Below are 112,790 nucleotides of genomic sequence, written 5' to 3'. Positions count from 1 at the left end.
CGGTGCTGAAATTCGTCGACGACATCTCCCACGTCTTCTTCAAGATCGTCGGCATCATCATGAAGGCGGCGCCGATCGGCGCCTTTGGCGCGATGGCCTACACCATCGGCAAGTTCGGCGTCGGCACGCTGGTCTCGCTCGGCAGCTTCATGGCGGCTTTCTACACTACCTGCCTGCTCTTCATCTTCCTGGTGCTGGGTACGATCGCGCGGCTGCACGGCTTCTCGATCGTGAAGTTCATCGCCTACATCAAGGAAGAGCTCCTGATCGTGCTCGGCACCTCCTCGTCCGAGAGCGTGCTGCCGCGCATGATCGCCAAGATGAGCCATCTCGGCTGCAAGGAGAGCGTCGTCGGCCTCGTCATCCCGACCGGCTATTCCTTCAATCTCGACGGCACCTGCATCTATCTGACCATGGCTGCGATCTTCCTGGCGCAGGCGACCAATATCGACCTGACGCTTTCGCAGGAGATCGGCATCATCGCCGTGCTGCTGCTGACCTCGAAGGGCGCGGCCGGCGTCACCGGCTCGGGCTTCATCGTGCTGGCGGCGACGCTGGCCTCGGTCGGCCATATCCCTGTGGCCTCGATCGCGCTGATCCTCGGTATCGACCGTTTCATGTCGGAGGCGCGCGCGCTGACCAATCTGATCGGCAACGGCGTCGCCACCATCGTGGTCTCGAAATGGGAGAATGCGCTCGACGAGAAGCGCATGCACGCGATCCTGGACAAGGAGACCGGGTTCGATGCCGAGGGCGAGCCGGCGCAAACTGCGGTCTGAGATACGCAGAGGAGCACCCACGCAGGCTCGTATTCAGCCGGCGCGCGTTCTGCTACTATTTGGGCGCGATGTGTTTGGAGTGAACAGCCATGCCGCGCCTCAAGGTCCTGAGCAGAGAAACGTCGACGATCCAGATCATATACCTCATCGACCAGGCTGTCGGTCGGGGGGCCCCCAACAGGCGGAGCGACGTCCTGCTCGTCCAGTTCTTCATCCGGCTGCTTCAGGATCAGCCGCAGAAGTTCGACGGCGAACAGTACAATTTCATTCCGGGCAGCGGCAGACAACTCAACATCGACGGCATCTGCGGCGAAGAGACGATTCGACATATCGCCCATTTCAAGCAGGAACACGATAAAGCGGGCGCGGCCGGCGAGCAGGGGATGCTGAAGGATCTGCGCATCGACCCGATGTTGACGTCGAGCCCCTTCGGCGTTCGGACCGGGCACGTCCTTTCGATCCTGAGATTGAATCAGGACGTGGCGGCATCGATTGGCGCCGAGCGCTTTCGGAAGCTCTATGCCGAGCGGCTTTTTCCCCAGGAACTGAAGAACGAATTCTTCATCTGAGCGCTAGAGCAATGCTCTAAGCTTTTAGAATGCGACGTGATCTAGGGCAGCTTGCGCAGCATCAAGGGTGCGCCGACGGCAGGATCCTTGCGCCATTGTCCGTTCTCGAAGACGAGATCGAGGCTATGGCCCTTGCGCGCGACCAAACTGAGCCGACCCGCCGTATAGCGCCAGCCGGCGGGATCCAAGATCGTCAATCCGGTATCCTGGCACGGCCCTTCCAAAGCGGCAGGGGCGCGGTCCAGCGGGCCGGGCGTCAGGACGAGCTTGCAGGCTTCGCGGTTCTGCTGACGCATCACAGAATAGCGGCCGGGCAAGGTGTCGGCGGCAGGCGCACGCGCCGGATCGATAGCGGTCGGCCGCTGGGCTGCGAGCGCGGCTGACTCGGCCGGGTTCGACGGGGCGCGGCGCGCCGCGCGCGGGTAACCCTTCGGGTCGAGCCAATATTGCTGCCCGTCCGCCGCTTTGCCCTGCAGCCCGGCCTCAGTACCTGCCCGGCCGAAGGCGAGCACGGTCTTGCCGGAGCTGTCGTCGAGGCGCGGGGCGCCCTCGGGCGTGACGGTCCAGGCGGCGACCTGGTCGAGCAGCGGGAGCGCCCGGCGGCAGGTCGCGGGAAAGCGTACCTGCCGGCCACTGCCGGCAGGCTCAACGCCGAGCGTGATGGTGCATTTGCGGGATGCGCCGACCCGTTCGAGATCCCAGGCGCCGAGCAGCGGGCGAAGGCTGTCGGGCGCCTTATCGGCGCCGCGCGGCGGTACGGGGGTCTGGGCGTGGGCGGCGCCTGCGAGCGCGATCAGGCCTGCCGCAAGCAATGGCAGGCGACGTACCCCAGGAGGTTTGCGCTGCAATCTCAGGCTTTCGTCCATGGCGTCTCGGGAACCGGGGTGAGGGGGCCCTTGCCATCGAACCATGAAAACAGATTATCGACCACAAGCTGGCCCATCTGCTCGCGGGTGTGGACCGAGGCCGAGCCGACATGAGGCAAGAGCACGGCATGTTCGATCGCGATGAGCTCTGCCGGCACGCGCGGCTCGTCCTCGAAGACGTCGAGGCCGGCGGAGAGGATCGTCTTGTTTTGCAGCGCCTCGATCAGCGCCTTCTCGTCGATGACCGTGCCGCGCCCGACATTGACGACGATGCCGTTGGGGCCGAGCGCCTTGAAGACCTCGGCATTGATGATGTGATGGGTCGAGGCGCCGCCGGGCGCGACCGAGACCAGCGTGTCGACATCCGCCGCCATCTCGACCAGCGAGGGGTAGTAGCGATAGGGCACATCGGCCTGGCGCGAGCGGCCGTGATAGGCGATCGGCACGCCGAAGGCCTCGAGCCGGTGCGCGACCGCCTTGCCGATGCGGCCGAGGCCGACGATGCCGATCGAGCGTTTGCGCAGCGAGGTCGTCAGCGGATAGGCGCCTTTCAGCCATTTGCCTTCGCGCAGATAGCGGTCGACCTGCGGCAATTGCCGGATCGTCGAGAGCAGCAGGCCGATGGTCAGATCGGCGACCTCGTCGGAGAGCACATCGGGAGTGTTGGAGACGACGAGGCCGCGTTTGCCGGCCTCCGTCGCGTCGACATTGTCGTAGCCGACGCCGAAATTCGCGATCATCTCCAGCTTGGGCAGGGCGTCGAACAGCGCGCCGTCGATCCTGATATGGCCGCCGCCGGCGATGCCGCGCACCCGCTCGCCGACCTCACGCAGGAAAGCGGCCTTGTCCTCGGCCTTCCAGAGTTCGTGCACGGTGAAGCGCGCCTTCAACTGGTCGGCGGCATAGGCCATCAGCGGGCCCGTCATGATGATCTCGGTTGCGTTGGGCCGTGTCATGGCGTGCGTTTCCATCGTCTGGGGGAGAATGGGAGAAAACTTGATTCGGCGAATCTGAATCGATTAGATTGCTGCGTCGAGCACTTCCGCGCGCAACCGCCGCTCATCTCTACACGCCTCGCGATGCGGGAAAAGCGCCTATGGGCGCATATGTAGTATGATTTATTCACGCGATTTTGTGGGTTAGCGCACTGCTATTCGGCCCCAGAAAGGCCAGCGTCGAGTTCAGGGCGTCGATCACCAGCGCCGTCATACGCGAGGCCGCAAGGTCACCGTCGCGCTGTATCACAGCCTCCAGCACCCGCTCATGATCGACGAGCGATTCGACGAAGAAGTTGCGGTCATCGGCCGATTTGAGCAGCAGCGTCCACTGAATCGCCGCGGTGACGACGCTCGTCAGGCATTGCAGGGCGGAGTTCTGCGTCGCGGCAAAAATCGCCTCGTGAAAGGCGAGATCGGCCCGGATCGTCGCCTCGGCATAGGGCGGGTTGTCGGTCATGCCGCGATAGGCGGCCTCGATGCGCGCAAGGTCGGCAGGCGAGCGGCGGATCGCGGCAAGCCGCGCGGCGCTCGGCTCGACGAAACGGCGCAACTCGAAGAGATCGCGGATGAATTTCTCGTTCGGATCGGCCTTGAAATGCCAGGACAGGACATCGGGGTCGAGCAGGTTCCAGCTGTCGCGAGGCGCGACGCGGGTACCGCTTTTCGGCCGGGACTCGACCAGCCCCTTGGCGGTGAGCACCTTGACCGCCTCGCGATAGGCGGTGCGCGAGACCGAGATCTCGGAGCGCAAGGCGTCCTCATTGGGCAGGAGTTCGCCGGCTTTGAAGGTTCCGGAGATGATGGCGACAGCGAGTTTCTGCGCGACCTGCCCGAACAGGCGGTCGGCGTTCAAGGTCGTCGGCCGCGAAAAATCGCGCACCCGCATCGTCTTGGCGTTCCTTCCGCATTGCAACAAAACACGCCGGGAAACCCGGCGCCTTCACTGCGCGCCCGGCGCTTGACACGCCTGTCCGTATCGTATGACTTTATCGCAGATGAAATTGGACGCAACAGGCGTGGCCTGGACTGCGGCCATTGGCATCGATCGGTCACAAGAAGCCGATAGAGCAAGCGGCACGGAACGCTCGGGCCTCGGCCCGGACGCACCATGTCCTCGGGGAAGCAAGTCCAAAGGAAGGCTCACATGGCCTCAGTCCAGATTGCCGACGTGCGCAAGGCCTATGGCTCGACGCAAGTCATCCATGGCGTCGACATCGACATCAGCGACGGCGAATTCGTCATCCTGGTCGGCCCGTCCGGCTGCGGAAAGTCCACTCTGCTGCGCATGATCGCCGGCCTTGAGAACATTTCCGGCGGCGAAATCCGCATCGGCCCGCGCGTCGTCAACGACGTGCCGCCGAAAGAGCGCGATATCGCCATGGTGTTCCAGAATTATGCGCTCTATCCGCATATGACGGTGGCCGACAACATGGCCTTCTCGATGAAGCTGCGCAAAGCCCCGAAGGCCGAGATCGACGAGCGCGTCGGCAAGGCAGCGGGGATTCTCGGGCTCGACAAATTGCTCGACCGCTATCCGCGCCAGCTCTCGGGCGGCCAGCGCCAGCGCGTCGCCATGGGCCGCGCCATCGTGCGCGATCCGCAGGTCTTCCTGTTCGACGAGCCGCTCTCCAATCTCGACGCCAAGCTGCGCGTGCAGATGCGCACCGAGATCAAGGAGCTGCATCAGCGCCTGAAGACCACCACGGTCTACGTCACCCATGACCAGATCGAGGCCATGACCATGGCCGACAAGATCGTCGTGATGCATGACGGCATCGTCGAGCAGATGGGCGCCCCGCTCGATCTCTACGACAAGCCCAACAACCTCTTCGTCGCTGCCTTCATCGGCTCGCCTTCGATGAATCTGCTGAAGGGCACGATCAAGCCCGAGGGCTTCGTGACCGAAGGCGGTGTCACCTGGCCGATCGGCAAGCACCCGGCCGATTCGAACGGCAAGGCTGCGGTCTATGGTATCCGGCCCGAGCATTTCCGGCTTGATCCCAACGGCCTGAAGGCCGAGGTCGTGGTCATCGAGCCGACCGGCTCGGAGACGCAGGTGGTGGTGCGTTGTGGCGGCCAGGAGATGACCTGCGTCTTCCGCGAGCGGATCGATGCGAAGCCCGGCGAGAATATCGGCATCACGCCCGACACCAATGTGACGCATCTCTTCGATGCGGCGACAGGCAAGCGGATCGACTGAGACCGGCTTCGCGAAGCTGGCAGCAAGCAGTCCACGCGATCAGGAGAGACCACGATACGACATCAAGCCCGGCAGCTCGTTCCCTTGTGAACGGGCCGGGCTGACAGGCAAACCGGATGATCCGGTTCAAGGCGGCCGAAAAAGAGCTGCCGGACCCATATCCCCAGGGAGGATGAACATGAATTTCGATCGTAGATCGCTGATCAAAGGCGGTGCTGCGCTGGGCCTCGGCGCCGGCACGAACCTGCTCGACTATGCCAAGGCCTGGGCGCAGGCCTCGCCGTTCAAGGTGGAGCCGAACGCCAAGATCAACCTGATGCGCTGGAAGCGCTTCGTCGAGGCCGAGGACGTCGAGTTCATGAAGCTCGTCGCGGCTTTCGAGGCGGCGACCGGCTCCAAGATCACCGTCACCAATGAATCCTATGACGACCTGCAGCCCAAAGCCTCGGTCGTGGCCAATACCGGGCAAGGGCTCGATCTGGTCTGGGGTCTTTACTCGCTGCCGCATCTCTTCCCGCAGAAGTGCCTCGATCTCTCGGATGTCTCGAAATATCTCGGCGAGAAGCATGGCGGCTGGTTCCCCTCGGCGGAGGCCTACGGCAAGCTCGGCAACAAATGGATCGGCATTCCGATCGCCGCCAGCGGCGGCCTGGTCAATTACCGCATCTCCTCGATGCAGAAAGCCGGGTTCAAGGAATTCCCCAAGGACACGGCCGGTTTCCTCGAGCTCTGCAAGGCGCTGAAGGCCAACAACACTCCGGCCGGCATGGCGTTCGGCCACGCCTCGGGCGATGCCAACACCTGGATGCATTGGCTGCTCTGGTCTCACGGCGGCTATCTCGTCGACAAGAGCGACAAGGTCATCATCAATTCGCCGGAGACCGCCAAGGCGCTGGAATACGGCAAGGCGCTCTACGACACCTTCCTTCCCGGCACGGCCTCGTGGAACGATTCCTCGAACAACAAGGCTTTCCTCGCCGGCGAGTTGCACACCACCGTCAACGGCATCTCGGTCTATGTCACGGCGAAGAAAGAGAAACCTGAGCTCGCTGCCGATATGGACCACGCCTATATGCCGATCGGGCCGGTGGGCAAGCCGACCGAGCTGCATCTGCCCTTCACGATGCTCGCCTTCCAGTTCACCAAGGTGCCGAACGCCTGCAAGGCCTTCATCGCCTTCATGCTGGATGCGAAGCAGTACAATCCGTGGATCGGCGCGGCGCAGGGTTACCTGTCGCATTTCCTCGGCGAATACGACACCAACCCGGTCTGGACCGCTGATCCCAAGACGACGCCTTACCGCGATGTCGCCAAGCGTACCCTGACGCCTGCGGGCCTGGGCACATTGGGTGAGAAGGCAGCCTCCGCGATCGCCGATTTCATCGTGGTCGACATGTTCGCGAACTATGTGACCGGACGTGAAGACGTGAAGGGCGCCATCGCCGGCGCCGAGCGGCAGGCCAAGCGCATCTACCGCTAAGCCAGGACAATCGCCTGTCACGGCCCGCTCCGGCGGGTTGTGGCAGGCCTCTCCCGGCACATGCTTTCGCATCACAATCCGGCCCGCCTGGCCGGACCCGTTTTTCATCCTGACACCGGAATAGCGATGGCCAATTCAGCAATCGAGATGCCGGCCGGACTGACCAAGGGCAGGAGCGAGCGCTCCGCCTGGCAGAAGCTGTGCAGCAGCCGCAACTGGCTCGGATTCTGGTACATGGTGCCCGCTGCCGGCATCCTGATCCTGTTCCTGGGCTACCCGCTTTTCCTCGGCGTCTGGCTCTCCTTCACCGACACCAAGATCGGCCGCGCCGGCGAGTTCATCGGGCTGGAGAACTATGAGTGGCTCGGCGGTGACAGCGTCTTCTGGATGTCGGTCTTCAACACGCTGCTCTATACGGTGGTCGCCAGCGTCGCGAAGTTCGCGATCGGGCTTTATCTCGCCTTGCTGCTCAACAAGCACCTGCCGTTCAAGGCGTTGATCCGCGCGCTGGTGCTGATCCCCTTCATCGTGCCGACGGTGCTCTCGGCCATCGCCTTCTGGTGGATCTACGATTCGCAGTTCTCGATCATCTCATGGTCGCTGCGGCAGCTCGGCTGGATCGACCACAACATCAACTTCCTCGGCGATCCCTGGAATGCGCGCTGGTCGACGATCTTCGCCAATGTCTGGCGCGGCGTGCCCTTTATCGCGATCACGCTGTTGGCGGGCCTGCAGACCGTCTCGCCCTCGCTCTACGAGGCGGCGACGCTCGACGGCGCCACGAACTGGCAGCGCTTCCGGCACATCACCTATCCGCTGCTGACGCCGATCATCGCGGTGGTGATGACCTTCTCCGTCCTGTTCACCTTCACCGATTTCCAGTTGATCTGGGCGCTGACGCGCGGCGGCCCGGTCAACGCGACCCATCTGATGGCGACCTTGTCCTATCAGCGTGCGATCATCGCCGGGCAACTCGGCGAGGGCGCGGCGATCTCGACGGCGATGATCCCCTTCCTGCTCGCTGCCATCGGCATCGCCTGGTACGGGCTCCAGACACGCAAATGGCAGCAAGGCGGCAGCAATGACTAGCATCGACGCCGGCCACCGCGCCGCCACCCAGGACCATAGCGAGGGGATGGCCTATCTCGAGACGGTGCCGAGCCGCATCGTCACGACCTATATCCCGCTGTTCCTGATCCTCGTCGTGCTGCTGTTCCCGTTCTACTGGATGGCGCTGACGGCGGTGAAGCCCGACAACCAGCTCATCGACATGGACAGGGTCAGCCCGTTCTGGACCTGGACGCCGACCTTCAAGCACATCCACAAGCTGCTGTTCGAGAGCGACTATCCGCGCTGGCTCTGGAACACGATGTTCATCGCCAGCTGCGCGACGTTCATCTCGCTGGTGGCCAGCGTGCTCGCGGCCTATGCGATCGTGCGCCTGCGCTTCAAGGGGGCCCAGACCGTCGGTGCGCTGATCTTCCTGGCCTATCTCGTGCCACCCTCGATCCTGTTCATCCCGCTGGCGACGGTGATCTACAATGTCGGCCTGTTCGACACGCCGCTGGCGCTGATCCTGGTCTATCCGACGATCCTGATCCCGTTCTCGACCTGGCTCCTGATGGGCTATTTCAAGACCATCCCCTTCGAGCTTGAGGAATGCGCCCTGATCGACGGCGCCAATCGCTGGCAGATCCTGACCAAGATCATCCTGCCGCTGGCGGTGCCGGGCCTGATCTCGGCCTTCATCTTCTCGTTCACGCTGTGCTGGAACGAATTCATCTACGCGCTGACCTTCCTGTCCTCGACGCAGAACAAGACGGTGCCGGTGGCGATCGTCAACGAGTTCGTCGATGGCGACATTTATCGCTGGGGCTCGCTGATGGCAGGCGCACTGGCAGGCTCCTTGCCTCTCGTTATCCTCTACGCCTTCTTCGTCGAGCATTACGTGTCGGCGATGACCGGGGCGGTGAAGGAGTGATATTGCTGGGTCTGCGTTGCCCATTGTTCCATCCGCGCCGTCATCCTGGACAAGCGGCCCTCGGGTCCGATCTTCGATCGGCCCAAGGGCAGGCTCCGCGGCGCTGATCCGGGATCCATCGTAAGGAACTGCGCTCTCCGATGGATCCCGGGTCTGCGCTTCGCTTGCCCGGGATGACGGTGGAGCTGAAAGAGCCTTACCTGATGCCGACCACCCCCCTTTCCATCGCCTTCGTCGGGCTCGGCGCCATGGGCGCGCCGATGGCCGAGAACCTCATCAAACGGCAGTTCCGCGTCACCGGCTTCGATATGCGCGAAAGCGCGCGCGAGGCGCTGGTGGCCGCCGGGGGGCATGCCGCCGACAGCGCCAAGGCTGCGGCCTCCGGCGCCGATGCGCTGGTGCTGATGGTGGTGAACGCCGCCCAGGCGCGTGCGGTCCTGTTCGAGGCCGGCGCACTGGCCGCGCTCAGCGACGGTGCGGTCGTGATGCTGATGGCGACCTGCCCGCCCGGCGAAGTCGAGGCGATCGCGGCCGAGGTCGTCAGATCCGGCCGGCATTTCGTCGATTCGCCGGTCTCGGGCGGCGTGGTCGGGGCAAAGGCGGCGACGCTCTCGATCATGGTCGGCGCTCCCCAGGAAAGCTTCGACAAGGCCAGGCCCGTGCTCGACGCGATGGGCGACAAGGTCTTCCATGTCGGTGAGCGGCCGGGGCAGGGCGCGACGGTGAAGACGGTCAACCAGCTGCTCTGCGGCGTGCATATCGCTGTAGCCGCCGAGGCGCTGTCGCTCGCGGAAAAGGCCGGAATCGACGGGCGCGTATTGTTCGAGATCATGGGCGGTTCAGCGGCATCCTCCTGGATGCTCAGGGATCGCGGCCCTCGCATGCATGAGCCCGATCCGACTGTCGCCAGCGCCGTCGACATCTTCGTCAAGGATCTCGGCATCGTGCTCGATGCCGGGCGCGCCGCCAAGACGGCGCTGCCGCTGGCGGCCGCCGCTCACCAGATGTTCCTGGCGGCCTCGGGGCTGGGCCATGGCGCACGCGACGATTCGCAGGTGGTGCGGGCCTATCGCGCGCTCAACGCCAAGCCTGCGAATGATCCGTGAGACCAGGCTCAGCGCCTGGGCGGAGCGGTGGTGGCGCGCAGCACGAGCTCCGGCGTCAGCAGCAGGCGCCGCGTCGGGGCGTCGGGCTCGGCGATACGCTTGATCAGGAATTCCGCGGATTTGTGGCCCATCTCGGCCTGAAAATTCTTGATCGTCGTCAGGGCCGGATACCACTGCGCCGCCTCCTGAACATCGTCGCAGCCGATCAGCGAGAAATCGACGCCCGCTTCCAGCCCGCGATGGCGCAAGCCCATCATGGCGCCAAAGGCGGTCAGGTCGTTGAAGCAGACGGCGGCGGTCGGCGGGTCGTCGACGTCCAGGACCGCCTGGATGCCCTTGAGGCCGTTCTCGCGCGTGCCATAGGCGGAATAGACGATGGCCGGGTCGAGCGGCATGTCGTGCCGCGCCAGCGTCCCGCAATAGCCGGCATAACGGTTGCGGCCGGTCGAGATGCTTTGGCTCTCACTGAGGAAGGCGATGCGGCGGTGGCCGAGCGCGATCAGATGCTCCACGGCCAGGACCGTGCCCTGGCGGTCGTCGGAGCCGACGAAATCGAGGTCGAGCCCGATGATCTCGCGCGAGAGCTGGACGAGCGGCACGCCGGCCGCGATCAGATGGTCGAAGGCCTCGGGCGTGCTGCCGCCGGCTGCGCAGATGATCATGCCGTCGGGGCGATATTCCTTCAGCGTGGAGAGCACGCGGTCCTGGCGCTCCAGGCTCTCGGCATAGGTGCCAAGCAGGATCGAGCGGCCATGGGCGGTGGCCGTCTCCTCGATCGCGGCCAGCAATTCGGCGAAATACGGGTTGGTGATGTCGTGGAAGCCGACGCCCAGGATGTTGGTGCGGTCGGTCCGCAAGGAGGCGGCGCTGCGGTTGTAGCTATAGCCCATCTCGCGGGCGATCTGCTGGACGCGCAGACGCGTCGCCTCCGCGACCAGCGGAGAGCCGCGCAGCGCCAGCGAGACCGTCGCGGTCGAGACCGAGAGATGGTCGGCGATGATCTGCAGGGTGACGCGCCCGCGGCCGTTTGGGATGGCCGACGGGTTCGCGGTCCTGCCGGGGGGCGTCGTCTCGGGCGGGGGGCCTTTGCCGGTCATGCGCGCTTCTCCGGAAGCGGAATCAAGACCTAACAGCCTGTCCCGGGCCCGGCCATTCCGTCACTCGATCATGTCACTCTCATAGAAACAGGAGAAATTGAAGATGAGCGCAAGCAAAGAGTCCATCGGTTTCATCGGCGTCGGCCTGATGGGCCAGGGCATGGCCCGCAATCTGGTGGATAAGGGCTTCCCGCTGACCGTTATGGGCCACCGCAACCGCAAGCCGGTGGAGGCGCTGGTCGCGGCCGGCGCGAAGGAGGCGAGGACGCCGAAGGAACTGGCCGAGAACGCGACGATCATCTTCCTGTGCGTCACGGGCTCGGCCCAGGTCGAGGCCGTGGTGAACGGCCCCGATGGCATCGCGGCCGGAGCCAGGCCCGGGACCGTGATCGTCGATTGCTCGACCTCCGATCCGGGCGTCACGGTCCGGCTCGCGGCCGAGCTGGAAGCGAAGGGCCTGCATCTCGCGGATGCGCCGCTCGGCGGCACGCCGGCCCAAGCGGCGCTCGGACAGCTCTCGGCGATGGTCGGCGCCGCGCCTGAGGTGTTCGCGCGGATCAAGCCGGCCTGTGAGGCCTGGGCGCAAAAGGTCGTTCATCTCGGCCCGGTCGGCGACGGCCACAAGATGAAGCTGCTCAACAACTTCCTCTCGATGGGCTATGCCGCGATCTATTCGGAGGCGCTGACGCTGGCGCAGAAGATCGGCATCACGCCGCAGACTTTCGACAGCGTTTTGCGCGGCAGCCGGATGGATTGCGGCTTCTACCAGACCTTCATGCAGTATGTGCTGGAGCGCGACCGCGACGCCCACAAGTTCACGCTGGTCAACGCGCTGAAGGATGTTCGCTATCTCGAGAGCGTCGCGAATGCGGCAGGCGTGCCCAACCCGGTTGGCAATGCCGTGAAGAACGCCTTTGCATCGGCCGTCGCGGCAGGGAAGGGCGAGGATTACGTGCCGATGCTGTCGGACTGGATCGCCTCGCAGAACGGCATCTCGCTGGCTGGAAAGGGCTGAGCGTAAGGTCGCTCAGTCCTGGCTCAAGGCTTGAGCAGCAGGGCCGCCAGCCGCTCCGATAGCCCCTTGCTGCCGACCGGCGGCGGGAACGCCAGATCGCCGCTCTCGGGCTTGGCCGATGGCTCCCGCATCGCCGCGAGCACGGCGGCGATGCCGGTCTCGACCGAGCAGAAAACGGGAATGTCGACGAGGGGCTGGACGCGCGCGGCCAACCCGGCGAGCCCCGCTCCGCCGAGAATGACCGCACCGGCGCCGTCGCGCTGCGCGGTCTTGCGGCAGGCCGCCGCGAGGAGCGCGATCGAACCGTCCGGGTCGCGCGCGATGTCGGCTCCTGTCGGGGCGACGGTCTCGACGGCGGCGAGGCGCTCGCCGAGCCCCAGCATCGCGACGAATTCGTGCAGGATCGGCCCCCAACGCTCACCGCCGGTGACGATCGAGAAGCGACCGGCCTTTTGCGCGGCGGCCTTGCAGCTCGCCTCGGCCATGCCGATGACGGGTATGGGCGCCAGCTCCTTCAGCGCGAACAGGCCGGGATCGCCGAAGCAGGCGAGATAGACTGCATCGCAGCCCTCGCCATGCTCGGCATAGGCCTCGAGCGCGGCATGGGCGGCGATTGCGCCGGCGCTGCGGCTGGCGATGTACTGCGCTCCAAAGCGCCCGGTGGCGGCTTTCAGGGAGACGCCGGCCGGCAGATGCGGCGTGACGACGCGAACGACCAGATCGGTCATCTCCGGCATCGTGTTCGGATTGATCAGAAGGATGCGCAAGGTCGCTCCGGCCTGGAAAGCCGGCTGTGGTGCACTTCGAGGAAAAGAAGCGAACCGGCTTTTCGACGAATTAGCCGATTGGGAGCAGGTTTTAAAGGACACATCGTTGGCGCGGCCGAAGCCGCCGTCACCGTGAGACGGCGCGTATCTGGAAGAAGGCCGCGGGCATATGCTCTATCGCGGCCCGACAACTACAGGCTGCGCGATATCGAGCACCGTTCCGGCAAGATTTCGGTGATGGTGCGCGGTTTCAACGTCAACATGAATCAGGTCAATGGCTCGGGCGACAATTTGTCCGAACAGCCGCGCCCGCTTTTGCAGGTGGAAGATGTCCGCATCGCCACCGGCGTTGAATCCGCCCTGCTGGAATCCCGCGATCAGGGCTACTTCGTCGTCGATATGCCCAACTTCTGGGAACGGCGCGAAACGTCCGGCCTGCTCCGCGACGTCAACGACGAGCCGGACAAATATGACTGGATCAAACACGGATCGCGGACACTGCCCGCCCCGCGCTTGCAAGAAGATGATGACGACGCCGATATCCTGACCATTCTTCGGGAATTGCGGTCATGATGTCCCGTCTATCGGCAGGCGCGCCGCCAGCGTGGGCGGCGTAGCTGGTCAGGGTTGCGCAGCCGACCGCGCGGCATACAGGGCACCCGTCACTGCCCCGTCACGGCTCGTCAAAGGTGCCGGTTGGCGTCCATGCGCTGGTGGAGGATGCGGATAATGATGATCTCGCCGGTATCCACCTGCTTATAATAGAAGACATGCGAGCCGACGGCATATTTGAAGTAGCCTTCGCGGATGTCGACGGGACGGCCCTTTTTCGTGCCCGCCGCGATCCCGTCAAAAGCCGAGACGATATCGTTGTGGTATTTATCCGCCTGATCGGCTGACCATTCCCTGAAACTGTAAAGCCAGATTTCTTCAAGATCGGCTTCCGCGAGTGGGGAAAGCCAGTACCCACCGCGCCTACCGGACATGCCGTTCCCGCATCTTTTGCAGGAACGCGTCGTTGTCGAACGGGCGCGGCGCGCCGGATTCTTCTCCGGCGATTAGGGCATTTTGCAACGCCCTGACCTTGGCCTCATGCTCTTCGAGCAGTCGCAATCCTGCGCGCACGACATCGCTGGCCGACCCGTAGCGGCCTTCCTCGACTTGCGTGTCAATGAAGCGGGCGAAATGATCGCCAAGGGAAATAGACGTGTTGCGGGCCATGATGCATTTCCTTCTGTACCAAAATATACCAATATTTGGTAAAAATTCCAGAAGAATCTAGGATGCCGTTCTCCCGTACCGGCCAATCAAGGGGTGTAGGTACGGAAGATCGTCATTCGCTTCACCACCATGCCTCCCCGACGCAAAAGTGGGAAATCCCGTTCCTGCTGCTCGGACGCCTCGCCGTTGACAGGCAATGGCAGGGGCAAGGCTACGGGGATGCGCTGATCGTCCACGCCTTCAAGACAACCCGCGCAGCGGCGCAGCAAATCGGTATCCTCGGCATGATCGTCGATGCGAAGGACGAAAAAGCGGCGGGTTTCTATGAAGGGTTCGGGTTCCGGCGGTTGTCCGGAACGCAAAACCGTCTCGTCCTGCCGCTTTCTGCAATGGACCGCCTCCTGACAGACTGAAGGGAGAGATCGGTTACACAGCATGCGGAAAGGAGGATTCGAAGGTCATGCAGATCGGTAATGTCACATCGATCCTCTTTCCGCAGTGGACGATATATCGGCTTCCTGCGGCCTTTTATCCGACGTTTTTGCCTACGGCCCAGATGGGGGCAAGATCCGTCTGCCGCATGAGGCTGTCCATATCGTTCGGCAGTTCGGCTTGACGGGCGGTCGGTTCCGGCGCGGCATCCGGCCTTCGCCGAAAACTTATCGATCCGCCTTCGACTTCCTCGCAAGCCCTTGCAGGCTTTGGCATTCGCCACGCATCGAAGACCGCTGTGCGATGCTCAAACTCGTATTTTGCGGAGCGGCAACCCACGTGCGCGAAGAAGGCGATCGAACCGCCAAAATCTCCATGCCCCTTCAAAATGTTAGAAGGCATGAGAATGGCTGAAAAAGCTGTGGTGCCCCTGGCCGGAATCGAACCAGCACTCCTTGCGGAACTCGATTTTGAGTCGAGCGCGTCTACCAATTCCGCCACAGGGGCCCTTGCAGGCGGGCGGGACTATAGCGATCGAACGCGCGCGGTCAATGCATCTGCCGCACTGCATGAAATTGCATATCAGCTTGCGCAAACGCATGGACGAGTGAACGGCGCCACACTACTAAACCCGCCATGATCAAGCGCCTCTATGAATGGACCATGTCCCTCGCCGCCCGGCCGCGTGCCGAGCTCTGGCTCGCCGTGGTCGCCTTCATCGAGAGTTCGTTCTTCCTGATCCCCGCCGACGTGCTGTTCGTGCCGATGGCGCTGGCGCGGCCGGCCCGGGCCTATCGATTGGCCCTGGTTGCGACGGTTTTCTCCGTGCTCGGCGGCATTGCAGGCTATGCGATCGGCTATTACGCCTTTGAAGCGCTGGCGCGGCCGGTGCTCGCCTTCTACGGCAAGCTCGGCGCTTTCGAGACCCTGCGCGCCTGCGCCGGGCCCGACACCACGCTGATCCTGCTGACGACCTCGGGGCTGACGCATCTGCCGCCGATCAAGGTGGTGACGATCCTGGCCGGAGCGGTGCATATCGGCCTTGGCTTCTTCATCCTGTCCTGCGTGCTGGCGCGCGGCGCGCGCTTCTTTGCGCTCGCCTTCCTGCTGCGCCGTTTCGGCGAGACGATCCGCCATTTCATCGAACGTCGCTTGAAAGTGATCGCCGTCGTCGCGGCTGCATTGCTGATTGCGCTTTATTTCGGCCTCAAGCTGGTTGCAGGTTCGGGGCAGCTTCTCTCCTGCTGAGCGCCTTGCCATGACAAGTTCGACCCTCGACCGACCCAGCGCCGTCAGCTCGCTCTCTCCGGTTCGCGTGATTCTGCTGATCGGGCTCGGCTGCCTCGCCTTGATCGCAGGCGCCTGGTTCTTCGAGCTGGTCCTGGGCCTGCAGCCCTGCAAGCTCTGCCTCGAGCAGCGCCTGCCGCATTACGCTGCGATCGGGCTTGCCACTGCGGGGCTGGTGCTGGCGCGCTCGCTTCGGCTGCAATGGCTGGTGCTGCTCGGGCTCGCCGGCTTGATGGCGTGGAGCAGCTGGCTCGGTTTCCACCATGCCGGCGTCGAATGGGGCTGGTTTGCCGGCCCCACCGATTGCGCCGGCGCTGCGCCGACCGTTGCCGGCGTGCAGGACTTCATCAAGCAGCTGCAGACGGTGAAAGTCGTCTCCTGCACTGAAGCCGCCTGGCGCTTCCTGGGCCTGTCGCTGGCCGGCTGGAACGCGCTGGCTTCGCTCGTGCTGCTGGTCGCGGCCCTGTTCGGGCTGGCCCGGGCAAGGAGCGCCTGAGGCGCTCCTTGCAAGGTTCTTCGCTCAGGCGGCTGCGGCCTGCCAACCCTGGCCGAGTTCTTCGCTGACGACGTTGACCCAGTAGCGAACGCCGTCGGGGATGATGGCGTCGTTGAAATCATAGCGCGGCGTATGCAATCCGGCGAAGGAGCCGTCCGCGGCGACGCCATTGCCGATCCGCATGAAGGCGCCGGGCTTGACCTCCATCATCTCGGCGAAGTCCTCGCCGCCGGTGCCGGGCCTGATCGCGCCATTCACATTGGCCGCTCCGACCGAACTGGTCGCCGCCGCGACCGCGACCGCGACCTGATCGGGCTGGTTGAGCAAAGCGCGCGGTCCGCGATGATAGGAGGCCTCGGCGGTGCAGCCCCAGGCCTGCGCGGTGGCCTCGGCGATCTCGGCGATGCGGCGCTCTATCAAGGCGCGGATCTCGGGCGAATAGCTGCGGGCCGTGCCGCCGATTCTCAGTTCCGACGGAACCACATTGGAGGCTTCCGTCGAGCCGGAATGGATATAGCCGACGCTGATCACGGCGGTGTCGAGCGGCGGGACGTTGCGGCCGACGATACCCTGCAGGCCGAGCACGAAATGGGCCTGGGCATAGGTGATGTCGGTGGAGAGATGCGGCTGCGAGCCGCCATGACCGCCGACGCCGCGGAAGGTCACGGCCCAGCTGTCGGCCGCGGCCAGCATCGGGCCGTTGCAGGTGCCGAAATGCGCAACCGGCATGCCCGGCGTGTTGTGCAGGCCGTAGATCGCGTCGCAGGGAAAGCGCTCGAACAGCCCGTCCTTCAGCATCGCAACCGCCCCGCCACGGCCTTCCTCGGCCGGCTGGAAGATCAGGTGCAGCGTGCCACCGAAATCGGGATGGGCGGCGAGATAGCCGGCCGCGCCCAGCAGCATCGTGGTGTGGCCGTCATGGCCGCAAGCATGCATCTTGCCGGGATATTGCGAAGCATAGGGGAGGCCGGTCTCCTCGTTCAGCGCGAGGCAGTCCATGTCGGCGCGCAGGCCGACGGCGCGCTGGCCGGCCCTGCGGCCCCGGATGACGCCGACGACACCGGTGCCGCCGATGCCCTCGGTGACCTCCACGCCCCATTCACGCAGCTTGGCTGCGACCAGGGCGGAGGTGCGATGCTCCTCCAGGCCAAGCTCCGGATGGGCATGGATATCGCGCCTGATCGCGGTCAGTTCCGCATGGTGCTGATCGAGCCACTGGTCCAGAGCGGTATTGGTCATCGTCATCCTCGGCTTGATCAGCGGCGTCCGCGCGCCTGATTATGCCGTGGATACAAGACGTTGCCCGGCCAGCCGTCAAGCCGGCTCACGGCTCCAGCTCGGAATCCCAATAGAGATAATCCAGCCAGCTCTCATGCAGGTAATTCGGCGGGAAGAGCTTGCCGTTGCGGTGCAAATCATTGACCGTCGGTGCGTAGGGCTTCTGTGTCGGGAACATCTCGATCGCCGCTGGCATCTTGTCACCCTTGCGCAGATTGCAGGGCGAGCAGGCCGCGACGACGTTCTCCCAGGTGGTAAGGCCGCCTCTGGAGCGCGGCACGACATGGTCGAAGGTCAGATCCTCGCGCGAGGTGCAGTACTGGCAGGAGAAGCGGTCGCGCAGGAATACGTTGAAGCGCGTGAAGGCCGGCGTCCGCGACGGCTTGATATAGGTCTTCAGCGAGACGACCGAGGGCAGCTTCATGTTGAAGCTCGGGCTGCGCACCACGGTATCGTATTCGGAGACGATGTTGACGCGGTCCATGAAGACCGCCTTGATCGCGTCCTGCCAGCTCCACAGCGATAGGGGATAGTAGCTCAGAGGCCGGAAATCGGCATTGAGCACGAGTGCCGGACAACCGTCCGGCGACGCCATCGGATGCATCACATGCGCCGTCAAACCCGCCGCACCTCCGCTAATCGGAACGGGACGAATCCCGCCACTGATCAATGTAAGCGCGAGACGACAGGAATGTGAAGAGCCGGGGCGAATGGCAAGTGGCGAATTGCGAGTGGGATACCCATTAGCTATTCGCCATTCGCACTATCTTGTCGGAACCGGCTTCTCGCCGCGATAATCGTAGAAGCCGCGCTTGGTCTTGCGGCCGAGCCAGCCGGCCTCGACATATTTCACCAGCAGCGGGCAGGGGCGATATTTCGAGTCGGCAAGCCCGTCATGCAGCACCTGCATCACCGACAGGCAGGTGTCGAGGCCGATGAAATCGGCAAGCTGGAGCGGGCCCATCGGGTGATTCGCCCCGAGCTTCATCGCGGTGTCGATCGCGTCGACCGAGCCGACGCCCTCATAGAGCGTGTAGACGGCCTCGTTGATCATCGGCAGCAGGATGCGGTTGACGATGAAGGCCGGGAAATCCTCCGAGACTGAGACGGTCTTATGCAGCTTGCCGACGAACTCCTTGGCGAGTTCGAAGGTCTCGTCGTCGGTGGCGATGCCGCGAATCAGCTCGACGAGCTGCATCAGCGGCACGGGGTTCATGAAATGGATGCCGATGAAGCGCTCGGGCCGGTCCGTCGCCGCCGCCAGCCGCGTGATCGAGATCGAGGAGGTGTTGGAGGCCAGCATCGTCTCCGGCTTGATATGCTGGCAGACGGCGGTGAAGATCTTGCGCTTGGTTTCCTCGCTCTCGGTCGCGGCCTCGATGATGAGGTCGCAATCGCCGAGCCCCGACAGTTGCGGCGCGGCGAGGATCTTGGCCATGGCGTCGCGGCGAATCTCGTCACCGATCGCACCCTTGGCGACCTGGCGCGCCATGTTGCCGTCGATGGTGGCGAGCGCCGCCTTGATCCGGTCCTCGGCGAGATCGTGCAGCCGGACCTCGAACCCGGCCACGGCCGCGACATGGGCGATGCCGTTGCCCATCTGGCCTGCGCCGATGATGCCGATCGTCCTGATCGCCCTGTCCGACATGGTCTGATCCATCTTTGGTGGCACCGCTTCCACTTTGGAAGCCGGTGCGGGCCGCCTTGCGCGGCAGCCCGGTTGTCATGTGTTGGCCGGCGCCAGCCTGGTCGCCGGCTTCCTTGTCAATCTACTCGATCAATCGGCTTGCCGCGCTTGCTATTTGCCGATTTTGGCGAGCTCGGCTTCAAGCTCTGGCATGATCGTGAAGAGATCGCCAACCAGGCCGTAATCGGCGATCTGGAAGATCGGCGCCTCCTCGTCCTTGTTGATGGCGACGATGACCTTGCTATCCTTCATGCCGGCGAGATGCTGGATCGCGCCGGAGATGCCGACCGCGACATAGAGGTCGGGCGCCACGACCTTGCCGGTCTGGCCGACCTGCCAGTCATTGGGGGCGTAGCCGGCATCGACCGCGGCGCGCGAGGCGCCCATGGCCGCGCCCAGCCTGTCGGCGACTGGCTCGATCACCTTGGCGAAGTTCTCGGCCGACGCGAGCGCGCGCCCGCCGGAGACGATGATCTTGGCCGAGGCGAGCTCGGGGCGATCGGATTTGGCGACCTCCTCGCCCTTGAAGCTGGAAACGCCGGGATCGCCCACGGCGGAGATGGTCTCGACGCTGGCCGAGCCGCCTTCGCCCGTCGCCTGGAAGGAGGCGGTGCGGATCGTCATCAGCTTCTTGGCCTCGGCCGACTGCACGGTCTGGATGGCGTTGCCGGCATAGACCGGGCGCTCAAACGTGTCGGGCGAGACGATCTTCATCACATCCGAGATCTGCATCACGTCGAGCAAGGCAGCGACGCGGGGCAGCACATTCTTGCCACCGGTCGTCGAAGGCGCGACGACGGCGTCATAGCCCTCGGCGAGCTTGGCGACGAGCGCGGCGAGCGGCTCGGCAAGGCCGTGGCCGTAGATCGCGGCATCGGCCAGGAGCACCTTCTCGACGCCGTCGAGCTTGGCTGCCGCATCGGCCGCGCCCTTGGCGCCTTCACCGGCGACGAGGATATGGACGGGGGCGCCCAGCGCCTTGGCCGCGGTCAGCGCCTTGGCGGTCGCGTCCTTGATGGTGGCGTTGTCGTGTTCTGCAATCAGCAGCGTGGCCATCACAGCACTCCCGCTTCGTTCTTGAGCTTGGAAACCAGTTCGGCGACGGAGCCGACCTTGACGCCGGCTGAGCGGCCCGCCGGTTCGCGTGTGTTCAGCACCTTGAGACGGGGGCTCACATCGACGCCGAGCGCCTCGGCCGAGGTCTCGTCAAGCGGCTTCTTCTTGGCCTTCATGATGTTGGGCAGCGAGGCGTAGCGCGGCTCGTTCAGGCGAAGGTCGGTGGTGACGATCGCCGGCAGCTTGAGCGAAACCGTCTGCAGGCCGCCATCGACCTCGCGGGTGACATCGACCGCGCTGTCGGACAGCGCGACCTTCGAGGCGAAGGTGCCCTGGGGCCAGCCCAGCAGGGCCGCCAGCATCTGGCCGGTCTGGTTGCAATCGTCGTCGATCGCCTGCTTGCCGAGGATGACGAGCTGCGGGCTCTCCTGCTCGACCAGCTTCTTCAGGAGCTTGGCCACCGCCAGCGGCTCGACCACGCCGTCGACCTTGACCAGGATGCCGCGATCGGCGCCCATGGCTAAGCCCGTGCGGATCGTCTCGGCGGCTTGGGCTGGACCGATCGAGACCACGACGACCTCGGTCGCCTTGCCGGCTTCGCGCAGCCGCAACGCCTCTTCGACCGCGATCTCGTCGAAGGGATTCATCGACATTTTCACATTGGCAAGCTCGACGCCCGAGCCGTCCGCCTTCACGCGGATCTTCACGTTGTAGTCAACCACCCGCTTCACGGGCACAAGGATCTTCATCGTCAAATCACCGTTCGGGAGAGGTCAGTTGCGGGGCCGCGCCGCGTCAATCGGCGGGAAGGCGGCATCGCGGCTCTCGGCTGGAATGCGGAGGGACCGTAACGACGCCCGTTTGCGCTTGTCAACGCCGCAGGCGGGGCGTGCGAGAGCCGTCTTCACTTGCGTGCCGGGCGGCCGAACAGCGTCACGCCGCGATGGATGAAGATCGGCGTCAGTGCCGCACCGGCACCGAGCCCGCCGAGATGGGCCCACCAGCCGACATGGCCTTGCGGATCGAGAATGGCCGAGACGAACTGAAACAGGATCCAGCCGCTGAGCGCGTAGAGCGCCGTGATGTGCAGCGGGATCCAGTTGAAAGCCAGGCCCCAGATCCGGACGCGCGGATAGAGCATCAGATAGGAGGCGATCACGCCCGAGATCGCGCCGGATGCGCCGATCAATGGTTGGTCCGAGCCGGGGTTCATCAAGGCGTGTGTCAGCGAGCCGGCAAGCCCGCAGACGAAGAAGAACAGCAGGAAGCGCAGATGCCCCATGGCATCCTCGACATTGTCGCCGAAGACCCAGAGGAACAGCATGTTGCCGCCGAGATGGGCGAAGCTCGCATGCAGCAGGATGTTGCTGAACAAAGTCAGCCAGACCGGGGCCTGCAGCAGATCGGTGGGCAGTTGCGCCGTGCCGAACAACACGGATGGGATCAGCCCGAAGCCGGCTGCGACCGCGATCTGGTCGGAATCGCTTTCGCGCAGCCACATCAGCAGGAAGAGGCCCATGCAGGTCCCGACCAGGCCATAGGTGACATAGGGCGCGCGCATGAAGCGCAGCGGGACGCCATCATGCAGCGGCACGAACATCGATGCGTCCTGTCAAATGTCGCAGCGGGATTCTTATGAAGAACCGGCTTCCACTTTTTCGCATCGTGCCTCTAACGATTCTGGCCCGGCACCCAGAGCACGTCGCCCTGCGCCTTGGCATTGAGGAAGCGGGAGGCGACGAAGAGGAAATCGGAGAGGCGGTTGATGTATTTCAGGGCGGGGCCGGCGACGGCTTCGCCTTCGGTCTGGGCCAATTCAACCATCAATCGCTCGGCGCGGCGGCTCACCGTGCGCGCGAGGTGGAGATGAGTGGCGGCTGGCGTGCCGCCAGGCAGGACGAAGGAGCGCAATGGCTCCAGGGTGGCGTTGAGCTGGTCGATCTCGGCCTCGACCCGGTCGACCTGAACCTGCGCGATGCGCAGCGGCTCGAAGGCCAGTTTCGCGCCGGTGTCGGGGGTCGAGAGGTCGGCTCCGAGGTCGAACAGGTCGTTGCTGATGCGGCCGAGCATGGCGTCGACATCGGCATCCTCGGTTGCCGCATGCAGCCGGGCCATGCCGATGCAGGCATTGGTCTCGTCCACCGTGCCATAGGCTGCGACCCGCAGATCGAATTTCAGCCGGCGCGGCCCGGTGGTGAGCCCCGTCGTGCCGTCGTCGCCGGTGCGGGTGTAGATGCGGTTGAGCTTGACCATCGAGGCGTTATAGCGCGGCGCTGATCGAGCGAAAGGGCCTGCGCGCCGTTAGATCACGTCGCATTCGGACGGAACCGTCCGAATGTGAAAAACGTGATCGATTCCAGGAGTTCAGAGCATTGCTCTTGCGAAAAACCGGTGCCCACTTTTTCGCAGCAATGCTCCCGCCTGTTCTCAGAAGGTATAGCCGAGCTTGGCGCCGAAATTGGCCGGGCCGCGCGGCTTGTCGCGGTCGGAGCAGCCGGCCGTGCTGAAATGCTCCAGCGTCGCGACCAGGCTCCAGCGGTCGTTGAGCCTGAAGCCGAGCGCGGCGGCTTCGCGCGAGCCGCTGTTGCAGCCGACATTGAGGCGGTTCTCGGGAACGACGGCGCCGGTCTTGCCGTCATTGAGGGCGGCGCCCAGGCTGGCCTCGACGAAGACCGCCTTGGTCAGGTCGACGGTCCAGGTCGCGCCGGCATAGGCATAGCGCGTGCCGTTGAAATTGACGCTCGAACCGAGATGGAAGCGCGGCACGAAGGCAGCGGAGAAGCGGTCGTTCAAGGTCGCGACGCGCGGGGTGACCACCTCGCCGCTGAAGTTGAGCAGGCCGCTTTCGCGTCCGCCCGGATTGGCGGCGGCGGCGCCGATGCGCGCTTCCCATGAGAGCGGGGGTGTCTCGGTCGCCGGAGCGTAGTTGGAAACGCCGGCCGGGAGAGGCTGCGACTGCGCCCAAGCGGGGGCGGCGGCCATCATTCCGGCGAGGACCAGCAATGCAACGCGAACCATAGGAGACTTTTCTTGTTGTCGGCGGAACAGCGTTAGTGAAGCGCAGAGACTCGTGTCTGGAATATGGCGGGATTGCGGCATTTGCCATGTCTGAGCCGCGCCTGCCGAGACGAAGCGCCGTAAAATCAATCGCTTAGAAAAAGGCAAACAAAGCGGGGGACAGCGTCAGGCTCAGTGCCTGCGTCAGCCGCTGCGCCACCACATGATGCCGAGGATGACGAGGATCGCGATGAACTGCAGGACCACCCTGAGCCGCATCAGGTTCTGCGACGTGCTGGGGCTGCCGCCGCGCAGCATGTTGGCCAACCCGAGCAACAGGACGATCGCAACAGCGCCGACGGCGACGGGAACGAGAGAGGCGGACAGGTTCATAGGCGACACTTAGTGCGCCGCAGATCGCTTGGCCAGCCGCCTCAGCGATAGCGCCGCTGCACGATGAGATGAGCTGCGACCGTCAGCACGATCGTGGCGGTCATCAGGATGAAGGAGATCGCGCCGCCGAAGGGCCAGTTGTTCTGCTGCGCGAACTGGCCATAGACCAGCGGGCCCATCATCTGGAATTTCGGCCCGCCGAGCAGCACCGGCGTGGCATAGGCGTTCATCGCCAGGATGAAGGTCAGGATCGTGCCGGCCAGGATGCCGGGCAGGGCGAGCGGCCAGAGCACGCGGCGAAACATCGCGGCGGGGCCGGCGCCAAGGCTGAAGGCGGCTTCCTCGACATTGCGGGGAATGCCCTCGATCACGCTCTGCAGCGTCAGCACCATGAAGGGCAGGTTGACCGCGACGATGCCGATCAGCACGGCGTTTTCGGTGAACATGATCTCAAGGGGATGGTTGATCAGACCCAGCCCCATCAGCGAGGCGTTGAGCGCGCCCTTGCTGCCGAAGGCGGTCATCCAGCCAGCCGCGCGCACCGCATTGCCGACGAAGAGCGGCAGCACGACGAGCATGATCAGCAGGTTCTTGAAGCGGCTTTCCATGCGCGCCAGCACATAGGCCAGCGGGAAGCCCATGATCAGGCAGGCGACCGTACAGATCACGGCGACGCGCACCGTGCGCAGCAGCACGTTGAGGTAATAGCTGTCGGTGAAGAACTTGACGTAGTTCGCGATCGTCAGCCCATCGACCATGAACTGGCCGGGGATGAACTGGTTCAGCGAATAGCGGAACAGGATCGCGATCGGGCCCAAGAGCCCGATCGCGACGAAGATGGTCGCCGGCACGACAAGCGCGCCGGCAAGGCCGGTGCGGGCGCCCGCGACGGCTTCGGGAGCAGCAGTGCTCACGCCTTGAAGACCTTGTCCCACCACTCCTTCATGGCGGAATCGTTCTTGGCGAGGAAGGCGTAGTCGAGATCCTTGAGGCGCTTCTCTTCCTCGGGGGTGAAGCCGATGCGCTTCTGCAGATCGGGCGCGACATTGAGGCCGGTGACGGTGCCGTTATAGCCCATGTCGACGGCGAAGGCCTCCTGGGGCGCCTTCTCCAGCATCGCGTTCAAATAGGCGTAGGCGTTGTCCTTGTTGGGCGCGTTCTTCTGGATGACGAAGCCCGAGACATAGGCCGGGATGCCCTCGACGGGCGAGACCGCCTCGCAGGGGATGCCGGCGTTCTGCCACTGCACGACGCGTGCCTTCCAGATCGCGCTGATGCCGATCTCTTCGTTTTTCATCGCGGCGGCGAAGGCCTCGTTGGTTGGGTAGACGCGTCCGCCCGCCTTCTTCACCGCCATCAGGACCTCCTTGGCCTTGTCGAGGTCGTTCATGTCCTTGCCGCCGGTCGCGGCCATTGAGGCCGCGATGAAGATCGACTGGTACTGGATGTCGATGAAGCCGATCTTGTCGCCCCATTTCGGGTTGAGCCAATCCTTGAAGCCGGTCGGCGCGGGCGTGATCAGCTTCGGGTTGTAGATGACGACGTTGCCCGAATAAATGTGCCCGACGCCATAGGGGTACTTCATCGTCGGCAGCAGATTCTTGGCGTTGGGAATCTTGGAGTAGTCCAGCTGCTCCACGACGCCCGCCTCGTTCATCTCGAACATGTTGGCGGCCGAGAGGCCCTGCACATCGACGGTGCCGCGCGGCAGGCGCTTCTCAGCGGTCATCTTGGCGCGGCGCGGAGCGTCGCCCGCCTGGTCCTGCACAATCTCGATGCCTTTGGGTTTCAGGATCGGCTCGTCGATGTTCTTGGTCAGGAGGCGGGCATAGTCGCCGCCCCAGGTGCCGATCACGACCTTGCCGCCGGCTTGCGCAAAGGCGTGGTGGCTCATGGCCGGGGCCAGCGCCGCTGCGCCGGTCAGGCCTTTGATAACGGTCCGCCTATCGATCTTGGTCATGGTTGAAGTCCCCTGTTTTTGCCTGTTTGGTCAGGCTTCGCGCGGATAGACCAGCCCGGCATCCTGCGCCCAGCCGATCGTGATGGTCTCGCCCGGCTTGGGCTCGGCCAGGCCGGCCCGGTTCGGGATCTGCAGCAGCATGCGGTCATGCTCCGACAGGCTGACATGGATGTCGAGCAGCGCGCCGAGATAGGAAGCGTGCTCGACCTTGGCTTCGTAATGATTGGGGCAGCCCTGGGCTTCGCCGCCGACGGCGATCCGCTCGGGCCGCAAGGCGAGCGTGGCGGAACCCATGCCGGTCGCGGCAGCGCAGGCGATATCGAGCCCGCCCTTGGTGCGGAAGCGGCCATCGCCGGCGATCTCGCCATCGAGGAAGGCGCTGCGCCCGATGAAACCCGCGACGAAACGATCCGCGGGCTTCTCGTAGAGCTCGCGCTGGGTGCCGATCTGCCGGACTTTGCCCCTTTCCATGACGACCAGCCGGTCAGCCATGGTCAGCGCCTCTTCCTGGTCATGCGTGACCATGATGGTGGTGAGGCCGAGCTTGCGCTGCAGGTCGCGGATCTCGACGCGAACCTCCTGCCGGAGTTTGGCATCGAGATTGGAGAGCGGTTCGTCGAGCAGGAGCACGTCGGGCTCCATGGCGAGCGCGCGCGCCAGGGCGACACGCTGCTGCTGACCGCCGGAGAGCTGGCGCGGATAGCGTCCGTCGAAGCCGGTGAGCTGGACGAGCCGCAGCGCCTCTGCGACGCGCGTGCCGCGCTCGGCCTGCGCGACCTTGCGCATCTCCAGCCCGAAGGCGACGTTCTCCGCCACCGTCATATGCGGGAACAGCGCGTAGCTCTGGAAAACCAGGCCGCAATTGCGTTTCCAGGGCGGCAGCGTCGTGACCTCGCGCTTGCCGATGGTGAGCTTGCCTGAGCTGGGCGGCACGAAACCGGCGATCATGCGCAAGGTCGTGGTCTTGCCGCAGCCGGAGGGGCCGAGCAGGACGAGGAATTCGCCGCTGGCGATGTCGATGGTGACGTCGTCGACGACGGTGAGATCGCCATAGGATTTGTGGAGGTGCTGGATCGATAGTGGCTCCATATGATTCAGACCACCCGGCTCAGCTTGACGTAACGATCCGTGACGACCATCGCCACGGCGATCAGAACGATCTGGATCAACGAGGCCGCGGCCACGGTCGGATCGATCTTCCATTCCAGATATTGCAGGATCGCGATCGGCAGCGTGGTGCGCCCCGGTCCAACGAGAAACAGGCTCATTTCGAGGTTGCCGAAAGAGGTGACGAAGCCGAACAATCCGGCTGCGACGATGCCGGGCCTGATGCTGGGCAAGGTGACCCGCCAGAAGGTGGTGATCGGACCGGCGCCGAGGTTCTGCGCAGCCTCCTCGATGGTGCGGTCGAAGCCGGCGAGGCTTGCCGTGACGAGCCGGACGACCCAGGGAATAACCACGAGCGTATGGGCGGCGATCAGGCCGCCGAGCGAGCCCAGCACCGGCAGGCCCGTGGCGATTTCGGTCTCGATCTGGAAGACATAAAGCGCGGTGCCGAGCACGATGCCGGGCATCACCAGCGGCAGCAGCAGGAGCGTGTTGACGGCGGGGCCGAGTGTGATGCGGTGGCGCACCAGCGCCAGGCTCGCGGGCACGCCCAGCGCCAGCCCGATCAATGTCGCCAGGACGCCGACCTGGAGGCTGAGGATGAAGCCGTCAATGAAAGGCTTGTTATTGGCTGCGGCGGAGAACCATTTCAGCGAATAGCCCTCGGGCGGGAAGGAGGGAATCTCCTGCCGGAAGAAGGCGAGCCAGGTGACGAAGATCAGCGGCAGCAGGATGAAGCCGAGCGAGAGGCAGGCGGCTCCGTTGAGCGCGAGACGGCCAAAACTCGGGCGGGTGGCGGCGCTCAAGCCGGTGCTCCGCGACGAGGCCGAGCCGCTACGGGGGACTGCTGCGCGCAGCCTGCCGCAAGCTGTCTCTCCTGCATGCGTGCTTGGCCTGCCACCACCACCTTATCCCGCCTCTCGATCCAAACCGGCCGCAAGCTGCGGCTCCACTTACAAACAGTCAAGATTGTCTTTCTCTATCCGTCGCATCGTTTGTCGCTATTCGTCGCGGCGCGACATCAGGCCTCCTGGAGCTGTTTCCGTTCCGCTTCGCTCGAAAACGCTCTAGCCTCAATGCAGCGTGTTCTTGTGGAACGCGCCGCCCTTCATGATCATCGCCAGATGTTTGCCCTGTTCCTGGAAGAGTCCGAGGTTCTTCAGCGGGTCGCCCTCGACGAGGATCATGTCGGCGAAAGCCCCAGCACGCAGCGTGCCAAGCTTGCCCTCCATACGCAGCAGCTGCGCGCCGATCGTCGTTGCCGAGCGGATGATCTCGATGGGGGAGAGCACCTCGCTGCGCAGCAGGAATTCCCTGGACTGCTCGACCTGGAGCTGGCCGAGCAGATCGCTGCCATAGGCGACAGGCACGCCGGCGCGCTTGCAGATCTCGAGCGAGCGCAGGCCGCCATCGATGACGAGGTCATTCTTGGCGAGCATGTCGCTGTTCATGCCGAATTCGGCGGCACGTTCCTTCATCGCGTAGTAGGCGACGAGGTTTGCGGTCAGGAACATGCCATTCTCGGCCATCAGCTTGGCCGAGGCGTCGTCGATCAGATTGCCGTGCTCGATGGCGCGGACGCCGCATTGGGCGGCGCGCGTGATCGCCTCGGGCGTATAGGCATGGGCGCAGACATAGCGGCCGAAGGCCTTGGCCTCCTCGACTGCCGTCTTCACCTCATCGACGCTGAACTGCATGGAATCGAGCGGGTCGTAGGGTGAGGCGACGCCGCCCGACATCATGATCTTGATGTGGTCGGCGCCGAGCCGCATCTGCTCGCGCACCGACTTCTTCACCGAGGAGACGCCATCCGAGACGTTCATGGTGTAGGCCATGGCGTTGCAGCAATGGCAGCGCGCGCCGAAATCGGTGCGCCGACGCGGGTCGCTATGGCCGCCGGTCGGGCCGATCGCGGCGCCGGCGATGAACAGGCGCGGAGCCGCGACATCGCCCTTGTCGACGGCTTCCTTGATGCCCCAATCGGCGCCGCCGGTATCGCGCACCGTGGTGAAGCCACGGTCGATCATGCCCTTCATCAGGCGGACGGCGCGCGCCGTCATCAGCGTCAGCGGCATGCTCTCCATGGCGCGGATATAGACTTCGGAGAGGAAGACATGGACATGGCTGTCGATCAGCCCCGGCATCAGCGTGCGGCCGCCGCAATCGATCACATCGGCATTCGCGGCCTTGATCGGCTTGTCCTGGAGTTCGCGGATCGTCTCGCCATCGACCAGAAGTTCGTAGCCTCGGCGCAGTTCGCCATGATCGGGTTCGAGCAGGGCGAAATTCTTGAAGTGCAGCGCCATCGCAAAATCCTTCCATAGGATGGCGCGTGTGGAGCGCCATCCTCCTCCGATGGCTGATATATTGAGAAGTTTACTCCGGCCTGTCTACGAACTTGCGATGAGTCGTGACGGCGGTTTGTGCAGCACGGGTCGGCTGCCCGCCATGGCTGCCGGCGGGCAGGCTCTCCCGGGTGTTCTCAACCCGCTTTTGCGATTGGAGCGGGCTCGGTTGTTCGCTTGGAGCCGACCGGTTTCGCGCGCTTGCGCAGAGCCGAATGGGCGTCGCGCAATCCGGCGACCAAAGCGGGTAGCTGACCGACATAGGCGGCGACCTGCTCGGTGCGCTTCAGCGTGCGCCAATAGACATCCTCCATCAGGATATGCGCGAACTCGCCGTTGCGGCCGATGCTGTAGAGACCGTCGACACCCGTCGTTTCGGCAAAGCGGAGCCGCTCCTGCTCATAGGCCAGGAGGTGGACCGGATAGGAAATCGGGGTTTTGACGATGCCGCCGGGGCCGAGATAGGCCTGCCTGAGATGGGGGTAGATTCGGCAGATGCCGTCGAGGCAGAGTTCGGCCAGTTTGTCGTCGGGCATCGTCCAGTGCTGGTCGCCGACGCTGCAGCCGATATCGAAGGTGATCAGGGTTTTCCCCTGCGGCGCGAGCCACGGCATAGAGATCGGCGCTTCGGTCAGCCTGAAGAAGGGCTGCGTGCGATCCGGTACCCAGAGCATCGTGTCGGGCAGCAGGTTGCGGCCTGTGAAGCGCAGGTTGACGAAGACCATCGGGCGATAGCGGAAGGCCGCGAGATGATCGAGCGCGGAGGTGCCTTCCAGCAATTTTGGCAGCACATGCACGGGGGCGGTGCTGATCACGGCCGATACGGGGATGGTCTCGCCTTTGACGCGAACGCCGGTGACCCGGTTTCCCTCCACCAGAACGCGCTCGATCGGCGATTCCAGCCGGATCGAATCCGCGACCTCTCGCGCCATCGGCTCCAGGAGCTTGGCGATTCCGCCTTTCGGATAGACGTGGTAGACGCTCGGGCTTTCCGGCATGTCGTGCGAATAGCCGTTGCAGACCGCGCGGTTGGTCACATGGGCGGCCGCCTTCAGATAAAGCGACTTCAGGATTCCGGCCCGCATCTTGTCGCCGACCGCCGGGGAAAGGTCTTCGGCGGAGGCGCCCGACCAGGCTTCCGCCAACGGGATGGCGATAGCCTGCGCCAGCGCATCGCCATAAGTCTGCCTGAACCAGTCGCTGGCGGAGGCGATCTCCGTCCGGCGCAGTTTCGCGGCGATGGCGCTCCCGACCAGGCGCGGCGAGCGCATCAAGCCGAACGGGTAGTTATAGCTGCGACCATTGAGCAGGACGGCTTCGCCGTAATGCTTCACCGTTTCGCAGATATCGCCGGCACCGAGGGCTTCCGCGAGCCGGTTGCTCACGAAATGGGCGCCCATGTCATAGGAGAAGCCTTCGGCGTCCTTGAAGGATGACGCCATGCCTCCGATGGATTTTCCGGCCTCGAAAACAATGACCGGCAAGCCTCGCCGGCGCAATTCGCGGGCCGCGGTGAGACCGGCGATGCCGGCTCCCAGTATCGCTATCGGGTTCGACATGCCGTCACGCGCTATCGGTCAAGATTTCGAGGGGGTATTCAATCAGACGTCATTCTTCGACAGCATCTTGATGATCGTTCTTGTGATTGATCATCGTCTAGCAAGAATCTTAATCAATTCAGCTTGATCTACCGAAATTACCGACAAGTATATGAATCTCATAATGCTGCGCTGGTAAACGAAGAAAGCCGTTCAAATAATATAACAATGATTTGAGATCGAATTTTCTGGGCATGGTAAAGAAAGCATGTGAATCCCAACTGGATTCTTGTGCCGCTGCTTCACCGGACGTCGCGGGGGATGTCTGTCGGGAGACTGCGTGGAAACACAGCACTTATTCCTGAGGAGCCGCGAAAGTAGCGCCTTAAAGGGTGAGGGTTCTCATCAAAAGAATGAGAGCAGGATAGACCTGTCAGCTCACCACGGCGGCATTTTGCGCCAGGATTCTGCCGCGGACCGGCATTGAGAGGTCGTCGGCGAGCGCGCGGGCAACGGCCGGCAGGCCGTCGAGCAGGCTCGGGACGAAAGCCTGGGAGGGCGGCACGCGTTTGGGCAAAGCATGCAGTGCGGCGGCCATCACCAGCGGGTCGCGTGCGCCCTCGCCGTTCTGCGCGGGATCATGCAGGACATCGATCAGCTTCAGATGGTCGGCGCGCTCGGCGCGGATCGCCTGTTCGAGCCGCGGCTTGACGCGCGGCACGATCAGCGCCGGTTTGTCGAAGGAGAGGATCTCGCAGAAGGTGTTGTAACCGCCCATCGCGACGACGCAGTGGGCGCGATTCATCAGCAATTCGAGGCGCGGCTCGAAACCGAGGCTTTCCAGCTTCGGAAGACGGGCGATGCGCTCGGCGAACTCCTTGCGGCGCTCGCGCGACATGAAGGGGCCGAACACGATCAGCGCCGGCAAGGCGATGGTCGGGTCGGCCTCATAAGCGGAAATCACCCAGTCGATCACGCCGGCCCCGTCGCCGCCGCCGCCGGGCGTCACCAGGATGAACGGCCCCTTGGTGATGCGCGGATAGCGGTTGGGCGGCATCGGGCTCGGCACGGCGCGCTTGAGATAGCCGGTATAGCGGATCTTGTCGGCGAAGAGGTGCTGGTTCGGCAGGCCGGCAAGCGGCTGGTAGATGCTCTCCAGCCCATAGACGAAGATGTCGTCATAGACCTGCTCCAGCGCCTCGATCGCTCCGGTATGACGCCATTCCTCATAGAGCTTCGTCGGCTCGTCGAGCACGTCGCGCAGGCCGAGCACGATGCGCGCGCCGCGCCGGCGCAGGACTTCGAGCGCCGGGATCAATTCGCCGCGCAGGCCGACCGGCTCCTTGTCGACGATGACCACATCGGGATCGAAGGAGAGTACGACCTGCTTGATGATGTCGGTGCGCAGACGGATCGTGTCGGTGAGGTCGAGATTGAGATGATGGGGGCCATAGCGGCCATCGCTCTGCTTCTCGACGCCGGGGATGCGGACATAGTCGACGCCGTCACCGAACTGGAAGCTCGAGATCACCGACGAGCCCGAGATGATGATCACTGATATATGAGGGTAGTTGGCCACAAGCGAATTGGCGATCGCCCGGCAGCGCCGGATATGGCCGAGGCCGAAGGTGTCGTGGCTGTAGATCAGGACGCGCGGCGCATGGGGGTCTCGCGGCGTGCGCTCGACGCCGGGGAGGTCGACGACGTTGAAAGACATGACTGCGTCGTCCTCCGCAGAAAGGCCAGACGACCCCCGTGGAGAGGACGAACGCACCCGGGAATGCAAGACGGGATCATAGCGTGGCGTAGGCTTCGATCCAAGTCCGCTCTTCAGGGCGACGAGCGCCCCAAGCGTGAGTGCCGCATTTATGCAGCGCTCCGGTCCCAAAACAACCGCCCCGGATCAGTGGTCACGATAACGGGATGCGCCGTGAGCGTCGCAAGCAGGGTTTGCAAGGCAGTCCAGGCGGTCTCGTCATGGTCGCGATGGTGCAGCAGCAGGCCGAGCGTGTCTGTGCCCTCCGGTTGTTGGCGCCGCGCCGCGATCTGGTCGCGGATCTCCAGGGCGAGTGCCTGCAAGGAGCGGCCGACCCGCCCGCCATGCCAGTCCATCACGTCGATGTCGCTATTGACTAGGGCTGGGCCGTCGCCACCGAGCCCGAAGCCGCGAAAGCAGGACAGTCCGGCGAAGCCGAATTCCGGCAGGGCCCGCGCCAGGTCGGGGTCGATGCGGTTCCAGGGCGGCACGAAGACGGGCAGCACGGAGGCCCCGAGTAGATCGCCGAGCCGCTGCCGCCCGGCCGTGATGTCAGCCGCAGCCTCGGCGTGTGGGCGGCCAGCGCCGAATTCGGCTTTCTTCATGCCCGCGGCGGCGTGGTTCTGGTGCCTGCAGCCATGCTGGCAAGGCAAGAGCGAGGGAGCCGCCCGCAGCGCCGCGGCCAGAGCCGGCTCAGTCAGCATCGGGATGACGGCCAGGAGCACGGGCAAGGCGAAGCGCTCGCTCATGCCGGCGAGACGGTCGAGCGCCGGGCTTGGGGCGACGGCGTCGTCATCGCGCAGCCAGAGCCGGAGGCGCCTGCCGGCCTCGCTCCAGCAATCGAGCTCGGCGAGAAGTTCGCCCAGGGACGTGTCGCTCACGGCATCGCCTCCGTGCGGGCCGAGGTGATACGCGCAAAGCCTTGCGCCAGGATGGCGCTGGCCGTCTCCAAAGTGCGCTCGCTCCTGATGAAGGTAGCGGCGGCTCGGCCCATCCGGGTGCGCAGGGACGGGTCGGCGAGCAGCCGGGAGAGCGCCATGGCCAACGCCGGCTCATCATTCTCGGGTGCGAGGAAGGCGGTTTCATCCGGTTTGACGGTGTCGGGCACGCCGCCGCTGGCGAAGGCGATGACGGGGAGGCCGGCGGCTTGCGCCTCCAGATAGACCAGCCCATAGGCCTCGCCGAGGCCGGGCCAGATGAAGACGTCGTGGCTTGCGAGTTCGGCCGCGACCTGGTCCTGGGCAAGCGCGCCCAGCCAGGTGACGCGGCCTATGGGCAAAGCGGCGAAAGCCTGCTCGACCTCGCCGCGCAGCGGCCCGTCGCCGATCACGGTCAATGTCCAGGGCTTGTCGACGAGCAGCAGCAATGTGCGCGCCAAAGCGAGATAGCTCTCATGCTTCACGCCGCCGCGCATCATCGCGACGGTGACGAGGCGTGGCGGGCCGGGTTGCGGCTTTGGTCTGGGCGAGGGCCTGGGCGCACTGGCTTCGAGCGCGATGAAGGGCGGGAAGGCGAGGAACTGCGTGCGCGCTCCGCACCAGAACTCGACGCCCATCCGGTCGCGCTCGGTGAAGCAGAGATGCAGATCGGCTGCCCCGAAGCTGGCGCGCGCCAGCGCGACATGCTGCGCCCATTCCCCCTTGGCGCGGCGTTCGGAGCCGCTTGCCTCCGCGACGACATAGGGGATCGAGAGGTGCTCCGAGATGGCGGGTCCGAGCAGATCGGGCGCCTTGTAATAGCTGTGATAGGTGAACCAGAGGTCGGGAGGCGCTGCGCGCGCGCGCCAGGCGGCGGTCAAGGTCCCGATCTTCGCCGCTGCCTCGATGCGGTGGCGTTCCAGCAGGCCAGGGTCCGACGTCTTCATGTAGGAGCGCGCATCGCGCACGGGCTCGACGACATGGCCGAGCTGTTCCAGGGCGGTCGCGATCTGCCGCGCCATGCGCCTGTCGCCGGAGATGCGGCCGTCATCGAAGGCGTTGAGCGGCGTATGGAAGGCGATGCGCACCGCGTGGTGCTCCGCGTGCTGCTCTGCGGGCTTGCGCTCAGCGATAGGGATCGGCCGCGTCGCGCAGGCCATCGCCGAGGAAGTTGAAGGCCAGGATGATCAGGATCACCGGGACGACCGGATAGAGCAACCAGGGATACAGCGCCACCACATTGATGTTCTGTGCCTCGTTCAGCATCACGCCCCAGCTGGTGATGGGTGGGCGCAGGCCCAGACCCAGGAAGCTCAGCGCCGTCTCGCCCAGGATCGTCCTGGGAATGGTGATCGTCGCGGAGGCGATGAGATGGCTCATGAAGCCGGGCACGAGATGCAGGCCGATGATGCGGGCGGGCTTGGCGCCCATCAACTGGGCCGCGACGACATAATCCTCCTCGCGCAGCGAAAGCAGTTTCGAGCGCACGGCGCGGGCCAGACCCGTCCAATCCATCAGGCCGAGGATGACGGTGATGCCGAAATAGACCAGCAGCGGGCTCCAGGAGGGCGGCATGATCGAGGCCAGCGCCAGCCAGAGCGGGATATGCGGCAGCGACTGCACGATCTCGATGATGCGCTGGACGATGAGATCGACCTTGCCGCCGTAATAGCCGGCGATGCCGCCGATGATGACGCCGAGCACGAAGGAGACGAAGACGCCGAGCAGGCCGATCGAGAGCGAGATGCGTCCGCCATAGAGAATGCGCGAGAGCATATCGCGGCCGAGCCGGTCCGAACCGAGCAGGAAGAGCGTGCCGCCTTGCGGAGGGCAGACCAGATGCAGATTGCCCGGGATCAGCCCCCAGAAATCATAGGCGTCGCCCCGGCAAAAGAAGCGCAGCTTCTCGGGGCGGGTGGTGTCGACATCATATTCGCGCTTCAGGTTCTCCATGTTGAGGCGCTGCGTGTAGGGGTAGACGAAGGGGCCGATGAGGCTGCCCTGATGAAACAGGTGCACCTCCTGGCGCGGCGCGCGGATGAAGTCGGTGTTGCGCGTGGTGTAGTCGTAGGGTGCAAGGAATTCGCAGATCGCGACCATGGCGTAGATCGTCAGGATGACGACGCCGGAGATCACCGCGAGCTTGTGCTTGCGAAACTTCCACCACATCAATTGCCATTGCGAAGCGAGATAGACCCGCTCCTGCTCGGGCGTCATCTTCTCGACCGCATGGGGCTCGAAGGGGGCGGTCGAGGCGGTATGCGGCAGGGGCGCGCCGTCTGCGGGAAGAGCGCTCACTTGGTCGCCGTGCCTTGCAGCCTGATCCGTGGATCGAGGATCGCGAGCGAGATGTCGGAGATCAGCACGCCGATCACGGTCAGGAAGGACAGGAACATCAGGAAGGAGCCGGCGAGATACATGTCCTGGCTCTGCAAGGCCCGGATCAGGAGCGGGCCTGTGGTCTGGAGCGAGAGCACGATCGCGACGATCTCGGCGCCCGAGACGATCGAGGGCAGGATGTCGCCGATATCGGAGACGAAGAAGTTGAGCGACATGCGCAGCGGGTATTTGCGCAGCGCCTTACCCGGCGGCAGTCCCTTGGCGCGGGCTGTGACGAAATACTGCTTCTGCAACTCGTCGAGCAGATTGGCCCTGACGGCGCGGATCATGCCGGCGGTGCCGCCGGCCCCGATGATGATCACCGGAATCCAGAGATGTTCGAGGATCGACCAGAGCTTGGCCCAGCTCATCGGCTGATTGAGATATTGCGGGTCGACGAGCCCGCCGATCGAGGTCCCGAACCAGACATTCGCCGCGTACATGAACACCAGCGCCAGCAGGAAATGCGGGATCGCCAGGCCGATCAGCCCCAGGAAGGTCAGCCCGTAATCGCCCCAGCTATATTGATGCGTCGCCGAATAGATCCCGATCGGGAAGGCGATCAGCCAGGTGACGATGATGGTGACGAAGGAGACCACCATCGTCAGCATCAGGCGGTCGCCGACGATTTCGCGGACCGGGCGCTGATACTCGAAGGAGTAGCCCATATCGCCCTGGAGAAGGCCGGTGACCCACCAGAAATAGCGTTCGACCGGCGGCTTGTCGAAGCCGTACTCCTTCTTCAGGAACTCGATGCGGCTGAGGTCAGCCTTTTCCCCCTGCGCCTGCATCTCGGCGGCGAGCGTCTCGAAATAATCGCCTTCGGGCAGGTTGATGACGGTGAAGATCAGCGCGCTGGTGACGAGCAGCGTCGGGATCATCACCAGGATGCGCTTGAGGATGTATTGCAGCAGCATGCTCAGACCTGCGCCTTGCTCGGGTCGAACCAGAAGGTGTCGGGCATGTAGCGGCCGAAGAAGGCGCCGGGCTCGAAGCTGTAGAGCCCCTTATCGGGCACGTTGCGCAAGGTGCGCGAGACCACGACCGGCTGCAGCGTGCCATTGACGATGCCGATGGTGAAGAGCTGCTCGGCGTTGATCCTGAGCATGTCGCGCCAGATCTGCCGGCGCTGCTCATGCGTCGCGCTGCGGCGCCAGGCGTGATAGAGCCTGACGAGTTCCTTGACCTCTGGCATGTCGGGTTCCTCGCCCTCGCGGCCGCTGCTCTCCAGGAACTGGCCCCAGCGCGGCCAGTTGAACTGCGAGGCGGATGTGGGCGCCAGCGCATCGGGCTCCATCTCGGGAGCGACCAGGGCATTATCCATGCCGACCCAGGCGGACATGATGGTCTGGCCGGCCAGGATGCGGCGGCGGAAGACGTCGCGCTGCGTCGAGCGGGGATAGATCTTGACCCCGACTGCGACCAGATCCTGCTTGATCAGGTCGAGGATGTCGGTCTCCTCGGTGCTTTCGCCGGAGGTCTCGATGGTGAATTCGAGGCGGCGCCCGTCCGGCAGCAGGCGGATGCCTTCGAGATCGCGCTTCACCAGCCCGATCTCATCGAGCAGGCGGTTGGCCAGCGTTTTGTCCTGCTCCATCCACAACCCCGCCTGCCTGGCGTCGTAGAGCGGGCTTTCGGGCAGGGCGGTGTTGCCGCTCTCCTTGGCAAGGCCGAAGAAGATGACCTTGTTGACGTCCTTGCGGTTGATCGCCACCGAGAGCGCGCGACGATAGCGGACATCGCGGTTGAGGTCGCGCCAGACCGGGTCGATGGCGTTGAGGTTCGGCATCAATGCGAACCAGGCGCCTTCCGCCCGCTTCCACAGCTTGACGTCGATGTTCATCCGCTTCGAGGCGTCCTTGAGGAAGGTGTAATTGTCGAAGCGGATATAGCGGGCCTGTAGATCGCTCTCGCCGGCGGCGGTCTTGGCCGGGATCAGCGAGTTGGTGCCGATCGTCAGCGTGACCTGGTCGACATAGGGCAGCTGCAAACCGTTCTGGTCGATGCGGTGGAAATAGGCGTTGCGCAGGAAGGTGAACTGCTCGGCCGGCAGCGGCGTGGTGTTGCGCCAGGGATCGAGCGTCGGCAGCTCGGGGTTCTCCGGCCGGTACATCCGCGACATGCGCTCATGCAGCGAACCCCAGTCCTTCACGCGTGCGGTCTTGACGCGCGAGGAGAGCGTGGCCTTGTCGGCATAACGCTCGTGGAACTGCTTCAGATAGCCCGAGGGCATGTAGATATAGGCCGGCTGCGCCCCGGCGAGCGAAGGCAGGAAGACCGGGTTCGGCGCGTCCCAGCTATAGCGGATCTCGGTCGGCGACAGCACCTCGACGGTCGGCGGCTTGCCGGCCGCAATCAGCGCCTGGGGCGGCCCGCCGGGCGAAAGCCGCTTGTTGTTGGCGACATCCTCCCACCAGTAGCGGAAATCCTCGGTGGTGAAGGGCGAGCCGTCGGACCAGCAATGGCCGGGGCGCAGTTTCAGCGTGAAGATGCGCCCATCCTCGACATCGAAACCTTCGAGGATATCGCTGGCGAGCTCGAGATTGTCGTCATAGACGATGAGGCGGGCATAGCCGTAGATCGTCATCATGCGGATGTCGCGCTGGTCGCCCATCAGCATGCGCATCGTACCGCCATGGCGGCCGGCTTCGCGCCCGTCTCCGGACACCGTGATGATGCGGGGAGAGGTTGGCGCGCGCTGGACGACGGGTGGCAGCGTGCCGTCCGCGACCTGCTTGGCGAAGAAGGGGCTGTCGACCAGCCTCAGTGGCGTTTGCTGCTGGCCGAGCGCCAGGCGCGGCAGGCCCGCCGCGGCGATGGCGGCGGAGCCGAGCGCGAGGGCCGCTCGGCGCGAAGGCTTGCGCGGAAAGCCGTTCATCAGGCCACCTCCCTGACGGATGCGCCGGCCTGCGCGAGAACGAAATGCCCGTCGCCGAGCGGCAGATGCGCCAGCGCCGGGCCGTTCTCTTCCTGCCTGAAGGCCGGTGCCCAATGCGTGGAATCGGAGGCGCCGCCGGGCGCGACCAGCTTGAAGTTGAGCTTGCGATCGAGATCGGCGAAAGGCACCGATTTGAGCAGCGCCTTGGTGTAGGGATGCACCGGATTGGTGAACAGCGTGTGGCGTGGCGCGATCTCGACGATGCGGCCGTTGGCCATCACGGCGATGCGATCGGCCATGTAGTTCACCACCGCGAGGTTGTGCGAGATGAACAGGAAGGTCAGGCCGCGCTCGGCCTGCAGATCCTTGAGCAGGTTGAGGATCTGAGCCTGGACCGAGACATCGAGCGCCGAGACGGGCTCGTCGCAGATGATCAGATCGGGATCGAGCGCGAGCGCTCGCGCAATGCCGATCCGCTGGCGCTGGCCGCCGGAAAAGGAATGCGGATAGCGGTTGAGGAAGCGTGGATCGAGTCCGACATCCTCCATCAGCGCCTTGACGCGGGCGGTCTGCTCGACCCCTTCGCCACGTTCGTGGACGACCAGCGGTTCGCGCAGGATGTTCATCACGGTCATGCGCGGCGACAGCGACGAGACCGGATCCTGGAAGATCATCTGGACCCTCGGCCTGAAGGCGCGCAGCGCCTCGCCCCGCAGCCCCAGCACATCGGTGCAGGCCTGGCCGTCATCGAAGGCGATACTGCCCTCGTCGGGCGTCACCGCCCGCATGATGATCTTGCTGACGGTGGTCTTGCCGCAACCGCTCTCGCCGACGAGGCCAAGACATTCGCCGCGCCTGATCTCGAAGCTAACATCGTCGACCGCGACGACGGTCGAGAGCGTGCCTTTGCCGAAGAACTTCCGCGAGCCGGTCGTGTAGGTCTTGCGCAGATTGCTCACGCTGAGCAGCGGGGCCGCATTCTGCGGCGGCGCTGGTTTCGACGCGACGACGGGGCGGGTCCTTGCCTCGCGCAAGGCGACGAGGCGCTCGCCCTCGCGCATGTCGAAATGCGGCGAGGCCTTGAGCAGGGCCTTGAGATAGGGGTGGCGTGGCCGGCGGAAGATGTCCTCGACCGGGCCGCTCTCCATGATCTCGCCATGGTAGATCACCACGACCTCGTCGGCCATGTTGGCGACGACGCCGAGATCATGGGTGATCAGCAGGATCGCCATGCCCATCTCGGCCTGGAGATCGCGCATCAGGTCGAGCACCTGGGCCTGGATGGTGACGTCGAGCGCTGTCGTCGGTTCGTCGGCGATCAGCAGGGCCGGCTGGCAGATCAGCGCCATGGCGAGCATCGCGCGCTGGCGCAGACCGCCCGAAAGCTCGAACGGGTAGAAACCGAAGGCGCGATGCGGGTCCTTGAAGCCGACGCGCTTCAGCATGACCTCGATCAGCTCGCGCGCCTGTGCCTTGGGCGTCGGCCGGTGCAGCTGCAGTGCTTCCTCGATCTGGTTGCCGATGGTGTGCACCGGCGAGAGCGAGGACATCGGCTCCTGGAAGATCATGCCGATGCGCCCGCCGCGCAGCGCCCGGATCTCGCGCCCTTCCGAGGGCAGTCCGGCGATGTCGATCGAGGCGCCGGGCGTCAGCGGATCGCGAAACAAGATCTCGCCGCCCGTGATCGCACCAGCGCGCGGCAACAGTCCCATGATCGCCTGCGAGATCACCGATTTGCCGGAGCCGGACTCGCCGACGAGCGCGACCGTCTTGCCGGGCGGCACGCGCAGGCTGACGCCCTTCACGACATCGCGAGCAAGCCCGTGAATCGTGAAGCCGATGCGTAGATCGCTGACCCGCAGGATATCCATACGTCACTAACGCCGATTGGCTTCCGATGTTGCCTTACGTCCAAGTGCGATCACTAGACGTTGAAAGAACCGTGTTGCCAATGGCTTTCGACACAGTTTCATTCGGCGGGACATTGCCCGGAACGGATGACGTCCGCGCAACGTGGCCCGCGCCGAAAGTCGTCGAAGGTCAGGCTCCAGCTCTGCGGGTTGGGGGCGCGGTAGGGCCCGAACTTGAAGTACTGGTTCTTGTCGAGGCCGGGTCCGCTATGGCCGATATGGCCCTTGACGGTGGCGACATGCACGCCATCGGCGATGATTTCGACATGCCCGTCGCCCGCCGGCCCCGGGCTCGAGCGGAACACGAAATCGACCCAGCCCTTCTGGGCGGAAGGCAGGTCGGCATGGCGCGTCACCACGATTCCCGGTGCGCAGGAATCGAAATAGGTCGGATAATTCTTGGGCGTCGTGCCGCTCTCGATCGCGACGAGAGCTCGCGTCTGGCGTGCCGCCGGGCGGTTCACCGCCCATGCCTCGCCGGGCAGGCAGCCATTCGGCCGGGCCGGGCTGCCGATCGGAAAGGTCTTGATCGTGTCGGTTTCGATGGTGACGCCGAGATGCCCCTCATAGAGCCTGAGCGCCATGAAGGGCGAGTAGTCGCCATCCGCGCCGGGAATGATCTCGCGCTTCCACTGCGCCATGACGTAACGGCCGTCATCCTGTGGCAGCGGATCGTCCATGAACATGGCAAAGCCGTACCAGACCGTCTGGTCGTAGCGGGCGAGGACCTCCGGGGTTTCCCAGACCTCGGCCCGTTCGCTGCAATCATCGGCCGCCGCCGGACAGGAGGGCGCGACGGACAGCGAGAGCGCGCCGCTGCCGCTGCGGACGTTCCTGTCCTGGAAGACGGCGCGCCCGCCGCGCTGCTCGGCATTGTCCTTGTAGTACAGACCGCCTTCGGGCGCGAAGCGGCCGGCTTCGAAATCGTCGCTCAGGACGAGCCGGGCAGGGTCGCCGGCATTCTCTGCGCGCACCGTCCAGCCCATGCCGCCCAGCGCGAGCGCGAGGCACAGCAGCCGGCACGCTCGGTCGATCGAACCCAGCCTCATCGAACTCCTCCACTAGATCGTGATCGAAACATGGCCGCATTGCCGGGGCAAGCGCTGCCCGCAAGGCACGGCCACATTGCACTGGGGCCGTGGCTGACCACATATGGGGGACAGAAGATGAGAAGACGGGCACGGCCCGCCGGACAGGATCGCCGTTGGAGACCAACCTCTTCCGTTATGTCTGGCAGAAGAGTCGCGGCGATCAGATCATCGTCCTGCTCATCATCCTCGTCTCGATAGTCTTCTATTGGGCGTCGTTCGATGTGCCCAAGCGCATCGTCAACGATGCGATCCAGGGCGGCGCTTTCAAGAACGGCAAGACCACCGCGACGCTGCTGGACTTCACGCTGCACATGCCGGGTTGGCTCGGTGGCGCCAGCTACAAGCTGTTCGAGGGCTTCCAGGTCGGCCAGCTCGGGCTGCTGTTCGGGCTGAGCGGATATTTCCTGGCGCTGGTGCTGATCAACGGCGCGTTCAAATACGTCATCAACCTGCGCAAGGGCATTCTCGGCGAGCGCATGCTCAGGCGCATGCGCTACGACCTGTTCAGCCAGCTCATGCGCTTCCGGCCCGAGGAGATCCGCGCGGTCAAGCCCGCCGAGGTCGCCAGCATGATCAAGGACGAGGTCGAGCCGATCGGCGGCTTCGTCGGCGAGGCCTTCATCCAGCCCGTCTTCCTGCTGAGCCAGGCGCTGACGGCGCTGGTCTTCATCATGGTGCAGAGCATGTGGCTCGGCTCGATCGCGCTCGTGATCGTGTTGCTGCAGGCGATCATCATCCCGATCCTGCGCAAGGAGCAGCTCAGGCTCGGCCGCCAGCGCCAGATCGAGTCGCGCCAGCTCGCCGGGCGCATCGGCGAGATCGTCGACGCCGGGCCGACGATCCAGGGCCATGGCGCGACGAATTATGTGCAGTCGGACATCGCCGGCCGGCTGGGGAAGCTCTTCGACATCCGCTACGCGCTCTACAAGCGCAAATTCGCGGTCAAGTTCCTGAACAACCTCTTGGCCCAGATCACACCGTTCTTCTTCTATGCGGTGGGGGGCTTCTTCGCGCTGCAGGGCAGGCTCGATATCGGCCAGCTCGTAGCCGTCATCGCCGCTTATCGCGACCTGCCACCCCCGATCAAGGAGCTGATCGACTGGGACCAGCAGCGCAACGACGTCACGATCAAATACGAACAGGTCATCGCCCAGTTCAACACCGACGAGGCGGTCGTGCTGGACGAGGCCGACGGGGTGAAGCCGCTGCCGGAGACGGGGCAGGTCCGGCTCGAGGCCGTGCAGATGCTCGATAATCGCGGCCAGCCCTTGCTGTCGCCCTTGACGCTGCGCCTGCAGCGGCCGGGTGCGGTCGCGGTCATCGGCCCCAATGGCGGGGCGCGCGAGGTCCTTGGCCGCATCCTCGGGCGTCAGGCCATGGCCTATTCCGGGCGCGTCATGATCGATGCGAACAATCTCGGCCGGATGTCGGTCGAGCGCGCGAGCCATATGATCGGCTATGCCGGCAACGAGACCGAGATCATCGCCGGCACGCTGCGCGACAACATCCTGCTGCCGCTGAAGCGACGCCGGCCGAGCATGAAGCCGAACGGCAAGGTCAGCCAGGAGGATCACCGGGTCTTCATGGAGTCGATCCGCTCCGGCAACACGCCGTTCTCCTTCACCGCCGACTGGACCGATTACGAGGGTGCGGGGGTGAGCGACGCCGCTTCACTGGAGGAGCATATCAAGGATGTGCTGAAGGTGCTGGGCTGCGCCGAGGACGTTTATGAGCTTGGCCTCGACGGCAAGGTACTGGCCTCGCTGAACGAGGACGCCAAGGAGCAGATCGTCCTGGCGCGGGGCGCCGTTGCGGAAGAGCTCGGCCGCAGCAAGCTCGCCGGTTTGATCGAGACCTTCGACCCGCAGAGCTACAACGCCAATGCGACGGTGGCCGAGAACCTGATCTTCGGCGCGCGGCGGACGCCGCGCTTCGCCAATGAGACGCTGCTGTTCGAGCCTTATGCCCATGCCATCCTGGCGGCGGAGGCGCTGGTCGCGCCGCTGATCGAGGTCGGCTCACGCATCGTGGCGACGGTGGTCGAGATCTTCGAAGGCCTGCCGCAGGGCCACGCCCTGTTCGAGCGCTACTCCTTCGGCGCGGGCTTTGGCATGGAGCGACTGACCGACCTTTCCGCGACCTTGAGCAAGCAGGATATGCGCGCGCCGCTCGATTCCGAGACGGAGCGCGATCTGCTTGCGCTCGCGCTGGGCTATATCGAGCCGAAACACCGGCTGAATCTGCTCGACGACCGGCTGCGGCGGCGGATCATGCGGGCGAGGGCGAGCTTCAAGGCTCATCTGCCGGCGGATGCCGTCCATGACGTCGACTTCTACGATCCCGGCAAGGTGATGCTGGGCGCGAGCCTGCGCGACAATCTGATGTTCGGCCGCATCGGCTATGGCATCGCCGATGCGCGCAAGAAGGTCGCGGGAATCGTGCGGGCCGCATTGGCGCGGGCGGGCCTCGACGGTGAGCTCTACCGGATCGGCCTCAACACCGATTGCGGCATTCGCGGGCGCTTCCTGCCCGGGCGTCTCAAGCTTGCGGTGCCTCTGGCACAAGCCCTGATCAAGGCGCCGCAGATCGCAGTGCTCGATGTGGCGGCGCTGATCGCGACCAGCCCCGAGCCTGAGGCGCTGATCGCCCGGCTGCGCGAACATTGCGCCGGCATGACACTGTTCCTTCTTCTTGGGGATGCTAGTCTTTCAGCGGGGATCTCGCCGCGGATCGTGTTCAACGGACCGTCTGGCGTGATTGAGGACGACGACCGGGACGGCGAGGACGAAGTCGCGGCAGAGCTGCCGCCGCGTCAGGATGCCGAACGGCTGGAGGCGCGACCATGACGCTCGAAACCGACATCACATGCCTGCGAAGGGTGCCGCTGTTTCGCTCGCTCCCCGGGCCCCGGCTGAAGCTCGTCGCGCTGATGGGCGAGCGCCTGCATTTCGACGCGGGCGCACGGATCATTGCCGAAGGAGAAATGCCGGAAGGCGTCTATGTGGTTCTGGAAGGCGAGGTCGAGATCTCGCATGAGCGGAGCGACGGGCGCAGCAAGCGCTTCCTGCTGGCGTCAGGCAGCATCATCGGCGACGTGCCCATCCTCTGCGGCCAGTCCTATGTCGGCGAGGTCACCGCCAAGAGCGATGTCAGCACGCTGCGGCTGCCGAAGGACCTGTTCTTCGAACTGCTGGAAACGATTCCCGATTTCAGCATAGCCCTGTCGCGCGATCTTGCCGCGCGGCTATATCGCCTGGCGGATTTCGTGCTGCACGACGAAAAGGTCCATTGATGAGGCGGGTAGTGGCATGAGTCTGCCCCAGACGGCTGGCAGCAACAGGCAGGGTGCGGGTTTCGGGGCGGGCATGGACCAGGTCTCGTCCTGGAGCCGCGACATCCGCTTCGCCTCGGGCATGGTGCTGCTCGCTTTCGCGACGACGCATTTCCTCAACCATGCCGCCGGCATCGCAGGGCTCGAGGCGATGGAGGCCGTGCAGAACTGGCGCTACGGGTTCTGGCATTCCTGGCCGGGTACGGTTGCGCTTTACGCCGCGCTGATCGTGCATCCGCTGTTTGCGCTGCTGCGGGTGGCGCAGCGCCGCACCTTCAAGATGCCGGCGCGCGAGATACTGCAGATCGGCCTCGGCGTCATGATCCCGCTCTTTCTCGTCGATCATATCGTCGGGACGCGGGTGATGGGCACGTTCTTCAATCTCGACGAGAGCTATCACGCGGTGCTGCGCCGGCTCTGGCCGAACCTGGCGTTTTCGCAGACCATCCTGCTGCTGCTGGTCTGGACGCATGGCATCATCGGCCTGCATTTCTCACTGCGCTCGCGCGAGAGCTATCAGCATTGGCGCGACCCGTTCATGCTCGCCGCGATCCTGCTGCCGATCCTGGCGCTGATCGGCTTTGCCGTTGCCGCGCGTGAGGCCGGGCACATGCAGTTGCCGCCGGAGACCTATTCGGACTCGGCGGTCGCCATGTTCAACCAGAACGTGATCTGGGCGAAGACGGCGTTCTACGGCCTCGTCGGTTGTTTCGTCGGCTTCGTCGCGATCCGCGAGATCCGGGTCCGCACCACCCGCCACATCACCGTGCGCTTCGTCGGCCATGGCGTGCGCAAGCTCACGCCGGGGCTGACCGTGCTGGAGATGTTCCGGCGCTTCGGCATCCCGCATGCGGCGCTCTGCGGCGGCAGGGCCCGCTGCGCGACCTGCCGCGTGCTGGTGCTCGACGGTGGCGACAAGCTGCCGCCGCCCGGGCCGAACGAGGCCAGGCTGCTGCGCCGGATTTCCGCGCCGGACCGCGTCCGCCTCGCCTGCCAGATCAGACCGCGTCAGGATTTGCAGGTCCAGATCCTCCTGGCCTCGCGACTGGGCGCCGCCACGCGCGCGACCGAACCCGAGGCGACGGCCGGCAAGCGCGGACTGACCGTGATCGTCGCGGATCTGCGCGCCTTCTCGGCCCTGTCGGAACGGCAATTGCCGCAGGAGTTGATCGGCCTGCTCAACCGCTTCTTCGACGAGATGGCGCAGGCCATCGCCGCGCATGGCGGGCGGATCGATGCCTTCTATGGCGATGGCTTCATGGCGGTGTTCGGGTTGGAGGGCACGCCAGCGCGCGCCGCCCAGGCTGCGATCAGCGCGGCTGGAGATATCGTGCGCGCGGTCGAGGCGCTGAATCGCGAATATGGAGCAGCGCTACCCTTGCCGCTGCGGATCGGCATCGGCATCCATACCGGCCAGGCGATCGTGGGCGCCGTTGAGAGCGAGAGCCTCGGCCGGCGCGAGATCACGGTCGGCGAGACGGTGATGATCGCAAGCCAGCTCGAATCGGCGACGCGGCGCGTGCTGTCCGATCTCGTCGTGTCGGAAGAGACGATACGCGTCACCGGCCGGGGCTATCGCGGCACGACGCCGTTGAAGATCTCGATCAAGGGTCGCGAGAAGCCGCTGACCGCCTATGGCTTCGCCAGCGCACCGGAACTGGCCGAGCGCGACGGCGATGACCAGGAGCCTGCGCCCGGCATCGAGGCAAGCCCGGTGCTGCTGGAGCCGGTCCCTGGCCTTGATGTGGAGGCAATGGAGGAGGGCATCGAGCCCGAGGGCATCGAGCACGAGCCCTTGTCCGGGGCGGGTTCGCCGCTGGAGGAAGCCGCGCCTGCGCCGCAGGCCGCCGCGAAGCGGGGCCGCAGATCCAACGCCAGCAAGTCCAACGCTAGCAAGTCCAACGCTAGCAAGTCCAAGGCCGGCAAGTCCAAGGTCGGCAAGTCGGCAGCCGCGGCAGACACTAAGAAGCCACCGGTCTGAGCCTGCGGCGGCGGCTGGCCTTTGCGCCCGGGCTTGCCTATGGTCCCGCCGATTTTGTCCCGCTTTGACAGAGACGGCATGACCCAGGAGCCTTCCGAGGCCTTTCACGACATCCTGCGCGGTGTCGCGGCGCTGACGCGCAACCCCGTGGCCGCCGACATCGCGCGGCTCTACGGCAAGGGCGCCCCAGTCGATCTCTCGATCGCCGTCAACCACAAGCAGATCGCCTCGAAGCAATGGCTGGTCGAGACGCTGGCCGAGACCTTGCCGCGTCCCGACGGTCCCGTCTGGGTGCTCGGCGCCTGGTATGGCGTGCTCGGCGCGCTATTGCTGGAAGAGCCGCAGTTGGCGATCAGCGAGGTCGTGAGCCTCGATATCGACCCGGGTTGCGCCATTGTCGCCGAGACGCTGAACCATCGCCATGTCACGGCCAAGCGTTTTCGGGCAATCACCGCCGACATGACCGGCCTCGATTTCGCGGCGCAGGAGAGGCGCCCGGGCCTCGTCATCAATACGAGCTGCGAGCATCTCGACGATGTGCCGGGCTGGCTTGCGACCTTGCCGGCAGGCCTGCCCCTGCTGCTGCAATCGAACGACTATTTTCGTGAGCCCGATCACCGCAGCTGCGTCGCTTCGCTCGAGGCGTTCCAGGAGCAGGCGAACCTATCCGAGACCTGGTTCACTGGCGCGCTGCCGACGAAGAACTATACGCGCTTCATGCTGATCGGCGCGCGATGAGCACCGTGCCCGAGCCGCTCGTCGCGATCGCGATGAAGGGCTATCCGCGGCTGTCGGAGACCTTCATTGCCCAGGAGCTGCTCGGGCTGCAGCAGCGCGGCCTGCCCTTCGCGATCTGGTCGCTGCGTCATCCCACCGACGCCGATCGCCATCTGATGCACAAGCAGATCACCGCGCCGGTGACTTATCTGCCGGAATATCTGCATGACGATCCCCGCCGCGTTCTGCGCGGCGCCTTAAGCGCGCTGCGACGGCTGGGGGCGCTCAGGCTCGCCGCCGTCTTCCTGCGCGACCTTGTTCGCGATCCGACGCGCAACCGCTTGCGCCGGCTCGGCCAGGCCTGCGTGATGGCGCGCGAGCTGCCGGCGGGCATCCGCCATCTGCATGTCCATTACCTGCACACGCCGGCCTCGGTGATCCGCTATGCGGCGCTGCTGCGGGGGTTGAGCTGGTCGTTCTCGGCCCATGCCAAGGATATCTGGACGACGCCGGATTGGGAGAAGCGCGAGAAACTCGCTGCCGCCGCCTGGGGCGTGACCTGCACGCGCGATGGCCATGCCGAGCTCGCGCGCCTCGGCGACCGGGCCGACAAGGTCGCGCTGGTCTATCATGGGCTCGACCTCGCCCGCTTTCCGCCGCCACCGTCGCGCCCGCTCCGCGATGGCAGCGACCCGGCCGATCCGGTGCGCTTCATCACCATTGGCCGTGCGGTCGAGAAGAAGGGCTTCGACGATCTCTTGTCGGCGCTGGCGCGTTTGCCGGCCACGCTGCATTGGCGTTTGATCCATATCGGCGGCGGCGAAAAGCTGAAGACGCTGAAAATACTGGCCGAAGTGCTCGGGCTGTCGGAGCGCGTCAGCTGGGCCGGGCCGCAGGCGCAGGCTGCGGTCGTCACCGCCTTGCGCGAGGCCGATCTCTTCGTGCTGCCTTCAAAGCAGGCCGATAATGGCGACCGCGACGGCCTGCCCAATGTCGTGATGGAAGCGGCGAGCCAGGCACTGCCGATCGTCGCGACGGATTTCGCCGGCATCCCCGAATTCGTCAGCGATGGTGTCGAGGGTCTGCTGGTTGCGCCCGGTGATGTCGCTGGGCTGGCACAGGCCATGGCTGAGCTTGCGATGGCGCCGGAGCGGCGTGCGGCGCTGGGCGCTGCGGCGCATGCGAGGCTGACGCAGGATTTTTCGGCTGCAGCCGGGCTCGACCGCATTCATCAGAAGCTGCTGCGTGCGGTTCGATCGGGCGGGCGCGATTGATGCCACGCATCCTGATCGCTGTGACGCATCTCCTGGGCAGCGGCCATCTCGTGCGGGCGCGGCATCTGGCGCGGGCGCTGGCCGGGGCTGGACATGAGGTGACGCTGGCGAGCGGCGGCATGCCTCTGGCAGCGCGACAGGACGAGCCTTTCGCTTTCGTGCAGCTGCCTCCGGTCAAGGTCGAGGGCGTCGATTTCCGCAATCTGCTCGACGAAGCCGGGCAGCCGATCGCTACAGAACGCCGCGCGATGCGGCAGGCGATGCTGAGCGATCTCGCAATGTCGCTGCGGCCCGATGTCGTCATCACCGAGCATTTCCCGTTCGGGCGGCGGCAACTCGCCGGCGAGTTCATGGGGCTGATTGCCGCGGCGAAGGCGGTGAATCCGCGGGTCCTGGTGCTGTCCTCGATCCGTGACGTGCTGGTCGCCCCGCGCACTGAGCGGATTTACGAGGCGGAGCAGCGCATTATCAGCCATTTCGATGGTGTCCTGGTGCATGGCGATGCCGCTTTCCTGCCGCTGGAGGCATCCTGGCCGGCGTCGCCGGAATTGACCGGGCGGCTGCATTACACGGGTTATCTGGCTGAGCCGTCATTGCGAGCACCCGGGTCTTGCCTTCGGCAAGCCCGAGTACAGGCTCAGCGAAGCAATCCAGGAGGCGTAGAGCAAGACGCTGGATTGCTTCGCTGCGCTCGCAATGACGAGGAGGCTGAAATCATCGTCTCCGGCGGCGGCTCGGCGGCTGCCATGCCGCTGTTTGAGCTCTGCCTGGCTGCCGCCGGCTTGCTTGGCCCGGTACGAGGCTGGCGCATCCTCGTCGGGCGAGGCGTATCCGAGGCAGCGTTCGCCGGTCTGCGGGATTCAGCGCCCGCCCATGTGACCGTGGAATGGGCGCGACCGGATTTTCCGGCGCTGCTCGCGGGCTGCGCGTTGTCGATCAGCCAGGCTGGCTACAATACGGTGCTTGATCTCGTGGCGGCGGGCCGGCCTGCGATCGTCGTGCCGTTCGACGCCGGCAACGAGACCGAGCAGGCGATACGAGCGCAGGCGATGGAGCGGGCGGGGCTGGCGCGTTGCCTGCGCCTCGACGGAGACATTCCGCTCACGCCAATATTCTTGGTGCAGGCGGTCGAATCGATGCTGAACGACGCTCCCAAGCGGAGCGTGACGATCGATCGCAGCGGTGGCGATGCTGTTTGCGACATCGTGGCGCGGCTGCTCGGCGCGCGGAGCTAGGCGTTTTCTTCGCACGAACGGCCCTGCTGGCATGTCGATTGCGAATCCGACATGTCTGCCGGGAATTCCCGCCCCGGCGGTTTGCGAATTGCCGCTGCCGGTCTTTCGCTTTAGTTAGACAGCGTACGCCTCCCTTTTCGGTCGGCTCTTGGGACAACCGGTCCTCTCCCGGACCTGTCCCATGCCCGGAGACAGCCAGATGACGACGACGACCGCCCAAGGCCTTCCCGACATGAAGTTGTCGGTGCGTCAGACCTTCGGGATTGATTCAGACCTCGAAGTGCCGGCCTATTCCAAGGCGGAGGCGCATGTTCCCGATTTCGATCCGGATTACCGCTTCGACCGCGACACCACGATCGCGATCCTGGCCGGTTTTGCGCATAACCGCCGCGTGATGATCTCGGGCTATCACGGCACCGGAAAATCGACCCATATCGAGCAGGTCGCCGCGCGCCTGAACTGGCCCTGCGTGCGCGTCAACCTCGACAGCCACGTCTCCCGGCTCGATCTCGTCGGCAAGGACGCGATCGTGCTGAAGGAAGGCAAGCAGATCACCGAGTTCCAGGACGGCATCCTGCCCTGGGCCTTGCAGAACAACATCGCGCTGGTCTTCGACGAATATGACGCCGGCCGTCCCGATGTGATGTTCGTGATCCAGCGCGTGCTCGAGCAGTCCGGCAAGCTGACGCTGCTCGACCAGAAGCGCGTCATCCGTCCGCATCCTTGCTTCCGCCTCTTCGCCACCGCCAATACGGTCGGCCTGGGCGACACGTCGGGCCTCTATCACGGCACGCAGCAGATCAACCAGGGCCAGATGGACCGCTGGTCGATCGTGACCACGCTGAACTACCTGCCTCACGACAATGAAGTCGCGATCGTGCTCGCCAAGTCGAAGCACTATCAGGCCTCGCCGGAGGGCAAGGACATCGTCAACAAGATGGTCCGCGTCGCCGATCTCACCCGCAACGCCTTCATGAACGGCGATCTCTCGACCGTGATGAGCCCGCGTACCGTGATCACCTGGGCCGAGAACGCCGCGATCTTCGGCGATGTCGGCTTCGCCTTCCGGGTGACGTTCCTGAACAAATGCGACGAGATGGAGCGCACGCTGGTGGCCGAATTCTTCCAGCGCTCCTTCGGCAAGGAACTGCCGGAGAGCGCGGTGAACGTGGTGCTGAGCTGACAGGAGCGGACGGTCATGGCGAGCGCGCGCTACGAGGGAAGCTGCCATTGCGGGCGCGTCGCCTATGAGGTCGAAGTCGATCTCGACAAGACGATCACCTGCAACTGCTCCTATTGCCAGCGCCGCGGCTCGGTGCTGGCCTTCAGTCCGGCGCAAAACTTCACCCTGCTGAAGGGCGAGGACGCGCTGACCGAGTACCGCTTCAACACGCAGAAGATCCAGCATCTGTTCTGCGAGACCTGCGGCGTCGAATCCTTCGCGCGCGCCAGTTCGCCGGATGGCACGCCGATGATCGCGATCAATGCGCGCTGCCTGAGCGGCGTCGAGCCGGCCGAGTTGCAGCCGGCACCGTATGATGGGCGTTCGCGCTAGGAGTGAAGATGGTCGCGATCGTCGTCGAACCGAGCCAGGACGAGACGCGCAACGCGGTTCTGTGCGGCCTGTCCGCTTATAACGAAGCAAAGATCGGTCCGCGCAACACGAAGCCGCTCGCGATCAGCTTGCGCGACGAGAGCGGCGCGATCGTCGGCGGCCTCGTCGGCGAGTTGAAATGGGAATGGCTCCATGTCGACCTGCTCTGGGTCGATGGGGACCATCGCGGTGCCGGCTTGGGCGAGGCGCTGGTGGTGCAAGCCGAACAAACCGCGCGGGATCATGGCGCACGCGGTGTCTATCTGAGCACGATGAGCCTTCAGGCGCCGGATTTCTATCCTCGGCTGGGCTATCGCGAATGCGGCCGGATGGAGGACTATCCCGTAGCCGGTCATCGCATTCATCACTTCACGAAGGCGCTATGAGCATCTCCAATCGCAAGCCCGGCCAGACCAAGGAAGCGCCAGCGGAGCCGCTGAAGCGCGCGATTTCGGGCGCGATGAAGGCGATCGCGCGCAAGCCCGAGATGGAGATCGTCTTCGCGGCCGACAAACCCTCGCTCGTCGGCGAGCGCGCCCGCCTGCCCGAGCCGCCGCGCAAGCTCACCGCCCAGGATGTCGCGATCCTGCGCGGCCATGCCGATTCGATGGCGCTCAGGCTTGCCTGCCATGACGCGACCGTGCATCGCCGCGCCGCGCCGGAGGGCGATGCGGCGCGCGCCGTGTTCGACGCCGTCGAGCAGTCGCGCGTCGAATGCGTCGGCTCACGCCGGATGAGCGGCATGGCCGGCAACATCAGCGCCATGCTGGAGGACCGCTACCATCGCGGCGGGCGCTATGAGGAGATCACCGATCGCGCCGATGCGCCGCTGGAAGATGCGCTCGCCTTGATGGTGCGCGAGCGCCTGACCGGGCTGAAGCCGCCGAAAGCCGCCGAGAAGCTGGTCGATCTCTGGCGCGAACAGATCGAGGCCAAGGCCGGGGCCGATCTCGACCGTCTGGCGAAATCCGTCGAGGATCAGCGCGGCTTCGCCCGGACCGTGCGCGACATGCTGGCTTCGCTCGACATGGCCGAGCAGACGAGCCAGGGCCAGGATGACGAGCAGGACGAGGACAACCAGGACCAGTCCTCCGACGATCAGCAACAGCAGGACGGCGAGGCCGAGCAGGAGAGCCAGGGCGAGCGTTCCGAGGTCGAGGTCAGCGACGACGCGACCGAGGAATTGCAGGAGGGCGCTTCCGAGGCGAGCGACGCGCCGGCCGGCGATTGGGAGGACGAGGACGAAAATTCCGAGTCCGACGAAGCCGGCGAGGCGCCGCGTCCGCGTGAGGGCAAGCCGAACGACCGCCCGGTGACGGACTACAAGGCCTATACGCAGAAATTCGACGAGGTCGTCACGGCCGAGGAGCTCTGCGACGCCGAGGAGCTGACGCGGCTGCGGGCTTATCTCGACAAGCAGCTCGCCCATCTCCAGGGCGTGGTGGCCCGCCTCGCCAACCGGCTCCAGCGCCGGCTGATGGCGCAGCAGAACCGCTCCTGGCAGTTCGACCTGGAGGAGGGCGCGCTCGACCCCGCCCGCCTGCCTCGCATCATCATCGATCCCTACCAGCCGCTCTCCTTCCGGCAGGAATCGGACGTGAATTTCCGCGATACGGTGGTGACACTGCTGATCGACAATTCCGGCTCGATGCGCGGCCGGCCGATCACGGTCGCGGCGACCTGCGCCGATATCCTGGCGCGCACGCTGGAGCGCTGTGGCGTCAAGGTCGAGCTTCTGGGCTTCACCACGCGGGCCTGGAAGGGCGGGCTTTCGCGCGAAGCCTGGCTGCAATCGGGCAAGCCGGCGGCTCCCGGCCGTCTCAACGATCTCAGGCACATCATCTACAAGGCGGCAGATGCGCCCTGGCGGCGCGCGCGGAAGAATCTCGGGCTGATGATGCGTGAGGGGCTGCTCAAGGAGAATATCGACGGCGAGGCGCTGGATTGGGCGCATAAGCGCCTGCTGGCGCGGCCCGAGCAGCGCAAGATCCTGATGGTGATCTCTGACGGCGCGCCGGTCGACGACTCAACGCTTTCGGTCAATGCCGGCAATTATCTCGAACGGCATCTGCGCCATATCATCGCCGAGATCGAGACGCGTTCGCCGGTCGAGCTGATCGCCATCGGCATCGGCCATGACGTCACGCGCTATTACCGTCGCGCCGTCACCATCGTCGATGCCGAGGAGCTCGGCGGCGTGATGACCGAGAAGCTGGCGGAGCTCTTCGAGGAGGATGCCGGGCTGGCGACGAAATCGCGCGGATCGCGGCGTCTGCAGTGAAAGCCTCGCCGGCTGCATGGACAGGCGCGGGGAACCCTCTCCAATCCAAGTCGGATGTTTCCGACTTGGATCATGATCGATGCCAATCTCGGGCAAGCCCGAGATTGGTGGGAGAGGGCAGGGTGAAGGGTCGGCCGTTTGACGATTTGGCTGTACCTGATCGCTGCTCCATCGTCATTGCGAGCGTAGCGAAGCAATCCAGAGGACGTAGAGCGAGCCCTCCTGGATTGCTTCGCTACGCTCGCAATGACGGCAAGGTCGTTAGGCAACTTGTCCAGGGGCCGACACCTCACCCCTGCCCCTCTCAACTGAACCCGGGTACACCCGGATTCAGCACTCTGAGTGTTGAAGTCGGATGGATCCGACTTCAACGCAGGAGAGGGGTTCCCCGCGCGCTTTCAGGATATGGCGGCAACGGCCCATGCGTCTGACGCGCCGTCGCGCCTTGGCTGGGCTCGCCTCGCTCGGCCTCGTTCCGCCCGCTCTCGCGCAGTCGCCTGAACAGACCCGTGTCCCGATTGCGATCTCGGCCCGCCCGATCAAGGCGTTCGAGCCGCGTAGCCCCGAGAAGACACGCTTCGGCCAATTGAATTTTCGCAGCGGGCTCGTCCTGACCGCAAACCATCCGCGCTTCGGCGGTTTTTCCGGATTGTGGCGCTCTCCCAGCGGGGCTGAGCTGGTCTCCATCACGGATAACGGTTTCTGGCTGACGGCGAAGCCGCGCTCCCAAGGCGGTCGCATCGTCGCGCTCGACGGGGCGGAGCTTGCGCCCATCCTGGGAGCGTCCGGCAAGCCGCTGCACCGTTCTCGCTATTACGACACGGAGAGCCTGACGATCGCGGACGGCGTCGCCTATATCGGCGTCGAGCGGACGCATGACATCCTGCGCTTCGACTGGGCCAAGGAAGGCGTCGCGGCGCGCGCCCGTACCGTGTCGATGCAGCGCGAGGTCAAGCGTCTGCCGAGCAATCGCGGGCTGGAGGCGATCGGCGTCGCGCCAACCGGCCATCCGCTTGCGGGCGCGCTCGTCGCCATCGCCGAGCGTTCAGGCGGCGAGAACGACCCGACGTTGGGCATCATCCTCGGCGGCCGGCAGCCGGGCCTGTTCCAGCTCGCGCGCCATGACGGCTTCGACATTACCGACCTCGCCTTCCTGCCCGGCGGCGACATGCTGGTGCTGGAGCGCTGGTATCGCTCGCTGCGCGGCGTCGGCATGCGCATCCGCCGGATCGCGGGGGCAGGGATCAAGCCCGGAGCGGTGCTCGACGGACCCTATCTGATCGAGGCCGATCTCGGCCAGGAGATCGATAATATGGAGGGATTGTCCGTCCATCTGGATCAGGGCAAGACCATCCTGAGCCTGATCTCGGACGATAATTTCTCATTCCTGCAGCGGACGATCCTGCTGGAATTCGAGTTGGTTTGAGGGGGCCAGGCGAAAGCCCAAACGAAAAAAGCGGCCTCGCGGCCGCTTCATTCAATCGTGAAGACTCTCGCAATCCGAAAAGAAAGCCCGCTCAGGCGGTGGCGAGCTTCTTCTCGATGTCGCGCTTCAGGGTCAGGGCGCCAACCGAAAGGTCGGCGGCCGGAGCCTTGACCAGGAAGGCGTCGAGGCCGCCGCGATGGTCGACCGTACGCAGGGCATTGGCCGAGACGCGCAGGCGAACCGAACGGCCCAGCGCATCCGACTGCAGCGTGACCTGCACGAGGTTGGGACGGAAAACCGTCTTGGTCTTGCGGTTCGAGTGGCTGACGAGGTGCCCGGTCAGGGTACCTTTCCCGGTCAGTTCGCAACGGCGGGCCATGTCATCGTTCCTTGCTGCAACCGGTTCGCTCAAATAAAAATGCCGACACGCGACGTGCCGGACATGAGCACCGGAAGTCAAATTGAAGTCGCGGTTCCATAGCCAAGGCGGGCGGCGGCGTCAAGGAGAACTCGTCGGCGTCAGTGCGCTGTTGCCGATATCGGCACTAGCGAGACGTCGGGCTGGCGCGCGGCTCGCCAAATGCCGCGAAACAGGTCACGATTCAGACCGATTCGCAGTGCATTGCAAACCATACCCCAAGCTCGGAGGAAACGGATGAAACCCGCCATCGCACCGTCCCTGGCCGGGTTGTCATTCGTCGCCGGGTTGTCTTTTGTCGCAATGCTGGCGGCGACCAGCCTGCCGGCGCAGGCTGCCTCTCTCGACGCAAAATACCAGGTCTCGCTGCTGGGATTGACGCTCGGCACGGCGAATCTCAGCGGTGGCGTCGATTCCAGCGGCTACAAGCTCGACATCGTGGCGAAGCTGACCGGATTGGTCGGCGGCTTCACCGGCGGGCGCGGCTCGGGCGCGGCGACCGGCAATATGAGTGCCGGCAAGCCGATGGCGGCGACCTTCGCGATCAGCTCCGCCAGCTCCAGCGAGAGCCGGACTGTGCGCATGGCGCTCGGTGGCGGCAATGTCCAGGCGATCGAGATCGTTCCGCCGATCGACTTCAAGCCGGACCGCGTACCCCTGGCGGACAGCCACAAGCGCAATATCCTGGACCCGCTCAGCGCCTTCCTGATGCCTGTCGACGGCAAGGGCGGCAGCGCGAGCGCCTGCAACCGCACGCTGCCGATCTTCGACGGTGCGGCGCGCTATGACATCAAGATGAGCTATGCCGGCTCCCGGGAGGTCAAGCTGGAAGGTTATGGTGGCCCGGTCGCGGTCTGCCAGGTGCGCTATGTGCCGATCGCCGGCCACAGGGCGCTGCGGCCCAGCACCAAGTTCATGGCCGAGAACAAGGACATCAGCGTCTGGCTCGCGCCGGTGGCGGGGACGAATGTGATGGTCCCGGTGCGCATTTCGGTGAAGACGATGATCGGTACCGCCGTGGTCGAAGCCTCGAGCTTCAAGGTCGATCCGGGCGTGACGGCAAGCACTGCCGGAAATTGAGTCTCTAGGCGCGCTGCCTTCGGGTGAGCGCGCTCCAGCCGCCTGTGGAGAACCGACGCCACAAGGGCGTCATGCTCCGCAGCCGATTGCGGCGGCGCCGGAGCCGGCATTACCCTGACGCCACTGCCTGCGCCAGAAAGACGCCATGACCAGCGACTTCACCGCTCCGCCGGGCCTGCGCCATCGCCAGCTCGCCGTTCGCGACACCGTGCTGCATGTCGCCGAGATCGGCGATGGCCCGCCTGTTCTGCTGCTGCATGGCTGGCCGGAGTTCTGGGCGACCTGGTTGCCGCTGATCAATCGTCTGCATGGCGATTTTCGATTGATCGCGCCCGATCTGCGCGGTTTTGGCGACAGTGCCAAGGCGGCGGCGCCGCGTAGCGATGTCGGCGCCAATTGCCATGCCGATGACATGGCCGCGCTGCTGCATGCGCTGGATCTCGATTCTGTCGGCGTCGTCGGCCATGATGTCGGGGCCTATGCAGCGCAGGCGCTGGCGCGCCGGCATCCGCAAGCGGTCGAGCGCTTGCTGTTCTTCAATTGTCCCACAGCGAGCGTCGGTGGGCGTTGGGTCCATGACGGGCATGTCAACGAGGTCTGGTACCAGGCGTTCCAGCAGCTTGGCCTGGCCGAGGCGCTGGTGGGGTCGAGCCGCGAGGCCTGCTCGCTCTATCTCGGGCATTTCTTGACGCATTGGTGCCACCGCAAGGATGCCTTCGAGCCGGCCTTCGAGTCCTGGGTCGACAATTTCATGAAGCCCGGCAATCTGCGCGGCGGGTTCGACTGGTATCGCAGCCAGAACGCGCTGCGGCTGGCGGCGATCGACGGCCACGCACCGCCATCGGTGCGGATCCACCAGCCGACGCGGGTGCATTGGGGCCGGCACGACCCGATCCTGAAATCGGAATGGGCGGCTTTCGTGCCGGAGCATTTCGACGAGGCCAAGGTCACCTTCTGCGAGAGCGCCGGGCATTTCGTGCATGTCGAGGCGCCCGATGAGGCGGCGCAGGTGTTCGTCGACGTCTTCGGCTGATCGGCTATTCGGATTTGAGCATGGAACACGTCAATCCGAATGGCCCAGTTGCTGACCTTTTTGGCGCCCTTGCACGTCACGGAGTTGGCGGTAGGGCCTTCTCCATGCTCTCAATAACCGCGGGATTGGAAGCTTCCTTGTGCAGGGAGGCCCAGTCGTCCGGCGGATTGCCATTGTTTAGCATCGCCTTAAAAGCCTTATAGGCATCGGTCTTCGCGCCATAGGTTCGCAGTGTGGTTTCGTCATTAACCCACGCGAAGATGATCACCTTCGCGTGAGTGCTGTACCGAAAGAAGAGTCTGAACCGTCCGTTGCCGAATTTCGCTCGAAACCAGTGCTTATGGCCATCGCCGAGTGTAGATCCCTGCCGGTAGATGTTTGCCGTCGGATCGGAAGGAACGGTCTTGTTTATGAGGTGGACCAAGGCTGCCAGAAGCTTGGCGTCGGCCGACTTCTGATAATTTTCGGGATTCTTCGCCTTTAACGCCTCGACTGTATCGATCAGTTTTGTCCACTGATTGAGCAAAAGCGGGTGGGCTAGGATGGTCCAGCCATTGAATGTCGGCATGGCTAGATCGAAACTTCGCCTTCGATCTCGTCGTCAAGATCGACGTCCATGCCCTTGGTCAACGCGGCGGCGCGCTCAAGGAGCGCGTCCGGAAAGGCAATCACGGACTTGTCCGGGTGTTTGGCCATGTCCCGCGCCAAAAATTCCAGGAAGCTCTCGATAACTGGATCGGGCACGTCTCCGACCGCCTTCTCGACATACACTCGGCGTTGTTCATCGACAAAGAACGCGATGCGATCGCCATAGTCGACGCCCAAAGCCTGCCTGACAGATTTGGGAACAGTGGTCTGTCCCTTCGCCGTGATTGTGCTCTCTTCCTTCAGTAACGCAGCCATGGCGAGCTCCAATTTGCCTGACGCAGGAGTAAGGAATATTCCTTACTTTGTCAAGAAGGAGCCATCACTCGTGGGATTCTGAATGCGGCTTCCACGCACAAGTCCGAGCAGCCGGTTGATCACGACCGGGGATGTGACGGCGATTTTGACCGGTGCGGCGGCGCGCCCTCTCGTTTCGGCGGGGGAAGGACTTAAATAAGCGAGGCGCGATGCGGCCGGCGGCCGCATCAGCAGCGCGAGAGGATAAACGATGCCGGTGCTTCGATTCCAGATAGGGTGGCCGCGTTTGCCTGAGCCGCGATATCTTGCCGGGAACGAAACCGGATTCAAGCCGAGTCAGCGATTCGGGCTTGCTTCGTTCAGGACTCGTTCTATCCCCATGGCTGATAACAGCCTCTAGATGCCTCGTCGTCGCCCTGAGGCTACCCGGCGCAGTCACGTGCCGGGTGGCGAGGGCGGGCGGTCACGATCGGTCGCGTTTTGATTTCAGCTCGTCCCTTGCCTCGCTCTGTCCGTGCAAACGGCGTCACCGCGGTTCTCGGCCCCACCAATACCGGCAAGACGCATCTCGCGATCGAGCGGATGGTGGCGCATCCGACAGGCATGATCGGCCTGCCGCTTCGGCTGCTGGCGCGCGAGGTCTACAGCCGCGTGGTCGAGAAGGTCGGCGCCGACGCTGTCGCGCTCGTCACCGGCGAGGAGAAGATCAAGCCGGAGCGGCCGCGCTTCTGGGTCTGCACGGTTGAAGCGATGCCGCGCGATCTCGCGGTCGATTTTGTCGCCATCGACGAGATCCAGCTCGCCGCCGATCTCGACCGCGGCCATGTCTTCACCGACCGGCTGATGAACCGGCGCGGCCGGGCCGAGACCATGCTGATCGGGGCCGGCACGATGAAGCCGCTGATCGAGCAGCTCATCCCCGGCGTCAACGTCGTCACGCGCCCGCGCCTGTCGCAATTGCTGTTCGCCGGCGATCGCAAGATCACGAGGCTGCCGCCGCGCTCGGCCATCGTCGCCTTCTCGGTCGAGGAGGTCTATGCCATCGCCGAGCTGATCCGCCGGCAGAAGGGCGGGGCGGCGGTGGTGCTGGGCGCCTTGTCGCCGCGCACCCGCAATGCGCAGGTCGAGATCTACCAATCGGGCGATGTCGACTATCTCGTCGCGACTGATGCGATCGGCATGGGGCTCAATCTCGATGTCGACCATATCGCCTTCGCCGCCGACAAGAAGTTCGACGGCCATCATTTCCGCAGGCTCAATCCGGCGGAGTTCGGCCAGATCGCGGGGCGGGCGGGGCGGCATCTGCGCGACGGCACCTTCGGCATCAGCGGACGTTGCCCACCCTTCGAGGCTGATCTCGTCGAGGCGATCGAGAACCATCGCTTCGAACCAGTCAGACAGTTGCAATGGCGCAACACCGATCTCGACCAGCGTTCGATCGAAAGTTTGCTCGACAGCCTCAATATGCAGCCTTCCGAGCCGGGGCTGACGCGGGCGCTGATCGCCGAGGACATGACGACGCTGGAAATCCTGGCGAAGGACCCGGACGTCAAGGCGCTGGCGCAGGGGCGTCCTGCGGTCGAGCGGCTCTGGGAGGTTTGCGGACTGCCCGATTACCGCAAGATCGCGCCGATGCAGCACGCGGACCTCGCGACGACGCTTTATCTGCGCCTGATGCGCCATGGCCGGCTTGATATCGACTGGTATCACGCCCAGCTTTCGGCGCTTGATCGCACGGATGGTGAGATCGACACGCTGTCGGCCCGCATCGCGCAGGTGCGAACCTGGACCTTCGTCGCCAACCGTCCCGACTGGTTGCCTGATCCTGAGCATTGGCAGGGGGTGGCGCGTCTTGTAGAGGACAAGCTGTCGGACGCTTTGCACGAGAGGCTTGCCAGCCGTTTTGTGGATCGGCGCACGAGTGTGCTGATGCGTCGTTTGCGGGAGAATACCATGTTGGAGGCTGAGGTCACCACGGCGGGCGATGTGCTCGTCGAGGGCCAGCACGTCGGAATGCTGCAGGGGTTTCGCTTCACGGCGGACCCGAAGGCCGGCGGGCCGGAGGCGAAAGCCCTGAATATGGCTGCGATGAAGGCGCTCGCCAGCGAGATCGAAGCGCGCGCCGCGCGTGTCGTTCTGGCCGGCGACGATGCTTTCGTGTTGTCGCATGACGGTTTGCTGCGCTGGGTCGGTGAGCCGGTGGCGCGCCTGGTCGCGGGCGAGAAGGCAATCGAGCCGCGCCTGCGCCTGCTGGTCGAGGAACATCTGACGGGGCCGGCGCGCGAGCAGGTCGAGACGCGCCTGACGCTCTGGCTGAAGAATCACGTCACCCGCCTGCTCGGCGCGCTGCTGCTGCTGGAGGACGCGACGACGCTGACCGGCATCGCACGCGGCATCGCTTATCAGGTCGCCGAATCGCTCGGCGTGCTCGAACGCACCAAGGTCGGCGAGGAGATGAAGGCGCTCGACCAGGAGGGCCGTGCCGCCCTGCGTCAGCTCGGCATCCGTTTCGGTGCTTTCCATCTCTATGTGCCGGCGCTGTTGAAGCCGGCACCGCGGGCGCTCGCGGCCCAGCTCTGGGCCCTGAAGCACGGTTCGCCGGAGATGAGCGGGCTTGATGACATCGCCCATCTGGCGGCCTCGGGCCGGACCTCGTTTGCGGTCGACAAGGCGGTTCCCAAGGGGCTCTATCGCGCCGCCGGCTATCGCGTCTGCGGCGAGCGCGCCGTGCGCGTCGATATCCTGGAGCGCCTGGCCGATCTGATCCGGCCGGCGATCGCCTATCGTCCGGGCCTCACCCAGGGCACCCCGCCGACTGGCGCCGCCGATCAGGACGGTTTCGTCGCCACCGGCGCGATGACCTCGCTCGTCGGCTGCGCCGGCGAGGATTTCGCCTCGATCCTGCGTTCGCTCGGCTATGTCTCGGTCAAGCGTCCGGGCCCGGCTATCACCGTGCCGTTGGCTGCGCCCCCGGCGCCGAAGGCGGAGCCGGTCAAGGTTGATGAGGCTGTCGTTGCCACTGAGGCTGCCGAGCAAGCGGCGGAGGGCGTGGTCTCCGACGAGCCCGCTTCTGCCGCCGAGCCCGAGGCTGTTACTGAGGCCGTGGCGTCCGTATCCGAGGTGACGGAGGCGGTTGCGCCGGTCCCGGCGGAAACCGAAGCGGCTGTCGCTCCCGAGCCGGAGCCTGAGCCGGAGCCCGTGGCCGTTCCGGCTGATCTGATGTCGGCCTTGCCGGCTGCCGCCGAGGAGCCGGCCGCGCCGGCACCGGCGGACGCCGCTGCCGAGGAGACGGCTGCGCCGGCACTGGTGGACGCTGCTGTCGAGGCCAGCGAGGCTGCCGAGGCGACCGAACTGGCTGTGACCGCAACGCCCGCGCCAGCCGAGCCGGAACTGATTGAGGTCTGGCGGCCGCATCGCCACCAGGGCGGGCGCAGGCCCGAACAGGCGGGCCGCGGCTCCCCGCGCGAAGGCGCCCCGGGCGAACGCCAGCCGGGCGGTCGTCGCGGCGACAGGCCCAACCGCGGCGGGCGGCCCGATGACAGGCGGCGCGAGGGTGGGCAGGATCGCCCGGCCGTGACCGTGGCAGCTGGTGCTGAGGCTGCACCTGCCGCGCCGCGTCCGGAGCGGGGACCACGGCGCGACGATGCGCCGCGCCAGGGGCAGCCGCCACGCGGCGGGCGTCCCGAGCAGGGTCGTGGCCCGCGGCCCGAGTTCAAGCGTGATCAGCGGCCGGGCGGGCCGCGCCGCGAGGATCGCGGTGGCGAGCGTTTCCAGCAGCCGCAGCGCCCGAGGCCGGCCGAGCGCGAGCCGGATCCGGATTCGCCCTTCGCCAAGCTTGCAGCGCTCAAGGCCCAGCTTGAGGGGCGCAAGACCTGAGCGGGCGATGCTGAGCATTTTCGCGCGAAGTGGACACCGGTTCGCGTGAAGGCAATGCGATAAAACAAGGAGGTCGAGTATGTCCGCGGTTCGGAGAAACGCGGACATACTCTGAACTCACGACGCTGAACGGAAAGGCGGCCCTTGCGGCAGGATCGGCAGCGCCTCGACAAATGGCTCTGGTTCGCGCGTTTCGCTAGGACGCGCCCTGTTGCGGTGCGCCTGGTCGAGGATGGGCATGTCAGGGTCGAGGGGCGCAGGATCGAGAACGCCGCGCATGGGCTCAAGCTTGGCGACGTGCTGACCCTGGCCCTGCCGCATGCCACGCTCGTCGTGCGGGTGCTGGAGCTGGGCGCGCGGCGCGGTCCTTACGAGGAGGCGCGGCTGCTCTACGAGCCATTGAACGGCGCGGCGCGCGACGATCCGTCGCTTGCCGAGGGGAAGCCGGGCGATTAAGCTGAATATTCATTTGTATACATATGAACGCCGCTGGGCCGGTCTTGGGAATTTCCATCTCCGCATGGCGCTCCGGGAAGAAGATCCTGCTGCCGAATGGCCTGAAAACGGCCTTGAAACCCGCGCCCTTCGGCGCTTTATGAGGCGGCCGCGCGCGGACGAAGAAGGACGGACGACATGACCTATGTGGTCACCGAGAACTGCATCAAGTGCAAGTACATGGATTGCGTCGAGGTCTGTCCGGTCGACTGCTTCTATGAAGGCGAGAACATGCTCGTCATTCATCCCGACGAGTGCATCGATTGCGGCGTCTGCGAGCCGGAATGCCCGGCCGAGGCGATCAAGCCCGACACCGAGCCGGGCCTCGAAAGCTGGCTGCAGCTCAACTCGAAATATGCCTCATCCTGGCCCAATATCACCCAGAAGAAGGACGCGCCGCCGGATGCGAAAGCCTTCGACGGGGTGGCCGGCAAGCTCGATGAGCATTTCTCGCCGGAACCCGGCGAGGGCGACTGAATCTGCCGCTACGTGAACAGGGCTGAGTGCTGACTTGCTTGGCTGCATTGCGCGCCGAGCCGAGGCCAAAACGCGTTTACCTTTGATTCGGCGTGTTTTTTGTGCTATGCATATCAGCATAGTCGAATTCGTTCCGCATGCCCCTGCGAGGTTTCACGAACGGGGCGCTCCCTTCGATACGAACGATCCCAGCTCCCGGTGCGTTGCCGGAGCGAAGTCGTCCGTTGTCTTTGGGCGCGTATGAAACGGTCGGCTGAGGGACGCGTGAAGCATTTGGGCCGATCCGGTGATCGGTCCGTTCGCATCAGGCAAAGCGCCTCCGGTCATCCCGTCCGGAGGCGGACAACGTCAAGCCCGCGTCAAGCGGTCCGGTCAGGAGTCGTAACGGCATGTCCATGGTGAAGAAAGCTGTTGTGCGCCTAGGTTTCAAGACGGGCGAGTTCGTCGTCTACCCGTCTCATGGCGTCGGCCAGATCACGGCGATTGAGGAGCAGGAAGTCGCGGGTTTCAAGCTCGAGCTCTTCGTCGTCAGCTTCGCCAAGGACAAGATGACCCTGCGCGTTCCGACGGCCAAGGCCGCCAGCGTCGGCCTGCGCAAGCTCGCCGATGCGGAGAGCGTCACCAAGGCCCTGACCACGCTGACCGGCCGCGCGCGCATCAAGCGCACCATGTGGTCGCGCCGGGCGCAGGAATACGAGGCCAAGATCAATTCGGGCGATCTCGTCGCGATCGCCGAGGTCGTGCGCGATCTCTATCGCTCTGAGGCGCAACCGGAGCAGTCCTACTCCGAGCGCCAGCTCTATGAGGCAGCCGTCGATCGCATGACCCGCGAGATCGCCGTCGTCGACGACATCACCGAGACCGAGGCCCTGAAGAAGATCGAGGGCCAGCTCGCCAAATCGCCGCGCCGCGCCGCCAAGGGTGAGGCAGCCGAGGCTGAAGCCGAGATCGAAGGCGACAATGACGACATCCAGGAAGAAGCCGCCTGAGGCTGCTTTCCCTGTGAGATCAAGAGAAACCCGGCGGGCGACCGCCGGGTTTTTTCGTCTCAGCGGGTTTTGGTTGCGAATTGTATCCGTAATGCCAACGGCCTTTGACACCGACCTATGACTGAGGTCGCGCCGTCATTCCGGGGCGATCCGAAGGATCGAGCCTGGAACCCAGAACCGATGCCGCTGCTTGGAAAGGCAGCGGTCGCCCACCCCGTCATTGCGAGGAGCGTCAGCGACGAAGCAATCCAGGCGCCGTCGAGCGAGACCTTCTGGATTGCTTCGCTTCGCTCGCAATGACGATGCGGGCCGCGTCTCGAAGGATGAGGGCTGGAGGTTCCAAACCGGCTCTCATGCCACGGGTTTCGACACCGATTTATGGCTGAGGCTCCCCAGTCATTCCGGGGCGATCCGAAGGATCGAGCCCGGAACCCAGAACCGATGCCGTTGCTTGAGATGGCATCGGTTTGAGAAGGAATGGGTCGCCGGGTCGCTTCACGAGCACGCGCATCGGTTCTGGGTTCCGGGCCCATGGCTGCGCCATGTCCCGGAATGACGGGCGAGAATAACGCTCTCGCTCAGCGCTGAAGGCCGTCAGTATAAGAGCGCCGCGGCCGGTCGCTATTCCGCGACGATCTTGTAGCGCTGCCCCGCCGTCAGCGGGCCGCTGCGATCCAGCCCGTTCAGGACCAGGAAGACCTCCTGCGCGCGGTCCAGGCTGGGCATGCGCGCCGCCATGGTGGCAGCGGTGTCGCCGGCCGAGGCGGTGACGATGCGGATCTGCATCGGCCTGGCGGCCTGTGCTTCCGGCGCTGTCAGGGCGCGGAAGCTTTCGATCACGGCACGCATCGGCCGCTCCGGGTCATTTGCGCCCTTCGCTGCCAGGATGAAGCGATAGACCCGCCCGCCGGCCTGGATCGCGGCGAGCCTGAAGGTCCAGTCGGTGCCCTTGCCGGTGGTGATGACGGCGGGCTGGCCCGCGACGTCGAGATGCTCGACCGCGCCGGTCTCGACGCCGTCGATCCAGCCGGAGGCGACATAGGCCTCCAGCGTCTGGCCCGCTTTCAGCGTGACGGAATCGAAGCGCAGCGCCTGGTTGCCGTTGGCGCTGACGCCGATCACCATGTCGCGCGCCGACTCCAGGCTGAAGCCGTCCGGGGCGGTGAAGGCGATGCGCAATGCGCTGTTGAGATAGCGCTTGCCGCGCACCACGCCGTCGCGCGGGTCGTCGCCATAGGCGATGCCGTCGATCGCGGCGAGCCAGCGGCCGGCGTCGCGTTCGCCGATGCCCGGCGCGCCGATCTGGCGGGCGCCGGCGGTGACGGCGGCCACGCGCTCGGGCGTCGAGGGGTGGCTGGAGAGAATGTCGAGCCGCTTGTCCTCGGCGCTCTGGCCCTGGCCGGAATTGCGGAAGGCGGTGTTGCGGCCGAGCGCCGCGAGGAAGCGGCCGGCGCCATAGGGGTCGTAGCCGGCGCGCGAGATGTTGCGCACGCTGATCTGGTCGGCGGTCAGCTCCTGCTGGCGCGAGAAGCGCGCGAGCGAGAGCTTCGAGCCCGCCTGCACCGCCGCGCCTGCGGCGGGGTCCTTCAGCACCTGCGAGACGACCTGGCTGACCAGAGCGGATTCAAGCTCCTTCTCGGCGCGCTCGACCGCGTGCTGCGCCGTGACATGGGCGATCTCATGGGCCAGCACCGAGGCGATCTCGGCGGTGTCGTTGGCGAGCGCCAGCAAGCCGCGCGTGACATAGAGCCGGCCATTGGGCAGGGCGAAGGCGTTGACCACCGGCGAATTCAGGATGGTGATTTCATAGGCGCCGATCTGGCCCTCGCTCGCCTTGGCCAGCCGCTGGACCACCTCGTCGAGCGCGGCGCGGGCGTTGGGGGAGCGGTACTCGCCGCCGAAGGCCGTCAGCAGCCGCTGATGCTCGCTGTCCGAGGCGCGCTGGATCGCGTTGACGCGCGGCGCCAGCTCGCCGCCGGTCGTCTGCTGCGGCAGCAGGGCGCTCTGGTCGTTGGTGCAAGCCACGAGAAAGGCCGCCACGAGCAGCGCGGCCGGCAAGGCCAGCGCGATGAGCCGCTTGGGAAGAGCGCGGTATCCGTGTCGCCAGAACGCCAGCATGCCGTCAGTCGATCAGCTCCAGGGCGGCGGCCGAAGCCGCCTCGAGCAGGGTGCCATCCTGTCCCGATAGCACACCGCGTGCTCGCACGCGTTTACCGGTCAGCCCGCTCGCGGTCCAGCCGGAAGCCTGGAGTTCGCGCCATATTGTGCGCGACAGCATGATCGCACCGGCCTCGGTGCGCCGCCTTGAAAAATTCAGATAGGTGCGTTGCGCCCGCTCGCCCACGGAAGCCACCCGTCCCTCGACCGCCACGAAGCGCCCCGCTTGCGCCTTCAAGGCGGCAATATCGTGACCATCGATGGCGTCCCCAACCGGATTGGGCTCCGTTTGCGCCTGATTGCGCGCGGCTGAGGGGCGCGCAGCGAGTGTCGCGCCGCAATCGGGAAAAGCCGCCTCCGGCAGGCGTTGCCCGGCGCCGCTGCGCAACAGGGCAGCCGCAAGGTTCGCCGGTTCTGAGCCGGGGGCCTCGGCGGGCGCAAACAGCCGCGCCGGCAAGCGGCCCCAGCGGTCGCTCCCGGCCAGGATGACGAGCTTCAGCTCGCGGTCGCGCCATTGTCCGATTTCGCTGGCGAAGCGCGCCGCTTCCGCCGCGTTCTGGCGCGGCGCGATGCCGACGAGCCGCAAACTGCGGCCATCCGCCAGGACGGGGTCGCCGGCCGCATCGACGCCGGCCAGCCGCACGACCGGCGCGTCCGCCGGCAGCTCCGTGCAGGGCCCGGCGCCCCTGGCCGCGCTGAAAGGCGCTGCCACAACGACAAAAACGACGAGAAGAGGCTTCACCGGCATGGCGATTATGCTACACGGTTTCGCGTGCGTCCCGGTAGCTCAGCAGGATAGAGCAACGGTTTCCTAAACCGTAGGTCAGGGGTTCGAATCCCTTCCGGGACGCCAGCTCTACACGCAAATCCTTGATTTGCTGCAACTTCCTCAGATATCAGCACAATCTACGGCTCAACCTGCAACACACGGGTGCAACACAACATGCGCGGGGAACGCACGTCCGTGAAGCTGTGGCGTCGTGGCAAACAGGGGATGTTTTACCTGAACATCCGGGTTCCGAAGGATGTTGCCGTGGCCTACGCTCGGACCTACGGCACGTCGAAAACATTGAAGAGCCTCGGCACGTCGGATCGCGCCGAAGCACTCCGCCGCCGTGATGAGCAGGTGCCGGCTATCATGGACCGCTTCACCGAGCTTCGATCCGCAGCGAAGCTGGCGCACCGTGATCTCAGTGAGCTGAGCAGGGCCGATCTGGAACGGTTAGCGATGGGCTACTATCGGGAGGTGCTGGCTGCGGCAAAGCCGTCTCCCGGCGGTCGGCAAGAGTTTCGAGAAGGGCCACTGGCGCTATGAGGTGGTCGACCTTGATGGCCGCCGCGTCGATAAGGTCCTCGTCAGCAGGATAGATTGACAAGGGAACTAGCCGGTAGGCTGAGAGCCAATTGGATCGAGCTCCGGCGTCGGAGAACATCCGGATCGCGTTTAAGGGCCCGCGCCTGGCACGCGCTTTCGTCGGGCATTTCGGCGGAGTTCACGGCATCATCGCGCGTCTTGTGCATGTCACAGCTATTCATAAGTTTTTCAGCGTTAGGGTAACGCTGCGTTCCGGACGAATCGCGCTGAGGGAGAGATAACGGTTGTCAAGAGCAGCCTCATCAGCTAGAAACCGCATCAAGCATCTGTGTTCCGAGCGCAGATTGTGACCGCTAGTTGCCGAGGCGAGCATGTGAACTCATTCCATACGTCAGCAATAGCGATAAATAAAAAGGGCCGCTCAACACGGCCCTTTTGCGTTTCAGCTTACCAATCCAACGTGCAGTCCAGGATTTAGCTCGTATAGCGGCTCGTCATCGACGTTCTGAATCTCAGCTTCGAAGCGCGTTCGATTGTAGTCGAAATCATATATGTACTTTGTTTTGCCGGAGCTGTTAATTACGCCAAGCAAGCCATACCATAACATTAGCTTGAAGCCGAGATCCGCGTCCGACGAGGAAAGATTACGTCTTACAACGAAGCGTGAGATAATCTCGTCCTTGGTAACAAGCGCACCAAGCCCGACTAGCGCTGAAAGTATGTTAGCGGGCAGCTTCGATACATCCCGTATCTCATATCCGAACTCATTCATCAGATAGAGCGAGTGCAAGCGAACTGCCTCGATGCAGTCATCCTCGTCGACTTTTTGGTGCTGTCGATTGATCGCATGGGAAATGGCCGCTTCGACGATATTGATCAGGAATCGCGGCCGCATTGCACAATGCTTCACTAGATATTCAAAACTATTCATCCCCGCCGCAATCGGATCGAAATGAGCGTTCCACAATTGTTCGAAGTTTTGATTCCCTTTTGCGGCGGACTGCTTCATAGCCGAGGCCTTTAGCCGGAAGTAAATTATCTGTCGAAGTTTGGTAGTATCCGTCCAGTCGATCCTAACATGCCCCGACTTCTGCCTGTCAGGGGTATCATCGACCATTAACTCGTAAACGTCGTTTCTGAGGAAGACCACAGTATTCAGATCGCGATCAGCGACCAAGAAATCGCGCCGCACTTTATCGAGGTTTTCAACGAGCAATCGCACCATTCTGATGTCGAAAGCGTCGACGCCATCAGCCGGCCATCCCTTATCTAAATTGTCAAAAAGGAATAGAAATTTCGTATTTACCGTGGTCTCATCGATCAGCGTAGATTTGACTTCGTTGATCCCTGCGCGGAACACGATCCCAGTAATCATTTCTGCCGAAATTGTTTTACCGCGAGACGACTCTTTCTCGATCTCGATCAATATGAGGGCGCCTAACTTTTTTAGTCGGATGGAGAAATCGCCTTCTTGATCGATTCCAAATTTTCCTAATACTCGTCCTATACGGGCCTCTGCTGACAAAGCATTATCATTGAATTTAGACCTAAATTTGTAATCCCGATGAAGCACTAATAGAAGCTCGGTGAGAATTACAAAATACCAAAATGCTGCTATAGTGTGATCCAGAACGCCCGCGTCGAGCGTTTTCATGAGCTCGGATCTAAAGTAGCTGAGCTGATGCGATTCAGGCTTTAGATCAACAACGATCGTGTTCTTTTGCTCTCTTACGATATCTCGCACTCTGAAAAATATTGCGGTCTTCCCCGACCCTTTTCGCCCCGCGACCACGTTGATCTCGCCGCGAAGCGTTTTTTGGAACTCAGATGTTTCGACGAAATATTGCTGGAGCGTCCTAAACTCATTTTCTGCCGAAGATGCACCCAACTCAAGGCGCTGCAGGCTTGTTCGTTCGGCGCGAACGCCAGCTTTCTGGATCGTCTGAGTCCCGTATATTGCCTGACTTGAGAACTGTTTGACGGTAGAGACCACATCGGAGGGTTGCGTTATTGTCTGAACGTCATCACGATAGTCTGCTGGCAGTGGAGCCGGAAGGGGTGCGTCCTTTAGCAACAAAGTCGCTCGGCCCAGGCCGTGCGAAATACCGGCTAGGATCGCGCTTCTTAGATTGTGGCGCTCAGCATCAACGATATGGGCCGCCAAGATCGTGATGATAACGCCCGACGACGAGGTCACGTCGGTAATCGCCTTAACCGTTTGGAAGCGCGGAATTTCCTCGGGATCAAAGCTTCGGAAGAAAACGCCGCTGTCCTTGACGGCGCCTGCAACCAGATTTCGAAAATCTGTTTTGATCAACGCGTCCATAAGAAACAACGGCTGATCTGAATTGAGTTCCTTCTCATAAAGGGTCAGGAGCCGGTTATCGGGAGGCGTTGAGAGTATTCCAATCAGGTCTTCGGAATTTTTGTAGGACCGGTAGCCGATGTTATCGAACACACCGTCCTGTTGTATTTTTTCGCTGGCATTTGCAAAAGATGCGTTTAATACAGGTGCGACAATCTTACCGCGACCAATCGCGAAGCCGATTTCGTAATAAACATTGTAATTAGCAACCGTTATATCTGCGAAAACTACGTCACTGGACTCGATCGCTTCGCGAATCGTGTCAGGAATATATGCGCCGAAAACGGGCAATTGGGGCCACGTTTGGACCGACCTTTTGTTCCGAAGTAGGTATCCTTCTGCGGCGGCTGCGATTGTAGATGTGAGGTCCGAAGGCATCCCCGGATACGCGAAGAATTTCTTGCTGTTTTTTATAGCCATGCATCTCTCCCTGGGTGCACGCTACGGTAGCAAAGTGAAGGAAGGCAAGGCCCCTGTAGCGATGAGGTCCATTCCTGGTCTTGTTGCGATACTGGTTCGGGGATCGCGCTGTTCGCCGTCGGCGAGTTGGTACCGCTTCCAAGCTGACGTGCTGGATACGATTCCGCGATCGGGAATCCCATTGGTCGGCGTGAAAGTGGGAAAGTGACCCATCGAAAAATCAACAAAGCGACGCGACGGTTTTCTATTTCTCATTGCCCGCTAAAGCGTTGAATCGGCCGATTGAGGTTCCCCGGCCAGGGGCACCACCCCGCTGTGGCGAACGTCCGATGCCGATGGCCAACGACGGGAACAGGTAGTGCACTTTTTTTGGCGAACCTTTTTGTAAGTCATTGATTTAGGATAGTATTGGCAGTCCCTTCCGGGACGCCATTTTCCTCAGCTTCGGTCATGTCGAACGCGTCTTGGCCGTCATGACCCTTGACGACTCAGGCCTTGCTGCGGCATCCCCCGCGGCTCGAAGGCGGAGGCGGTTATGCGGGTGTGGGTTGTTGCGGGCTTGATGGCGTTGGCCGGCGCGGCAAGCGCTCAGGATGGGGCGCGCGTCGTCACTCTCGCGAAGGTCAGGGATCACAGGGCCGCCGGAGAGTTCATCCGGGTCGAGAACGTCACGATCGTACGGTTCTCAACGTCCAAGGGCGGCGTGGCGAGCGACGCCACGGGCAGCGTCCGCTTCGATGACATCGGCATGCCGCCGCGGACGATCAGCCATCTCGAGCGGTATTGCAGCGGCGCCCATACGGGCCAGGATCGTGGCGAATGCCGCGGCGCGCTGGAGTTCACGATCAATCCGCGCGACGGCGCTCACGGCAGCTTCACGATCAGCGACGCCGATTTCATCCCGGAGAACTGAGCGGCCGCATCGGGCTCGATACTAAAAGTTCAGAGCATTGCTCCCGCGAAAAACCGGTGCCCACTTTTTCGCGCAATGCTCTGTCAGCCGCCGACCTTGAACGAATAGGTCGCGCCCAGGCCGAAGGTCACCTGGTCGCGCTGCCCCAGCACGCGGACGATCGGAGAGGTGTCGGCGGAATCGAGCAGCCGCTCATATTTGACGAAGGTGGTCGTCGTCCAGGACTGGGACCATTCGTAGTCGAGCGCCGCGCCGACGCCGGCCGATTTGAGGCCACCTTGCGGGCGGTATGCTGTCAGCCAGCCATTCGCTGCGGCTTCGCCTGCGCTGACGCCGAAATTCTTGCGCATGAAGGCCTTGTCGCCGAGCGAAAGCCGCGGCCCGCCCGAAAGCGTGAAGGCGCCGAATTTCTCGACCCAATCCACTGAGAGATCGGCGACGACGCCGTGATGGCCGTGGAAGCCCTGGCGGATCTCGATGCGCGTGCGCAGGCGGTCCTGGATCGGCCAGAACTCGGCGAAGGCGCCGGCCTCGATCGTCCAGGGCACGTCCCTCAGGCCGTTGAGCTTGACGTCGGTGCCGCTGTAGCGGCCGGAGCGGAAGCTGGCGACAGGGCCGAAGCTGAAGGTCTTGGTCTCGTAAAGCGCGTAGTCGAGCCCGTCATCAGGGCTGCTGAAGCCGGCGTCCTCGCCGGCACGGCGCCAGCTGATCGAGGGCATGCCGGACAAGCCGGCCTTGCTCGCGCCATCATATTTCGGGCCGATCTGACTGGAGCCGCCGAGCGAGACGATCCAGCCGGAGGCGGGCTCGGGATTGAGGACCGGGGTCACGGGATCGGCCGCATGCGCGCCGCTCATCGTGGCGCAGAGGCCAGCCAGCAAGGCCATCGGCAATGGTAAACGAGCCAAGCGGAAAACTCCCGAAACACTTCGCTAGGGGCATGACACATCGGCGCCCTCGGGCCAACGTCTTCCCTTGCATGGGCCTCAGTCCTTGCATGAGCCTCATTCGGCGACGCGGCGATTGACCTTGATGTCGAGCTTCTTGATGCGATGCCAGAGGCTGCGTTCGGCGATCCCCAGCAGCTGCGCCGCCAGGACCTGCTTGCCATCGGTGCGGCGCAGGGCCTCGATGATGAAGCGCCGTTCGATGTGCTCGAGCTCCGCGTCGAGATCAGTGGGCGGATCGTCGGGCTCGCGCTGGCGCGCCGGGGCGTCGAACAGGTCGCGCGGCAGATCGGGTGCATCGATCGTCGGCGATTTCGCGACGATGACGGCCCGCTCGACGCAGTTCTGCAGCTCCCGGATGTTGCCGGGCCAGGCATAGCCGCTCATTGCCGAGAGTGCGCCGGGCGTGAAGCCGATGACGCGCTTGCCGACGCTTTCGGCCAACAGGCGCAGGAAATGCGCGGCCAGGATCGCGATGTCCTCGCGCCGCTCGCGCAGGGCCGGCAGCTGGATCGGGAAGACGTTGAGGCGGTAATACAGATCCTCGCGAAACTGGTTTCCCGCCACGGCCTGGCGCAGATCCTTATGGGTCGCTGCGATGATGCGGACATCGACGGTCTGGCTCTGATTGCCGCCGACGGGCTCGAAGCTGCGCTCCTGGATGACGCGCAGCAGCTTGGCCTGGATCGCGATCGGCATATCGCCGATCTCATCGAGAAACAGCGTGCCGCCATCGGCGGCGGCGAAACGCCCGACCCGGTTGGCGAGCGCGCCGGTAAAGGCGCCCTTGACGTGGCCGAACAGCTCGCTTTCAAGCAAAGCCTCGGGGATCGCCGCGCAATTGACCGCGACGAAAGGGCGCTTGCGCCGGGGGCTGTTGAAGTGGATGGCGCGCGCCACCACCTCCTTGCCGGTCCCGCTCTCGCCATTGAGCATCACGGTGGCGCGCGTCTCGCAGACCTCGGTGACCTGCTCGATCACCCTGCGAAAGGGCGGGCTGTTGCCGATCAGGTTCTCGAAGCTGTAGCGGCCCTCGAGCTCGGTGCGCAGGCGCTCATTGTCACGCACGACCTCGCTCAGGCGCAGCGCCCGGCCGATCGTCGCCGCGACATCGTCGATCTCGAAGGGCTTTGCGATGTAGTCGAAGGCGCCTTCCTTGACGAGCTCGACAGCGTCGCGCACCGCGGCGAAAGCGGTGATCATCACCACCGGGATGTCGGGCCAGCGCCGGCGCACCTCGCGCATCAGGGTCCGGCCGTCCATGCCCGGCAGGCGCAGATCGGTCAGGACGAGGTCGATCCGCTCCCGGTCGAGGATCGCGAGCGCGTCCGTGGCGCTTTCGGCCGCGATGGCACGGTAGCCGAAATCCTCCAGCGCAGCGGTCAGCACATCGGCGAGGCGGGTCTCGTCATCGACGACCAGGATCGTATGCGTCATGAGGCGATCCTGGGCAGGGCATCGGGCGGGGCGACGGGCAAGGCGATGGTGAAGGAGGCGCCTTGTCCTTCCCTACTCGCGCAATGCGCCGTTCCGCCATGGGCGGCGGCGACGGAGAGCACCTTGGCGAGGCCCAGGCCCGTGCCCTTGGCCTTGGTGGTGAAGAACGGGTTGAAGATCTGGCCGATGATGGCGGGGGGAATGCCGGGCCCGCTGTCGGAAATCGTCAGCGAGGCTTGCGTGTCCTCGACAGTGAGGCTTGCGGTGATCGTACCGCCCGCGGACATCGCATCCATGGCGTTGAGCACGAGGTTGAGACAGGCTTGGTGGAGCTGATCGGGATCACCCGAGATCAGCGCGCCGTTGCTCTCATCCTGGATATCGAGGGCGATATGGCGCTTGGCCAGCTCCGGCGCGGCGAAGGATGCGACCCGGTCGATCACCGAGCGCAGCAGGAACACCGATTTGCTCGGTTCCTTGGGCTGGGCGAAATCGAGGAAATCGCGCACCAGGGTCTCGATGCGGCGGACCTCGTCGATGATGTAGCCGAGCATGCGATCCTCGGAGGGGCCGAGCTTGGCCCGGTTGCGCACGACCTCGGTCGAGGTCTTGATGATGCCGAGCGGATTGCGCACCTCATGCGCGATCACCATCGCCGCCTGTCCCAGCGCCGAGAAGCGGTCGCGCCGGCGCAATTCGGCCTCCAGGGCCTGAACCTTGCCGAGCTGCTCGGCCATGATGTTGAACCCGGTCGCCAGTTCGGCGATCTCGCGCCCCCCTTGGGCTGGCACGCGCTGCTTGTAGTCGCCCGCGGTGATCGATCTGACGCCGCGCGTCAGCGCTCGCAGCGGCTTGACCAGGATGCCCGACATCGCGACGCCGACGATGATGGCGAGCGCGGAGCCGAACAGGAAGATGCCGACGAAAAGCCGCCAGCGGCCGATCTGCTCGAAGAAGCCGGCCCGGCTGGTCAGCCCGATGAAGGCGACGGCGACGAGCTTGCCGTCAATGCCGCGAAAGCCGGTATAGATCGCGCGATAGGCGCCTTCATCGGCCTCGTTGTCGAAGATCGTCCTGGCGCCGGATTCGAGCTTGTCACGGATCGCCTGGGGAACCGGTCGGGCTGCGCCGGCAGGATGGGTCAGCAGGATCGGCTCGAAGCCATTGCCGGTGTCGGCGAAGAGCCTGACATCGAGCGATGTCACGACCTTGATGCCGCCGAGATACTGGTCGTCGAGCCAGGTGCCGACGATCACATGCGCCGTCTTGCCGAGCAGTTTCACGGTCTGGACGGCGCCGGCCATGATGTAGTGCTTGCCGTCGGTCTCGATCTTGAAGATGCCCTGCACGGTCCGCCTCGGCAACGCGTCCGCGGCCACGATGTTGCGCGAGGCGTAGAGCATCTCATGCTCGTCGGTGTAGATCGCGATCAGATCGTAGCCAACCGAGTTCAGGACGGCGAGGTCGTTTTCGAGGATCGTGGGATGCCGCAACTCGTCTTCGGTCACGGTTTCGAGGCGTTGCGCGATCACGCTCGCGACGCGCTGTGCTTCAAGCGTCGCCTCGCGCACCTGCAGCTTGAAGTAGCGCGAGGTTTCACCCAGCCATTGCTCGACATTGCTTTCGAAGGCGTTCGAGATCAGCCGTGCGGCGACATAGGCCGAAGCCAGCATCGCCGGCACGCTGACCAGCAGAAAGCCGATCACCAGCCGCAGTCTCAATGTCGTCATGCGGCCCGGTATCATGCGACGATCATCCCGCGCTAGCTGCGCTGGCCGCGCGCCGGAAAAGCGGCAGGGCGTGCTGCTTCATGGACGCCTCGTCCAGATGTCGTCATCGCAGATAAGTCCGCCCATCACGCAGCCTTTGATCGAGAGCGTCGTCTTCGATTTCAGCTCCAGCGTGGTCTTGTAGCTGCGGCCGTCCTCGGGGTTATAGCCGTCTCCGCTGAATGTGGCAGCAGCGGGGTCGGGCTTGAAGCCGCTGAGCACGCGCAGGCCGAGCAGCGAGCGCCCGCGGTTTGCGGCGTTGGGGTTGGCGGAATCGATGCGCGGCTGCTTGAGCCAGACGATCGTGCCGCACAGGGCCGCGCCGCAGCGGGCGATCTCGATCTCGGATTCACCATCGGAATCGCGCCAGCGGCCGATGATGTCGGTCAGCGAGTCCGCCATGGCGATCTGCGCGAAGAGCAGGGTGGCGATGATGCCCGAGGCAAGGGAGAGAGCTCTACGCATGGTCCTCATCCGTTTCTCCCGATCCCAGTAGAAGAACGCCCGCGATGATCGTGGCGATTCCGCCGGCCTGCACGAGGTTGATGCGCTCGCCGAGCACCGCCCAGGCGAGCAGCGGCACGGTGACATAGGCAAGACCGGTCATCGGGAAGGCCCGGCTCAGTGGCGTGGTTCGCAGGATGATCATCCAGACGACGAAGGTGCCGCCATAGCCGAGCGCCGCCAGCCAGACGCCGGGCAGGGTCAGGGCCCGGGAGATCATCGCCAGCCCGAAATCGAGATCGGCGAGCCCGTCCGCCCCCCATTTGAAGGCGAGCTGCGTGCCGGTGTCGAGCGCGATGAACAGGGTCCAGATCGCGATCATGCGCCAGGGCACGCCGGTCGACGGCATTTCGGTCGCGCTCATGGTGACAACTGCGCGTGCTGTTGGAGGCGATGGGCCTTCAGATCAGGGTCGAGCCTGTCGAAGGCGATATAGGGGCTGATCGAGCGCAGGGCCCAGTTGAGCACGCCTTGCCGGTGCCGGAAGAAGATCACCGAGGGCACGAGCCGGCTGCCGAAGCGCAGTTTCGAGGCATAGGCGGTCTGCCCGCTCTGCAGCCGGCTGATGCCATGGGCGAGGCAATATCGGACATTGGTCATCCAGCTCAGGGCGTAGAGGTTGTGCTCGCGCGCCAGCGGGTAGCGCATGCCGAGAAACTTATCGATGACGCGCTCGCGCTCGATCAGCAGCAGGTTGAAGGCGGCCAGCGTCGTCCCGACCCAGTAGAGGACGAACAGCGCCCGTTCGCCCAGCGCTGCCGTGATCCCGGAGAAGTAGCCCGGCGGCAGCTTTTCGAGATCGCCATAGTCGAGGCCGCTTTGCGCCCGTGTCGATTCGTAGAGCGCGACGATCTCGGCCTCGATGCCGGCGATCGAATGGCGCATCTCGATCCTGACATCCCCGGCCTTGGCGAGCTTGCGGCGGATATCCTTGCGCGTCGCGGTCGAGAGCGTGGCGAGATAATCGGCCTCGTTCGCGGGCAGATCGAGCACCGCGACGGGCAGGCTGCCGAGGCGGATGAAGCCGTCATGCCTCAGGATGTCGCGGAAGGCCTCGGCATCGTCCGGCGCGAGATCCTTCCAGGCGATGATGTGGACGCCTTCATCACGGCCATGGGCGTCGATCGCCTCCCGCAAGGCAAGCCGGGCCTGCTGCCGGGCCTGTTCATCCAACTGCGGGGACAGGCCGACATGGCAGCGCTCCGCATAGGGCGAGCCGATGCACAGGACCCGCAGCGAAACGAGCTTCCGTGCATGCCGGAACAGATAATCGCCGAGCGCGCGCAGAGGCCCCTGCAGTGGCGTGTCCAGCCGGTAGTCGATCAGGAAGAACGGCGCGACCGCGATCGTCTCGCCATCGCGCTCGACAGAGGCCGCGGAGGTGACGAGTTCCGCGCCGCTCACCAAGGCGGCGGTTTCGCAGGCGGTGTAATAGGCATGGTTTTCCACCTCGCCCGGGAAGCACGCGTCCCAGGCGGTGGCGTCGATCTCGGCGACGCGACGGGCGATATGGGCGCGCAGCGCGGTCATTCGGCGGCGACGGCGCAGGCGCCTGCGCTGCCCCTGGCGGCGAAGGCCGCCGTGAGACGCTGCGCGAGGCCCAGGCTCCGCTCGATGACGACGTCGTTCTGCCGGTCGATCGTGACGAGATGGTAGCAATCGTCGAGCACCACCGTGTCGACGAGCCCGCCGAGATGGCGCTGGATATGGATAGCGTTGGCCAGGCTTGCGACGTCATCCTCGCGCGCATGCACGATGAGGGCCGGCTGCCTGATCGTGCCCATGCTGCGGCGGGTTTCCCTGATCAGCCCCCACATCTGCTTGACCGCGCCCGAGGGCGTCCCGAGCAGGCCGGCGACGGCGCTGTCACCGCGCCCCATCGCATGCACGATCATGGCGCGGATGCGCGGATCCTTGATGCCGTAGGGCTCGCGCTCGACGAAGCGGAAGCGGCGGCCCATCGGCGTGTCGATCAGCAGCTTGAGCAGGAAGCTGTACCAGGGGATCGACCAGCCATCATACCAGAGCGTCGGCGCATAGAGCGCCAGGCCGGCGATATCATCCTGGCGCTTGGCGGCGATGTACATCGCCATCACCGCGCCCATCGACAGGCCGCCGATGATGATCGTGTCGCATTGCGTCTTCATGCGGTCGAGCGCGGTTTCGACGCTGGCGATCCAGTCCTGCCAGTTCGTCGCGAGCAGATCGGCCTCGCTGCCGCAATGGCCGGCGAGCTGCGGACAATGCACGGTATGGCCGCCGATCCGATGCAGGGCCCGGGCGACGAGGCGCAGTTCCACCGGCGTTCCGCCCAGGCCATGGATGAGCAGGAAACCGGTGCGATTGCCGGAGAAGCGGAGGCTGTGATCGGCGAGGGGCACGGTCGCTCCGTCAGGCTGTGCGGGCGACGACGACGACGCCCAGGGTGATTAGGATTGCGCCGAGCCATTGCAGGCGGCCGACGGATTCCTTGAGGAAGACATGGCTGGCGAGCGTCACGCCGAGGAAATTCAGGCTGGCGATCGGGAAGGCGATGGAGAGCGGGACTTCCGCCAGGATGCGCAGCCAGACGAAGATCTCGACGATGTAGATCAGGACGCCGCCCGCGACCCAGGCCGAGCAGAGCAGCGCCATGGCCAGTTCGCGGCCCTGGACCTCGGGCAGGTTGTCGGCGCCGCGCTTGAGGCAAAGCTGCCCGGCGACGTCGCAGATCACGGAGACGGCGAACCAGAGGATCAGCGACAGGCTCATGACAGCACCCGCTCGAAACAACCCAGCAGGGCGGCGTTGACCTGCGCATTGATCGCCAGATCATCCACTGAGGGCGAAAAGTGCGGCGGATGGTCGAAATAGGCCAATGTCGCCCGCAAGGGGTCGGAGAAGACGGCAGCCGAATAGTCGCCGCAGACGTCGATCCCGAGCACCTCGCACTGCTCGGCCAGCTGCTCGACCGCCAGGAGCAGCTGGCTAAGCGGCATGTCGCCCTGGTCCCAGTTGGTCACGGCGTCGCTGCCGCCGAGCACATCCTTGTCGATGGTGATCCAGATGGCCTGCGTCGGCAGCCTGTCGATCAGCTCGTCGAGAAAGCCGTCCCAGCGCTCATCGGCGAGATTGCGCCAATGCAGGTGGCCGCGATCCTGGCGATGGGACGGCCCGTCGCGATAGCGGCCCCAGATGCGGGACGGCGCGTGGCGCCAGGGATAAAGCTCGATACGCCCCTGCGACAGGGCCGGCAGGTTGGCGAACTGCAATTCGGGCCGGACGAGGTCGCCGCTGCACGGGCCCAGCGTCACCACGCGCCTGACATGGGGCAGCTCCAGCGCCCGGTTGACCCAGGCGCCGCAATTGAAGGTCGGCGGAAACCGCACCCAGTCGGGGTGGTTGTCGAAATGGATCACGCTGATATCGCGCCTGACATCGGCAAGCAGGCCTGCCGTCAGGTGGTGGAAATCGCCGGAGCCGTAAAAGGTTACGGAAGGCTCGTCACCGGGCGCCGCGCTGTCGCGCAGGCGCCCGGTGAATCTGTCCATCGCGGCGCGGGTGGCGAAAATCCGCAGCGAGGAGGCAAGATCGGCGGCATCGATGCGGGTGGCGGCTCCCGCATCGATGCGCCGGCGCAGCGGCTCCTGAGCCGCCACGCTGCCGTCGAGATCGATCACGCGCAATCGCAAGGCCGCCTCCGGGGGATATCAGGCGTTTGCGACGCGGGTGAACAGCTGGTCGAGCAGCTTGATCGCCAGATCGATCTCGGCGTGGCTCATGGTCAGGGCGGGAGCCAGCGTAATGACGTTCTTGTGGTAGCCGCCGATGTCGAGAACGAGGCCGTAGCGTTTCCCATCCGTCTCCAGATCGGCCTTCATGCCCTCGTCGCACATCAGGTCGACCAGCCGCTTCGACGGCGTGTAGCTGTCATGCGGCTCGCAGATCTCGATGCGCAGCGCCATGCCGAGCCCGTCGACGTCGCCGACGATCTTGTGGCGGCGCTTGAGCTCTTCCAGGCCCCGGAGGAAATAGGCCCCCTTCTCCATGACCATGGTCTCGTAATCGTCCTCGGCCATCATCTTCATGGCCTCGAGCGCGACCGCGGTGCCCAGCGGATTGGCGTTGAAGGTCGAATGCGTCGAGCCCGGCGGGAAGATCGTCGGGTTGATCAGCTTTTCCTTGGCCCAGACGCCCGAGAGCGGGTTCAGCCCGTTGGTCACGGCCTTGCCGAAGACGATCACGTCCGGCGTGACGCCGAAATGCTCGATCGACCACAATTTTCCGGTCCGGTAGAAGCCCATCTGGATCTCGTCGACGACCATCAGGATTCCGTGGTCGTCGAGCACTTTTTTCAGCCCGATGAAGAAGTTCTTCGGCGGGATGACGTAGCCGCCGGTGCCCTGCAGCGGCTCGACATAGAAGGCGGCGTATTCGGCCTGGCCGGTCTTGGGATCCCAGACGCCGTTATATTCGCTCTCGAAGAGACGAGCGAACTGCTGCACGCAGTGCTCGCCATACTCCTCCTTGCTCATGCCCTTGGCTCCCCGGAAATGGTAGGGGAACGGGATGAAATGCGCGCGCTCGCCGAAATGGCCGAAGCGGCGGCGATAGCGGTAGGACGAGGTGATGGCCGAGGCGCCGAGCGTGCGGCCGTGATAGCCGCCCTCGAAGGCGAACATCAGGCTCTTGCCGTTTGAGGCATTGCGCACGAGCTTGAGCGAATCCTCGACGGCCTGGGCGCCGCCGACATTGAAGTGGACGCGGCCCTTCTCGCCGAATTTGGCTTCGGCATCCCTGGCGATCAGCGCGGCGAGCTCGATCTTCTCGCGATGCAGATACTGGCTGGCGACCTGCGGCAGCGTATCGATCTGGCGCTTCAGCGCGTTGTTCAGGCGGGGATTGGCGTAGCCGAAATTGACGGCCGAGTACCACATCTGCAGGTCGAGGAAGCGGTTGCCCTCATCGTCGAACATGAAGGAGCCTTCGCAGCCCGAGAAGATCTTGGGGAACTGCGTGTAGTGGACCGTGTCGCCATGGGAGCAATACTGCGCCTCGAGCGCGAGCAGCCGGGCCTGCTCATCCCTATGCGAGAGGGGCGCCGGGGTTACCGCCTGAGGGGCGGGCGTATCGAGCAGAGCGTAGCCGTCAGCCATGGATCGTATCCTTCGTCAATTCGCGCGCCTGGCCGCTCGCGGCGGTGGCGCATAGCAGCTCCTCGAGCAGGCCGACGGCCTGGGAGAAGTCGGTGAACGGGTGGTGGGGAAGCCCCTGGTCGCGGCAATGGGCGATCAGGCCCTTCTTCGCGAAAACGAGATCGGCCTGGCCGGCGACGCAATGGTCGGACTTGCCGTCGCCGACGAGCAGGGTCAGCGGCCGGTGCAGGCTATCAGTGACGGCGCATTTGCAGGTGCCGCTGTCGCAGCCGCCGGTCGTGGAGGCGTAAGGCGAGGTCAGCTGCCAGCGGCCTTCGCCGGCATAGTCGAGACGGTTGGCGACGATCGGCAGGAAGCCCAGCCCGGCGCGGTTCAGCACGGCCCTGATCGTCCGGTCGAGCCCGTCGGAGACGACGGTGACCGGAATGTCATGGCGCATGCAGAGCCGCACGAAGGCGGGAAAATCCCAGTCGATCTCGATATCCGCGATGAAGCTGTCGAGCATGCCCGGCGAGACCCGCAGCATCTCGACCTGCCGCTTCATGCATTCGCGGGACCCGATCTTGCCGTCGATCCAGTCCTGTTCGATCTCCTGCCAGGCGGGCTCCGCGAAGCGCCCGAGGATCTGATCCGTCGTGTCCTGACACGAGATCGTACCGTCGAAATCGACGATGGCCTGCCATTCCATTGCTGACGCCCGATCCAAATTGTTGACGGCAGCGTCTGCGCAAGGGGTGTGCCATTATGCAATCTATTGATTTAACTTGGTATTTCCATTTTTAGGGAACGGCGAAAGCTCTCTGCCCTGGAGTTTCCATCAAAAAATGGAGCTTCATCCCGCTCGGCCAGACGCTTCAAGAGGCCTGGATCAGGGGCGCGCAGCGGCACGGTCTGCTCGGCTGTTTCAGGCCGAAAAGCGCCATTCTGACCGGAAAGCGCGGGATATGGCGGCCAACTTCCGGTGTCGATCCGGCAGAGGCCTCTCGCTCATCACGCCTGCAGACACACCGGGCAGGCCTGGCACGTTTCCTGCGCCAGGTGGCCGGCTCCTGCGCCCAATCCAGCCTGTGCGAGAGCTGCTCTACAGCCTCAAGGGATCGCCGATGCTCCGAATTCTCCAAGCGGTTCTTTCGCGGCTCGTCGTCCACGGCACATTGCATGTCGTCCTGCCCGATGGCCGCAGGTTCAGCTGCGGCGACGGTTCCGGCGCGCCGGTGCAGGTCCGCTTTGCCGACAGGATGGCCTTATGGGCCTTCCTGCTCGATCCCGAGATGAAGCTCGGCGAGCTCTTCATGGATCGGCGGCTCCTGGTCGAGCAGGGCACGATCCATGGTTTCCTGGCCCTGATCCTGTCGGGCGCGCGGGGGCAGCCTGCGAGAGTGTTTTCGAGCGAAGTGGACACCGGTTCGCGTGAAGAAAACGCGTCAAAACAAAAAGCTGGAGCGGTTGAACGATCCGATTGGATCGGAAACTGGTCCAGCCTCGTGGAGCGGGCGCTCGATCATGGCCGCTTCCTGCTGCGCCATCTCACCACGCGCAATACGCGCGGTCGCTCGCGCGAGAACGTCGCGCATCACTATGATCTCGACGACCGGCTTTACGCGCTCTTCCTCGACGCGGACTGGCAATATTCCTGCGCCTATTTCGAGAACCCGGAGCAGAGCCTCGATGACGCCCAGCTGGCGAAGAAGCGGCATATCGCGGCCAAGCTCCTGGTCGAGCCCGAGCACCGCGTCCTCGACATCGGCTGCGGCTGGGGCGGCATGTGCCTGTATCTGACGGAAACCGCGCGTGCCCGCGAGGCTTTGGGTGTGACGCTGTCGCGCGAGCAGCTCGCGGTCGCCAAGGAGCGGGCGCAGCGTTCCGGGGCCGGCGGGCGGGCGCGCTTTGCCCTGCAGGATTATCGCGATGTCGTCGGCGTCTTCGAGCGCATCGTCTCGGTCGGCATGTTCGAGCATATCGGCCCGCGCTTCTACCCGGCCTTCTTCGAGACCTGCCGGCGCCTGCTGAGCGAGGACGGCGTGATGCTGCTCCACACCATCGGCTGCTCGGACGGCCCCAATCATCCCAACCCCTGGCTGAACCGCTACATTTTTCCCGGCGGCTATCTGCCGGCCCTGTCGGAAATCCTGCCCGCCGCCGAGAAGGCGGGGCTCATCGTCACCGATGTCGAGGTGCTGCGGCTGCACTACGCCAAGACATTGCAGGCCTGGCGCGAGCGCTTCATGGCGCGCCGCGAGGAGGCGCTGGCGCTCTATGACGAGCGCTTCTGCCTGATGTGGGAGTTCTATCTGGCGATGAGCCAGGCCGCTTTTGAGCATCAGGACGTCGTCGTCTTCCAGCTCCAGATCGTGCGCCATCAGGAGGCCGTTCCCTTGACGCGCGACTATATCGACGAGCGCAAGGCGGCCCTGCGGATGGCCGAGGCTGTAGCCGATACGGCGCGAAAGCCAGCGAACTTGGCTCCCGCAGCCTGATTTCGCTCCAGCTCTCATCTAAAAGTGAGAGCAGGATCAATGCGAAAAACCGGTGCCCACTTTTTCGCATCCTGCCCTTGGAGAAACCGACCAGCCGCCGAACATTGGAAGTCTGGTGAAAGCTTGGCGGATTAGCCGTGTCAGGCGGCGCTCTGCGCCCGGTGTTGTTGCGGCAGCAGGAAAGGCAGGCCCGGCGCCGGCGCGCGGCTGAGCGAGAGATCGACCTTGAAGACCTGGCGCAGCAGCGCGTCGTCCAGCGTCGCGGCAGGGGCGCCGCGGGCGACGATGCGGCCCTGGTCCATGATGACGAGCTCGTCGGCATAGGTCACGGCGAGGTTGAGATCGTGCAGCACGATCAGCACGGCGACGCCACGGCTGGCGAGGCTGCGGGCCAGGTCCAGAAGCGCGAGCTGATGGCAGAGGTCGAGGCTTGCGATCGGCTCGTCGAGGAAGAGCGCTTGGGATGGCCCGGCGCCGCGCCCGGCCTCGAGCTGGCAGAGCGCGCGGGCGAACTGCACCCGCTGCTGTTCGCCGCCCGAAAGGGTCTGGTAGCTGCGTGCGGCGAGGTCGAGCACGCCGGCTGCGCTCAGGGCCTGGCCGATCAGGGCTTCGCGCTGGCCGCGCGGCTGGCGGCGGCCGACGCCGTCGACGCCCAGCCGAGCGACCTCGTAGACGGTGAAGGGAAAGGCGAGCCTGGTCTGCTGCGCCATCACGGCGCGCCGGGAGGCGAGCCGCCAGCCCGGCACCGCACTGAGTGGCTCGCCATCGAAGGATATTCTGCCTGCGCTCGGATGCAATTCGCCGGTCAGGAGCTTCAGCAGGGTCGATTTCCCCGCGCCATTGGGGCCGACCAGAATGGTCGTGCGGCCCGGACGCAGCTCGAGCGAGGCCTGATCGACGAGCTTGCGCCGACCGATCGCGAAGCTGACGCCCTCGCAGGCGACGAGCGCGGGGCCGTGCTCGTCAGAGGTCGACATGGTTTGCCCGGCGCAGGAGAAGCCAGAGGAAGAACGGCGCACCGACCGCTGCGGTGACGATGCCGATGGGCAGCTCCGCCGGGGCCACGATCAGGCGCGCAGCGATGTCTGCTCCGACCAGCAGGGTCGCGCCGCCAAGCGCCGAAAGCGGCAATAGCAGGCGGTGGTCAGGCCCGATGGCGAGTCGGATCAGATGCGGCACGACGATGCCGACGAAGCCGATGACGCCGGCTGTCGCGACGCTTGCACCGACGGCGAGCGCCACAAGCAGGATGGTAAGCCCCTTGATGCGCTGCACCGGCAGGCCGAGATGGTAGGCCTCGGCCTCGCCGAGCATCAGGGCGTTGAGCCCGCGCGCGAGCAATGGCACGGCCAAGAGCAGGGGCAGCACGATCGGCGCGACGATGACGAGCTTGGCCCAGCTCGCGCCGCCGAGACTGCCGAGCGACCAGAAGGTCAGGTCGCGCAATTGTCGGTCGTCCGAGATGAAGGCGAGCAGGCCCGTGAGCGAGCCCGCCAGAGCGCCGAGCGCGACGCCGGCGAGCAGCATGGTCGCGACCGAGGTGCGGCCCTGGCGCGTCGCGATCAGATAGAGCGCCAATGTCGAGATCAGGCCGCCGCAGAAGGCGCCGACGGGCAGGGCGGCGAAAGGCAATTTGAAGCCGGTGCCGGCGAGGAGGCGGTCGCCCAGGACGATGGTCGTCGCCGCGGCGAGCCCCGCTCCGGCCGAGACGCCGACGAGGCCGGGGTCGGCGAGCGGATTGCGGAACAGGCCCTGCATCAGCGCGCCCGAGATGGCGAGCGCCGCGCCGATCAGCATGGCGAGCAGCACGCGGGGCAGGCGGATGTTGAGCACGACCAGCGCGTCGCGCCCGGTGAGCAATTCGCCCTGGCCGGAGAGCTTCGCCATCAGGATCTCGGCGACGCGAGCCGGGGCGATCTGGACCGCACCTTGGCCGGTGGCGACGATGGCGAGCACGAGGCAGAGCAAGGTCACGCCGACGACCGCGAGGACCGCCTGTCGCCTCCGGCCGGCCGCGAAGGCTGCAAGCGACGACAAGGCGGCGAGCTCGCCGGGGCGGGCGGCAAGCGTCATGGTGCAGCCGCCGTCTTCAGCGGCGGGATCGCGGCGCCGGGATAGAGCGCGGCCATGAGGTCGCGGGCGGCCGCCGGCGTGCGCGGGCCGAAGCCGAGCAGATAGAGGCCGTCCATGACGATATGGGCGCGCTGCGCCGCCGCCGGCGTCTGGGAGAAGGCGGGCAAGGCGAACAGCGCCTCGGTTGCCGTGTCGTGGTTGCCGCTGTTGCGCATCATCAGGATGGCGTCGGGCGCAGCAGCGATGATCGCCTCGTCGGTCATCGTCTTGTAGCCCTCGACTGCGGCCGCTGCATTGATGCCGCCGGCGAGATCGATGATCGCGTCCGCCGAACTGTTGCGCCCGCCGACCATTATGCGGCCATTCTGCAATGACAGCACGAAGAGCACACGGCGCTTAGCCGGCAAAGCCGTGCGCAGCGTCGCCAGCTCGTCGAAGCGTGCCTTGGTCTGCGCCGCGAGCCGGCGCGCGGGCTCGGCCGCGCCGGCGACCGCGCCGATCGCCTCGATCTTGGTGACGACGCCCTCGGCGCTCATATCATCGGGAATCCGCGCGAGGCGCACGCCTGCTTCGTTCAGCAGCGAGATCGCATCCGGCGGGCCGGCGCTGGTGATCGCCATGACGAGCGAGGGCCTGAGCGAGAGCACGCCTTCCGCCGAGAGGGCCCGGACATAGCCGATATTGGGCTTGTCCTTCAGCGCCTCAGCCGGGAACTGGCTGGTCGAGTCGACGCCCACAAGCCTGTCCTGCAGGCCCAGCGCATACAGCACTTCGGTGATCACGCCGCCGGCGGCGACGATGCGCTCGGGCGTCTGCGCGAAGCTGCGGGTGACGAAGGAGGCGGGGCTCGTCAGATCGATGGCGGCGATCAGGGTCAAGGCGAGAGCTGCACCGAGTTCGCGCCGATTGAGGCGGCGAGCCGCCGGGGCGAGCAGGGCATTGCGGCCGGCCATGAGATCATCTCCGTCTGGTGTTGGTTGCCTCGCGTTAACATTCGAGGCAAGTATTCGTTCTTTTTAATTCGTCTAATTTAGATTATGTTTCGGCGTTGTTGACGGAGATATTCGGTTTTACTACAGAGGGTCAAGAGTGGCACGCCGGGCATGGTGAGCGCTGAACGCTTGTCGGCGAGGCGCATCCGGCGTCAGCCAGCGAGCTGTATTCCTGAGTCGAGGCTGCACCGTGTATTCTTCCGCCACGATCAGGCGCATTTCCGTGTCGCCTTGAAAACCGACAATTCTTGTCGATCCGGACGGCAATCCCGTCCAATTCGGCACACTAGAGCGGTGGCCACTTCGCTCGAAAACGCTCTACCAGAACCACCCAAGCCAACTCATCCGCCAGCCAAGTCAGGATAAATCCCATGTTCATCGCCATGAACCGCTTCAAGGTCGTCAAGGGAGAGGAGGCCGCCTTCGAGACGGTCTGGTCGTCGCGCAAGACGCGCCTCGACGAGATGACGGGCTTCCTCGGCTTCCATCTGCTGAAGGGCCCGGAGAAGGAGGATCACACCCTCTATTCCTCGCATACCAGCTGGGCCTCGAAGGAGGATTTCACGGCCTGGACCAAATCCGAGCAGTTCCGCGAATCCCATCGCAATGCCGGCCAGCCGCGCGAGACGCCGATATATCTCGGTCATCCCGAGTTCGAGGGCTTCGAGACGGTGCTGAGCGAAAGCAATCCGCATCGGCCTCGCCAGGCGGCCGAGTGAGGGCAGGCGGCATGTCGATCTCGCAGGTGATCCCGCTGGCTGGCCAGGAACCGCCGGCAACCGACCCGATGGCGCGTGTCAGGCAGATGCTGGCGGCCAAGCCCGACGGCGTCATCGAGGCGATCGCCCGCGAGGTCGGCGTGTCGACGCTGGCCGTGCTGGAGGAGACGCCGCTGGGACAGCGGACGGCGATCGCGCCCGAACGCTTCGAGGGGCTCTGGCAGGAACTCTCGAACTGGGGAAGCGTGCTCTTCATCGTCCACACGCCCGATATCGTGCTGGAATGCGAAGGCGCGCTGCCGGTCGGCTCCTTCGGCCATGGCTATTACAACATCCATGGCGACAGCCCGATCGGCGGCCATATCAAGGCCGAGAATTGCCGCGCGATCTATCTGGTCGACCGGCTCTTCCATGGGCGCCGGTCCTGCTCGGTGCAGTTCTTCAACGGCGCGGGCGAGGCGATGTTCAAGGTCTTCGTCCGGCGCGATGCGAGCCGAGCGCTGATCGCCGAGCAGGTCACATTGTTCGAGGCGCTGAAGACCCGCTTCCCCTGACGGCCGGCGCGCGGCTGTTTAGCGTTTGGTAGGACATCCATGCCTTCCTCATGAGCTTGGTGTCGAAGCGGCCCCGGTCGACCGGGGCCGCCAATGAGGCGTCGCTGCTTGAGCAGATCGATCTTCGTCCTCGCGCTTGCGCTGTTCGCGTGGCCCATGCCGGCGACCGCCTTTTGGCAGCGCTCGCATATCGGAGCCTGTAACGGGGCGCGGGACGCGGCCGAATGGAATCGGCTGCAATGCTGGATCTTCGCGCCGGTCTATGAGTGGCCCATCCCCGAGGCGCGGGTCGATGCGCGTTACTGGGGATACAGCGCGCCGCGCTGGCGCAAATAGGCAGCCTATTTCCCTAACGTCCTGACGCTCGACCTGCGCGGCGGGACATGGCACCGTTCGTATCCATCGCCGCGATGAGCGCGGCGCATGACGATCCTGGCGGTCCGGATGCAGCGTCGGTCCTTTCTCTGTGCGTTGGCCTCCCTCACCGCGGGCTTCGCGTCGTCGTCCACCGAGGCGGCCGAGCGCCTGCGGCTCGCCGCCTTCATGGTCGGTTTGCCGCTCGACCATCCGATCGTGCTGACGCGGCTGGGCATTCTGAAGCGCCTGATGGTGCAGCGCGGCTGGATCGAAGGGCAGAATATTCGCTACCTCGTCCGCTCCTCCAACTCCGATCCGCAGACCCTGGCGACGACGGCGAGGGAACTGGTCGGCGAAGCGCCCGACGTCATCGTCGCCGGCTCCAGCACCGAGACGGCCGCCATCCTGGCCGCGACGCGCACGATCCCGGTGTTGTTCTCGACAGCGTCCGATCCGGTCGGGAGCGGTTTCGTGCGTTCGCTCGAGCGCCCGGAAGGCAACGCGACCGGCTTCAGCAACAATGAGCCGTCGATGGCGGCGAAATGGGTCGATCTGCTGCGCGAGATCGCGCCGGCGACCCTGCGGATCGGCGTCATCTTCAATCCGGCCTCCGCGGCGGCTGGAGGCGTGACCTATGTCGAGCATCTCAGCAGGAGCGCAAGCGAGGTCGGGATATCGCTGGTCAGCGCACCGGTCTCGGCCCTGAGCGAGATCGAGCCCGCTCTTGCCGAACTCGCCGCGCAACCGGGCACGGGACTGTTTTTCCCGCCGGACAGCTTCACCTTCCGGAATGCCCGGGTGATCGCGCCGCTGGTGGCGAAATACCGGATGCCGACGATGTATCCTTACGAGACCTTCGTCGAGGCCGGCGGGCTGATCTCCTATACCGGCGGTCGCGATGAATCCGATCTGGTCATGGCGAGCTATATCGACCTGATCTTTCGTGGCGCGAACGTTGCCGAGCTCCCCGTCCAGTTCTCGCGCAGCTTCGAACTGGTGATCAATGAGAAGACGGCGATGGCGCTGGGATTGACGATCCCGCTTTCGCTGCGCGTGCGCGCCTCGCGGATCGTGTCGTGAGCGGGATCATCGACGCGGCCGGGCGCGGGCCGCGCGGTGCGCTCGCCCGCAAATACGCGCTGTTCGTCGGCTTCGCGATCAGCCTCGCTTTGGGTATCAACGGCATCGTCGGCACGATCTTCGCCTTCTCCGATCAGCGGGCGCTGGTGGCGCGTGTCCAGCAGGAGCAGGCGCAGGCGGCGGCGCAGCGGATCAGCGGATTTGTCGGCGATATCGTGCGGCAGCTCGATTGGGTTTCGCTGAACAGCTCGGGCGCCCTTGCGCTCGAAGAGCTTCATCTCGATGGGTTGCGCCTGCTGCGGCAGGCCCCGGCGATCCTCGATCTCAGGCGAACGGATGCCGAAGGGCGCGAATTGCTGGCGCTGTCGCGCGCTGACCGCGACCGCATCGGCGCGGGGACGGATCTGTCCAGTGATCCCATCGTCCAGGCGGCATTGGCTCAGGGCTACTTCCGCAGCGGTGTCGAATTCCGGCGTGGCTCCGAGCCTTATCTGCTGCTGGGAAAACGGGTGACCGAAACGAAAGGCGGCGTGGTCCTGGCGACGGTCAATCTGACCTTCATCAAAGAGCTCGTCTCGCAGATGAAGGTCGGCGTGGAAGGCCGGGCCTATGTCGTCGACCGTTCCGGCCGGCTGATCGCGCATCCCGATCTCCGCTTCGTCCTGAGAGGCACGAATCTGCTGCCGCTCCTGCAGGCCTATCCGCGGCCGGACATTCAAGGCGCGATGCTGCCCGGCGATAGCCTGTCGACCCGCGATATCGAGGGGCGGGCGGTCTTGTCGGTCGTTGCGCCCGTGCCGAATCTCGACTGGAGCGTCGTCGTCGACCTGCCGCAAAGCGAGGCTTATGCGCCGATCTACGCTTCGATCCTGCGCGCGTTGATCATCCTCGCCGGAGCACTGCTCATCACCGTGACAACCAGCATCCTGCTCAGCGGGCGCCTGGTCGCGCCGGTCCGAGCGCTGACCGAAGGCGCCGCCCGGATCGGCGAGGGCCAGCTCGACGAGCGCATCGACATTCGCACCGGCGACGAGCTTCAGGAGCTCGGCGACCAGTTCAACCTGATGGCTGCGCGCTTGCAGGAGAGCCGGAGCATCCTGGAGGACAAGGTGTCCCAGCGCACGGCGGCTCTCGCCAAGGCGCTCGACCAGGCATCGGCCGGGCAGCGCGCCGCCGAACAGGCGCGCGAATTGGCCGAGGAGGCGACGAAAGCCAAATCCCGCTTCCTCGCGGTGGTGGGACACGACATCCGCACGCCCTTGTCGGGTGTGCTCGGCGTGCTCGAAATCCTCGACCGCAAGCGCATGAGCCAGCGCGATCGGCGGCTGGTCGAAATGGCGGCGACCTCCGGCGAGACGCTGATCGACCTCGCCAATGCGACGCTCGACCTCTCGCGGCTGGAGGCGGGCACAGAGAGCCTGGAGAAGCGTGACTACGAGCCCGGCCCCCTGCTCGCGGCGGCCATCGCGCTGATGCGACCGGCAGCCGAGCGCAAGGGTCTCGCGCTCCGCCTCGACATCGAGCCTGTCGCGATGGCAAGGCTCAATGGCGATCCCGGCAAGATCAACCGGATCGTCCAGAATCTCCTGCGCAATGCGATCAGCTTCACCGATGCCGGCGAGATCGAGATCGGTGCCGCCCTGGAGCCGGCCGACGATGCGTCCGGGCCGATGCTGGTGATCGCGGTGCACGATACCGGCATCGGCATCGATCCCGCCATGCAGCGCCGCATCTTCCAGGATTTCGTGCAGGTCGATCCCGAAACAGGGCGGCGTTCCGGCGGGGTCGGTCTGGGACTGGCGATCTGCACCAAGCTCGCGAATCTGATGGGCGGCTCGATCTCGGTCTTCAGCGAAGTCGGGATCGGCAGCACCTTCTGGGTCAGGCTGCCGGCTGCAGCCGCGACGAGCGCTGCGCATGCGTCGCATGCCGAGACGGCTGAGACGCCGCTTGTGGTGCTCGTCGTCGATGACGAGCCCGTCACGCGGGAGGTGGCGCGGATCATGATCGCCAAGGCCGGGCACCGCGTGCTGACCGCCAGCTCCGGTGAGGCTGCGCTCGTGCTGTTGGCGTCAAAGCGCGTCGATCTCGTGCTGCTCGACATGCACATGACCGGCATGGACGGCATCGAGACGGCGGCCGCGATCCGCGCTATCCCGGAGATTGCCTGTCCGGCGATCGTGGCGCTGACCGCCGATGTGTCGCCGGAGACGATGCGCCGGCTTCTCGCAGCGGGCCTGACCACGATCGTGCCCAAGCCGGCGACGTCCGCGGCGTTGCGGCAGGTGCTGACGCGCAACGCGCGCAGGCCGGGCCGTCTGGCGAATGCGAGCCTGTCGCCGGACCATCCCGTCGACGACGCCTTCCTCGACGAGCAGGCGCTGCTGGTCGGAGCCGAACGCATGGGGCGTCTTGTTGCGCTGTTCCAGACGGTCTCGGGGGACATTCTGAAGCAGCTTGGCCGGGCGATCGAGCAGGGCGACCGCAAGGCGCTGGAGCGGGCGGCGCATCAATTCGCGAGCTCGGCCAGCGCGCTGGGTCTCGGCCAGGCGGTGACCATCGCATCGACGATCGAGGCCGAGGCCCGTATCGCATCCCCGCAGGTCATGGCGCAGGCGGTGGCCGATCTGGCGCGGGCGCGCGGCGAGGCGCTGGCGGCGCTCGCATTGCGGGGCGCTGCGGTTGCGAAGGGCGCGGCGGAGGGTCAGGCGTTACGGTCGGCGAAGATGCCGAGCTTGTAGCCGATGCCGCTGACCGTTGCGATCACGCCCGGGTCGCCGGCTCCCGTCAGCTTGCGTCGCAGCCGCGCCACCAGCGCATCGACGGTGCGGGCGTCGACCTCGCCATGGCGGTTGCTGACGACCTCGATCAGGTAGTCGCGGCTGAGCGGCCGGCCATTGCTGTCGACCAGCGCGGCAAGCAGGTCGAACTCGCCCCGCGTCAGGCGGATCGGATCGCCGTTGACCGTCGCCAGCTCGCGCCGCAGCAGGTCGATCATGAAGGGGCCGAAGGTGATCGTGGTGCTGCGCCGCGCCGTATCGCGCTCGATCTTGCGACGGCGCAATAGCGAGCGCGTCCGCGCCAGCAGATCGCGCAGATTGACCGGCTTGGTGACGTAGTGGTCGCCTGCGAGCTCGAGCCCGACGATGCGGTCGATGTCGGTGTCGCGACGCGTGACGAAGATGATGCCTGCGTCGGAAAAGCCCTGGAGCTCCTTGGCGAGCTCGAAACCGTCGCCATCGGGCAGCACGACATCGAGGAAGATCAGTTCGGGCTTGACCCGCCGCACCACCCTGCGCGCCTCGGCGACGCTCTCGGCCTCCTCGACCCTGAAGCCCTGGTCGGCGAAATAGCCCGAGATCATGGCGCGCGTTACAGGGTCGTCCTCGACGATGACGAGGCGTTCGCGGTTTGCCGCCGCAGTTTCGCTCGTCGCGTTCATGCCCCAAGCGCACCCGTCAGATCAGATCCGGCCTGAAGCGCCGGCTGCATGCGCCGAGCCCCCCGACGCTCCTGCACGATCCAACTGTCCGGCGGGCTTTGCAAGGCGATGCGCGCGGGTGGCGTGAACGCCGGTTCACGAAAGGGAGACATCTTGCAGGGAGGAGACAGGCTTCGGAGGGTGCAACGGCGTGGATATTCGTGGGCGCCGGCAGGCAGATATTAATCATGGCAAGCAATAGCGCTGTGTTGCGCTGTGTTTCTGCACCGGGATTTAGGATTTCTCGCAGAAGAAAGTCCTCGCCCGAATAGTGGAAATCTGACTGGGCCTCGTGGCTGCGCATCTTTCGCTTGCCGTCGGGCAGACTCTTGGCGGAAGAGCAGATTCTTGACGAAAGAGAAGGGTGACATGGCTCTCAAGGCGATGATCAGGGCGATGAGGCCGCATCATTGGCTGAAGAACGGACTCGTCTTCATCCCGATCCTGCTGAATCATGAAGTCTTCGATCCGGAGTCGCTCGGGCATGGGCTCGTCGCCTTCATCTCCTTCAGCCTGATGGCTTCGTCGATCTATCTTCTCAACGACATCGTCGATTTCGAAGCCGACCGCCGGCATCCGACGAAGTGCAAGCGCCCGCTGGCCGCCGGCGAGATCTCCGAGCGCCAGGCCTATATGGCGGTTCCCGTCTTGCTGGCCACCGCTTTCGCCCTGTCCCTGCTGCTGCCGCAGCCCAAGCTCTTCGTGCTGGCGCTGACGGCCTATCTCGGTCTCGCCTTGGCCTATCTCTTCGTGCTCAAGCGCAAGCTCCTGGTCGATGTGCTGGGGCTGGCCGCGCTGCACACCTTGCGCATTCTCGCCGGCAATGCCGCTGCCGCGATCCCGCTCTCGTCATGGCTGCTCGCCTTCTCGATGTTCCTGTTCCTGAGCCTGGCGCTGGTAAAGCGCTATGCCGAGCTCAGGATCACGCAGGACCAGTCGGGGCTGAAAAAGGCCGGGCGCGGCTATCATGCCGAGGATATCGAGGCGCTTTCCCAGCTCGGCATGGCGTCGGGCTGCACCTGCGCCCTGATCCTGGCGCTCTATGTCGACAGCGCCGCGGTGAAGCAGCTTTACCGTCACCCGGAGCTGATCTGGCTGGTCTGCCCGATCGTCCTCTACCAGATATCGCGGGTCTGGTTCCTGGCCCGTCGTGGTACGATGCCGGATGATCCGCTCGTCTTCATGATCCGCGACTGGCGCAGCCAGGTGACAGGCGCGCTGGTCCTGCTGATCATGGTCGCGGCGACGATCCTGCCGTGAGCGAGATTCTGCCGTGAGCGAGATCCTGCCGGAGTGCCGCTCCTGGGGTGGGCTCGTCGCCCGAAATACCGAGATCGTCGCGGCCGAGCCCTGGATCGCCGCGCCGTCGCAGCATCGGACGCCGGCCCTGGCTTATGGCAATGGCCGCTCCTATGGCGATTCCTGCCTGAACGATGGCGGGGCGCTCATCCTGGGCCGCAGCCTCGACCGGATCCTCGCCTTCGACCGCGTGAGCGGCCTCCTCACCTGTGAGGCGGGCGTGCTGCTCGACGATGTGCTGAAGCTGACCGTTCAGGCCGGCTGGTTTCCGCCGGTGACGCCGGGCACCGCATTCGTCACGATCGCCGGTGCGCTGGCCAACGACGTCCATGGCAAGAACCACCATCGCGCCGGCACCTTCGGCAGGCATGTGCGCGCCTTCGAACTGATCCGCTCCGATGGCAGCCGCCTGACTTGCGCGCCCGACCTGAACGGCGAACTCTTCGCCGCGACCATCGGCGGCTTTGGTTTGACCGGCCTGATCACGCAGGTGACGCTGCAATTGATGCCGGTCACCTCCGTCGAAATGCAGCAGGAGGTGCTGCATTTCGATGGGCTCGACCGCTTCTTCGCGATCGCGGCTGAATCCGATGCGAGCCATAACTACACCGTCGCCTGGATCGACTCGCTGGCGAGCGGCGCGCAGCTCGGTCGCGGCGTCTTCTTCCGGGCCAATCATGCCACGGGGGGCGATGCGCCGCTCGCGCGCTCGAAGCGGCCGCTGCCGTTTCCGATCAGGCCGCCGATCCCACTGATCAACGGGCTGACCTTGCGCGCCTTCAATGCGCTCTACCGGGCGGTGCAACCCTCGTCGCCCGAGCCGCGGCGCATTCCCTATCGGCCATTCTTCTATCCGCTCGACCGCGTCGCCAACTGGAACCGCGCCTATGGACCCAAGGGCCTGCGCCAGTTCCAATGCGCGGTGCCGATGGCCCATGCCCGCAAGGCGGTGGAGGCGATGCTGAGGCGCACGCTGGCGGCGGGTGAGGCTTCGTTCCTGACCGTGCTCAAGCTCTTCGGCGATCTGCCGTCGCCCGGCCTGATGTCGTTCCCGATCGCAGGGGCGACCTTGACGCTCGACTTTCCCAATCGCGGGGCGCGCACGGAGGCGCTGCTGGCTGAGCTCGACCGGATCACGATCGAAGCCGGTGGGCGCGTGAATCCCTACAAGGATGCGCGCATGTCGCCGGCGACATTCGAGGCCTCCTTCCCGGACTGGCGGGATTTTGCGCGCCATATCGATCCGGGGTTCTCGTCGAGCTTCTGGCGACGGGTGACGGCGGGTTGAGGCTGATGCGGCCTTGAGGGGGCCGGCTCTCACATCTGCGCCGTCATCCCGGACCCGAGCGCGACTTGTCCGGGATGACGGCGAGTTTGTCAGGGCGGATTGAGCTTCAGAAAAATAATCGTCTCCCTTTGAACCTCTCAACGCCCCGCCGCGACCAATGCTCATGGAGGGCGAATGGTTCGCCCCCGACTGGACCTCGGGAGATGCCATCATGACCAGCTTCAAGAAGACCGCGACCGCCGCTCTGGCCGCCCTCACCCTCTCCACCGCCATTCTCGCCGGCGCGGGCAGCGCCGAGGCCTATCCGCGCCATCGCGGCCATGGCTGGGGCGTCGGCGCCGGCATCGTCGGAGCGCTTGCCGTCGGCGGCCTGCTCGCGGCCTCCGCCAACCGCGCCTATGCCGAGCCCGTCTATGAGGAGGATGCTCCGGTGCGTCGCTGCGAGATGGTCGAGCGCGTCAACCGCTTCGGCGAGGTCGTCGGCTACCGCAAGGTCTGCTCGCGCTACTGAGCGGCAGGCATGGCCCGTATCGATCCGGCCCCTCGGTTCCCCCGAGGGGCCGGATGGCGTTTGGAAGGGCATGATCCCGGCTTCAACTCGTCGCCTGACAGACGGCCTCGAGATTCCAGCCCTCGGGAGCGATGACGAAGGCGGCGTAGTAGCTCGGCCCGTAATGCAGGCGCAGGTCGGGCGCGCCATTGTCGCGCCCGCCGGCCAAAAGCGCCGCAGCGTGGAAGGCATCGACCGCGGCGCGCGTCGGCGCATTGAAGGCGAGGTGGAAACCCGGCCCCGGCGGGGAGGTTTGCGGCCGCAGTTTCAGTGCCAGCAGGTCGCCGCCGCCCGGCGGCCCATAGCCGGCGGCATCCGGAGCGGTCCAGACGCGGATCAGCCCGAGCGGGCCAAGCGCCGCATCATAGAAGGTGATGGCGGCGTTGAGATCGCGGACGCCGAAGGAGAGATGGCCGAGCATGAAGCGCTCCTCGTTTCGGGGATCCTTGGTTTCGGTAATCCTTGGTTTCGGCAAGCTTTGCCTCGAGCTTCCGTCAGCGCATGTCAGCGGTTTCCCCGCGAAAAGAAAAGGGCCGGCGAACCGGCCCTTTCAGACATTGCGTGACGGCTGGCCTCAGCCCTTCGCCACCGCGACCTTGCGCAGATAGTCGGTGACGATCTTGGTGATGCCGCGCGAGAGCAGATCGTCGAGCGCCGCGATGAATTCGTCGCATTGCTCGCGGGTGACGATCAGCGGCGGCTCCAGGCGGATGACGTTGCGATTGTATTCGGTGAAGGCGACGAGCATGTCGTAGTCCTTCAGCAGCAGCGCGCCGATGAAGCCGCAGAGCGAGCCTTTCAGCTTGTCGTCGAGCAATGCGACCATGTGCTTGAGGCCAAACGGCATGGTCTCGCTGATGTCGTTGAACTCGATGCCGATCATCAGGCCGCGCCCGCGGATCTCCTTGAGCAGGCTCGGATGTTTCGCGCGCAGGCCGTTGAGCTTCTCGATGAGATAGTCGCCCTGACGCTGGGCGTTGCCCATGAGGTCTTCCTCATAGAGCACGTTCAGCGCCTCGATCGCCGAGATGCAGGCCTCGCCCATGCCACCGAACGTCGCCTGGGCATGGATCAGCGCGGTCTTGGGCTTGCCATAGGCCTTCATGTAGATCTCGCGGCGGGCGATCATCGCGCCCATCGCCGCCTTGGAGCCGCCAAGCGCCTTGGCGAGTGCGGTCACGTCCGGCACGACGCCGTCGCGCTCGAAGGCGAAGAACTGGCCGGTGCGGCCGAGACCGCACTGGACCTCGTCGGCGACCCAGAGCACGCCGTGCTTGTCGCAGAGCGCGCGTAATTCGCGCCAGAAACCCTCCGGCGCCTCGACGATGCCGCCGCCGCCCTGGATCGTCTCCATCACGACGATGCCGATCGCGGGATCGCTTTCCAGTGCCTGGCGCACGGCTTCGATGTCGCCGAAGGGCACCTTGACCCGGTTCTCGACCAGCTTGAACTGCGACTGGTAGAGCGTGGAATCCGTGACCGAGAGCACGCCCTTGGTCTTGCCGTGGAAGGAGTTCGCCGCGTGCAGGATTTTCGAGCGCGCCGGTCCCTGCGCCTGTTCGGCGACCTTCAGCGCGGCCTCCATCGCCTCCGAGCCGGTGGAGCCGAGGAAGACCATGTCGAGGTCGCCGGGCGCGATCGTGGCGAGGTTGGCGGCGAGTGCCGAGGCGTATTGCGACATGAAGGCCATGCAGATCTCATGGCGGTTCTCGTCCTGGAATTTCTGCCGCGCCGCGACGATGCGCGGATGGTTGTGGCCGAAGGCGACCGAGCAGAAGCCGCCGAAGAAATCGAGGATCTTGCGGCCGTCGCGGGTGATGTAATGCATGCCCTGGGCGCGATCGACGATGATCTTGTCGAAGCCAAGCAGTTTCAGGAAATGCACCTGACCCGGATTGACATGGGCGGTGAAGAGCTCGCGCACGGTCGTGGCGTCGAGCTGCTTGGCTTCCTCGACGCTGTAGAGCTTCGGGCGAGCAGGCGCAGCGTCGGTCTTGAAAGCGGGCATGCTCATGCTGCGAGGCTCCTCTGCGCCTGATTCCGGATGTCTTTGCTCTTGCGGTATTCGGTGTAGGCGGCGAGCAGCATATCCTCGTCGCGGTGCTTGGGCATCCAGCCGAGCTCGCGCTTGGCCTTGGAGGTGTCGAGAATGCAGATCTCGTCGGCGATCATGTACTGCTCCGGGTCCATGATCGGCAGGTTGATCCAGTCGAGCGTGTTCAGCGTCAGCTTGACCAGCGGCGCCGGCGTCGGCAGCAGGATCGATTTCGAGCCGGCATGCGTGATCAGGTCGCCGAGCAGCTTCTTCACCGGGGGCGGATCGTCCGAGCCGAGATTATAGGCGCTGTTGGGGAAGCCGGCCTTCCAGGCCGCTATGCAGGCGCTGGCGCAGTCGAACACCGAGATGAACTGATAGGGGTTTTTACCCGAGCCGATCATCGGCACCGGCAGGTTCATGTCGATCAGCGTGAACAGCTTGACCAGGATGCCGAGCCGGCCCGGCCCGATGATCAGGCGCGGCCGGAAGATCGGGATCTGGAAGCCTTTTTCGCGATAACCCTGCGCCAGCGTCTCGGTGGCGAGCTTGCTCTCGCCATATTCGCCGAGCGGCTTGGCGGGATGGGTCTCGTCCTGCGGCACGGTGACGGAATGGCCGTAGATCATGTCCGTGGTGAAGTGGACGAGCTTGTTGGCGCCGTTCTTCTCCATCCAGGCCAGGATATTGGCGGTGCCGTGATAGTTCACCGGCCAGAAGAAATCGTGGCGCTCCTTGCGGGTCACGATGGGCGAAAGCATCTTGGCCGAGAGGTTGTAGACGAGGTCGTCTTTGGCGAGCGGGATGGCGTTCACGCTCTCGGCGCTGGTCACGTCGATGTGCTGGAACGGCACCTTGGCGTAATGCGCATGGCCGCTCTTGACGATGTCGGCGACCAGCACCTCCTCGCCCATGGCCGCGAGATCCGCTGCCAGGTGCGAGCCGACGAAGCCGTCTCCGCCGATGATGATATGTTTCATGGGTTCAGGTCTTCCGGACTAGAGCATTTTTGAGCGAAGTGGATATCGGTTCGCGTAAAGAAAATGCGTTAAAACAATAACTTAGAGAAGTTGGACGATCAGCTGGATCGGACATTGCTCTAAGGTTGGCGCGGCAGGCGCGGCGGGGTGCGGACCGGCACCGGGATCGGTCGGAGCACGGGCTTCGGTTCCAGCAGCATGCCGAGACGAAGGAAGAGGCGTGCGATCAGATCCATGTCGGTCCCTCAGCTCTGTGCGATGAAGATGGTGCCCAGCATGATCAGTCCGATGCCGGCAATGCGGGCAGGGCTCAGATCCTCCTGGAAGAAGAAATAGGCGTAAACCGCGACCACGACATAGGCGAGGCTCAGGAACGGATAGGCGTAGCTGATCTGAACCTTCGACAGCACGACGAGATGCGAGGCCATGCTGACCACGAAGGTGCACAGGCCGAAGAAGACGAAAGGGTTGAAGACGACGCGCAGGACCGTGGCGATCAGCCCGTCATGGCCGGGGTCGAGCTGGCCCAGGCCGGTCATGCCACGCTTGAGCATGAGCTGGGCGGCGGCGTTGGTCAGCACCGTGAACAGGATCAGGGGGATATAGGAGTTCATCGGGCGATCAGGTTTTCCGCGTGGTCGGTGGACCCCTGGATGACGCGGAAATTACTTCAAATACCTTACGTTGCAGTCCTTACTTCCGCGTAACGTTAAGATGATCCTGCCGGGATCTCATAAAGTCGGAATGACTTCACGTCGCGTCGTAGCCGGTATTGGAGCGAGCGCAGGCTCTTGGCCCGCGGCTTGCTACCCAGGCCTGGGTTCGCCGACCCATACGACGCCGCTCGCCGCATGACCAAAGGCCGCCTGAGGCTGGTGCGACCGACATTTCGACGACGACATCTCCAAGGAGGACGCAAGACCATGAAGCGCGAAGAGCTCACCGAGAAGATCCTCGACATCAAGCGCGAGAAGGGCTGGAGCTGGAAATACATCACCGGGGAAATCGGCGGCATGTCGGAGATGCTGATCGTCGGCGCGCTCCTGGGCCAGATGAAGCTGGTCAAGCCTTTGGCGGAGAAGGCTGCGACCCTGTTCGGCCTCACCGAGAACGAGAAGCGGATGCTCAACGAGGTGCCGTATCGCGGCACCGGCACGCCGATGCCGCCGACCGACCCGCTGATCTACCGCTTCTACGAGATGGTGATGGTCAATGGTCCGGCCTGGAAGGCGTTGATCGAGGAGGAGTTCGGCGACGGCATCATGTCGGCGATCGACTTCAACATCGAATTCGAGCGCGAGCCGAACCCGAAGGGCGACCGCGTCAAGATCGCAATGTCGGGCAAGTTCCTGCCGTATAAATATTACGGCAACGAGCAGGGCATTCCCGATTACGGCTTCAAGGAAGCGTAGCCCGCCGGTTCATGGCGTCGTGCAGGAGATGGAGCGGGTGTTCGGGAGCGCGTGAATATTGTTATAGTATAACATTTCTAACGTCATGAAAGCGCATGTAGTAATCGTATTGTCACATGAGCTTCCTAACGGTCGCCGGCGGATATCGAACGGGTTCGAGCGGAGACGAGCATGCGCGCGCAAAAATGGCTGATGACGATCCTGGCGACAGGGCTTGCCGGGGCCACTCCCGCGCTGTCTCAGACGATCTACCCGATCAACCGGGCTGAGATCCTCGAGGGCTCGCGCTTCGATTTCAAGGTCGAGTTCCCCAACGCGCCGACCTCGGCCGATGTGAAGGTCACGATCAACGGCAAGCCCGCCGCCGATATCTTCGGCAAGCCGACCGCCTTCACCCAGAACGAGGAAGGCCAGAAGCATTCGGCGCTGTGGCTGCGTGGCGCGACGCTGCCGGCCGGCAACTACGTCGTCGAGGCGACGCAAGGTGCAAACAAGGCGACGGTGAAATGGGAGGTCTTCGCGACGGCCCAGCCGCGCCGGGCCAAGAACGTCATCCTGTTCATCGGCGATGGCATGTCGGTGGCGCATCGCACTGCAGCGCGGATCATGTCCAAGGGCTGGGAAGAGGGCCGCTTCAATGGCGAGCTCGCCATCGACGACATGCCGAACATGGCGCTGATCTCGACCTCGGGCAGCGATTCCATCGTCACCGACAGCGCCAACAGCGCCCATGCCTACACCACGGGCCACAAATCCTGCGTCAACGCGCTCGGCGTCTACTGCGCCAAGAACGCGCTGACGCTGGACCATCCCAAGGTCGAGACCATCTCGGAAGTGATCAAGCGCCGCAGCAAGATGACGATCGGCGTCGTCACCAATGCCGAGATCGAGGATGCGACGCCCGCCGCCATGGTCGCCCATACCCGCCGGCGCTCGGATTACAACGACATCGTCAAGATGTTCTATGACGTGAAGCCCGACGTGATCATGGGCGGCGGATCGCCGAACTTCCTGCCCAAGACGACACCGGGCTCCAAGCGCACCGACGATCTCGACTTCATCGCCCAGTTCAAGGCGGCCGGCTACACGATCGCCACGACCAAGACCGAGATGAATGCGGCTGCCGCGTCCGGCACCAAGAAGCTGCTCGGCCTCTACAACACCAGCAATGTCGACGGCGCCTTCGATCTGCGCCTCGCCAAGAAGGGCAGCGTCGCCAAGTTCCCCGACCAGCCCGACGTCGCCGAGCAGACCAGGGCCGCGATCGACATGCTGAAGAGCAATGAGGACGGCTTCTTCCTGATGGTCGAGTCCGGCCGCATCGACAAATACAGCCACTCGCTGGATTGGGAGCGGGCCGTGTTCGACACGATCATGCTCGACAATGCCGTCAAGATCGCCAAGGACTTTGCCGGTGAGCGCAACGATACGCTGATCATCGTCGTGCCGGATCATACCCATGCGGTCTCGCTCGTCGGCACCTATGACGACGAGCGCCCGGGCCAGCTCCTGCGCGACAAGCTCGGCACCTATGCCGACTCCAAGGCGCCGAATTATGGCCCGCTCGACGCCGATGGCTATCCGACCAACGTCAACACCTCGCGCCGTCTCGCCGTGGTCTTCGGCACCTATCCCGACACCTGCGATACCGGTCGCCCCTTCATGGATGGCGAGCGCGTTCCGGCGCTGAAGAGCGCCGACGGCAAGACCAATGTCGCCAACGAGGCCGATTGCACCGGACCGCTGGCGACGCGCAAGGCCGGCAACCTGCCCTTCGACGCGAATTCGGGTGTGCATTCGGGCGATGACGGCATCTTGACCGCCATGGGCCCGGGCGCCGAGAAATTCCGCGGCCACAAGCCCAACACCTATGTCTTCCGCGTGATGGCGGAAGCGCTGGCGCTGGGCGGCGAGTGAGTCTGTCCTGATCCGAGGCGAATGGTCCGTGCAGCAACCGATCCTCCTCGCAAGACTATCCCGTCGCGGGCTCTTTCAGGGGCTCGCGACGCTCGCGTTTTGCGAAGCCGCCTTCGCAGACGAGGCGGCGGCGATCAGCTTCGACGGGCTCTACAAATCCTTCGGCGTGCTCGGCTTCCAATTCTCGGATCGGGCCACGAGCCTGCGCGGGCAGGAGGTGCGCATGCTCGGCTATATGGCGCCGCCGCTGAAGCCCGAAAGCCATTTCTTCGTGCTGACGCGCGAACCCCTGGCGATCTGCCCGTTCTGCCAGTCCGATGCCGACTGGCCGGTCGATATCGTCGTGGTCTTCATGAAAGCGGTGACGCCGATGGTCAGCGCCGGGCAGAAGGTCGCGGTCTCCGGCCGTCTCGAAATCGGTTCCGCGATCGATGCCGAGACCGGCTTCGTCAGCCAGATCAGACTCGTCGATGCCAGCTTTCACGTCGCTTGACCGGCGGCCCGCAACTGCGGCGCGGGCGCTGCAGTTGACCGGGATCAGGCTCGACCATCGCGGCGGCGATGGCCGACCCTTCCGAGTGCTCGATCTTGCCGGCCTGGCGATTCCAGCCGGCGCACGGGTGGGTCTGCGCGGCGCCTCGGGCTCGGGCAAGACCTCGCTCCTGCATCTCGTCGCCGGGCTGATCCGGCCCGATGCCGGTTCGGTCAGCTGGGGCGACATGGTCGTCTCGGACCTATCGATCGGCGCCCGCGACCGTTGGCGCCAGGCGACGCTGGGCTTCGTCTTCCAGGATTTCCACCTGATCCCCGAGCTCGACGTCGCGGCGAACATCACCTTGCCACTGACCTTCTCGCATTGGCGGATCGGGCCGGCCGAACATGAGCGGGCGGCGATGCTCGCGGCCCGGATGGGGCTGACCGATCTCAGGCGCAAGGCCGGCGTCCTGTCGCGCGGCGAGCAGCAGCGCGTGGCGATCGCGCGCGCGGTGCTGCTCCAGCCGGCGCTGATCCTCGCTGACGAGCCGACAGCCAGCCTCGACGCCGCCCATGCGGCCGAGGTCGGAGCGCTCCTGGTCGAGGTTGCGACCGAGACCGGCGCCACCCTGATCTGCGCCTCGCATGATACGGCGCTGCTGGCGCGGATGGACCGGCGCGTCGAGCTTGCCGCAGTGCCCGTCGTGCCGGTCGAGAGCGCGGCATGAACCCGTTCCCGATGGTCTGGGCCGATATCCGGGCCCTGCGCTGGACGCCGCTGGCGATCATCGTGCTGGTGGCGCTCGCGGTCGCCGTTGGGGTGGCGATCGGGGCGCAGGAGCGGGCTTTGCGACGCAGTTCGGCTGCCGCGGCCGAGGATTTCGACCTGCTGATCGGCGCGCCGGGCAGCCAGACGCAATTGCTGATGTCGGCGGTCTATCTCCAGCCGGATGCGGTGCCGCTGATGGACGGACGCTTGCTCAATACGCTGGCGCAGGATGAGCGCGTCGCCGGCGTCGCGCCGATCGCCTTCGGCGATGTCAGCAAGGGCTATGTGATCGTGGGCACCACGGCGGCCTTTGCCGGCCGCTGGGGGCGGCTCACGCCCGCGCAGGGGCGGCTCTTCGCGAGGGAGGGCGAGGCGGTGCTGGGGGCCGATGTCAGCTATGGCCTCGGCGACCGTATCACGCCGTCGCATGGCGTCTTCGGCGCAACCGTGCGTCCGGGCGTGGCGCATGAGGACGAGGCCGGGCATCGCCATGCCGGTCACGATTATGTCGCGGTCGGGCGCTTGCCGCGCCTCGGCTCGCCCTGGGACCGGGCGATCCTGGTGCCGGTCGAGAGCGTCTGGGAGATCCATGGCCTCGCCAATGGCCACGCCGTGGATGACGGGAGGATCGGGCCGCCCTTCGACGGGCCGCGTATCCCCGGCGTGCCGGCCCTTGTCGTCAAGCCGCGCAGCGTCGCCGGCGCCTATGCCTTGCGGGCGCAATATCGCCAGGGCGGCACGATGGCGTTCTTTCCCGCCGAGGTGCTGGTCACGCTCTACCGCGCGCTCGGCGATGTCCGCAAGGTCCTGGTCGCCGCCTCCTTCCTCAATGCGCTCCTGATCCTGGCGGCGGTCCTGTTGCTATTGATCGCGGTCGCGGGCCTGCGGCGGCGGCGCTATGCGATCCTGCGGGCGCTGGGCGCGCCGCGCGGCTATGTGCTGCTGGTCGTCTGGCTGGGCATGGCCGGGCTGATCGGTGCGGGCTGTGTCGCGGGCCTGCTGGCCGGCGCGGTGCTGACGACAGCGCTGTCGGGCGTCATCGCCGGGCAGACCGGACTGCGGCTCGTCTTCGCGATCGAGAGCCAGGAGATCGCCTTCGTGGCGGCGCTGCTTCTTGTCGGCAGCGCGATCACGCTGGTGCCGGCGCTGATGTCCTATCGCGCTCCGGCGGTCGCCGGCCTGCGCGACTGAGTTCGTTTGCCGATACGCTGCTGTCGCGATCTGACATCGAGGCGCCTAAGCTTGCACCGAACCCGAGCATGGTGCGCAGCATGCCTCTCCCCAATCGCGTCAGCCCCGATGGCAGCCTCTTTGCCGATCCGGCACGCGGCCTGTTCTATGGCAATCGCGGCGGGCGCTTCCATGATCCGCGGTCGCATGCCGTGCCGACGCGGCTTTATGCGAACCGGCAATGGCTCTGCTGCGTGCTGTCCTTCAAGGGCCGCAGCCGGAAGGTCTGGGGGCAGGGCTATACCGAGCTGTTCTTCTGCGACGAGGTGACCGCGCTCGCCGCCGGCCACCGACCCTGCATGGAATGCCGTCGCGCCGATGCGCTGCGCTATCGCGCGGCATTGGTGAGCGGGCTCGGCTTGAGCGAGACGCCGCTCTTTCCGGCTATCGACCGCAGGCTCGATGCGGAGCGGCGCGTCGGCCGTGCGAAGCGCCTGCACCAGCTGGAGGCAGACGCATTGCCCGATGGCGCAATGCTAGCGAGCGAAGCGGGATTTCTGGCTCTCAGGGGCGATGCCGGATTGCTCTGGTCGCCATCGGGCTATATCGCGCGGCAGCCTCGTCCAACTGGCGCTGTCGCCGTCTTGACGCCGCCGGCGACGCTGAGTGCGCTCATGAACGGCTATCAACCGATCTGGCATCCCAGCGTCACGGCGTTCGCCTGAAATTGCGCGAACCCGATTGCCAGCCTCCTGCCCCAAGGGCAACGTGCCGTGGCCAAGCCTGAACGGCTTGCCGTTTTTGCCTGCCGAGACTCGCCGGCAAGCAGGAACAACCGCCTAAGGTGCTGGGGAGATATCGATGCTGTCAAACATGATCCGGGCTTTCACCGTTGCCGCTGTGATGGCTGCCATGCCGGCCCTGGCGGGTCCGCTCACCCTCACTGCGGCTGACCCCGTCGCGACCGTGACGATCCCTGAGGAATGGTCGGGCAAGACGATCGCGCGCGGGCTCGAGATCAAGACGCCCGACGAGGAGGTCTATCTCTGGTTCGAGCTGATCGCGCCCGGCGAGATGGACAGCGTTCAAAAGGAGCATGACCGCTATTTCCAGAAGGAAGGCGTCACGGTCACCGGCGCGTCCGAGACCAAGAAGTCCGAGGTCAACGGCCGGGCCTGGTCCTTCACCGAACTTGCCGCAACCAATAAGGACGGCCCCTCGATCATCCGCTATGTCGCGATCAATCCGAATGCGGCGAGCGGCAAGATCATCCTGATGACCTATTGGGCCTCGCCGGAAGGCGACAAGACCCATGACGCCGCCATGACCAAGCTGATCGAGGGCATCAGCTTCAAATAGCCGGCCCTTCCGGGGGGCTTTCCGGGGATTGAGGAACCTTTCGCGCCATGGGGGCGTTGCCCCAGCATGGTCTGTTCGAATGAGGTTTTTCAATGCGTTCGATTGCTTTGTGGCTCCTTGGGGTGCCGATTCCGCTGATCATCCTGCTCTGGTTCTTCATGCGCTGAGGCGCAGGCCGTTTCATGTAAGATTGCAATGGCCGGGCCTCGCTCCGGCCATTGCCATGTCGGGCTGCTGACAGAGCCCGTCAGGCGCAGATGCTTTCCCGGTTACGCGCGGCGCGCATGCCCGCAGCATCGCAACATGCCGTGATCTCGCCTATATGCCGCCCATGCAGCCGATCATTTCCGTCACCAACCTGTCGAAGACCTATAAATCGGGCTTCAGCGCGCTCAAGGGCGTCGACCTGTCGATCCGGCGCGGCGAGATCTTCGCCTTGCTCGGGCCCAACGGCGCCGGCAAGACCACGCTGATCAGCATCATCTGCGGGCTGGTCAACCCCAGCAGCGGGCAGGTGCTGGCCGACGGGCACGACATCGTCACCGACTATCGCGCCGCGCGCGCCAAGATCGGCCTCGTGCCGCAGGAGCTGACGACGGACGCTTTCGAGACCGTCTGGAGCACGGTCAATTTCAGCCGGGGCCTGTTCGGCAAGCGCCGGGATTCGGCTCTGGTCGAGCAGGTGCTGAAGGACCTCACGCTCTGGGACAAGCGCGACACGCAGATCCGGATGCTGTCAGGCGGGATGAAGCGGCGCGTGCTGATCGCCAAGGCGCTCGCGCATGAGCCGCAGATCCTGTTCTTGGACGAACCGACGGCGGGCGTCGATGTCGAGCTGCGCCAGGATATGTGGAAGCTCGTGCGCGGGCTCCAGGAGCGCGGCGTCACCATCATCCTGACGACGCATTACATCGAAGAGGCCGAGGAGATGGCCGACCGCATCGGCGTCATCAGCAAGGGCGAGATCATCCTCGTCGAGGAAAAAGCCGAGCTGATGCGCAAGCTTGGGCGCAAGCAATTGACCCTGTCCCTGCAGGAGCCATTGGCTGCCGTGCCGCCTGCGCTGGCGAGCTACGACCTGGCGCTGGAGGCTGAGGGCAACGAGCTCGTCTACACCTACGACACCAAGGCCGAGCGCACGGGGATCACGGCACTGCTCCAGGACCTCAGCCAGGCGAACATCCGCTTCAAGGACCTGCGCACCAGCCAGAGTTCGCTCGAAGACATCTTCGTCAGCCTGGTGAGGGACCGTCGATGACCGCGGCAATCGTCAACTGGCATGCCATCCGCGCGATCTATCTGTTCGAGATGGCGCGGACCTGGCGCACGCCGCTGCAGAGCATCGTCTCGCCGGTGATCTCGACCTCGCTCTATTTCATCGTCTTCGGCGGAGCGATCGGCTCGCATATGCCTGTGATCGGCGGCGTGCCTTACGGCGCCTTCATCGTGCCCGGGCTGATCATGCTCTCGCTGCTGACGCAGAGCATCGCCAACGCCTCTTTCGCGATCTATTTCCCGAAATTCACCGGCACGATCTACGAACTGCTCTCGGCCCCGGTCGCCTGGTGGGAGACCGTGATCGCCTATGTCGGAGCAGCCGCGACGAAGTCGATCCTGCTCGGGCTGATCATCCTGCTGACGGCCTCCTTCTTCGTGCCTGAGATCAGGATCGAGCATCCGTTCTTCATGCTGCTCTTCCTGGCGCTGACCGCGACCACCTTCAGCTTGTTCGGCTTCATCATCGGCATCTGGGCCGACGGTTTCGAACGCTTGCAGGTGGTGCCGCTGCTGATTGTGACGCCGCTGACCTTCCTCGGCGGCTCGTTCTATTCGATCGACATGCTGCCGGGCTTCTGGCGCACGGTCGCGCTGTTCAACCCGGTCGTCTACCTGATCAGCGGCTTCCGCTGGAGCTTCTATGGCGTCGCCGATGTCGGCCTCGGCGTCAGCCTGGGGATGACGCTGGTCTTCCTCGCGGCCTGCATCGCCGTCGTCGGCTGGATCTTCCGCACCGGCTATCGCCTGAAGAACTGAGGCCTCTACAGCATCAGGCCGCCCGCACATCCCTGAAGAAGGTCTCGACCGCGCCGCGCAGATCCTGCGCCTCGCGCGCCAGCTTCTCGGCCGTAACCAGAACCTGGCTCGCCGAAGCCGTCGCCGATTGGGAAGCCGCGGTGACATGCTCCATCTGGTTGGCGACGTTCGCTGTGCTGCCGGCCGTGGCCTGGGCGCTGCTGGCGATCTCGGAGGTCGCGATCCGCTGCTGGATGGTGGCGCCGGCGATGGCGACGGTATGTTGCGCGACCTCGCTCATGACGTCCGCGATCGTCTCGATGCTGATGACAGCGTCCTGCGTATCGCGCTCGAAGGCGCCGATCTGGGCCGCGATCTCGTCGGTCGCCTGCGCGGTCCGACTCGCCAGCAACTTGACCTCTCCGGCCACGACGCTGAAGCCGCGTCCCGCTTCGCCGGCGCGGGCAGCCTCGATGGTGGCGTTGAGTGCGAGTAGATTGGTCTGGGCGGCGATGTCGCGGATCAGCCCAACCACCTTGGCGATGTTGCTCGCTGCCTGCGCCAGGTTGGCGACATTGGTGCTCGCAGCTTCAGCGTCCTGCGCCGCGTTGGTGACGACGCTGTTGGCCTTGCCGACGCGCTCGGCGATTTCTGCGATCGAGGCCGAGAGCTCCTCGGAGGCCGCGGCGACGGCGCGGACACTGTCCGAAGCATCGAGCGAGGCGCTGCGCGCGCCGCCGGCCTGTGCGGTTGCGTCCGTGGCGATGCTCGAGAGCGTGCGCGCCGTCGCCTCCATCTCGCGGGAGCTGGCGCGCACCGTGTCGAGCACGGCTTCGATCCTGACGTCGAAATCGGCGATCAATTGCTCGCGCCTGGCTTGCCGGCCCGCTCTGGCGGCCTCGGAGGCGCGCGCTTCGGCTTCGAGCGAACCTCGCGCCAGGGCATTATCGCGAAACACGACGACGGCGCGCGCCATGCTGCCGATCTCGTCGGGCCGCGACGTTGAAGGAATGGCGTCGACGGGTTCGGAAAAGGCCAGGCGCTGCATCGTCTTGGCGAGGAGGCGCAGCGGTTTCGCCACTCGCCAGCGCACGACGATGAGGGTGAGGGCAAGGCCAAACGAGATGACGAGCGTACCGATCAGGATCTGGGAGTGGATGCTGCCCTTCTGGAGCTCGTTGAGCTTGCTGTCGATTGCGGCGCTGTCGGCGCCGCTGAGCGCCGCGAGGCGCTTGAGAGCGGCGTTCAAGGCCCGCCGATTGGCCCGGTTGCTTTCGTTGTTGGTGAGTTCGTTGACCGCGGCCGGGCCGGATACGCGGCCCCGGCGCACGGCTTCCTCACGGAAGAGGACGAAGGCCTCGACCTGGACCGCGACCTCGCGGAACGCGGCCTCGTCCTCCGGTTTGACCTGCTGGCGCCAGTCCGCGAGCAGTCGACGGATATCGGCGAGCTCGGCTAGGAGGGGCTGGGCGAATTGCTCGGCGTCCTGCGCGTCGCGGCTCATGATGATGCCGCGCGTTTCCATGACGACGGCGTTGACGAGACCGTTCATGCGTTCGGCCATCAGGACCCTGAGCGAGGCCGCCTGCATCTCGTCCGTCATCGCGGCATAGCGGCTGAGCGTCTGGACGCTGATGAAGATGGTGAGCGCCGCCGCCAGCGCCAGCAAGGCCACGCTTGCGAAAATCTGGTTGGCAATCTTGCGCAAGGCGACCATCCACAGGCGCTGTCTCCCGTTCGTCGGGCCGGTGCGCAAAACCTGACCCAGGAGCCCCGCATAGTGACGAGGAATGATTAAGAGCCTCTAATAAAACCTGGAGGCACCCCTCCAAAATCCACCTTCGGGCCGAGAATTCGGTCGTCCGCGGCGTCGCGTCGCTTGCCGATGCCAATGGCATCGGCTTCGCACCGCTTCCGGCGGAACGAACGAATTGCCGACGTCGAGACCCCTCCAGGTTTTGTTAGAGGCTCCAAGCCGACGTTATTGCCGGCCGCTTTGAGCCCGGCTGATTGACTTCCCCGGCCTCATCCTGTTCTCACACGGCCATGACCGACATTCAGACCATCGAGGCGGCCGCGACGACCGCCCCTCATGCGCGCCGGCGCACCTTCGCCATCATCTCGCATCCGGATGCGGGCAAGACCACGCTGACCGAAAAGCTGCTCTATTTCGGCGGCGCGATCCAGCTCGCCGGCGAGGTGCGCGCGAAGGCCGGCCGCCGCCAGACCTCCTCCGACTGGATGAAGATCGAGCGCCAGCGCGGCATCTCGGTCGTGACCTCGGTGATGACGTTCGAATATGGCGGGCATGTCTTCAACCTGCTCGACACGCCGGGCCACGAGGACTTCTCCGAGGACACCTACCGCACTCTGACCGCGGTCGATTCCGCGGTGATGGTGATCGACGCGGCCAAGGGCATCGAGGCGCGCACCAAGAAGCTGTTCGAGGTCTGCCGGCTGCGCGACATCCCGATCGTCACCTTCATCAACAAGGTCGACCGCGAGACCCGCGACCTGTTCGACCTGATCGCCGAGATCGAGACCACTTTGGCGCTCGATGTCGCGCCGATGACCTGGCCGGTCGGGCGTGGGCGCGAATTCGTCGGCACCTATGATCTCAAGGCCAATACCTTCCGCCGCAACCAGAAGGGCGACGAGAGCACGCAGGACCTGGCGGTCTCGGGTCCCGACGACCCGCTTTTCGACACCTTGCTGCCCAACGGCGCGGCCGAGACCTGGCGCGAAGAGGTCTTCCTCGCTGCAGAGGGGCTCAAGCCGTTCGATCTGCAGTCGTTCCGCGAGGGCCATCTGACGCCGGTCTATTTTGGCGCGGCACTGCGCGACTACGGCGTGCGCGACCTGATCGATGCGCTGGGGGCCTATGCGCCGAGCCCGCGCGCGCAGATCGCCGACAAGCGCGCGATCGAGGCGGACGAGCCGAAGATGACCGGCTTCGTCTTCAAGATCCAGGCGAACATGGATCCCAACCACCGCGACCGCATCGCTTTCATGCGCGTCTGCTCGGGCAAGCTCTCACGCGGCATGAAGGCGAAGCTGGTGCGCACCGCCAAGCCGATGCCGCTGAACGCGCCGCAATTCTTCTTCGCCCGCGACCGCTCGATCGCGGAGGAAGCCTATGCCGGTGACATCGTTGGCTTGCCCAATCACGGCACCTTGCGCATCGGCGACACGCTGACCGAAGGCGAGGACATCGTCTTCAAGGGCGTGCCGAGCTTCGCGCCGGAAATCCTGCGCCGCGTCAAGCTGAAGGACGCGATGAAGGCCAAGAAGCTGCGCGAGGCGCTGCAGCAGATGGCCGAAGAAGGCGTCGTCCAGCTCTTCCTGCCGCATGATGGCGCGCCGGCGATCGTCGGCGTGGTCGGCGCATTGCAGCTCGACGTGCTCAAGGAGCGCATGGATGTCGAATATTCGCTGCCGGTCGATTTCGAGCCCTGCCAGTTCTCGATTGCGCGCTGGGTCTCGTCCGACGACAAGGCGGCGCTGCAGAAATTCGTCTCGCTGAAGCCGTCCTCGATGGCTGACGATCTCGACGGCGACCCGGTCTTCATGGCATCCAGCCAGTTCACCCTGAAATACGACGCCGAGCGCGCGCCGGAGGTGAGCTTTTCCGATGTGAAGGACTATCAGAAGGTGGCGAAGGCGTAGAGATCGCTCGTGAATTCTACTGGCGAGGCCGCCTGACGCGACCGTCTGCGCTTCCGGTGCTCACGTACACTATCAGAAGGTGGCGAGGGGCTAGGTTGTAAACTCATAAATGAGGAGCTGCTTTCCTATTGCGGACATTCCGCGACTAGCCGTGCTCACGACGCCCGCTCCACAAATCCCAGCGGAATCGCGGTCGTTGACTTGAGCTCCTCCATAGCGAACATCGAGGTTACGTCGTTGAGATCGATCCGCGAGATCAGCTTCTTGTAGAGCGCGTCATAGGCGGCGATGTCCGGAACACAGGCCTTGAGCAGATAGTCGATCTCGCCGCTCATCCGGTAGAAATCGACGATCTCGGGCAAATCGTGCACGGCGGCGTGGAAGCGCTCGAGCCATTCCATCGAGTGACGTGCCGTCTTGACCGCGATGAAGACGGTCACGTCGGCCTGGAGCTTGGCCCGGTCGAG

At 64.8% G+C, this 112,790-nt stretch carries 106 protein-coding genes, 2 tRNA genes and 2 pseudogenes (2 of these 110 running past the window's edge); 52 read left to right on the top strand and 58 right to left on the bottom strand.

The genetic code is table 11. From position 1 onward, the window contains the following. Positions 1-779, top strand: the 3' portion of a protein-coding gene (locus BHK69_RS02675) for a dicarboxylate/amino acid:cation symporter (RefSeq protein WP_069688758.1). 550 nt of this gene lie to the left of the window's left edge; only the last 779 of its 1,329 coding nucleotides appear in the window; its start codon lies off the left edge, out of view; the stop codon is at positions 777-779. A gap of 89 nt (positions 780-868) precedes the next feature. Continuing rightward, positions 869-1,348, top strand: coding sequence for a hypothetical protein (locus tag BHK69_RS02670; protein ID WP_069688757.1), 480 nt, complete (start codon positions 869-871; stop codon positions 1,346-1,348). Between the two features lie 41 nt (positions 1,349-1,389). Here BHK69_RS02670 and BHK69_RS02665 read toward each other — a convergent pair whose 3' ends face one another. The 3 genes from BHK69_RS02665 to BHK69_RS02655 form a co-directional block, all read right to left on the bottom strand. After that, on the bottom strand, positions 1,390-2,214 hold the full coding sequence (locus BHK69_RS02665; RefSeq protein WP_158516146.1) for an AprI/Inh family metalloprotease inhibitor: 825 nt from the start codon (positions 2,212-2,214) through the stop codon (positions 1,390-1,392). Next, on the bottom strand, positions 2,199-3,170 hold the full coding sequence (locus BHK69_RS02660; RefSeq protein ID WP_069688755.1) for a 2-hydroxyacid dehydrogenase: 972 nt from the start codon (positions 3,168-3,170) through the stop codon (positions 2,199-2,201). Before BHK69_RS02660 ends, BHK69_RS02665 begins: the two co-directional genes overlap by 16 nt. A gap of 166 nt (positions 3,171-3,336) precedes the next feature. Beyond that, complete coding sequence (locus BHK69_RS02655) at positions 3,337-4,098, bottom strand: FadR/GntR family transcriptional regulator (protein WP_069688754.1); 762 nt, start codon at positions 4,096-4,098, stop codon at positions 3,337-3,339. 258 nt (positions 4,099-4,356) lie between these two features. Here BHK69_RS02655 and BHK69_RS02650 point away from each other — a divergent pair, with 258 nt between their 5' ends. The 5 genes from BHK69_RS02650 (at position 4,357) to BHK69_RS02630 (ending at position 9,979) form a co-directional block, all read left to right on the top strand. Continuing rightward, a complete protein-coding gene (locus BHK69_RS02650) occupies positions 4,357-5,412 on the top strand; it encodes an ABC transporter ATP-binding protein (protein ID WP_069688753.1) in 1,056 nt (351 codons plus the stop codon). Between the two features lie 172 nt (positions 5,413-5,584). Further along, positions 5,585-6,892, top strand: coding sequence for an ABC transporter substrate-binding protein (locus BHK69_RS02645; protein WP_425285544.1), 1,308 nt, complete (start codon positions 5,585-5,587; stop codon positions 6,890-6,892). A gap of 126 nt (positions 6,893-7,018) precedes the next feature. After that, positions 7,019-7,981 (top strand): carbohydrate ABC transporter permease, encoded by a 963-nt coding sequence (locus tag BHK69_RS02640; protein WP_069688752.1) that lies wholly within the window; start codon positions 7,019-7,021, stop codon positions 7,979-7,981. Continuing rightward, complete coding sequence (locus BHK69_RS02635; protein WP_069688751.1) at positions 7,974-8,873, top strand: carbohydrate ABC transporter permease; 900 nt, start codon at positions 7,974-7,976, stop codon at positions 8,871-8,873. Before BHK69_RS02640 ends, BHK69_RS02635 begins: the two co-directional genes overlap by 8 nt. A gap of 203 nt (positions 8,874-9,076) precedes the next feature. Then, on the top strand, positions 9,077-9,979 hold the full coding sequence (locus BHK69_RS02630; RefSeq protein ID WP_069693317.1) for an NAD(P)-dependent oxidoreductase: 903 nt from the start codon (positions 9,077-9,079) through the stop codon (positions 9,977-9,979). An 8-nt stretch (positions 9,980-9,987) separates the two neighbouring features. Here the strand turns inward: BHK69_RS02630 and BHK69_RS02625 are convergent, their stop codons facing one another. Next, on the bottom strand, positions 9,988-11,076 hold the full coding sequence (locus tag BHK69_RS02625) for a LacI family DNA-binding transcriptional regulator (protein ID WP_083269083.1): 1,089 nt from the start codon (positions 11,074-11,076) through the stop codon (positions 9,988-9,990). A gap of 103 nt (positions 11,077-11,179) precedes the next feature. Between BHK69_RS02625 and BHK69_RS02620 the strand changes: the two genes are divergently transcribed. Further along, the gene (locus BHK69_RS02620) at positions 11,180-12,091 is read left to right on the top strand and encodes an NAD(P)-dependent oxidoreductase (protein ID WP_069688750.1); all 912 of its coding nucleotides are present in this window, start codon (positions 11,180-11,182) and stop codon (positions 12,089-12,091) included. 23 nt (positions 12,092-12,114) lie between these two features. Here the strand turns inward: BHK69_RS02620 and BHK69_RS02615 are convergent, their stop codons facing one another. Beyond that, positions 12,115-12,858, bottom strand: coding sequence for an aspartate/glutamate racemase family protein (locus BHK69_RS02615; RefSeq protein ID WP_069688749.1), 744 nt, complete (start codon positions 12,856-12,858; stop codon positions 12,115-12,117). Here BHK69_RS02615 and BHK69_RS33015 point away from each other — a divergent pair. Beyond that, a complete protein-coding gene (locus BHK69_RS33015; RefSeq protein ID WP_244548579.1) occupies positions 12,784-13,431 on the top strand; it encodes a hypothetical protein in 648 nt (215 codons plus the stop codon). The two genes, BHK69_RS02615 and BHK69_RS33015, sit on opposite strands and share 75 nt — an antisense overlap. 110 nt (positions 13,432-13,541) lie before the next feature. Here the strand turns inward: BHK69_RS33015 and BHK69_RS02605 are convergent, their stop codons facing one another. Beyond that, complete coding sequence (locus BHK69_RS02605) at positions 13,542-13,844, bottom strand: type II toxin-antitoxin system RelE/ParE family toxin (RefSeq protein WP_069688747.1); 303 nt, start codon at positions 13,842-13,844, stop codon at positions 13,542-13,544. Next, positions 13,834-14,079: a type II toxin-antitoxin system ParD family antitoxin gene (locus BHK69_RS02600; protein WP_069688746.1), complete on the bottom strand. Its 246-nt coding sequence runs from the start codon at positions 14,077-14,079 to the stop codon at positions 13,834-13,836. The genes BHK69_RS02605 and BHK69_RS02600 overlap by 11 nt, the downstream gene beginning before the upstream one ends. 62 nt (positions 14,080-14,141) lie before the next feature. On the opposite strand from BHK69_RS02600, the gene BHK69_RS02595 reads away from it, so the two are divergent. Next, the gene (locus tag BHK69_RS02595; protein WP_083269082.1) at positions 14,142-14,492 is read left to right on the top strand and encodes a GNAT family N-acetyltransferase; all 351 of its coding nucleotides are present in this window, start codon (positions 14,142-14,144) and stop codon (positions 14,490-14,492) included. 441 nt (positions 14,493-14,933) lie between these two features. Here BHK69_RS02595 and BHK69_RS02590 read toward each other — a convergent pair. Next, positions 14,934-15,018 (bottom strand) — tRNA-Leu (locus BHK69_RS02590). Between the two features lie 129 nt (positions 15,019-15,147). Between BHK69_RS02590 and BHK69_RS02585 the strand changes: the two genes are divergently transcribed. Beyond that, positions 15,148-15,759 carry a YqaA family protein gene (locus tag BHK69_RS02585; protein ID WP_069688745.1) on the top strand — a complete coding sequence of 204 codons (612 nt, stop codon included), beginning with the start codon at positions 15,148-15,150 and terminating at the stop codon, positions 15,757-15,759. Positions 15,760-15,769: 10 nt separating this feature from the next. Beyond that, a complete protein-coding gene (locus BHK69_RS02580; protein ID WP_069688744.1) occupies positions 15,770-16,294 on the top strand; it encodes a disulfide bond formation protein B in 525 nt (174 codons plus the stop codon). 24 nt (positions 16,295-16,318) lie between these two features. On the opposite strand, the gene BHK69_RS02575 is transcribed toward BHK69_RS02580, so the two are convergent. The 23 genes from BHK69_RS02575 to BHK69_RS02465 all read right to left on the bottom strand — a co-directional run bounded on the left by BHK69_RS02575 (position 16,319) and on the right by BHK69_RS02465 (position 41,544). Further along, on the bottom strand, positions 16,319-17,533 hold the full coding sequence (locus BHK69_RS02575; protein WP_069693315.1) for an amidohydrolase: 1,215 nt from the start codon (positions 17,531-17,533) through the stop codon (positions 16,319-16,321). Between the two features lie 85 nt (positions 17,534-17,618). Continuing rightward, positions 17,619-18,176 (bottom strand): HNH endonuclease, encoded by a 558-nt coding sequence (locus BHK69_RS02570; RefSeq protein ID WP_069693314.1) that lies wholly within the window; start codon positions 18,174-18,176, stop codon positions 17,619-17,621. A 159-nt stretch (positions 18,177-18,335) separates the two neighbouring features. Continuing rightward, the gene (locus tag BHK69_RS02565) at positions 18,336-19,220 is read right to left on the bottom strand and encodes a 3-hydroxybutyryl-CoA dehydrogenase (RefSeq protein ID WP_069693313.1); all 885 of its coding nucleotides are present in this window, start codon (positions 19,218-19,220) and stop codon (positions 18,336-18,338) included. 150 nt (positions 19,221-19,370) lie between these two features. Next, positions 19,371-20,315, bottom strand: coding sequence for an electron transfer flavoprotein subunit alpha/FixB family protein (locus BHK69_RS02560; protein WP_069688743.1), 945 nt, complete (start codon positions 20,313-20,315; stop codon positions 19,371-19,373). Then, positions 20,315-21,064 carry an electron transfer flavoprotein subunit beta/FixA family protein gene (locus tag BHK69_RS02555; protein WP_069693312.1) on the bottom strand — a complete coding sequence of 250 codons (750 nt, stop codon included), beginning with the start codon at positions 21,062-21,064 and terminating at the stop codon, positions 20,315-20,317. Before BHK69_RS02555 ends, BHK69_RS02560 begins: the two co-directional genes overlap by 1 nt. 155 nt (positions 21,065-21,219) lie before the next feature. Continuing rightward, the gene (locus BHK69_RS02550; RefSeq protein WP_069688742.1) at positions 21,220-21,915 is read right to left on the bottom strand and encodes a rhomboid family intramembrane serine protease; all 696 of its coding nucleotides are present in this window, start codon (positions 21,913-21,915) and stop codon (positions 21,220-21,222) included. Between the two features lie 71 nt (positions 21,916-21,986). Then, positions 21,987-22,568: a cob(I)yrinic acid a,c-diamide adenosyltransferase gene (locus BHK69_RS02545; protein WP_069688741.1), complete on the bottom strand. Its 582-nt coding sequence runs from the start codon at positions 22,566-22,568 to the stop codon at positions 21,987-21,989. Between the two features lie 174 nt (positions 22,569-22,742). Then, the gene (locus BHK69_RS02540; protein ID WP_069688740.1) at positions 22,743-23,333 is read right to left on the bottom strand and encodes an acyloxyacyl hydrolase; all 591 of its coding nucleotides are present in this window, start codon (positions 23,331-23,333) and stop codon (positions 22,743-22,745) included. Positions 23,334-23,516: 183 nt separating this feature from the next. Continuing rightward, positions 23,517-23,705, bottom strand: a complete 189-nt coding sequence (locus BHK69_RS02535) for a twin transmembrane helix small protein (protein ID WP_069688739.1) — start codon at positions 23,703-23,705, stop codon at positions 23,517-23,519. 41 nt (positions 23,706-23,746) lie between these two features. After that, positions 23,747-24,619 (bottom strand): ABC transporter permease, encoded by an 873-nt coding sequence (locus BHK69_RS02530; RefSeq protein WP_069688738.1) that lies wholly within the window; start codon positions 24,617-24,619, stop codon positions 23,747-23,749. Next, positions 24,616-25,665, bottom strand: a complete 1,050-nt coding sequence (locus tag BHK69_RS02525; protein WP_069688737.1) for an ABC transporter substrate-binding protein — start codon at positions 25,663-25,665, stop codon at positions 24,616-24,618. Before BHK69_RS02525 ends, BHK69_RS02530 begins: the two co-directional genes overlap by 4 nt. Positions 25,666-25,695: 30 nt before the next feature. Then, a complete protein-coding gene (locus BHK69_RS02520; protein WP_069688736.1) occupies positions 25,696-26,754 on the bottom strand; it encodes an ABC transporter ATP-binding protein in 1,059 nt (352 codons plus the stop codon). 5 nt (positions 26,755-26,759) lie between these two features. After that, entirely contained in the window at positions 26,760-27,578 is an 819-nt protein-coding gene (locus BHK69_RS02515) for an ABC transporter permease (RefSeq protein ID WP_083269079.1), read from the bottom strand. A gap of 267 nt (positions 27,579-27,845) precedes the next feature. Further along, complete coding sequence (locus tag BHK69_RS02510; RefSeq protein ID WP_069688735.1) at positions 27,846-29,078, bottom strand: metal-dependent hydrolase family protein; 1,233 nt, start codon at positions 29,076-29,078, stop codon at positions 27,846-27,848. 176 nt (positions 29,079-29,254) lie between these two features. Further along, entirely contained in the window at positions 29,255-30,676 is a 1,422-nt protein-coding gene (locus BHK69_RS02505; protein ID WP_069688734.1) for a protoporphyrinogen/coproporphyrinogen oxidase, read from the bottom strand. A 412-nt stretch (positions 30,677-31,088) separates the two neighbouring features. Continuing rightward, positions 31,089-32,372, bottom strand: a complete 1,284-nt coding sequence (locus BHK69_RS02500; RefSeq protein ID WP_069688733.1) for a glycosyltransferase family protein — start codon at positions 32,370-32,372, stop codon at positions 31,089-31,091. Between the two features lie 149 nt (positions 32,373-32,521). Next, positions 32,522-33,292, bottom strand: a complete 771-nt coding sequence (locus BHK69_RS02495) for a polysaccharide deacetylase family protein (RefSeq protein ID WP_069688732.1) — start codon at positions 33,290-33,292, stop codon at positions 32,522-32,524. Next, entirely contained in the window at positions 33,289-34,416 is a 1,128-nt protein-coding gene (locus BHK69_RS33375) for a glycosyltransferase family 4 protein (RefSeq protein ID WP_069693310.1), read from the bottom strand. Before BHK69_RS33375 ends, BHK69_RS02495 begins: the two co-directional genes overlap by 4 nt. Before the next feature lie 37 nt (positions 34,417-34,453). Continuing rightward, a complete protein-coding gene (locus BHK69_RS02485; protein ID WP_069688731.1) occupies positions 34,454-35,626 on the bottom strand; it encodes an ABC transporter permease in 1,173 nt (390 codons plus the stop codon). Then, positions 35,623-36,621, bottom strand: a complete 999-nt coding sequence (locus BHK69_RS02480; protein ID WP_069693309.1) for an ABC transporter permease — start codon at positions 36,619-36,621, stop codon at positions 35,623-35,625. The genes BHK69_RS02485 and BHK69_RS02480 overlap by 4 nt, the downstream gene beginning before the upstream one ends. 5 nt (positions 36,622-36,626) lie before the next feature. Continuing rightward, complete coding sequence (locus tag BHK69_RS02475; RefSeq protein WP_069688730.1) at positions 36,627-38,585, bottom strand: ABC transporter substrate-binding protein; 1,959 nt, start codon at positions 38,583-38,585, stop codon at positions 36,627-36,629. After that, the gene (locus tag BHK69_RS02470; protein WP_069688729.1) at positions 38,585-40,456 is read right to left on the bottom strand and encodes an ABC transporter ATP-binding protein; all 1,872 of its coding nucleotides are present in this window, start codon (positions 40,454-40,456) and stop codon (positions 38,585-38,587) included. Before BHK69_RS02470 ends, BHK69_RS02475 begins: the two co-directional genes overlap by 1 nt. Positions 40,457-40,554: 98 nt before the next feature. Then, the gene (locus tag BHK69_RS02465) at positions 40,555-41,544 is read right to left on the bottom strand and encodes a heparin lyase I family protein (RefSeq protein ID WP_069688728.1); all 990 of its coding nucleotides are present in this window, start codon (positions 41,542-41,544) and stop codon (positions 40,555-40,557) included. A 155-nt stretch (positions 41,545-41,699) separates the two neighbouring features. On the opposite strand from BHK69_RS02465, the gene BHK69_RS02460 reads away from it, so the two are divergent. From BHK69_RS02460 to BHK69_RS02410, 11 genes are all read left to right on the top strand, one after another. Continuing rightward, a complete protein-coding gene (locus tag BHK69_RS02460) occupies positions 41,700-44,432 on the top strand; it encodes an ABC transporter ATP-binding protein/permease (protein WP_069688727.1) in 2,733 nt (910 codons plus the stop codon). After that, positions 44,429-44,878, top strand: a complete 450-nt coding sequence (locus tag BHK69_RS02455; protein WP_069688726.1) for a cyclic nucleotide-binding domain-containing protein — start codon at positions 44,429-44,431, stop codon at positions 44,876-44,878. Before BHK69_RS02460 ends, BHK69_RS02455 begins: the two co-directional genes overlap by 4 nt. A 16-nt stretch (positions 44,879-44,894) precedes the next feature. Then, positions 44,895-46,898, top strand: a complete 2,004-nt coding sequence (locus BHK69_RS02450) for an adenylate/guanylate cyclase domain-containing protein (RefSeq protein ID WP_069688725.1) — start codon at positions 44,895-44,897, stop codon at positions 46,896-46,898. A 78-nt stretch (positions 46,899-46,976) separates the two neighbouring features. Continuing rightward, a complete protein-coding gene (locus BHK69_RS02445; RefSeq protein WP_069688724.1) occupies positions 46,977-47,636 on the top strand; it encodes a hypothetical protein in 660 nt (219 codons plus the stop codon). Further along, positions 47,633-48,889 carry a glycosyltransferase gene (locus BHK69_RS02440; protein WP_083269077.1) on the top strand — a complete coding sequence of 419 codons (1,257 nt, stop codon included), beginning with the start codon at positions 47,633-47,635 and terminating at the stop codon, positions 48,887-48,889. The genes BHK69_RS02445 and BHK69_RS02440 overlap by 4 nt, the downstream gene beginning before the upstream one ends. Next, positions 48,889-50,124, top strand: a complete 1,236-nt coding sequence (locus BHK69_RS02435; RefSeq protein ID WP_069688723.1) for a glycosyltransferase family protein — start codon at positions 48,889-48,891, stop codon at positions 50,122-50,124. The genes BHK69_RS02440 and BHK69_RS02435 overlap by 1 nt, the downstream gene beginning before the upstream one ends. 199 nt (positions 50,125-50,323) lie before the next feature. Further along, positions 50,324-51,307 (top strand): cobaltochelatase subunit CobS, encoded by a 984-nt coding sequence (gene cobS, locus BHK69_RS02430; RefSeq protein ID WP_069688722.1) that lies wholly within the window; start codon positions 50,324-50,326, stop codon positions 51,305-51,307. Between the two features lie 15 nt (positions 51,308-51,322). Next, complete coding sequence (locus BHK69_RS02425) at positions 51,323-51,679, top strand: GFA family protein (protein ID WP_069688721.1); 357 nt, start codon at positions 51,323-51,325, stop codon at positions 51,677-51,679. Between the two features lie 8 nt (positions 51,680-51,687). Continuing rightward, a complete protein-coding gene (locus BHK69_RS02420) occupies positions 51,688-52,104 on the top strand; it encodes a GNAT family N-acetyltransferase (protein WP_069688720.1) in 417 nt (138 codons plus the stop codon). After that, positions 52,101-53,999 (top strand): cobaltochelatase subunit CobT, encoded by a 1,899-nt coding sequence (cobT, locus tag BHK69_RS02415; protein ID WP_069688719.1) that lies wholly within the window; start codon positions 52,101-52,103, stop codon positions 53,997-53,999. Before BHK69_RS02420 ends, cobT begins: the two co-directional genes overlap by 4 nt. A gap of 421 nt (positions 54,000-54,420) precedes the next feature. Further along, the gene (locus BHK69_RS02410) at positions 54,421-55,425 is read left to right on the top strand and encodes an esterase-like activity of phytase family protein (protein ID WP_069688718.1); all 1,005 of its coding nucleotides are present in this window, start codon (positions 54,421-54,423) and stop codon (positions 55,423-55,425) included. Between the two features lie 91 nt (positions 55,426-55,516). On the opposite strand, the gene rpmB is transcribed toward BHK69_RS02410, so the two are convergent. Continuing rightward, positions 55,517-55,804 carry a 50S ribosomal protein L28 gene (gene rpmB, locus BHK69_RS02405; protein ID WP_069688717.1) on the bottom strand — a complete coding sequence of 96 codons (288 nt, stop codon included), beginning with the start codon at positions 55,802-55,804 and terminating at the stop codon, positions 55,517-55,519. Between the two features lie 276 nt (positions 55,805-56,080). Here rpmB and BHK69_RS02400 point away from each other — a divergent pair, with 276 nt between their 5' ends. Then, on the top strand, positions 56,081-56,923 hold the full coding sequence (locus BHK69_RS02400) for a DUF3108 domain-containing protein (RefSeq protein WP_069688716.1): 843 nt from the start codon (positions 56,081-56,083) through the stop codon (positions 56,921-56,923). A 175-nt stretch (positions 56,924-57,098) separates the two neighbouring features. Continuing rightward, positions 57,099-57,956 carry an epoxide hydrolase gene (locus tag BHK69_RS02395; protein WP_069693307.1) on the top strand — a complete coding sequence of 286 codons (858 nt, stop codon included), beginning with the start codon at positions 57,099-57,101 and terminating at the stop codon, positions 57,954-57,956. A gap of 76 nt (positions 57,957-58,032) precedes the next feature. Here the strand turns inward: BHK69_RS02395 and BHK69_RS02390 are convergent, their stop codons facing one another. Both BHK69_RS02390 and BHK69_RS02385 read right to left on the bottom strand, forming a co-directional pair. Further along, on the bottom strand, positions 58,033-58,524 hold the full coding sequence (locus BHK69_RS02390; protein WP_069688715.1) for a type II toxin-antitoxin system YhaV family toxin: 492 nt from the start codon (positions 58,522-58,524) through the stop codon (positions 58,033-58,035). A gap of 2 nt (positions 58,525-58,526) precedes the next feature. After that, positions 58,527-58,859: a type II toxin-antitoxin system PrlF family antitoxin gene (locus BHK69_RS02385; protein ID WP_069688714.1), complete on the bottom strand. Its 333-nt coding sequence runs from the start codon at positions 58,857-58,859 to the stop codon at positions 58,527-58,529. Between the two features lie 483 nt (positions 58,860-59,342). Between BHK69_RS02385 and BHK69_RS02380 the strand changes: the two genes are divergently transcribed. The 4 genes from BHK69_RS02380 (at position 59,343) to BHK69_RS02365 (ending at position 64,696) form a co-directional block, all read left to right on the top strand. Next, a complete protein-coding gene (locus BHK69_RS02380; RefSeq protein ID WP_069693306.1) occupies positions 59,343-62,735 on the top strand; it encodes a helicase-related protein in 3,393 nt (1,130 codons plus the stop codon). 144 nt (positions 62,736-62,879) lie between these two features. After that, positions 62,880-63,191, top strand: coding sequence for an RNA-binding S4 domain-containing protein (locus BHK69_RS02375; RefSeq protein ID WP_069688713.1), 312 nt, complete (start codon positions 62,880-62,882; stop codon positions 63,189-63,191). Positions 63,192-63,368: 177 nt separating this feature from the next. Beyond that, entirely contained in the window at positions 63,369-63,707 is a 339-nt protein-coding gene (gene fdxA, locus BHK69_RS02370) for a ferredoxin FdxA (RefSeq protein ID WP_069688712.1), read from the top strand. A gap of 389 nt (positions 63,708-64,096) precedes the next feature. Next, positions 64,097-64,696 (top strand): CarD family transcriptional regulator, encoded by a 600-nt coding sequence (locus BHK69_RS02365; protein WP_069688711.1) that lies wholly within the window; start codon positions 64,097-64,099, stop codon positions 64,694-64,696. A gap of 621 nt (positions 64,697-65,317) precedes the next feature. On the opposite strand, the gene BHK69_RS02360 is transcribed toward BHK69_RS02365, so the two are convergent. Next, positions 65,318-66,814 carry a M48 family metalloprotease gene (locus BHK69_RS02360; protein WP_069688710.1) on the bottom strand — a complete coding sequence of 499 codons (1,497 nt, stop codon included), beginning with the start codon at positions 66,812-66,814 and terminating at the stop codon, positions 65,318-65,320. A gap of 4 nt (positions 66,815-66,818) precedes the next feature. Further along, entirely contained in the window at positions 66,819-67,601 is a 783-nt protein-coding gene (locus BHK69_RS02355; RefSeq protein WP_069688709.1) for a hypothetical protein, read from the bottom strand. Between the two features lie 28 nt (positions 67,602-67,629). On the opposite strand from BHK69_RS02355, the gene BHK69_RS02350 reads away from it, so the two are divergent. From BHK69_RS02350 to BHK69_RS31245, 3 genes and pseudogenes are all read left to right on the top strand, one after another. Beyond that, positions 67,630-67,706, top strand: a tRNA-Arg gene (locus BHK69_RS02350). Between the two features lie 90 nt (positions 67,707-67,796). Beyond that, the gene (locus tag BHK69_RS33535) at positions 67,797-68,168 is read left to right on the top strand and encodes a DUF6538 domain-containing protein (protein ID WP_425285543.1); all 372 of its coding nucleotides are present in this window, start codon (positions 67,797-67,799) and stop codon (positions 68,166-68,168) included. Further along, a pseudogene (locus tag BHK69_RS31245) lies at positions 68,122-68,226 on the top strand (hypothetical protein); the annotation flags it as partial. The gene BHK69_RS33535 and the pseudogene BHK69_RS31245, both read left to right, overlap by 47 nt. A gap of 384 nt (positions 68,227-68,610) precedes the next feature. Here the strand turns inward: BHK69_RS31245 and BHK69_RS02340 are convergent. After that, entirely contained in the window at positions 68,611-70,953 is a 2,343-nt protein-coding gene (locus BHK69_RS02340) for a P-loop ATPase, Sll1717 family (protein WP_069688707.1), read from the bottom strand. Between the two features lie 562 nt (positions 70,954-71,515). Between BHK69_RS02340 and BHK69_RS02335 the strand changes: the two genes are divergently transcribed. After that, positions 71,516-71,866, top strand: a complete 351-nt coding sequence (locus BHK69_RS02335; RefSeq protein ID WP_069688706.1) for a hypothetical protein — start codon at positions 71,516-71,518, stop codon at positions 71,864-71,866. A gap of 83 nt (positions 71,867-71,949) precedes the next feature. Here the strand turns inward: BHK69_RS02335 and BHK69_RS02330 are convergent, their stop codons facing one another. The 11 genes from BHK69_RS02330 to BHK69_RS02280 form a co-directional block, all read right to left on the bottom strand. Continuing rightward, on the bottom strand, positions 71,950-72,774 hold the full coding sequence (locus tag BHK69_RS02330; RefSeq protein WP_148663299.1) for a MipA/OmpV family protein: 825 nt from the start codon (positions 72,772-72,774) through the stop codon (positions 71,950-71,952). A gap of 96 nt (positions 72,775-72,870) precedes the next feature. Next, on the bottom strand, positions 72,871-74,250 hold the full coding sequence (locus BHK69_RS02325) for a sigma-54-dependent transcriptional regulator (RefSeq protein WP_069688704.1): 1,380 nt from the start codon (positions 74,248-74,250) through the stop codon (positions 72,871-72,873). Further along, the gene (locus tag BHK69_RS02320; RefSeq protein WP_069688703.1) at positions 74,247-75,980 is read right to left on the bottom strand and encodes a sensor histidine kinase; all 1,734 of its coding nucleotides are present in this window, start codon (positions 75,978-75,980) and stop codon (positions 74,247-74,249) included. Before BHK69_RS02320 ends, BHK69_RS02325 begins: the two co-directional genes overlap by 4 nt. Positions 75,981-76,058: 78 nt before the next feature. Then, on the bottom strand, positions 76,059-76,484 hold the full coding sequence (locus tag BHK69_RS02315; RefSeq protein ID WP_069688702.1) for a DUF2147 domain-containing protein: 426 nt from the start codon (positions 76,482-76,484) through the stop codon (positions 76,059-76,061). After that, positions 76,477-76,887, bottom strand: coding sequence for an EamA family transporter (locus tag BHK69_RS02310; protein WP_069688701.1), 411 nt, complete (start codon positions 76,885-76,887; stop codon positions 76,477-76,479). The genes BHK69_RS02315 and BHK69_RS02310 overlap by 8 nt, the downstream gene beginning before the upstream one ends. Next, complete coding sequence (locus BHK69_RS02305; RefSeq protein ID WP_069688700.1) at positions 76,884-78,053, bottom strand: GNAT family N-acetyltransferase; 1,170 nt, start codon at positions 78,051-78,053, stop codon at positions 76,884-76,886. The genes BHK69_RS02310 and BHK69_RS02305 overlap by 4 nt, the downstream gene beginning before the upstream one ends. Further along, the gene (locus BHK69_RS02300; RefSeq protein WP_069688699.1) at positions 78,050-78,904 is read right to left on the bottom strand and encodes an alpha/beta hydrolase; all 855 of its coding nucleotides are present in this window, start codon (positions 78,902-78,904) and stop codon (positions 78,050-78,052) included. The genes BHK69_RS02305 and BHK69_RS02300 overlap by 4 nt, the downstream gene beginning before the upstream one ends. Before the next feature lie 10 nt (positions 78,905-78,914). After that, positions 78,915-79,274: an EamA family transporter gene (locus BHK69_RS02295; protein ID WP_069688698.1), complete on the bottom strand. Its 360-nt coding sequence runs from the start codon at positions 79,272-79,274 to the stop codon at positions 78,915-78,917. Then, a complete protein-coding gene (locus tag BHK69_RS02290) occupies positions 79,271-80,194 on the bottom strand; it encodes an arginase family protein (RefSeq protein WP_199579027.1) in 924 nt (307 codons plus the stop codon). Before BHK69_RS02290 ends, BHK69_RS02295 begins: the two co-directional genes overlap by 4 nt. A gap of 18 nt (positions 80,195-80,212) precedes the next feature. Continuing rightward, a complete protein-coding gene (locus BHK69_RS02285) occupies positions 80,213-81,658 on the bottom strand; it encodes an aspartate aminotransferase family protein (protein ID WP_069688696.1) in 1,446 nt (481 codons plus the stop codon). Next, positions 81,651-82,346 carry an MtnX-like HAD-IB family phosphatase gene (locus BHK69_RS02280; protein WP_069688695.1) on the bottom strand — a complete coding sequence of 232 codons (696 nt, stop codon included), beginning with the start codon at positions 82,344-82,346 and terminating at the stop codon, positions 81,651-81,653. The genes BHK69_RS02285 and BHK69_RS02280 overlap by 8 nt, the downstream gene beginning before the upstream one ends. Positions 82,347-82,761: 415 nt before the next feature. Between BHK69_RS02280 and BHK69_RS02275 the strand changes: the two genes are divergently transcribed. Then, the gene (locus tag BHK69_RS02275) at positions 82,762-84,135 is read left to right on the top strand and encodes an SAM-dependent methyltransferase (protein WP_069688694.1); all 1,374 of its coding nucleotides are present in this window, start codon (positions 82,762-82,764) and stop codon (positions 84,133-84,135) included. 140 nt (positions 84,136-84,275) lie between these two features. Here BHK69_RS02275 and BHK69_RS02270 read toward each other — a convergent pair whose 3' ends face one another. Genes BHK69_RS02270 through BHK69_RS02260 form a run of 3 tightly spaced genes read right to left on the bottom strand, consistent with a single transcriptional unit; the run spans position 84,276 to position 87,161 of the window. After that, positions 84,276-85,112 carry a heme ABC transporter ATP-binding protein gene (locus tag BHK69_RS02270; protein WP_069688693.1) on the bottom strand — a complete coding sequence of 279 codons (837 nt, stop codon included), beginning with the start codon at positions 85,110-85,112 and terminating at the stop codon, positions 84,276-84,278. Beyond that, positions 85,099-86,208 (bottom strand): FecCD family ABC transporter permease, encoded by a 1,110-nt coding sequence (locus tag BHK69_RS02265; RefSeq protein ID WP_083269073.1) that lies wholly within the window; start codon positions 86,206-86,208, stop codon positions 85,099-85,101. Before BHK69_RS02265 ends, BHK69_RS02270 begins: the two co-directional genes overlap by 14 nt. Then, positions 86,205-87,161, bottom strand: coding sequence for a heme/hemin ABC transporter substrate-binding protein (locus BHK69_RS02260; protein WP_083269072.1), 957 nt, complete (start codon positions 87,159-87,161; stop codon positions 86,205-86,207). The genes BHK69_RS02265 and BHK69_RS02260 overlap by 4 nt, the downstream gene beginning before the upstream one ends. 410 nt (positions 87,162-87,571) lie before the next feature. Between BHK69_RS02260 and hmuQ the strand changes: the two genes are divergently transcribed. From hmuQ to BHK69_RS02235, 5 genes are all read left to right on the top strand, one after another. Then, positions 87,572-87,919 (top strand): heme-degrading protein HmuQ, encoded by a 348-nt coding sequence (hmuQ, locus tag BHK69_RS02255; RefSeq protein ID WP_069688692.1) that lies wholly within the window; start codon positions 87,572-87,574, stop codon positions 87,917-87,919. 11 nt (positions 87,920-87,930) lie between these two features. After that, positions 87,931-88,473: a heme utilization cystosolic carrier protein HutX gene (gene hutX / locus BHK69_RS02250; RefSeq protein WP_425285542.1), complete on the top strand. Its 543-nt coding sequence runs from the start codon at positions 87,931-87,933 to the stop codon at positions 88,471-88,473. 108 nt (positions 88,474-88,581) lie between these two features. After that, on the top strand, positions 88,582-88,809 hold the full coding sequence (locus BHK69_RS02245) for a hypothetical protein (protein WP_069688691.1): 228 nt from the start codon (positions 88,582-88,584) through the stop codon (positions 88,807-88,809). An 87-nt stretch (positions 88,810-88,896) separates the two neighbouring features. Next, positions 88,897-89,910 carry an ABC transporter substrate-binding protein gene (locus tag BHK69_RS02240; RefSeq protein WP_069688690.1) on the top strand — a complete coding sequence of 338 codons (1,014 nt, stop codon included), beginning with the start codon at positions 88,897-88,899 and terminating at the stop codon, positions 89,908-89,910. Continuing rightward, entirely contained in the window at positions 89,907-92,651 is a 2,745-nt protein-coding gene (locus tag BHK69_RS02235) for a hybrid sensor histidine kinase/response regulator (protein WP_069688689.1), read from the top strand. The genes BHK69_RS02240 and BHK69_RS02235 overlap by 4 nt, the downstream gene beginning before the upstream one ends. Here BHK69_RS02235 and BHK69_RS02230 read toward each other — a convergent pair. After that, positions 92,615-93,352 carry a response regulator gene (locus tag BHK69_RS02230; protein WP_069688688.1) on the bottom strand — a complete coding sequence of 246 codons (738 nt, stop codon included), beginning with the start codon at positions 93,350-93,352 and terminating at the stop codon, positions 92,615-92,617. The genes BHK69_RS02235 and BHK69_RS02230 overlap by 37 nt on opposite strands. Positions 93,353-93,739: 387 nt before the next feature. Here BHK69_RS02230 and BHK69_RS02225 point away from each other — a divergent pair, with 387 nt between their 5' ends. From BHK69_RS02225 to BHK69_RS02215, 3 genes are all read left to right on the top strand, one after another. Further along, on the top strand, positions 93,740-94,651 hold the full coding sequence (locus BHK69_RS02225) for a UbiA family prenyltransferase (RefSeq protein ID WP_148663298.1): 912 nt from the start codon (positions 93,740-93,742) through the stop codon (positions 94,649-94,651). Between the two features lie 13 nt (positions 94,652-94,664). Beyond that, on the top strand, positions 94,665-95,978 hold the full coding sequence (locus tag BHK69_RS02220; RefSeq protein WP_244548379.1) for an FAD-binding oxidoreductase: 1,314 nt from the start codon (positions 94,665-94,667) through the stop codon (positions 95,976-95,978). Positions 95,979-96,189: 211 nt separating this feature from the next. Continuing rightward, on the top strand, positions 96,190-96,489 hold the full coding sequence (locus tag BHK69_RS02215) for a hypothetical protein (RefSeq protein WP_148663297.1): 300 nt from the start codon (positions 96,190-96,192) through the stop codon (positions 96,487-96,489). 82 nt (positions 96,490-96,571) lie between these two features. Here BHK69_RS02215 and BHK69_RS02210 read toward each other — a convergent pair whose 3' ends face one another. The 4 genes and pseudogenes from BHK69_RS02210 to BHK69_RS02195 form a co-directional block, all read right to left on the bottom strand. Beyond that, positions 96,572-96,949, bottom strand: a complete 378-nt coding sequence (locus BHK69_RS02210; RefSeq protein WP_069688685.1) for a VOC family protein — start codon at positions 96,947-96,949, stop codon at positions 96,572-96,574. A gap of 153 nt (positions 96,950-97,102) precedes the next feature. Then, positions 97,103-98,542 carry an aspartate aminotransferase family protein gene (locus tag BHK69_RS02205; protein WP_069688684.1) on the bottom strand — a complete coding sequence of 480 codons (1,440 nt, stop codon included), beginning with the start codon at positions 98,540-98,542 and terminating at the stop codon, positions 97,103-97,105. Beyond that, complete coding sequence (locus BHK69_RS02200) at positions 98,539-99,543, bottom strand: NAD-dependent epimerase/dehydratase family protein (RefSeq protein ID WP_069688683.1); 1,005 nt, start codon at positions 99,541-99,543, stop codon at positions 98,539-98,541. Before BHK69_RS02200 ends, BHK69_RS02205 begins: the two co-directional genes overlap by 4 nt. Before the next feature lie 248 nt (positions 99,544-99,791). Beyond that, positions 99,792-100,157: pseudogene (locus BHK69_RS02195) on the bottom strand (EamA family transporter); the annotation flags it as partial. A 309-nt stretch (positions 100,158-100,466) separates the two neighbouring features. Between BHK69_RS02195 and cynS the strand changes: the two are divergent. From cynS to BHK69_RS02150, 9 genes are all read left to right on the top strand, one after another. Beyond that, positions 100,467-100,955 (top strand): cyanase, encoded by a 489-nt coding sequence (cynS, locus tag BHK69_RS02190; RefSeq protein WP_069688681.1) that lies wholly within the window; start codon positions 100,467-100,469, stop codon positions 100,953-100,955. 171 nt (positions 100,956-101,126) lie between these two features. After that, positions 101,127-102,872, top strand: a complete 1,746-nt coding sequence (locus tag BHK69_RS02185) for an alkaline phosphatase (protein ID WP_069688680.1) — start codon at positions 101,127-101,129, stop codon at positions 102,870-102,872. 28 nt (positions 102,873-102,900) lie between these two features. Further along, entirely contained in the window at positions 102,901-103,365 is a 465-nt protein-coding gene (locus BHK69_RS02180; protein ID WP_244548378.1) for a hypothetical protein, read from the top strand. After that, complete coding sequence (locus BHK69_RS02175; protein ID WP_069688679.1) at positions 103,343-104,074, top strand: ABC transporter ATP-binding protein; 732 nt, start codon at positions 103,343-103,345, stop codon at positions 104,072-104,074. The genes BHK69_RS02180 and BHK69_RS02175 overlap by 23 nt, the downstream gene beginning before the upstream one ends. Next, entirely contained in the window at positions 104,071-105,306 is a 1,236-nt protein-coding gene (locus tag BHK69_RS02170; protein WP_069688678.1) for an FtsX-like permease family protein, read from the top strand. Before BHK69_RS02175 ends, BHK69_RS02170 begins: the two co-directional genes overlap by 4 nt. Before the next feature lie 80 nt (positions 105,307-105,386). After that, the gene (locus tag BHK69_RS02165; RefSeq protein ID WP_069693300.1) at positions 105,387-106,010 is read left to right on the top strand and encodes a hypothetical protein; all 624 of its coding nucleotides are present in this window, start codon (positions 105,387-105,389) and stop codon (positions 106,008-106,010) included. Between the two features lie 136 nt (positions 106,011-106,146). Then, positions 106,147-106,644, top strand: a complete 498-nt coding sequence (locus BHK69_RS02160; RefSeq protein WP_069688677.1) for a hypothetical protein — start codon at positions 106,147-106,149, stop codon at positions 106,642-106,644. A gap of 331 nt (positions 106,645-106,975) precedes the next feature. After that, positions 106,976-107,902, top strand: coding sequence for an ABC transporter ATP-binding protein (locus tag BHK69_RS02155; RefSeq protein ID WP_069693299.1), 927 nt, complete (start codon positions 106,976-106,978; stop codon positions 107,900-107,902). After that, the gene (locus BHK69_RS02150; protein WP_069688676.1) at positions 107,899-108,678 is read left to right on the top strand and encodes an ABC transporter permease; all 780 of its coding nucleotides are present in this window, start codon (positions 107,899-107,901) and stop codon (positions 108,676-108,678) included. The genes BHK69_RS02155 and BHK69_RS02150 overlap by 4 nt, the downstream gene beginning before the upstream one ends. 13 nt (positions 108,679-108,691) lie before the next feature. Here BHK69_RS02150 and BHK69_RS02145 read toward each other — a convergent pair whose 3' ends face one another. Continuing rightward, entirely contained in the window at positions 108,692-110,365 is a 1,674-nt protein-coding gene (locus BHK69_RS02145; protein WP_148663295.1) for a methyl-accepting chemotaxis protein, read from the bottom strand. Positions 110,366-110,703: 338 nt separating this feature from the next. Between BHK69_RS02145 and BHK69_RS02140 the strand changes: the two genes are divergently transcribed. Further along, positions 110,704-112,323 carry a peptide chain release factor 3 gene (locus BHK69_RS02140; RefSeq protein ID WP_069688674.1) on the top strand — a complete coding sequence of 540 codons (1,620 nt, stop codon included), beginning with the start codon at positions 110,704-110,706 and terminating at the stop codon, positions 112,321-112,323. A 155-nt stretch (positions 112,324-112,478) separates the two neighbouring features. On the opposite strand, the gene BHK69_RS02135 is transcribed toward BHK69_RS02140, so the two are convergent. Continuing rightward, on the bottom strand, positions 112,479-112,790 hold the 3' portion of the coding sequence (locus tag BHK69_RS02135) for an Lrp/AsnC family transcriptional regulator (protein WP_199579168.1). It continues 159 nt past the right edge of the window; 312 of the gene's 471 nt are visible here — the last part of the coding sequence; the start codon falls outside the window, past its right edge; the stop codon is at positions 112,479-112,481.

Source organism: Bosea vaviloviae (assembly GCF_001741865.1).
Taxonomy (GTDB): Bacteria; Pseudomonadota; Alphaproteobacteria; order Rhizobiales; family Beijerinckiaceae; genus Allobosea; species Allobosea vaviloviae.
This window is presented reverse-complemented; position numbering and strand designations above follow the sequence as displayed.

Bases quoted from the DNA above. Each gene is read 5' to 3' on its own strand.
- BHK69_RS02670 (WP_069688757.1), top strand. From the start codon at position 869: ATGCCGCGCCTCAAGGTCCTGAGCAGAGAAACGTCGACGATCCAGATC.
- BHK69_RS02665 (WP_158516146.1), bottom strand. From the start codon at position 2,214: ATGGACGAAAGCCTGAGATTGCAGCGCAAACCTCCTGGGGTACGTCGC.
- BHK69_RS02660 (WP_069688755.1), bottom strand. From the start codon at position 3,170: ATGACACGGCCCAACGCAACCGAGATCATCATGACGGGCCCGCTGATG.
- BHK69_RS02655 (WP_069688754.1), bottom strand. From the start codon at position 4,098: ATGCGGGTGCGCGATTTTTCGCGGCCGACGACCTTGAACGCCGACCGC.
- BHK69_RS02650 (WP_069688753.1), top strand. From the start codon at position 4,357: ATGGCCTCAGTCCAGATTGCCGACGTGCGCAAGGCCTATGGCTCGACG.
- BHK69_RS02645 (WP_425285544.1), top strand. From the start codon at position 5,585: ATGAACATGAATTTCGATCGTAGATCGCTGATCAAAGGCGGTGCTGCG.
- BHK69_RS02640 (WP_069688752.1), top strand. From the start codon at position 7,019: ATGGCCAATTCAGCAATCGAGATGCCGGCCGGACTGACCAAGGGCAGG.
- BHK69_RS02635 (WP_069688751.1), top strand. From the start codon at position 7,974: ATGACTAGCATCGACGCCGGCCACCGCGCCGCCACCCAGGACCATAGC.
- BHK69_RS02630 (WP_069693317.1), top strand. From the start codon at position 9,077: ATGCCGACCACCCCCCTTTCCATCGCCTTCGTCGGGCTCGGCGCCATG.
- BHK69_RS02625 (WP_083269083.1), bottom strand. From the start codon at position 11,076: ATGACCGGCAAAGGCCCCCCGCCCGAGACGACGCCCCCCGGCAGGACC.
- BHK69_RS02620 (WP_069688750.1), top strand. From the start codon at position 11,180: ATGAGCGCAAGCAAAGAGTCCATCGGTTTCATCGGCGTCGGCCTGATG.
- BHK69_RS33015 (WP_244548579.1), top strand. From the start codon at position 12,784: ATGCGGCGTGACGACGCGAACGACCAGATCGGTCATCTCCGGCATCGT.
- BHK69_RS02605 (WP_069688747.1), bottom strand. From the start codon at position 13,844: ATGTCCGGTAGGCGCGGTGGGTACTGGCTTTCCCCACTCGCGGAAGCC.
- BHK69_RS02600 (WP_069688746.1), bottom strand. From the start codon at position 14,079: ATGGCCCGCAACACGTCTATTTCCCTTGGCGATCATTTCGCCCGCTTC.
- BHK69_RS02595 (WP_083269082.1), top strand. From the start codon at position 14,142: ATGCCGTTCTCCCGTACCGGCCAATCAAGGGGTGTAGGTACGGAAGAT.
- BHK69_RS02585 (WP_069688745.1), top strand. From the start codon at position 15,148: ATGATCAAGCGCCTCTATGAATGGACCATGTCCCTCGCCGCCCGGCCG.
- BHK69_RS02580 (WP_069688744.1), top strand. From the start codon at position 15,770: ATGACAAGTTCGACCCTCGACCGACCCAGCGCCGTCAGCTCGCTCTCT.
- BHK69_RS02575 (WP_069693315.1), bottom strand. From the start codon at position 17,533: ATGACCAATACCGCTCTGGACCAGTGGCTCGATCAGCACCATGCGGAA.
- BHK69_RS02570 (WP_069693314.1), bottom strand. From the start codon at position 18,176: ATGCATCCGATGGCGTCGCCGGACGGTTGTCCGGCACTCGTGCTCAAT.
- BHK69_RS02565 (WP_069693313.1), bottom strand. From the start codon at position 19,220: ATGTCGGACAGGGCGATCAGGACGATCGGCATCATCGGCGCAGGCCAG.
- BHK69_RS02560 (WP_069688743.1), bottom strand. From the start codon at position 20,315: ATGGCCACGCTGCTGATTGCAGAACACGACAACGCCACCATCAAGGAC.
- BHK69_RS02555 (WP_069693312.1), bottom strand. From the start codon at position 21,064: ATGAAGATCCTTGTGCCCGTGAAGCGGGTGGTTGACTACAACGTGAAG.
- BHK69_RS02550 (WP_069688742.1), bottom strand. From the start codon at position 21,915: ATGTTCGTGCCGCTGCATGATGGCGTCCCGCTGCGCTTCATGCGCGCG.
- BHK69_RS02545 (WP_069688741.1), bottom strand. From the start codon at position 22,568: ATGGTCAAGCTCAACCGCATCTACACCCGCACCGGCGACGACGGCACG.
- BHK69_RS02540 (WP_069688740.1), bottom strand. From the start codon at position 23,333: ATGGTTCGCGTTGCATTGCTGGTCCTCGCCGGAATGATGGCCGCCGCC.
- BHK69_RS02535 (WP_069688739.1), bottom strand. From the start codon at position 23,705: ATGAACCTGTCCGCCTCTCTCGTTCCCGTCGCCGTCGGCGCTGTTGCG.
- BHK69_RS02525 (WP_069688737.1), bottom strand. From the start codon at position 25,665: ATGACCAAGATCGATAGGCGGACCGTTATCAAAGGCCTGACCGGCGCA.
- BHK69_RS02520 (WP_069688736.1), bottom strand. From the start codon at position 26,754: ATGGAGCCACTATCGATCCAGCACCTCCACAAATCCTATGGCGATCTC.
- BHK69_RS02510 (WP_069688735.1), bottom strand. From the start codon at position 29,078: ATGGCGCTGCACTTCAAGAATTTCGCCCTGCTCGAACCCGATCATGGC.
- BHK69_RS02505 (WP_069688734.1), bottom strand. From the start codon at position 30,676: ATGTCGAACCCGATAGCGATACTGGGAGCCGGCATCGCCGGTCTCACC.
- BHK69_RS02500 (WP_069688733.1), bottom strand. From the start codon at position 32,372: ATGTCTTTCAACGTCGTCGACCTCCCCGGCGTCGAGCGCACGCCGCGA.
- BHK69_RS02475 (WP_069688730.1), bottom strand. From the start codon at position 38,585: ATGAACGGCTTTCCGCGCAAGCCTTCGCGCCGAGCGGCCCTCGCGCTC.
- BHK69_RS02470 (WP_069688729.1), bottom strand. From the start codon at position 40,456: ATGGATATCCTGCGGGTCAGCGATCTACGCATCGGCTTCACGATTCAC.
- BHK69_RS02465 (WP_069688728.1), bottom strand. From the start codon at position 41,544: ATGAGGCTGGGTTCGATCGACCGAGCGTGCCGGCTGCTGTGCCTCGCG.
- BHK69_RS02455 (WP_069688726.1), top strand. From the start codon at position 44,429: ATGACGCTCGAAACCGACATCACATGCCTGCGAAGGGTGCCGCTGTTT.
- BHK69_RS02450 (WP_069688725.1), top strand. From the start codon at position 44,895: ATGAGTCTGCCCCAGACGGCTGGCAGCAACAGGCAGGGTGCGGGTTTC.
- BHK69_RS02445 (WP_069688724.1), top strand. From the start codon at position 46,977: ATGACCCAGGAGCCTTCCGAGGCCTTTCACGACATCCTGCGCGGTGTC.
- BHK69_RS02440 (WP_083269077.1), top strand. From the start codon at position 47,633: ATGAGCACCGTGCCCGAGCCGCTCGTCGCGATCGCGATGAAGGGCTAT.
- BHK69_RS02435 (WP_069688723.1), top strand. From the start codon at position 48,889: ATGCCACGCATCCTGATCGCTGTGACGCATCTCCTGGGCAGCGGCCAT.
- cobS (WP_069688722.1), top strand. From the start codon at position 50,324: ATGACGACGACGACCGCCCAAGGCCTTCCCGACATGAAGTTGTCGGTG.
- BHK69_RS02425 (WP_069688721.1), top strand. From the start codon at position 51,323: ATGGCGAGCGCGCGCTACGAGGGAAGCTGCCATTGCGGGCGCGTCGCC.
- BHK69_RS02420 (WP_069688720.1), top strand. From the start codon at position 51,688: ATGGTCGCGATCGTCGTCGAACCGAGCCAGGACGAGACGCGCAACGCG.
- cobT (WP_069688719.1), top strand. From the start codon at position 52,101: ATGAGCATCTCCAATCGCAAGCCCGGCCAGACCAAGGAAGCGCCAGCG.
- BHK69_RS02410 (WP_069688718.1), top strand. From the start codon at position 54,421: ATGCGTCTGACGCGCCGTCGCGCCTTGGCTGGGCTCGCCTCGCTCGGC.
- rpmB (WP_069688717.1), bottom strand. From the start codon at position 55,804: ATGGCCCGCCGTTGCGAACTGACCGGGAAAGGTACCCTGACCGGGCAC.
- BHK69_RS02400 (WP_069688716.1), top strand. From the start codon at position 56,081: ATGAAACCCGCCATCGCACCGTCCCTGGCCGGGTTGTCATTCGTCGCC.
- BHK69_RS02390 (WP_069688715.1), bottom strand. From the start codon at position 58,524: ATGCCGACATTCAATGGCTGGACCATCCTAGCCCACCCGCTTTTGCTC.
- BHK69_RS02385 (WP_069688714.1), bottom strand. From the start codon at position 58,859: ATGGCTGCGTTACTGAAGGAAGAGAGCACAATCACGGCGAAGGGACAG.
- fdxA (WP_069688712.1), top strand. From the start codon at position 63,369: ATGACCTATGTGGTCACCGAGAACTGCATCAAGTGCAAGTACATGGAT.
- BHK69_RS02365 (WP_069688711.1), top strand. From the start codon at position 64,097: ATGTCCATGGTGAAGAAAGCTGTTGTGCGCCTAGGTTTCAAGACGGGC.
- BHK69_RS02360 (WP_069688710.1), bottom strand. From the start codon at position 66,814: ATGCTGGCGTTCTGGCGACACGGATACCGCGCTCTTCCCAAGCGGCTC.
- BHK69_RS02355 (WP_069688709.1), bottom strand. From the start codon at position 67,601: ATGCCGGTGAAGCCTCTTCTCGTCGTTTTTGTCGTTGTGGCAGCGCCT.
- BHK69_RS33535 (WP_425285543.1), top strand. From the start codon at position 67,797: ATGCGCGGGGAACGCACGTCCGTGAAGCTGTGGCGTCGTGGCAAACAG.
- BHK69_RS02340 (WP_069688707.1), bottom strand. From the start codon at position 70,953: ATGGCTATAAAAAACAGCAAGAAATTCTTCGCGTATCCGGGGATGCCT.
- BHK69_RS02335 (WP_069688706.1), top strand. From the start codon at position 71,516: ATGGCGTTGGCCGGCGCGGCAAGCGCTCAGGATGGGGCGCGCGTCGTC.
- BHK69_RS02325 (WP_069688704.1), bottom strand. From the start codon at position 74,250: ATGACGCATACGATCCTGGTCGTCGATGACGAGACCCGCCTCGCCGAT.
- BHK69_RS02320 (WP_069688703.1), bottom strand. From the start codon at position 75,980: ATGACGACATTGAGACTGCGGCTGGTGATCGGCTTTCTGCTGGTCAGC.
- BHK69_RS02315 (WP_069688702.1), bottom strand. From the start codon at position 76,484: ATGCGTAGAGCTCTCTCCCTTGCCTCGGGCATCATCGCCACCCTGCTC.
- BHK69_RS02310 (WP_069688701.1), bottom strand. From the start codon at position 76,887: ATGAGCGCGACCGAAATGCCGTCGACCGGCGTGCCCTGGCGCATGATC.
- BHK69_RS02305 (WP_069688700.1), bottom strand. From the start codon at position 78,053: ATGACCGCGCTGCGCGCCCATATCGCCCGTCGCGTCGCCGAGATCGAC.
- BHK69_RS02295 (WP_069688698.1), bottom strand. From the start codon at position 79,274: ATGAGCCTGTCGCTGATCCTCTGGTTCGCCGTCTCCGTGATCTGCGAC.
- BHK69_RS02285 (WP_069688696.1), bottom strand. From the start codon at position 81,658: ATGGCTGACGGCTACGCTCTGCTCGATACGCCCGCCCCTCAGGCGGTA.
- BHK69_RS02280 (WP_069688695.1), bottom strand. From the start codon at position 82,346: ATGGAATGGCAGGCCATCGTCGATTTCGACGGTACGATCTCGTGTCAG.
- BHK69_RS02275 (WP_069688694.1), top strand. From the start codon at position 82,762: ATGCTCCGAATTCTCCAAGCGGTTCTTTCGCGGCTCGTCGTCCACGGC.
- BHK69_RS02270 (WP_069688693.1), bottom strand. From the start codon at position 85,112: ATGTCGACCTCTGACGAGCACGGCCCCGCGCTCGTCGCCTGCGAGGGC.
- BHK69_RS02265 (WP_083269073.1), bottom strand. From the start codon at position 86,208: ATGACGCTTGCCGCCCGCCCCGGCGAGCTCGCCGCCTTGTCGTCGCTT.
- BHK69_RS02260 (WP_083269072.1), bottom strand. From the start codon at position 87,161: ATGGCCGGCCGCAATGCCCTGCTCGCCCCGGCGGCTCGCCGCCTCAAT.
- hmuQ (WP_069688692.1), top strand. From the start codon at position 87,572: ATGTTCATCGCCATGAACCGCTTCAAGGTCGTCAAGGGAGAGGAGGCC.
- hutX (WP_425285542.1), top strand. From the start codon at position 87,931: ATGTCGATCTCGCAGGTGATCCCGCTGGCTGGCCAGGAACCGCCGGCA.
- BHK69_RS02240 (WP_069688690.1), top strand. From the start codon at position 88,897: ATGACGATCCTGGCGGTCCGGATGCAGCGTCGGTCCTTTCTCTGTGCG.
- BHK69_RS02230 (WP_069688688.1), bottom strand. From the start codon at position 93,352: ATGAACGCGACGAGCGAAACTGCGGCGGCAAACCGCGAACGCCTCGTC.
- BHK69_RS02215 (WP_148663297.1), top strand. From the start codon at position 96,190: ATGACCAGCTTCAAGAAGACCGCGACCGCCGCTCTGGCCGCCCTCACC.
- BHK69_RS02210 (WP_069688685.1), bottom strand. From the start codon at position 96,949: ATGCTCGGCCATCTCTCCTTCGGCGTCCGCGATCTCAACGCCGCCATC.
- BHK69_RS02205 (WP_069688684.1), bottom strand. From the start codon at position 98,542: ATGAGCATGCCCGCTTTCAAGACCGACGCTGCGCCTGCTCGCCCGAAG.
- BHK69_RS02200 (WP_069688683.1), bottom strand. From the start codon at position 99,543: ATGAAACATATCATCATCGGCGGAGACGGCTTCGTCGGCTCGCACCTG.
- cynS (WP_069688681.1), top strand. From the start codon at position 100,467: ATGAAGCGCGAAGAGCTCACCGAGAAGATCCTCGACATCAAGCGCGAG.
- BHK69_RS02185 (WP_069688680.1), top strand. From the start codon at position 101,127: ATGCGCGCGCAAAAATGGCTGATGACGATCCTGGCGACAGGGCTTGCC.
- BHK69_RS02175 (WP_069688679.1), top strand. From the start codon at position 103,343: ATGCCAGCTTTCACGTCGCTTGACCGGCGGCCCGCAACTGCGGCGCGG.
- BHK69_RS02170 (WP_069688678.1), top strand. From the start codon at position 104,071: ATGAACCCGTTCCCGATGGTCTGGGCCGATATCCGGGCCCTGCGCTGG.
- BHK69_RS02165 (WP_069693300.1), top strand. From the start codon at position 105,387: ATGCCTCTCCCCAATCGCGTCAGCCCCGATGGCAGCCTCTTTGCCGAT.
- BHK69_RS02160 (WP_069688677.1), top strand. From the start codon at position 106,147: ATGCTGTCAAACATGATCCGGGCTTTCACCGTTGCCGCTGTGATGGCT.
- BHK69_RS02155 (WP_069693299.1), top strand. From the start codon at position 106,976: ATGCAGCCGATCATTTCCGTCACCAACCTGTCGAAGACCTATAAATCG.
- BHK69_RS02150 (WP_069688676.1), top strand. From the start codon at position 107,899: ATGACCGCGGCAATCGTCAACTGGCATGCCATCCGCGCGATCTATCTG.
- BHK69_RS02140 (WP_069688674.1), top strand. From the start codon at position 110,704: ATGACCGACATTCAGACCATCGAGGCGGCCGCGACGACCGCCCCTCAT.